The organism is Kribbella sp. NPDC048837 (assembly GCF_055586945.1).
Genome location: NZ_JBVJHF010000014.1, coordinates 1 through 100,388 on the forward strand (window position 1 = coordinate 1; position 100,388 = coordinate 100,388).

87 protein-coding genes are annotated in these 100,388 nt (G+C 64.6%); 55 read left to right on the plus strand and 32 right to left on the minus strand.

From position 1 onward, the window contains the following. Positions 1-700: 700 nt before the first annotated feature. Positions 701-1,624 (plus strand): hypothetical protein, encoded by a 924-nt coding sequence (locus ACZ6O0_RS41525; RefSeq protein WP_465770595.1) that lies wholly within the window; start codon positions 701-703, stop codon positions 1,622-1,624. Positions 1,625-1,804: 180 nt separating this feature from the next. Here ACZ6O0_RS41525 and ACZ6O0_RS41530 read toward each other — a convergent pair whose 3' ends face one another. Both ACZ6O0_RS41530 and ACZ6O0_RS41535 read right to left on the minus strand, forming a co-directional pair. Further along, positions 1,805-2,731 carry a MurR/RpiR family transcriptional regulator gene (locus ACZ6O0_RS41530; protein ID WP_465770596.1) on the minus strand — a complete coding sequence of 309 codons (927 nt, stop codon included), beginning with the start codon at positions 2,729-2,731 and terminating at the stop codon, positions 1,805-1,807. Positions 2,732-2,918: 187 nt separating this feature from the next. After that, positions 2,919-3,791 carry a MurR/RpiR family transcriptional regulator gene (locus tag ACZ6O0_RS41535; protein ID WP_465770597.1) on the minus strand — a complete coding sequence of 291 codons (873 nt, stop codon included), beginning with the start codon at positions 3,789-3,791 and terminating at the stop codon, positions 2,919-2,921. 114 nt (positions 3,792-3,905) lie between these two features. Between ACZ6O0_RS41535 and ACZ6O0_RS41540 the strand changes: the two genes are divergently transcribed. From ACZ6O0_RS41540 to ACZ6O0_RS41570, 7 genes are read left to right on the plus strand one after another with little or no spacing between them, the layout of a single operon-like run. After that, positions 3,906-5,039: an NAD(P)/FAD-dependent oxidoreductase gene (locus ACZ6O0_RS41540; protein WP_465770598.1), complete on the plus strand. Its 1,134-nt coding sequence runs from the start codon at positions 3,906-3,908 to the stop codon at positions 5,037-5,039. 35 nt (positions 5,040-5,074) lie between these two features. After that, positions 5,075-6,706, plus strand: a complete 1,632-nt coding sequence (locus ACZ6O0_RS41545; RefSeq protein WP_465770599.1) for a hydantoinase B/oxoprolinase family protein — start codon at positions 5,075-5,077, stop codon at positions 6,704-6,706. Continuing rightward, positions 6,703-8,742, plus strand: a complete 2,040-nt coding sequence (locus ACZ6O0_RS41550) for a hydantoinase/oxoprolinase family protein (RefSeq protein ID WP_465770600.1) — start codon at positions 6,703-6,705, stop codon at positions 8,740-8,742. Before ACZ6O0_RS41545 ends, ACZ6O0_RS41550 begins: the two co-directional genes overlap by 4 nt. Before the next feature lie 42 nt (positions 8,743-8,784). Then, positions 8,785-9,777, plus strand: coding sequence for a Bug family tripartite tricarboxylate transporter substrate binding protein (locus ACZ6O0_RS41555; protein ID WP_465770601.1), 993 nt, complete (start codon positions 8,785-8,787; stop codon positions 9,775-9,777). 8 nt (positions 9,778-9,785) lie between these two features. Beyond that, positions 9,786-10,307: a tripartite tricarboxylate transporter TctB family protein gene (locus ACZ6O0_RS41560; protein WP_465770602.1), complete on the plus strand. Its 522-nt coding sequence runs from the start codon at positions 9,786-9,788 to the stop codon at positions 10,305-10,307. A 13-nt stretch (positions 10,308-10,320) separates the two neighbouring features. Then, positions 10,321-11,805 (plus strand): tripartite tricarboxylate transporter permease, encoded by a 1,485-nt coding sequence (locus ACZ6O0_RS41565; protein WP_465770603.1) that lies wholly within the window; start codon positions 10,321-10,323, stop codon positions 11,803-11,805. A gap of 11 nt (positions 11,806-11,816) precedes the next feature. Next, a complete protein-coding gene (locus tag ACZ6O0_RS41570; RefSeq protein WP_465770604.1) occupies positions 11,817-12,998 on the plus strand; it encodes an NAD(P)/FAD-dependent oxidoreductase in 1,182 nt (393 codons plus the stop codon). Positions 12,999-13,392: 394 nt separating this feature from the next. Here the strand turns inward: ACZ6O0_RS41570 and ACZ6O0_RS41575 are convergent, their stop codons facing one another. Continuing rightward, positions 13,393-14,631 carry an AlbA family DNA-binding domain-containing protein gene (locus tag ACZ6O0_RS41575; RefSeq protein WP_465770605.1) on the minus strand — a complete coding sequence of 413 codons (1,239 nt, stop codon included), beginning with the start codon at positions 14,629-14,631 and terminating at the stop codon, positions 13,393-13,395. A 71-nt stretch (positions 14,632-14,702) separates the two neighbouring features. Between ACZ6O0_RS41575 and ACZ6O0_RS41580 the strand changes: the two genes are divergently transcribed. Continuing rightward, entirely contained in the window at positions 14,703-18,704 is a 4,002-nt protein-coding gene (locus ACZ6O0_RS41580; RefSeq protein ID WP_465770606.1) for a restriction endonuclease, read from the plus strand. Here ACZ6O0_RS41580 and ACZ6O0_RS41585 read toward each other — a convergent pair whose 3' ends face one another. Then, positions 18,705-19,244, minus strand: a complete 540-nt coding sequence (locus ACZ6O0_RS41585; RefSeq protein WP_465770683.1) for an acetylxylan esterase — start codon at positions 19,242-19,244, stop codon at positions 18,705-18,707. Positions 19,245-19,428: 184 nt separating this feature from the next. Here ACZ6O0_RS41585 and ACZ6O0_RS41590 point away from each other — a divergent pair, with 184 nt between their 5' ends. The 9 genes from ACZ6O0_RS41590 to ACZ6O0_RS41630 all read left to right on the plus strand — a co-directional run bounded on the left by ACZ6O0_RS41590 (position 19,429) and on the right by ACZ6O0_RS41630 (position 29,284). Next, complete coding sequence (locus ACZ6O0_RS41590; RefSeq protein WP_465770607.1) at positions 19,429-20,481, plus strand: dipeptidase; 1,053 nt, start codon at positions 19,429-19,431, stop codon at positions 20,479-20,481. Continuing rightward, positions 20,478-21,425 carry a cucumopine synthase-related protein gene (locus ACZ6O0_RS41595; protein WP_465770608.1) on the plus strand — a complete coding sequence of 316 codons (948 nt, stop codon included), beginning with the start codon at positions 20,478-20,480 and terminating at the stop codon, positions 21,423-21,425. The genes ACZ6O0_RS41590 and ACZ6O0_RS41595 overlap by 4 nt, the downstream gene beginning before the upstream one ends. A 93-nt stretch (positions 21,426-21,518) precedes the next feature. After that, positions 21,519-22,427 carry a transporter substrate-binding domain-containing protein gene (locus tag ACZ6O0_RS41600; protein ID WP_465770609.1) on the plus strand — a complete coding sequence of 303 codons (909 nt, stop codon included), beginning with the start codon at positions 21,519-21,521 and terminating at the stop codon, positions 22,425-22,427. A gap of 31 nt (positions 22,428-22,458) precedes the next feature. Continuing rightward, a complete protein-coding gene (locus ACZ6O0_RS41605) occupies positions 22,459-23,412 on the plus strand; it encodes an amino acid ABC transporter permease (protein WP_465770610.1) in 954 nt (317 codons plus the stop codon). Then, the gene (locus ACZ6O0_RS41610) at positions 23,409-24,188 is read left to right on the plus strand and encodes an amino acid ABC transporter ATP-binding protein (protein WP_465770611.1); all 780 of its coding nucleotides are present in this window, start codon (positions 23,409-23,411) and stop codon (positions 24,186-24,188) included. The genes ACZ6O0_RS41605 and ACZ6O0_RS41610 overlap by 4 nt, the downstream gene beginning before the upstream one ends. Positions 24,189-24,190: 2 nt before the next feature. After that, the gene (locus ACZ6O0_RS41615) at positions 24,191-25,111 is read left to right on the plus strand and encodes a MurR/RpiR family transcriptional regulator (protein WP_465770612.1); all 921 of its coding nucleotides are present in this window, start codon (positions 24,191-24,193) and stop codon (positions 25,109-25,111) included. Positions 25,112-25,205: 94 nt separating this feature from the next. Continuing rightward, entirely contained in the window at positions 25,206-26,546 is a 1,341-nt protein-coding gene (locus ACZ6O0_RS41620) for an MmgE/PrpD family protein (RefSeq protein ID WP_465770613.1), read from the plus strand. Between the two features lie 250 nt (positions 26,547-26,796). Then, positions 26,797-27,885 carry a homoserine dehydrogenase gene (locus ACZ6O0_RS41625; protein ID WP_465770614.1) on the plus strand — a complete coding sequence of 363 codons (1,089 nt, stop codon included), beginning with the start codon at positions 26,797-26,799 and terminating at the stop codon, positions 27,883-27,885. Then, positions 27,878-29,284 carry an aldehyde dehydrogenase family protein gene (locus ACZ6O0_RS41630; RefSeq protein ID WP_465770616.1) on the plus strand — a complete coding sequence of 469 codons (1,407 nt, stop codon included), beginning with the start codon at positions 27,878-27,880 and terminating at the stop codon, positions 29,282-29,284. The genes ACZ6O0_RS41625 and ACZ6O0_RS41630 overlap by 8 nt, the downstream gene beginning before the upstream one ends. Here ACZ6O0_RS41630 and ACZ6O0_RS41635 read toward each other — a convergent pair. The 6 genes from ACZ6O0_RS41635 to ACZ6O0_RS41660 form a co-directional block, all read right to left on the minus strand. Further along, positions 29,271-29,750, minus strand: a complete 480-nt coding sequence (locus ACZ6O0_RS41635) for an Lrp/AsnC family transcriptional regulator (RefSeq protein WP_465770617.1) — start codon at positions 29,748-29,750, stop codon at positions 29,271-29,273. The two genes, ACZ6O0_RS41630 and ACZ6O0_RS41635, sit on opposite strands and share 14 nt — an antisense overlap. 94 nt (positions 29,751-29,844) lie before the next feature. Further along, positions 29,845-30,504: an HAD hydrolase-like protein gene (locus ACZ6O0_RS41640; protein ID WP_465770618.1), complete on the minus strand. Its 660-nt coding sequence runs from the start codon at positions 30,502-30,504 to the stop codon at positions 29,845-29,847. Between the two features lie 1,002 nt (positions 30,505-31,506). Then, the gene (locus ACZ6O0_RS41645) at positions 31,507-31,902 is read right to left on the minus strand and encodes a beta/alpha barrel domain-containing protein (protein WP_465770619.1); all 396 of its coding nucleotides are present in this window, start codon (positions 31,900-31,902) and stop codon (positions 31,507-31,509) included. 71 nt (positions 31,903-31,973) lie between these two features. Beyond that, positions 31,974-32,378, minus strand: a complete 405-nt coding sequence (locus ACZ6O0_RS41650) for a dihydrodipicolinate synthase family protein (RefSeq protein ID WP_465770620.1) — start codon at positions 32,376-32,378, stop codon at positions 31,974-31,976. Between the two features lie 35 nt (positions 32,379-32,413). Next, positions 32,414-32,539: a hypothetical protein gene (locus tag ACZ6O0_RS41655; protein ID WP_465770621.1), complete on the minus strand. Its 126-nt coding sequence runs from the start codon at positions 32,537-32,539 to the stop codon at positions 32,414-32,416. 184 nt (positions 32,540-32,723) lie between these two features. After that, entirely contained in the window at positions 32,724-33,737 is a 1,014-nt protein-coding gene (locus tag ACZ6O0_RS41660) for a LacI family DNA-binding transcriptional regulator (RefSeq protein WP_465770622.1), read from the minus strand. 187 nt (positions 33,738-33,924) lie between these two features. Here ACZ6O0_RS41660 and ACZ6O0_RS41665 point away from each other — a divergent pair, with 187 nt between their 5' ends. The 5 genes from ACZ6O0_RS41665 to ACZ6O0_RS41685 all read left to right on the plus strand — a co-directional run bounded on the left by ACZ6O0_RS41665 (position 33,925) and on the right by ACZ6O0_RS41685 (position 39,043). Next, positions 33,925-34,752, plus strand: coding sequence for a PfkB family carbohydrate kinase (locus ACZ6O0_RS41665; protein ID WP_465770623.1), 828 nt, complete (start codon positions 33,925-33,927; stop codon positions 34,750-34,752). Positions 34,753-34,844: 92 nt separating this feature from the next. Continuing rightward, the gene (locus ACZ6O0_RS41670) at positions 34,845-35,714 is read left to right on the plus strand and encodes a cyclase family protein (RefSeq protein ID WP_465770624.1); all 870 of its coding nucleotides are present in this window, start codon (positions 34,845-34,847) and stop codon (positions 35,712-35,714) included. A gap of 92 nt (positions 35,715-35,806) precedes the next feature. Further along, entirely contained in the window at positions 35,807-37,168 is a 1,362-nt protein-coding gene (locus ACZ6O0_RS41675; protein ID WP_465770625.1) for an ABC transporter substrate-binding protein, read from the plus strand. Positions 37,169-37,216: 48 nt separating this feature from the next. Beyond that, a complete protein-coding gene (locus ACZ6O0_RS41680) occupies positions 37,217-38,137 on the plus strand; it encodes a carbohydrate ABC transporter permease (RefSeq protein ID WP_465770626.1) in 921 nt (306 codons plus the stop codon). Positions 38,138-38,152: 15 nt separating this feature from the next. Further along, complete coding sequence (locus ACZ6O0_RS41685; RefSeq protein ID WP_465770627.1) at positions 38,153-39,043, plus strand: carbohydrate ABC transporter permease; 891 nt, start codon at positions 38,153-38,155, stop codon at positions 39,041-39,043. Between the two features lie 640 nt (positions 39,044-39,683). On the opposite strand, the gene ACZ6O0_RS41690 is transcribed toward ACZ6O0_RS41685, so the two are convergent. The 6 genes from ACZ6O0_RS41690 to ACZ6O0_RS41715 form a co-directional block, all read right to left on the minus strand. Beyond that, on the minus strand, positions 39,684-40,496 hold the full coding sequence (locus tag ACZ6O0_RS41690; RefSeq protein WP_465770628.1) for a carbon-nitrogen hydrolase family protein: 813 nt from the start codon (positions 40,494-40,496) through the stop codon (positions 39,684-39,686). Between the two features lie 548 nt (positions 40,497-41,044). Then, entirely contained in the window at positions 41,045-41,416 is a 372-nt protein-coding gene (locus ACZ6O0_RS41695; RefSeq protein ID WP_465770629.1) for a dihydroxy-acid dehydratase domain-containing protein, read from the minus strand. A gap of 13 nt (positions 41,417-41,429) precedes the next feature. Then, entirely contained in the window at positions 41,430-42,443 is a 1,014-nt protein-coding gene (locus ACZ6O0_RS41700) for an SIS domain-containing protein (RefSeq protein WP_465770630.1), read from the minus strand. Positions 42,444-42,726: 283 nt separating this feature from the next. Beyond that, positions 42,727-43,464, minus strand: coding sequence for a GntR family transcriptional regulator (locus ACZ6O0_RS41705; protein ID WP_465770684.1), 738 nt, complete (start codon positions 43,462-43,464; stop codon positions 42,727-42,729). Between the two features lie 169 nt (positions 43,465-43,633). Then, the gene (locus tag ACZ6O0_RS41710) at positions 43,634-44,425 is read right to left on the minus strand and encodes a PfkB family carbohydrate kinase (RefSeq protein ID WP_465770631.1); all 792 of its coding nucleotides are present in this window, start codon (positions 44,423-44,425) and stop codon (positions 43,634-43,636) included. Continuing rightward, on the minus strand, positions 44,422-45,123 hold the full coding sequence (locus ACZ6O0_RS41715; RefSeq protein ID WP_465770632.1) for an SDR family NAD(P)-dependent oxidoreductase: 702 nt from the start codon (positions 45,121-45,123) through the stop codon (positions 44,422-44,424). The genes ACZ6O0_RS41710 and ACZ6O0_RS41715 overlap by 4 nt, the downstream gene beginning before the upstream one ends. Before the next feature lie 296 nt (positions 45,124-45,419). Here ACZ6O0_RS41715 and ACZ6O0_RS41720 point away from each other — a divergent pair, with 296 nt between their 5' ends. The 13 genes from ACZ6O0_RS41720 (at position 45,420) to ACZ6O0_RS41780 (ending at position 61,694) form a co-directional block, all read left to right on the plus strand. Next, the gene (locus tag ACZ6O0_RS41720) at positions 45,420-47,540 is read left to right on the plus strand and encodes a hydantoinase/oxoprolinase family protein (RefSeq protein ID WP_465770633.1); all 2,121 of its coding nucleotides are present in this window, start codon (positions 45,420-45,422) and stop codon (positions 47,538-47,540) included. A gap of 19 nt (positions 47,541-47,559) precedes the next feature. Beyond that, positions 47,560-49,146, plus strand: coding sequence for a hydantoinase B/oxoprolinase family protein (locus ACZ6O0_RS41725; protein WP_465770634.1), 1,587 nt, complete (start codon positions 47,560-47,562; stop codon positions 49,144-49,146). A gap of 343 nt (positions 49,147-49,489) precedes the next feature. Next, positions 49,490-51,040 carry an ABC transporter substrate-binding protein gene (locus ACZ6O0_RS41730; RefSeq protein ID WP_465770635.1) on the plus strand — a complete coding sequence of 517 codons (1,551 nt, stop codon included), beginning with the start codon at positions 49,490-49,492 and terminating at the stop codon, positions 51,038-51,040. Positions 51,041-51,118: 78 nt separating this feature from the next. Then, a complete protein-coding gene (locus tag ACZ6O0_RS41735) occupies positions 51,119-51,490 on the plus strand; it encodes a hypothetical protein (RefSeq protein WP_465770636.1) in 372 nt (123 codons plus the stop codon). Positions 51,491-51,530: 40 nt separating this feature from the next. Then, complete coding sequence (locus tag ACZ6O0_RS41740) at positions 51,531-52,661, plus strand: ABC transporter permease (protein WP_465770638.1); 1,131 nt, start codon at positions 51,531-51,533, stop codon at positions 52,659-52,661. After that, positions 52,661-53,542 (plus strand): ABC transporter permease, encoded by an 882-nt coding sequence (locus tag ACZ6O0_RS41745; RefSeq protein ID WP_465770639.1) that lies wholly within the window; start codon positions 52,661-52,663, stop codon positions 53,540-53,542. Before ACZ6O0_RS41740 ends, ACZ6O0_RS41745 begins: the two co-directional genes overlap by 1 nt. Before the next feature lies 1 nt (position 53,543). Next, positions 53,544-54,575 carry an ABC transporter ATP-binding protein gene (locus tag ACZ6O0_RS41750; protein ID WP_465770640.1) on the plus strand — a complete coding sequence of 344 codons (1,032 nt, stop codon included), beginning with the start codon at positions 53,544-53,546 and terminating at the stop codon, positions 54,573-54,575. 128 nt (positions 54,576-54,703) lie between these two features. Next, positions 54,704-55,609 (plus strand): ABC transporter ATP-binding protein, encoded by a 906-nt coding sequence (locus tag ACZ6O0_RS41755; protein ID WP_465770641.1) that lies wholly within the window; start codon positions 54,704-54,706, stop codon positions 55,607-55,609. A gap of 164 nt (positions 55,610-55,773) precedes the next feature. Continuing rightward, the gene (locus ACZ6O0_RS41760; RefSeq protein WP_465770642.1) at positions 55,774-56,805 is read left to right on the plus strand and encodes a zinc-dependent alcohol dehydrogenase family protein; all 1,032 of its coding nucleotides are present in this window, start codon (positions 55,774-55,776) and stop codon (positions 56,803-56,805) included. A gap of 1,127 nt (positions 56,806-57,932) precedes the next feature. After that, positions 57,933-58,838: a LysR family transcriptional regulator gene (locus ACZ6O0_RS41765; protein ID WP_465770643.1), complete on the plus strand. Its 906-nt coding sequence runs from the start codon at positions 57,933-57,935 to the stop codon at positions 58,836-58,838. Positions 58,839-59,094: 256 nt separating this feature from the next. Beyond that, a complete protein-coding gene (locus tag ACZ6O0_RS41770; RefSeq protein WP_465770644.1) occupies positions 59,095-60,099 on the plus strand; it encodes a threonine ammonia-lyase in 1,005 nt (334 codons plus the stop codon). Between the two features lie 36 nt (positions 60,100-60,135). Next, positions 60,136-61,203 carry a glutamate cyclase domain-containing protein gene (locus tag ACZ6O0_RS41775; RefSeq protein WP_465770645.1) on the plus strand — a complete coding sequence of 356 codons (1,068 nt, stop codon included), beginning with the start codon at positions 60,136-60,138 and terminating at the stop codon, positions 61,201-61,203. Next, a complete protein-coding gene (locus ACZ6O0_RS41780; protein WP_465770646.1) occupies positions 61,200-61,694 on the plus strand; it encodes a RidA family protein in 495 nt (164 codons plus the stop codon). Before ACZ6O0_RS41775 ends, ACZ6O0_RS41780 begins: the two co-directional genes overlap by 4 nt. Positions 61,695-61,764: 70 nt before the next feature. On the opposite strand, the gene ACZ6O0_RS41785 is transcribed toward ACZ6O0_RS41780, so the two are convergent. Further along, on the minus strand, positions 61,765-62,607 hold the full coding sequence (locus ACZ6O0_RS41785) for a GntR family transcriptional regulator (RefSeq protein ID WP_465770647.1): 843 nt from the start codon (positions 62,605-62,607) through the stop codon (positions 61,765-61,767). A 117-nt stretch (positions 62,608-62,724) separates the two neighbouring features. Here ACZ6O0_RS41785 and ACZ6O0_RS41790 point away from each other — a divergent pair, with 117 nt between their 5' ends. From ACZ6O0_RS41790 to ACZ6O0_RS41800, 3 genes are read left to right on the plus strand one after another with little or no spacing between them, the layout of a single operon-like run. Then, positions 62,725-63,477 carry a LamB/YcsF family protein gene (locus ACZ6O0_RS41790; protein ID WP_465770648.1) on the plus strand — a complete coding sequence of 251 codons (753 nt, stop codon included), beginning with the start codon at positions 62,725-62,727 and terminating at the stop codon, positions 63,475-63,477. Beyond that, complete coding sequence (locus ACZ6O0_RS41795) at positions 63,477-64,082, plus strand: 5-oxoprolinase subunit B family protein (protein ID WP_465770650.1); 606 nt, start codon at positions 63,477-63,479, stop codon at positions 64,080-64,082. Before ACZ6O0_RS41790 ends, ACZ6O0_RS41795 begins: the two co-directional genes overlap by 1 nt. Next, entirely contained in the window at positions 64,079-64,915 is an 837-nt protein-coding gene (locus ACZ6O0_RS41800; protein WP_465770651.1) for a 5-oxoprolinase subunit C family protein, read from the plus strand. The genes ACZ6O0_RS41795 and ACZ6O0_RS41800 overlap by 4 nt, the downstream gene beginning before the upstream one ends. Before the next feature lie 242 nt (positions 64,916-65,157). On the opposite strand, the gene ACZ6O0_RS41805 is transcribed toward ACZ6O0_RS41800, so the two are convergent. After that, positions 65,158-66,732 carry an acyl-CoA carboxylase subunit beta gene (locus tag ACZ6O0_RS41805; RefSeq protein WP_465770685.1) on the minus strand — a complete coding sequence of 525 codons (1,575 nt, stop codon included), beginning with the start codon at positions 66,730-66,732 and terminating at the stop codon, positions 65,158-65,160. Between the two features lie 112 nt (positions 66,733-66,844). Here ACZ6O0_RS41805 and ACZ6O0_RS41810 point away from each other — a divergent pair, with 112 nt between their 5' ends. Together ACZ6O0_RS41810 and ACZ6O0_RS41815 are read left to right on the plus strand one after the other, a co-directional pair. Next, positions 66,845-67,543 (plus strand): TetR/AcrR family transcriptional regulator, encoded by a 699-nt coding sequence (locus ACZ6O0_RS41810; protein WP_465770652.1) that lies wholly within the window; start codon positions 66,845-66,847, stop codon positions 67,541-67,543. 562 nt (positions 67,544-68,105) lie between these two features. Next, complete coding sequence (locus ACZ6O0_RS41815; RefSeq protein WP_465770653.1) at positions 68,106-69,215, plus strand: LacI family DNA-binding transcriptional regulator; 1,110 nt, start codon at positions 68,106-68,108, stop codon at positions 69,213-69,215. Between the two features lie 427 nt (positions 69,216-69,642). Here the strand turns inward: ACZ6O0_RS41815 and ACZ6O0_RS41820 are convergent, their stop codons facing one another. The 6 genes from ACZ6O0_RS41820 to ACZ6O0_RS41845 form a co-directional block, all read right to left on the minus strand. Continuing rightward, a complete protein-coding gene (locus ACZ6O0_RS41820; RefSeq protein ID WP_465770654.1) occupies positions 69,643-71,307 on the minus strand; it encodes a hydantoinase B/oxoprolinase family protein in 1,665 nt (554 codons plus the stop codon). Further along, on the minus strand, positions 71,304-73,367 hold the full coding sequence (locus ACZ6O0_RS41825; protein ID WP_465770655.1) for a hydantoinase/oxoprolinase family protein: 2,064 nt from the start codon (positions 73,365-73,367) through the stop codon (positions 71,304-71,306). The genes ACZ6O0_RS41820 and ACZ6O0_RS41825 overlap by 4 nt, the downstream gene beginning before the upstream one ends. A 192-nt stretch (positions 73,368-73,559) precedes the next feature. Then, positions 73,560-73,754 carry a hypothetical protein gene (locus ACZ6O0_RS41830; RefSeq protein ID WP_465770656.1) on the minus strand — a complete coding sequence of 65 codons (195 nt, stop codon included), beginning with the start codon at positions 73,752-73,754 and terminating at the stop codon, positions 73,560-73,562. Between the two features lie 330 nt (positions 73,755-74,084). Continuing rightward, positions 74,085-74,882, minus strand: coding sequence for a carbohydrate ABC transporter permease (locus tag ACZ6O0_RS41835; protein WP_465770657.1), 798 nt, complete (start codon positions 74,880-74,882; stop codon positions 74,085-74,087). A gap of 102 nt (positions 74,883-74,984) precedes the next feature. After that, the gene (locus ACZ6O0_RS41840; protein WP_465770658.1) at positions 74,985-75,878 is read right to left on the minus strand and encodes a carbohydrate ABC transporter permease; all 894 of its coding nucleotides are present in this window, start codon (positions 75,876-75,878) and stop codon (positions 74,985-74,987) included. Positions 75,879-75,906: 28 nt separating this feature from the next. Beyond that, positions 75,907-77,196 carry an ABC transporter substrate-binding protein gene (locus tag ACZ6O0_RS41845; protein ID WP_465770659.1) on the minus strand — a complete coding sequence of 430 codons (1,290 nt, stop codon included), beginning with the start codon at positions 77,194-77,196 and terminating at the stop codon, positions 75,907-75,909. A 315-nt stretch (positions 77,197-77,511) separates the two neighbouring features. On the opposite strand from ACZ6O0_RS41845, the gene ACZ6O0_RS41850 reads away from it, so the two are divergent. Both ACZ6O0_RS41850 and ACZ6O0_RS41855 read left to right on the plus strand, forming a co-directional pair. After that, the gene (locus ACZ6O0_RS41850) at positions 77,512-78,642 is read left to right on the plus strand and encodes an NAD(P)/FAD-dependent oxidoreductase (protein ID WP_465770660.1); all 1,131 of its coding nucleotides are present in this window, start codon (positions 77,512-77,514) and stop codon (positions 78,640-78,642) included. Next, a complete protein-coding gene (locus ACZ6O0_RS41855; RefSeq protein WP_465770661.1) occupies positions 78,639-79,688 on the plus strand; it encodes a Gfo/Idh/MocA family protein in 1,050 nt (349 codons plus the stop codon). Before ACZ6O0_RS41850 ends, ACZ6O0_RS41855 begins: the two co-directional genes overlap by 4 nt. 381 nt (positions 79,689-80,069) lie before the next feature. Here the strand turns inward: ACZ6O0_RS41855 and ACZ6O0_RS41860 are convergent, their stop codons facing one another. The 4 genes from ACZ6O0_RS41860 to ACZ6O0_RS41875 form a co-directional block, all read right to left on the minus strand. Then, positions 80,070-80,246, minus strand: coding sequence for a hypothetical protein (locus ACZ6O0_RS41860; protein ID WP_465770662.1), 177 nt, complete (start codon positions 80,244-80,246; stop codon positions 80,070-80,072). Positions 80,247-80,272: 26 nt separating this feature from the next. Further along, the gene (locus tag ACZ6O0_RS41865; RefSeq protein ID WP_465770663.1) at positions 80,273-80,680 is read right to left on the minus strand and encodes a nuclear transport factor 2 family protein; all 408 of its coding nucleotides are present in this window, start codon (positions 80,678-80,680) and stop codon (positions 80,273-80,275) included. 283 nt (positions 80,681-80,963) lie between these two features. Beyond that, positions 80,964-81,386, minus strand: coding sequence for an RbsD/FucU domain-containing protein (locus ACZ6O0_RS41870; protein WP_465770664.1), 423 nt, complete (start codon positions 81,384-81,386; stop codon positions 80,964-80,966). 24 nt (positions 81,387-81,410) lie between these two features. Beyond that, entirely contained in the window at positions 81,411-82,871 is a 1,461-nt protein-coding gene (locus tag ACZ6O0_RS41875; protein ID WP_465770665.1) for an MmgE/PrpD family protein, read from the minus strand. Positions 82,872-83,527: 656 nt separating this feature from the next. Between ACZ6O0_RS41875 and ACZ6O0_RS41880 the strand changes: the two genes are divergently transcribed. The 5 genes from ACZ6O0_RS41880 (at position 83,528) to ACZ6O0_RS41900 (ending at position 89,712) form a co-directional block, all read left to right on the plus strand. Next, positions 83,528-84,868, plus strand: coding sequence for an MmgE/PrpD family protein (locus ACZ6O0_RS41880; protein WP_465770666.1), 1,341 nt, complete (start codon positions 83,528-83,530; stop codon positions 84,866-84,868). A 144-nt stretch (positions 84,869-85,012) separates the two neighbouring features. After that, the gene (locus tag ACZ6O0_RS41885; RefSeq protein ID WP_465770667.1) at positions 85,013-85,813 is read left to right on the plus strand and encodes a putative hydro-lyase; all 801 of its coding nucleotides are present in this window, start codon (positions 85,013-85,015) and stop codon (positions 85,811-85,813) included. A gap of 463 nt (positions 85,814-86,276) precedes the next feature. Continuing rightward, on the plus strand, positions 86,277-86,741 hold the full coding sequence (locus ACZ6O0_RS41890) for a methylglyoxal synthase (protein WP_465770668.1): 465 nt from the start codon (positions 86,277-86,279) through the stop codon (positions 86,739-86,741). A gap of 842 nt (positions 86,742-87,583) precedes the next feature. Next, on the plus strand, positions 87,584-88,852 hold the full coding sequence (locus tag ACZ6O0_RS41895) for a hypothetical protein (protein ID WP_465770669.1): 1,269 nt from the start codon (positions 87,584-87,586) through the stop codon (positions 88,850-88,852). A gap of 56 nt (positions 88,853-88,908) precedes the next feature. Next, positions 88,909-89,712 (plus strand): hypothetical protein, encoded by an 804-nt coding sequence (locus ACZ6O0_RS41900; RefSeq protein ID WP_465770670.1) that lies wholly within the window; start codon positions 88,909-88,911, stop codon positions 89,710-89,712. Here ACZ6O0_RS41900 and ACZ6O0_RS41905 read toward each other — a convergent pair. Both ACZ6O0_RS41905 and ACZ6O0_RS41910 read right to left on the minus strand, forming a co-directional pair. After that, positions 89,709-90,293 carry a Rid family hydrolase gene (locus tag ACZ6O0_RS41905; protein ID WP_465770671.1) on the minus strand — a complete coding sequence of 195 codons (585 nt, stop codon included), beginning with the start codon at positions 90,291-90,293 and terminating at the stop codon, positions 89,709-89,711. The two genes, ACZ6O0_RS41900 and ACZ6O0_RS41905, sit on opposite strands and share 4 nt — an antisense overlap. Then, a complete protein-coding gene (locus ACZ6O0_RS41910; protein ID WP_465770672.1) occupies positions 90,290-91,495 on the minus strand; it encodes a pyridoxal phosphate-dependent aminotransferase in 1,206 nt (401 codons plus the stop codon). The genes ACZ6O0_RS41905 and ACZ6O0_RS41910 overlap by 4 nt, the downstream gene beginning before the upstream one ends. A gap of 244 nt (positions 91,496-91,739) precedes the next feature. Between ACZ6O0_RS41910 and ACZ6O0_RS41915 the strand changes: the two genes are divergently transcribed. Together ACZ6O0_RS41915 and ACZ6O0_RS41920 are read left to right on the plus strand one after the other, a co-directional pair. Next, on the plus strand, positions 91,740-92,066 hold the full coding sequence (locus ACZ6O0_RS41915) for a hypothetical protein (protein ID WP_465770673.1): 327 nt from the start codon (positions 91,740-91,742) through the stop codon (positions 92,064-92,066). A 340-nt stretch (positions 92,067-92,406) separates the two neighbouring features. Beyond that, on the plus strand, positions 92,407-93,087 hold the full coding sequence (locus ACZ6O0_RS41920; protein WP_465770674.1) for a GntR family transcriptional regulator: 681 nt from the start codon (positions 92,407-92,409) through the stop codon (positions 93,085-93,087). 5 nt (positions 93,088-93,092) lie between these two features. Here the strand turns inward: ACZ6O0_RS41920 and ACZ6O0_RS41925 are convergent, their stop codons facing one another. Both ACZ6O0_RS41925 and ACZ6O0_RS41930 read right to left on the minus strand, forming a co-directional pair. Continuing rightward, positions 93,093-93,326, minus strand: coding sequence for a hypothetical protein (locus ACZ6O0_RS41925; RefSeq protein WP_465770675.1), 234 nt, complete (start codon positions 93,324-93,326; stop codon positions 93,093-93,095). A gap of 87 nt (positions 93,327-93,413) precedes the next feature. Then, complete coding sequence (locus ACZ6O0_RS41930; RefSeq protein ID WP_465770676.1) at positions 93,414-94,448, minus strand: LacI family DNA-binding transcriptional regulator; 1,035 nt, start codon at positions 94,446-94,448, stop codon at positions 93,414-93,416. Between the two features lie 370 nt (positions 94,449-94,818). Between ACZ6O0_RS41930 and ACZ6O0_RS41935 the strand changes: the two genes are divergently transcribed. From ACZ6O0_RS41935 to ACZ6O0_RS41955, 5 genes are all read left to right on the plus strand, one after another. Further along, complete coding sequence (locus tag ACZ6O0_RS41935) at positions 94,819-96,159, plus strand: MFS transporter (RefSeq protein WP_465770678.1); 1,341 nt, start codon at positions 94,819-94,821, stop codon at positions 96,157-96,159. 140 nt (positions 96,160-96,299) lie between these two features. Further along, a complete protein-coding gene (locus ACZ6O0_RS41940) occupies positions 96,300-97,403 on the plus strand; it encodes an NAD(P)/FAD-dependent oxidoreductase (protein WP_465770679.1) in 1,104 nt (367 codons plus the stop codon). Positions 97,404-97,510: 107 nt separating this feature from the next. Next, positions 97,511-98,713 (plus strand): M24 family metallopeptidase, encoded by a 1,203-nt coding sequence (locus ACZ6O0_RS41945; RefSeq protein WP_465770680.1) that lies wholly within the window; start codon positions 97,511-97,513, stop codon positions 98,711-98,713. 235 nt (positions 98,714-98,948) lie between these two features. Beyond that, entirely contained in the window at positions 98,949-99,860 is a 912-nt protein-coding gene (locus tag ACZ6O0_RS41950) for a glutaminase (protein WP_465770681.1), read from the plus strand. A 99-nt stretch (positions 99,861-99,959) separates the two neighbouring features. After that, on the plus strand, positions 99,960-100,388 hold a 429-nt coding region (locus ACZ6O0_RS41955), incomplete at its 3' end, for a nitrilase-related carbon-nitrogen hydrolase (RefSeq protein ID WP_465770682.1).

The window sequence follows — 100,388 nt, forward strand, 5'->3', positions numbered from 1 at the left end:
CAGCCCGTCCAGACAACGAGCGAGAAGACGCCGCCGGTCGACCTCTTGAACGAACAAGGCTCCACGCCCGCGGTCTACACGGTCGAGTCGTAAGGCATTGGCGCGACAGAGCACGGCCCCTGGCGGACAAGACGCTGCGGCGGAATCGCGCCGGGCTGGAGCGCTACGCGCGTCCGGAGTTGCCGGTGTCAGTCTAGCGATGTGACGGCCGAGCCTGCGGAAGTTGACTTGGCTGGATCGCTCGACCAATTCCCAGCCTCGCACTTCCTGCCTGGCGGGTCTCGCCTGCGAGGTCGAGCTTCTCCGACCTGGGCGGCCGCGGCCACCGAACCCGCGACGAAGAGGCCACAAATCGCCGTACCGTCGTTGAGGCGAGGAGTACGAGATCTACTACCCCGGCGCCACTCGCATCGAGGCGCCGATGGTGCGGCCCACGGCCTTGGCGCTTGAGGATGCTGCAAGTTCGGCCTCGGGCCGCTGTTGCCTGGTCTGTTGACCTGGCAACCTCGTGCTCGTTGCTACAGGCTCCGTTCATCCCTAGCAGCGTGGGCAGCCACGTATGTTCCACCTGTAAGACTGCAGGTAGTTGCAACGACTCGTATGGCTTCGTGTCGTGGCCAGTTCGGCACTGGACGTGAGGTCTGCTGGCCGGTTCAGCCTCCGGTTGCCTGTGGCAACTGGGAGCCGTCACTGTGGAGTCGTGGACGTGACCGCGGTGCTGGAGCTCTACGGGCTGCCACCCGAGCAGTTCACCGCTGCCCGCAACGAGCTGTCCACGGCCCTCCGAGACGCCGGGGATACGGACGGTAGTGCGTTGGTGAAGATGTTGCGCAAGCCGACGCTGGCCGCCTGGTGGGCGAACCGGCTGGTCAGGATCGCGCGGGACCAAGTCGCGGAACTCACCGAGTTCGGCGACGAGCTGCGCGAGGCCCACCAGTCGGCCAACCGGGACCGCCTGAAGCGCTTGACCCCACGCCGGCACGCCATCGTGCAGCGTTTGGTCGACATCGCGAAGGCCGACGGAGCTGACACGGGCCGCCTTATGACTAGCGCCGTGGCCGAGCGGCTCGCCGTGACCCTCGACGCTGCGCTCGTTGATCCGGGCGCGGCTCAACTGCTGCGCAGCGGACGACTCACCAGCGCGCTTCGGCACGTCGGTTTTGGTGTGGTCGATGAAAACGGCGACCCAGCCGCCGTGCCTTCGCTCCCGCAGGTGGCAGCGGCACGGGCGTCGGCGGTCAAAGATCCCGCGCGCAAGCCCGCGCCGGCCAGGAAGGCCGCCGCACGCTCTGCCAGGAAGACCGCTCAACAAGATTTGCGCAGGCGGCAGCGCGCGGTACTTCAAGACCGGCTGCGCCAGGTGGACGCCGACTACCAAGAAGCCGAGCAAGCCCGTCTGGCCGCCGAGTCCGAGCTGGACGCCAACGAACACCACATCGCCGACATGCAGACGGCGATCCAACGTCTCACGGATGAACTCGAACAAGCACGACGCGAGCTCCGCACAGCACAGAGCCGGACCCATCGACTGGAACGGGCACTGACCCGTGCAGCCCGCGGCGCAACAGCAGCCAAGAGACACCGCGACGCTCAGCAGGAGCGGCTCGAGGGGTTCAACGAATGATCCGATCGGCCCGACCGGGCATGTACCCGAGTGCGGCGCTAGCTCCCAGGCACGCTTGCGAGACGGTCATCTGGGATCCGGCGAGTCTCAGCAGGCAAACCGTCGTCGCCTCGTTCAGGCTACGGTCCGCGAATCGGAACGCTGAGAACATGTCCCCCCGCACGGGACTCGCCGGTTGCTCTACTTCTCGGGTGTCTCGTCGTTGGTCGTGGGGATGCCTAGTCGTTCGGCTGACAGGGGGACGCTTTGTCTGGTTACCGTCGGGCGGAGTTGGTTGAGCCTGTCCATGGCGTCGAGTGCGCGCGAGGGATGACGAGCGGCGACGGCGCTCATGAGGGCCTGGGCCACGAGGAGCGGGATGCAGGCGTCGGAGGCGCTGGTTAGTGATGTCGGAGAGGTCGTCACGACGAAGTCGGCCTCGCTGCGAACGGGCATGCCGATCGCCTCGGTGATCAGCACGACTGATGCGCCGGCCGCCTTCGCGGTGCGCACTGTCGCCGCCACTTCGTCGAACTGGCGGACAGGAGCGAACACGATCACTGCTGTGCCGGCCCGTAGCTGGGCAAGGTCGTCGGCGAGCAGTACGCCGGTGACGCGGGACGAACGGGCGTCTACTCCGATGCGGGCGAGGATGAAGGCGAGGTAGTCAGCGATGTAGCCGGTCGGGGCAAGTCCGTAGCAGAACACCCGGTCCGCTTCGGCGACTGCAGTCACCAGGCCGTCCCAGTCGATCTCGTCCATCTGGTGCTCGAACTGCTCGACGGCGCGGGCCGTGTCGTTGACGACCTGTCGCAGGTGACTGCCGTCCGCAGTGCTGTACATCCGGCGCTGCAGGATCGCGCCGGGGTTCGCGCGCTGGTTGACGAGGTCGAGCGCCGCCTGGCGGGCTGCCTTCATGCCGCTGTAGCCGAGTGCCTTCGCGGTGCGGATGACGCTGGCGTCACTGGTGCCGATCGCCGCGGCGATCTCCTGGACGGGCAGGCCGGCGACCCGGTCGGGGTGCAACGCGAAGAACGTCGCAACCTTGCCGAGGACGTCGGGCAACTCAGGCCCGATGCGGGTGGCGCGTCCGTACAGCGAGTCGTCGACCACCGGCTCGGCGTCCATCGGTCCTCCCGTTCTGAGCGGCGTTTGGCGTGGGACATGGTACGGCGACCGCGCCGATGCGACCGGGTCCGAAGTTGGGTCTTCACGTACCGCTCGATGACTGTTAATCTACACCGAAATCGGGGATGTAGAAAAAACGACAGGAGAAATGGTGTCGACCGTCAGCAGGCCTCGATCACGATCGCCCTCAGTCCTCGGCGTCGAGCTTGCCTCCGACGATCTCGGCCCGGAGCGCGTTCAGGCGTTGCATCGAGCTGACGGCACTCGGCTGGTCCTGCGCCGCGACGGAGAGGTCGAGCGCGCGGGCGACGACCATTCCCGTCAGGACGCCGTCGCTGGTGCCGGTGGTGGTGGGAGGTGTGGCCAGGACGATGTCGACGCGATCGCGGAGTGCCACACCGAGGGTTTCGGTGACCAGGATGGTGGTCGCGCCGGCCTTGGCAGCGTTGTCGAGAACCACATCGATCTCACGGAAGCGACGCATAGTGGCGAAAACGACGACAACGTCGTTGCCGCCGAGGTCGAGTAGATGGTCTGCGAGTGCGAACCCTGCGGCCCTGATGCTTGAGCTGCGCACACCCGCGCGGCTGAGGCAGATGCTGAGGTAGTCGGCGATGCAACCGCTGGGGCCGATGCCGTAGGTGATGACCCGCGCTGCGCCCGACATGGCTGTGACCGCACGGTCCCAGCTGTCTTCATCCAGTTCGGCGTCGAACTGCGTCAGTACGTCGGCGGTATCCCTGAGGACCCTCTTCGCGCCGGAGGTCGAACTGTTGATCCGGCCGAGTTGGTCGTCGAGCACCTTGGATGGGTCCCGATGGCGGCCGGACGCGGCCAAGGCTGATCGCCGCAACTCGCGGAAGTTCGAGTAGCCGAGCTTCTTCGCCGTACGCACGACGGTGGCGTCGCTCGTCGAGGTGTAGGTCCCCAGTTCGACTGTCGAGGACACGGCCACCAAGGCCGGATTGCCGGCGATGAACGCCGCGACCTGGGCCTCGCTGGGAGTCAAGGTCGCGGAGACCTCTGAGATGCGCTCGTGGAGCGGAGTGCTGGCGTTCAAGTCGAGTTACCCCTTGTCATCGCTCTGAAGAATACACTACGGTCGCTGCCCATCCGAAGGAAACACTTCAGCAGTCGCCGCTCGGCTGTGAGGGTAGACGGAGGAAGGACGCACGTGGAAGAAACGGATTTCGTCGTCGTGGGTGGCGGCGTGTACGGCGCCGCACTCGCATACGAGCTCGTGGTCAGAGGATCGTCGGTCACGCTGCTCGAGGCCGGCCGACTCGCCACCCGGGCGTCCGGCGGGCCCGGCAAGCGGGGAGTACGCGCCAACGGACGGAACTCCCGCGAACTCTCGTTGGCGCGTGAGGCTCTGACGAGGTGGCCCGGTCTGTCGGCCGAGCTGGGATCCGAGACCGGGTTCGAGCAGATCGGCGGGCTGATGCTCGTGGGGTCGATGCCGAGCGTCGGCGAGATCGGGCTGGCGCGGGCCGACGCCCATCGGCAGCTGCAACTCGCGCATGGCATCGCCACCGAGTTGCTCGACCGGGCAGAGCTGGAGGAACTGGAACCCGGCGTCGGTGGGGCGCAGATCGCTGCTCTGTACAACCCGGACGAAGGGATCGCCGACCAGCGCGCCACGGCTCGCGCGTACGCCGCCGCCGCCGAGAAGCGCGGTGCGTCGATCCGGGAATCGAGTCCGGTCCACGACCTCAGCACGAGTCCGCGGCCGTATGTACGTCTGCGGGACGGCTCGACCATCGAGGCCGGCCGGGCGATCGTGCTCACCGCCAACTATGGAACGAATGCGCTCCTCGAGCGGTCCCAACAGCCGCAACTTCCGCTGTGGACGATGGTGCCCCAGGTACTCATGCTTCGGGCCAAAGACGACTACCGACCACGTCACCTGGCCGCTCACCTGCAGGAGACTCTCTCGGTCAAGCCGCTGGCCGATGGCATCACGATGATCTCCGGTGGCCTGCGCGGCAAGTGGAACGCGGCCACCGCCACTGGTGAAGCGGTCGACGCAATGATCAACGAGAGCCTCTGCATCGCTTCGTCGGTCTTTCCGCCTCTGCAGGACGGCGAGCTCGTGGCGGCGGACGCGAGCGTTCCCGAAACCTACACACCGGACGGCCTGCCGTACGTCGACTTCCTCGACGACAAGGGGTTGTTCGTCGCCGCCGGATGGCATGGCCACGGCTTCGCCATCGCTCCGTCGGTAGCGCAGCACGTCGCGGAGTGGCTCACCACTGGCCGGAAGCCGGAAGTACTTGCTCCGTTCACGATCCGAAGGAGTAGGGCCTGATGCACACAGAAGACCAACGAAAGGTGCCATCCCGGATGACAAGTTCTGGCCTCGACTCGGTCACCGTCGACATCATCGGCCACAACTTGGTGGCCATCGCCGAGGAGATGGGGGTCGCCATGATCCGGGCGGCTTACTCTCCGAACATCAAGGAGCGGCGTGACTGCACCACCGCCCTGCTCGACACCTTGGGGCATTCGATCGCCCAGGCCGAGCACATCCCGATCCACATGGGATCGATGATCGGCTTCATCCCGGGGGTGGTCGCCCAGTACGGCGACGACATCCACCCGGGCGACATCTTCATCTCCAACGACCCCTACCTCGGAGGCAGCACCCACTTGCCCGACGTGACTGTGGTGGCGCCGCTGCCTGTCGACGGTGAGCTCGTGGGGTTTGCCGCCGCCGTCGCTCACCATGCGGAGTTCGGTGGCTCCCAGGGACGTGCTCACGACATCTATTCCGAAGGCCTGCGGTTGCCGATCCTCAGGATCGTCGACCGCGGCACCCTGGACGACGGTCTGGTCCGCCTCATCCAGCTGAACACGCGAGTACCCGACGAGCGTCTCGGCGACATCCGCAGCCAGTTCGCGGCGGTGTCGTTGGGAGTACGGCGCTACTCCGGCCTGCTCGAGCGGTATGGCGCTGACGTCGTACTAGAGGCCACGAGCAGCTGGCTGGACAAGGCGGAGACGCAGGCGCGTGCGGCGCTGCGCGAGTTACCCCGTGGAAGGGTCGAGTTCGAGGATCGGATGGACTCGGACGGCGCCGGGACCGAGAACATCCCGATCCGGGTGGCCATCGATATCGGTGCCGAAGGCATCCATTTCGACTTCACCGGCACCGGTGCGCAGGTGGCCGGTCAGATCAATACGGCGCGGGCGGCTGTGGAAGCCTCGGTGTACTACACCGTCAAGACCATCCTGGATCCCACACTGCCGGCGAACGCTGGCTTCTATCGCATCGTCGATATCACCATTCCGCACGGATCCATCCTGGATTCGGCCGAACCGGCGCCGGTCATGCAGCGTTCGGACGTCTGCCAGCGTGCGGTGGACGCCATGCTCGGGGCCTTCAGCCGGATCATGCCCGAACGAATCCCCGCTGCCTCGAACGGTTCGATCTCCGCCGTGACCTTCAACGGGTACGACGCCCTCCGGCAACGACCGTTCGCCTACACCGAGGTCATCGCCGGTGGAGCCGGCGCACTGCCCACCGCGAACGGTCAGGACGCGGTCCAGACACACGTGACGAACACGGCCAACACCCCGATCGAATCGGTGGAGCAGAACTTCCCGCTGCGCGTCACGAAGTACGCACTCCGGGACGGATCCGGCGGCGCTGGACAGCACCGCGGAGGTGTCGGCATCATCCGCGAGCTGGAAACCCTGGGCGACGGCATCCGGTTGACGGTCAAGGGCGACCGGGTGACCACCGGGCCGTGGGGACTGCAAGGAGGCGGCGTCGGCTGGCCTCTCGCGTTCGTGCTCGACCCCGAGTCGGATCACCCAAGGGTGTTCACCCGATCCGACAACGGCATGGTGCTGGACGCGGTAACGACCGTGCGGGCCATGACAGCCGGCGGCGGGGGCTTCGGCAGCCCGCAGGTGGCGGACGCCGGCGGCGTTCCCGCAGCCGACGAGCGAAAGGGAGAAGACGTACTGTGAGAATCGGAATCGACATCGGCGGCACTTTCACCGACGTGTTCGCCATCGCGGACGGTCAGACGTTCATAGCCAAGGTTCCTAGCTCCTATCCGGACCCTTCCGCCGTCATCTCGGCCGCCGTGCAGGCGGTCTTGAGCAAGGCGGGTACGGCGGGTACTGACGTCGCCGCGCTGATCCACGGGACCACGGTGGCGACCAACGCCGTGATCGAGCGGGACCTGGGTGTCGTGGGTCTGATCACGACCGCCGGGTTCGGCGATGTGCTGGCGATCGGGCGGCAGACCCGGAACAGCCTGTACGAGCTCGACTTCACCCCGCGCTGGGTGCCGGTCCCACGAGAGCTCCGCGCGGAAGTCAACGAACGCACGGACTTCACCGGACAGATTCTGACCGCCCCGGATCGGGATGAGGTTCTGGCCGCCGCCGAAGTCCTGCTGTCCGGGGGAGCGACCGCGATCTGTGTCGGTTTTCTGCACTCGTATGTGAATGACACCAACGAGCGTGAGGCGGCTGCCTGGATCGAGCGGGCCTTTCCCGATGTCGGCGTGTGGACGTCGGCGTCGTCCGTACCCGAGTTCCGTGAGTACGAGCGATTCTCCACCGCGGTCATGGATGCCGCGCTGGGCCGGACGATGACGACGTACCTGCGACGGTTCACCGATCAGTCGCGGACGGCGGGCGTCGTACCGGAGCCGTACCTCATGGAGTCGTCCGGCGGTGTGGTGCGGATGTCCGAAGCCGCGCTGCGCCCGACCCGGACTCTCCTTTCGGGTCCGGCCGGCGGAGTGCTCGGCGCGATCAACCTCGCGAAGCAGCATGATCGCGCGGATCTCCTGACCTTCGACATGGGCGGCACGAGCGCGGACATAGGCGTGATCCGCGAGGGTGCGCCGGATGTCGTCGGCATTCGGCACTTCGAGGATCTGCCGGTCCTCGGAACAACGGTCGCGCTGGAAGCCATCGGCGCGGGCGGCGGCAGCATCGCCTGGATCGATCGGGGCGGTCGTTTGCAGGTTGGCCCACGCAGCGCCGGATCGGTACCCGGGCCGGCCTCCTACAACAAGGGTGGCACTGAGGCCACGGTCACCGATGCGCACGTGGTCCTCGGCACGCTGCCGCAGGCCGCGCGGCTCGGCAACTCCATGCAGGTCGATCGTGACCTGGCGGTCGAAGCGGTCGAGCGTTCGGTCGCGAAGCCGCTCGGACTCGACGTCATCAGGGCCGCGCACGCGATCCTCGACATGGTCAACACCAACATGGCACTGGCGGCGAGGCGTGCAACCGTTGCCCGTGGCATCGACCCGCGGACGCTCACACTCGTCGCGTACGGCGGGGCCGGACCACTGCATGCCACCTCGCTGGCCGGCGAGCTGGGCATCAACGAAGTGGTCATCCCGCCGCATCCCGGAATGCTGAGCGCCCTGGGGCTGCTCGTGTCCGACCTGCGGAAAGAGTTCGTGCGGTCGGCCGTGATGCAACTGAGCGCGGCGAACATCGATCAGTTGTCCGACGACGTCAAGCTCCTGATGACCGACGCGCTGGCCTGGCGAGAGGAACAGGGCGAACGCGGCACCTGGGCTGCCAACATCGAGGGCGAGCTCAGGTACCGGGGCCAGGAGCACGCTCTCCGCACCCGCCTGCCGGATCTCCCGTGGGACGCGCACACCGTCGACGTAGTCAAGGAGAGCTTCGACGAGTTGCACGAGCAGCTCAACGGCTACCGCGTCACCGACGAAGACATCGAGTTGGTCAGCCTGCGCGTCATTTGCGCGATCGATGTCGGTGGCTCCGAGTTGCAGTTGCAGTACGCGACCGGGTCGGGTGTGGAACTCGCCGCACCGGACACGCCGGTGTGGTGGACCCCCGATGCTGCCGTCCCGACGCCGGTGATCTCAGCACCTGACCTTCACCACGAGGAATGGATCGAGGGCCCCGCAGTCCTCGTGCAGGAGGACGCCACCTGTGCGGTGGCTCCGGGCTATCGCTTTCGCACGCTGTCCAAGACCGGCGGGATCGCGATCCAGCGAATCCCGTAGCTGGTCGAACTCCCGGCATCGACACGGAACAGAGGAACTACGATGCGCTTCACCCGCACTCTCATCGCCGTGATCATCAGCAGTGGACTTGCTCTCTCCGCGTGTGCGCCGGAGCAGAGTACGAAGCAGTCCGCGAGCTCCTTCCCTGACAAGCCCATCGAACTGGTTGTGCCGTTCTCTCCGGGCGGATCCACTGACCTGACCGCCCGGGTCATGGCCGATGCCCTGTCGAAGGAACTGGGTGTTCCGGTCAACGTGGTCAACAAACCCGGAGCCGAGCAGATCACGGGCGTCGACTACGTCCGCAAGGCCCGGCCGGACGGCACCACATTGCTGGCCGACGGCGCGGCCTCGAGCTCGATCCAGTCGCTGAGCCACAACCTCCCGTTCGCCTGGGACGACCGCACCTTCATCGGCCGCCTCACCTCCGGTGCGCACGTGTATACGGTCGCCGCCAAGTCGCCGTACAAGAACCTGGACGACCTCATCGCCGGGCTGAAGCAGGGTACGAAGAGGTTCCGCACGAGCTGGTCGGGTGGATCGAGCACCAGCGACCTGGCCATGCTGGACCTGCTCCAGGAGGCGGGCGTCGAACTCCCGGATCTCAGCGGGGTTCCGTTCAAGAGCTCCGGCGAAATCATGCAAGCCGTTGCCGCAGGCAATCTGGACTTCGGCGTGGGGGGCGCGTCCTCGGCCTTCGCATTCGCGTCCAGTGGGGACGTTCGCGTACTCGCGCAAACCGGTACCGAACCCATCAGCCAGCTCCCGAAAGTGCCCACAACCAAGGAACTCGGCCATCCCGGCCTCGACCTGACCTACTGGGTCGGACTGTCCGGGCCGCCTGGACTCTCGGACGCCACTCGCAAGCGTCTGGAAGACGCTCTGACGAACTGCGCCAAGGACCCCGCCGTGCGCAAGAAACTGGAGAACGCCGGCGTGTCCGTCTCTCCGCTGATGGGTGACGAGTTCAAGTCGTACGTCAGCTCCGAGGTCAGCCGGTTCACCGAACTGCGCAAGCTGGGTGTCGGGCAATGAGTGCTCCAGTGGCCACATTGAGAAGCGCCGCGCTGGCGACCGGCGGCCGCATCCGAGGACCGTGGGGACTCCCGATCCTCTTCGCGTCCTTGGCCGCGGTCGGTGTCGCGGAGTCATTGCGGCTCATCCTCGGGGGAGAGACCTCGGAGGCGCGGGCCGGCGGCTGGTACCTGTTGCTCGTCTCGGCGCTCATCGCCGTTGGCGCGCTAGCCCGACCGGATCGGGCGGCGTCTCCCGTGGTCGCCGGAACGGATCCGGAGCCGTCGGCCGGCGGCGATCCGGAGCGGAGGAGCCGCACCCGCGAGGCAGTCATCTTCTTCATCGCGACAGCCGTGTTCGCCTGGGCCCTCCCGTGGGTCGGCTTCGCCGTTGCGAACGGACTCTTCGTCGTCGCCTACCTCATCTGGATCGACCATCGGCGCTGGTGGCATGCAGTCCTGATCGCCGCGGTCGTGGACGCGTTCCTTGTCATCGGCTTGAAACTCATCGATGTCGTGCTGCCGAGCGGCGTCCTCGGAATCGGGATCTGATGGGAGGCGTCCGATGTCACTGACCGACCTGGCGGGCGGCTTCTCCACCGTGCTGAGCCCGACCGTCCTGCTGCTGGCACTCCTCGGCTGTCTGGCCGGGACACTGATCGGCGTACTGCCCGGCCTCGGCCCGGTGACCGCCGTCGCCGTCCTCTTCCCGCTCACCACCTATCTGGATCCGGCCACGGGCATCATCGTGCTGGCGGCCATCTACTACGGCGGCATGTACGGCGGATCGACGACTGCGATCCTGTTGAACATCCCCGGCGAGACCGCCTCGGTCCCGACCGCGATCGAGGGCAACCTGATGACTCGACGCGGCCGTGCGGGCGCCGCGCTGGCCATGGCTGCGATCACGTCGTTCGTCGCCGGCATAGCGGGCACGGTCGGAGTGTGGCTGATCGGTCCGACGCTGGCAGGGTTCGCGTTACGGTTCGGTCCACCCGAGATGCTCGGCCTCCTGATCTTCAGTCTCGTGACCATCATCGGCGTCACGTCGACCTCGTTGCGCCGCAGCGTCGCCGCGTGCGGCGTGGGCATGCTGATCGGAGCGGTCGGGCTTCTGCCGGCCTCGAGCGAGACCCGACTGACCTTCGGATCGACCGAACTCCTCCAAGGCCTGGACATCGTGCCGGTGATGATGGGGATGTTCGGCTTGGCCGAGGTGCTTCGGACCATCCTGAGTCCACCGATCCGTCACCATGACGTCGCAGTCGGATCGCTCCGTCCGACGCGACAGGAGTTCACCGCCGGCATGGGCGCCGGAGTACGGGGGACAGGATCGGGATTCTTCCTCGGTCTGCTGCCCGGGATGATCCCGACGATCGCGTCCTTCCTGAGCTTCGCCTCCGAGCAGAGGCGAGCGCGCCGCCGCGGCTCGTCGCGCTTCGGCTCGGGGGCAGTCGAGGGTGTCGCGGGACCGGAAGCCGCCAACAACGCGGCCGCCATGGCCGGGTTCGTGCCGCTGCTGTGCTTGGGGATTCCCACGGGCGCGACGATGGCGCTCGTACTTGCTGCAATGCTTGTCTACGGCATCATCCCCGGCCCGTTGCTGTTCAGTCAGCACCCCGATTTCGTCGCGAGCATCATCGCGAGCTTCTTCGTCGCCAACGTCATTCTGCTGGTGCTGAACCTTCCTCTGGTCGGCCTCTGGGCGAAGGTGACCAAAGTGCCGACAGGCCTGTTGATGGCCATCGTCGCGTCGGGCTGTCTGCTCGGTGCCTATCTGTCGCAGAACAGCTTCACCGATGTCTGGGTCTGCGTCGTGTTCGGCGTCGTCGGTTGGCTGCTCACCGAATGGGGTGTCCCGCTTGCACCGCTGGTGATGGGAATGATCCTGGGGCCTTTGCTGGAGGTCGCGGCGCAGCAGTCGTTCGCGCTGTCGGCCACGTTCTACCTGCAACGGCCGATCTTCATCGCCTTCGCAGCCTTGACCGTGGTGTCGGTGCTGTTCGGGATGCGCATGCGCCGCAAGGGCATGGCCGGAGACGAAGACTGAAAGGTGAACTGATGAAGGTGATCGTCATTGGTGCGGGCGTCGTCGGAAGTGCGACGGCGTACGCATTGAGTCGAGCGGGAGCTCGGGTCACGGTGTGCGAGGCGACGTACCCAGGAGCTGGTACGTCGGGGGAGTCGTATGCGTGGGTCAATGCCAATCGCAAGGAGCCGAGAGAGTACTTCGAGCTCAACCTCGCCGGTATGCATGCGCATAGCCGTTGGCACCGGGATCTCGCGGAGAGCGCCGGTGCACTGGACCAGTGGCTCTGGCAAACGGGCCACCTCGAGTGGAGTTCAGATCCCGTCCACTCCACGCTGCTCGACGAGAAGCTCGAGCGGATGTCGGCCTGGGGCTATCCAGCGCAAGTGCTGGAGCCGCGTGACGCCTTGGCGATGGAGCCGGCCTTGCGGCTCGGACAGGGTGTGGACAGGGTGGTGTCCTATCCGCAAGAGGCCATTTGTGTTCCGGAGATGCTGATCTCGACCACGCTGCGGGCGGCGCGCGCCCTGGGGGCGGAGGTGCTCACCGGCGCAAAGGTGACCAGCATCGAACGTCAGGATGTAGCTCGGGTCCACCTCGTCGACGGGACTGTGCTCAACGCAGACGTCGTGGTGACGTGCGCAGGTCGCTGGACCGAGAAGGTGCTCGCTTCTGCCGGCGTCGACCGGGTGCCGATGGCTCCCAGCGACGCGCGAGGCCTGCCGACGATCGGTCTGCTGGCCTACACGCAGCCCCGCCCGCCGAGACTCACCCGGCTCCTGACGACATCGCGGCTCAACGTGCGGCCGCAGCCCGACGGCGGCATGGTTCTCCACGCCCTGGACCTCGACAGCCTTGCCGACCCTGCTCGCAGTGCCGGCACAGAAGGACCCTTGGCTACCGAGCTGCTGGAGCGCGTGGCGGAGGTCTTGAGTTTGGACAGCGCTGCCGAGATCGAGCGCCTCCAGATCGGACGGCGGTCCATCCCCGCAGATGGAAAGACCGTCAGCGGCTTTGTCGGCGACGGCGCGTGGATCTACACAATCGCCACCCACAGCGGGGTGACCCTCGCACCTTTGCTGGCCGACTACGCCGTACAGGAAATCGTCCACGGCAACCTCGTCAACGACCTCGCCCCGTTCCGCCCGAGCCGCTTCGACCCCCACAGCGACCAACCAGTAACACCTCGCGCCACCATCCCAGGCGACCAGTAGCCGCCAAGACACCGAACGCGGACACTTCGGGCACGGCGCGATCTTCGCGGCGGAGGCCGCGGCCATTCTCGGGTTGCCGCCAGATGCGCATTTCGCCCGCCAGTGCCTCGCTGGCCGCGTGCTCGAAGTTCTGCGTCCTGGTACTCCGGAAGCTGCAGCCGCGGCGATCAACACCTTGCGGCAGACGCTAGGGAGCTCGGCAGTTGCACGTTGTGCCTGCCATGACTGTCCACCAAGCCAAGGGGCGGGAGTGGCCGGTCGTAGGCGTCCAATTGGAGGAGTCGGACAGAGCCCGGTCGCGGGCCGACTCAGTGTGGAGCGAGCCGACGACCGAACGCTCTATGTTGCATTGACTCGCGCCATTCGGCGCGTGGTCGAATGCCGAAGACCACCGTCAACCGAGCGACTCGGGTATGGCGACCAAGATGGAGAGTCCGCCTTGATTGATGAGATCTGTGGCGAGATCCCGGATCTGGTCAAGGTACTCGTCGTCGGCCGTGGTGGGACGTGGGCTGGCGAGAACCGGGGAGTATCTCGCAACTGGCAGTCCCGTGGGGGTCCAGTTGTACTCCATGGCCGGGGGAGTGAGGAGCACCGGCTCGTGCCCGGCCCAGGCGATTCCGGACTTCAGGTCGTAGTCCGACGCGCCGTGGTGCTCCGAAGCCATGCGACAGAGCGTCATCAGGCTGACTGCGCAGAGCTCGAGGGTATCGGAGCGGATCTCGCGGCCGGCCGCGAACTCGTCATAACCGGTTCGATGTCCGCCCACCGCGGCCGCGAAGCTCACCGATCCGTCGTCATGAAGACTTGCCCAGCTCTCAGACCACGCTCCGATGTGGTCGACGAGCGGCGGGGCGATCCAGCGGCGGAGACCCGGACGCGGGTTGTAGATGTCCAGGTCGTCGAACGGCGGGCGCCATCTGCCGGTGGTGTAACGGCTGGCTCTTTGCCTGATCGGCGAAAAGAACGCACGGGCTACGTCGCGGTCCATCCGCTGCCGTGGGACCACTGGTACGCGTGGCCGTGCGACTCCCACGAACCAGGCTCGCTCAGTCGTATCTCGGGCGGTGGCTAGCTCGTCGTAGAGGCTGTCCAATGCTTCGTGGGCGTTTCTGCGCTCCTCGAATCGCGCGCGATAAGTGGCCTCGATCTGCGGCTCTTTCATCCAAACTGTGTCCGCATCGTTCCGTACCGGCGCACCGAAGTACTCATCGCGATAGACGAGATGTGGCCCGTCCACACTGGCAGGAACCTCTACGACGACGGCTCGCGTGGGTGGGTCACCCAGCCGGTCCACGGTCAGCGCGAAGACCGGCGGGCTGATCGCGGTAACCGCCGCACTGCGCAGCGCCCGTTCGTGCACCTCGGTCAGCTCGCCAACGTCGAGACGCTCGACCGCGGCCTTCTCCTTCTCTGCGACGCCGTACACGATCACTCCACCCCCGCTGTTCGCCATCGCCGCAACGTCCTTCGGGAAGTCAGAGGCCGGCAATCCCCGCGCCGGAGGCAGCGCTCGTTTCCAATCGAGATCTTCGGCCTCATGCAGTCCTGCTTTTACAGCCTCCTCGAGCATCTCGTCAGTCAGCGGGCTGGGCTGTAGACCCAGGAAGCGATGAAGCGCCGTGAACCGCATCTGGAAGACTCCTGTCTTGTCCGCGGTGGGGGACCTGTCGGTATCCTCGCAAAGGGGGTGCGGGATAGCACATGAGCGATGGCGACCGTGGATCAGCGGCGGAATGGATGTGGGCGGACAAGCATCCCAAACTCCTGCCCACGCCGTGGCTGACTCCGTACGAGTTCGAGGAGTTCGTAGAGCGTCTGCTCGCGGCGGAACGCTTTCTCGGCGGCCAGGTTCGCCATGTCGTCGATGTGGCGCGCTGGGGCACGACTGGAGACGCCCAAGATGGCGTCGATCTGGTCGGCGAGTTCAGCGACGGAACGCGAGCGGCTTGGCAATGTAAGCATCAGGAGAAACTCCCGCCGGCCGACGTACGAGAGGCCGTCGACGAAGCGACATATGCCGACGCCCGCGAGTACTTTCTGGTCTTCACGAGGATCGCGTCGTCCCGGGCGCGAGCAGAGATGAATGAGCATGCGGGTTGGACTCTGCTGGACCGCGGCCAGTTGACCAGGATGCTGCGGGAGCTGCCACCGCAGGTCCAACGCGACATCGTCCAAGAGTTCTGGGGCGAGGACGTACGGCGTCTTTTTGTGGCAGCCCCGGGTGACGCATTCGAGTCTGTGGAACGGTTCGCAACCGCCCGCAAGAATCCCGATGCTCCGATCAACGACCTCGCGCCGCTTGTGGGCCGCGAGGTCGAGTTGGACGTCCTAGGTCGAGCATTCGATCGACAAGACGCGGGATTCCGTCAGGTTATTGTCGTGTCCGGACCCGGCGGTCGGGGAAAGTCGCGGCTGGTGACGGACGCCCTGGTAGAACTCCAGGATCGGCAGCCAGGCATTCCGGTGGTGTGCTTGTCGGCCGGCCGTCGATTCGAGGCCTCGGTGATGAGCGAGCTGTGGAACGGGCCGTTGGTCGTCCTGGTCGACGATGCGCACCGGGATCCAGTGGCGTTGGCTCCGCTCCTGGCCTACGCACGCCAGCAGCCCGACGTACAGCTGGTTCTGGCCACCCGTCCCAGCGCGACCCCAGCCGTCATCGAGCAAGTGGTTCGGGCGCAGTTCACGCGTCGTGACTATCTCAAGGTAGACGTCGGTTCGCTGTCGCGGGGGCAGGCTCTACAACTCGTGCGATCCCTGGCCTCACAACTTGATCTGCCGTTCCCGCTGCTGCGCTACCTCGCGAGACAGGCGGAACACAGCCCGTTCGTGGCTGTCATAGCCCTCTATCTCATCAAACGTGGTGAACTCACCACGGCCATCGCCGTCGATGGCGGTCTGCGCGAGCTGATCCTGAACCGCTACGACGAAGTGCTCGGAACCGACGTCCAGGAGTTCGGACACAAAGTCACAGAGAGAGTGCTCGCAACCTATGCAGCACTCGGACACGTGGCAGTCGACGACACGGCATCGAAGCAGCAGATCGCAAGCTTCTGCGCGCTACCGCTGATGGACCTCGCGCGAATTGTCGACGCCTTGCTAGACCGAGGCGTCCTGGTCGAAAAAAGGGGTCAGTTGGAGGTCGTGCCTGATGTCCTAGCCGATCACGTCCTCGAGATCACTGCCGCTTACAAGGACAACGACAGTGGATTCGTGGCCGGGCTCTGGGAGACGTTCGGGGCAAGCCATCACCATCAGTTGGCATTGACACTCGGCGAGCTCGACTGGCGGCTGAGAAAACGCGGAGGACCGCCTGTTATGGGGACTGTCTGGGCTGCGATCCGCGAACGGCTGCAGTCCCCCTACTACGGTCACCTGGTCAAAGAGCTGGAGCAGCTAGGCCAGCTGGCGGCCACCCAGCCCTACCAGCTGGTCCCTGCTTTGGAGCAACTCCGCCGACGCCTGGCGAGAGAAGACGCCGAGGGCGTGATCGGCGTTGAGGACGACGACGATCAAGCTGACGAAGTGCGGCGACTCTTCGGATTGGACCCATTGGACCGCGATGACGTCCGGGCAAAGATGCCGAATCTGTACGGCCGTGCGGTGGCCAACGCACCGGAGCTACTGGAGACCGTGCTGGACGCGCTCTGGGATCTGGGGCGACGCGATCGCCATCCGGCAAACTCAGTTGGGCAGTCGAGACGCGTGCTCACGGAGGTGGCCAGTTTGGTGAAGCTGCCGGACCTCTCGTTTCCGGAACGAATCGTGCGCCGTGTCGCCGAGTGGCTCCAGGCGCCTGAGGGTCTTGATGACGTCGTCACTCCGCTCTTCGCGCTGAAGCCCCTACTGGCGAAGGAAGAGCTTGAGACCGTCCTAGCAGGGCCTCGCGAGCTTGGCTTCCAAACCCACATCTTCAGCGCATCGAGTCTGCGGCAGGTTCGCGACCAGATCCGGGATCTGCTGTTCGAGCAGGCACTATCGACCAACCTTCGGCGGGCTGGCGCTGCGCTCGACCTTCTGTGGGAGGCGCTCCACCAACCACACGGCTATTTCAGCCAGTCAGTCGGCGAGCAAGCGATCCTTCAATGGGAGGACGATGACCTCGCGACCATTGAGGTGCTCAGCCAGATCGCGAATGCAACGGACGAGGCAGCGGTACGGCGCCGCGTCCGGCACCACGTCGACTGGGCAGCAGAACACGCCACTTCTCTCAAGGTGCGCCACGAAGCACTGAAGCTGCTGGCGCACCTTGATGACGTGGGGACCATCGCCGATGACGTCGCAGACCTGGCCTGGAACGAGCACTTCGGGCCCGCCGTCGTCAAGCAGCGCAATGTACCGGGTGTTGCGGAGCTTGAGGCAGAGCGAGCACGTGAGTCCGCACGTCTGTCCCAGAAGACCGAGGAGGAGCGAAAGGCCGATCGAGAAGCGCGAATCCATCGGAAGGTCGAGATCCAGTTGGCACGGCAGCCCGAGGAGCTTGTGAATCTCGCCCTCGGGCTGGTTAACATCGGTGACCTTCCCCGAATGCTGGACCTGCTTGACTCGACGGCCCGCGCTGTCGAAGGACTCAGACCAGGCAAGCAGGTGGTTTTCGGGGGATTGTGGCGCAGGATCGCAGCGCTGTCTGCTGAAAGCCTCGAGCGCATGGTTCACCACGTCAGCCGACAGCCTCCCGGTCCACTCGATCACGAGCTCCATGTACTGATCGATGCCTGGCTCGAGACGGAACGAGAGGTAGCAGCAGCCTGGCTGCGGCGCGAAGTCCTCACTGCCCGTCAGGGGGTCAAGCTGGCGATCGCCGCGGGTTTCCGTGGAGGGCGATGGCACAACCTGGGCGCCCCGCTCACACAGATCTGGAACACGGGTGCAACCGACGCAGATCCTGACGTCCGCCAAGCATTTCTCGCGTCAGCCGGCGGCTATCTCGCGGCAGAGCCCATTCCTGCCGCCGCATTCCTGCTAGATCAAGGCATCCAGGAGTTCGCGGCGACCCGGGCGCTGGAAGATGCCTGCAACTACGATGGGCGAACCTTCGGGGCGTCGCTCGGAGCCGACAAGGCGAGTGCTGTATTGATGGTCGTCGAGCGAGCAGATCGAGCGTCGTACGTCGTCGAAGAGATCGTCGGCGGAGTTTCGGACAACTATCCTCAGCTTGTGTTGTCGTTCCTCAGTAAACGAGAGGACGGCTTTCGCAACGCATCCATAACGCTCGATGGCGAGCTGGATGGGCATGCCCTCGCGGCATGGATCAACAGCAACCTAGAGACTCCGCGCGCCGCCATGGCCGTAGCGACGGCCGTTAACCATCAGCTGAGTGCCGACCAAGCGGACGCCCTGACAGAGGCCGTAACCGAGCTTGATGCTGAGACGATTGAGCTTTTCGTCAAGGTGTTGGCCAGTTTGGACACCTGGGCCATCGAGCATGTCACGCTCGCCGAGACATTGATCCGCCGTGCCGACGAGACCTCCAGGTCCGATGAGATTCGAGCGATGGTCAGGGACGCGATGGCTCCCAGCCATTGGGGTGGGAGCGGCGGCGTCAGCGAGACGCTCACGACCGCCGCTGCCCGGGCCAGGCGCGCGGCCGAGCAGACTCTCGACGAGGACCTGAAAGCTGACTATCTGGAAGCCCTCGGCCTGATTCAGAGCCTCATCGATACGGAGCGAAGGGAAGACGAGGAAGACGACGCTGACTGGGAATAGTCATCGGTGCGCCGATGACTCCTTCGCGCCGAGGACGTTCGCGAACCAGTCGAGCTGGGCGAGCTGCTGGTAGGTCTGGCCGCCCTCGTGCTGGTTGTAGCTGTAGACCTCGATGTCCTTCGCCGCGCTGCCGTAGTGGTTGTAGGCGGCGAACACCGTCGACGGCGGGCAGGTCGCGTCCATCAGGGCGACCGAGAACAGCGCCGGCGCTGTGGCCAGTCGGCCGAGGTTCACGCCGTCGAAGTAGCTCAGTGTGCGCAGTGCGGCGTCGACGTCCTGGCGGTACCCCTTCAGGTACCGCGTGATCTCGGCGTACGGCTCCTTGTTGGTGATCTCCAGCGCACGCTGGGAGTGACACAGGAACGGTACGTCGGGGGCGCAGCCGAGCAACTCGATCCCGGCCAGGCCGGCCAGACCGGCGGCCGCGATCGCGATCCCGCCACCCTGGCTGCCGCCGGTGACGATGATCTTGTCCGGGTCGACCAGTGGATCCTCATGGTCCGGCCGAACCCCGGAGCGGCCTGCGGCTAGTCGGGCGATCCGACATCAGGTTGCTCAACTTGTTTGGCGAGTTGGGGCGCTCGTTGCTTGCGGACTGGAGTGCTCGGATCGGCGATGCCTGGGGACCAGACTGTAGGAAATCATCCAGATCAGGTCTTGGATGGAGCTGATATCTACGATACGGTACAGCCACTTCACTCGGACGTAAGGAGCTGTTTCCGCTATGACAATCTCCACCGCGTCGCCGACTGCTGCCGCTGCGCTGCACGCCGACTCGCTGGTCATCAATGCGATGGACCCGACTGACCTGAAGCAGGGGGACGTCGAGTACTTCAAGAAGCTGCAGCGGGGAGGGCTCACCGCGATCGTCCACGCGGTGCACATCTCTGACGCCACGCTGCGAACGGCGGTCGCGAGCATGGTTGCCTGGAAGCGGCGCTACGAGCAGTTCTCCGAGTACGTCACGCCGGCAACCTCGATCGCCGACATCCAGCAGGCCAAGGATGCCGGGAAGACCGCGGTGTTCCTGTCGTTCGAAGACTCGACGGCGGTAGAGAAGGACCTAGCCAACGTCGAGGTCCTCTACGAGCTGGGCCTGAGGTTCATGGGCCTGACCTACCAAGACCGCAACTTCTCCGCCGACGGATGCGGTGAGCCCGCCGATGCCGGGCTGAGCAAGTTCGGGCGATCACTCGTGCGGGAGTGCAATCGCCTCGGCGTGGTCGTGGATCTGTCGCACACCGGATTCCGCAGCTCGATGGAGGCGGTCGAGGTCAGCGAGAAGCCCGTGGTGGTGACTCACGGCGGTCTGCGGTCCTTCGTCGAAACCATTCGGAACAAGCGGGACGACGAACTGAAGGCTGTAGCCGCGGCAGGAGGCGTGATCGGGATCGCGACCAAGTCCGGATACATCAAGTCCGACGGTCAGAACACTGGCACGACGGTCGGCGACTACGTGGACACCGTCGCCTACCTTGCCGATCTCGTGGGGCCGGAGCACATCATCGTCGGGACCGATGTCGGCGACGAGCGGCGCTACACCCCAGGGGGAATGGCGGCGTTCAGGAGCAAGCACCCCGAGGTGCCCATCTTTGGCGATGCACTCGACGTCTCCCTGATCCACCCCGAGGGTCTGGAGAGCCCGGCCGGCCTCCCGCTGATCACTGCAGGTCTCGCCGAGCGAGGCTTCACCGAAACCGAGATTCGCGGAGTACTGGGGCTGAATCTGATCCGCGTCCTTGGCGAGATCTTCGACCCGAAGGACGGCGCCCGATGACTACGGACCTGCAGGTCATGATCAAGGAACTCGATCGCCTCGCCGACGACATCCAGACCAACGAACCGGAGGAGATCCGCTCCCTCAGAACCGGCGGGCTGAGTGTGCGCGGAGGCGGTGAGGAGCAGTACTTCACCACATGGGACACGGCAGCAGGGCTGCTTCGCGACTTCGCTGCTCGGACGATGTATCCGTTGTTGCGCCTGGCGGCCTTCACTGACTACCCCCTTCGGCAGATCGGTGAGATCTTTGACGAGCTTGATGCTGGCTACAACAGCCTTCTGCACTACGCCGGGTTCGAGATCTTGGCCGATCGCGCAAAGCTGCTCCGTGCTGCGGCCCGAGCAGAAGACATCACCAAGGATGAGTGGATTGCCGCGCTGAAGGCGTTCATCCGGTACGTCAACCGACTTGATGCCTGGTCGCACCACTATTTCCCCTGGTATCTGGGCACACACTTCCGCACGACCTCCCCGGTGAGGTCCGATGCGGCGATCGAGACGAGGACGCCACTCGAGGTTATGGGTCCTCGGATCAGGCTCACATGGCAGCCGCTGGGCGTCAGCGTCGACGCGACCCTGGCCGAGAACCTCAACCCTGAACTGGTCAGCGAGCTGCTTGCGCGGCTGCCCTTCACGGTGCTCCAGGAACACGCCGTACTGGCGGGGGAGTCGATGTTCGCATGGACGCCAATGGTCAGCCTCGCGCCAGTGGCTACCCGCGAGCGCGTATGCGATGCGCCACCGGGGCGCCTGCGGTTCCAGCAGGCCAGCGGCCAGAAGCTCGTGGTCGCCTATGGCTCCACAACTGAGACCGTCCTCTCACCCGTGCTCGGCGCGGTCGATCCCGAGCACGTCATCCGACTCCCTGGCATTGGCCGACATGTCGCCGAGAGCACGTTCCGCAGCAAGGAAATGATCTGGCTCGAGGTCACGGTCCTCTAGCCCCAGCTTGTACCCGCTTGGGCGTACTACGTCTGTGACCGCCCCATCCTCTCTTATCCCCTCAGTTCCCCTCAGTCTCAAAGGAGATCCGCTATGAAGCGGCAATCTCGAAACGCACGGTCGTTGCTCGCGCTCGCGAGCGCTCTGCTCATCGCCGGCTGCGGCGTGCAGGTCGCGGGTGACGAAACCGCCGCCAAACCCGTGTCGGGTGATGGCAGTCTCTTCTCCGAGCTGCCGCCCGAAGTACAGCAGAGCAAGACGATCACGTTGGCGAACTACGGATCGCTGCCACCGTTCTACATCCCAGGTGGCGCCGGCGGGCAGATCAGTGGCGCTGGAGTCGAGATGGAAGATGCGCTGGGCCAGGAGCTCGGAGTCACCATCAAGCGCGTCACGGTCGCGGGACTGCCTGCAATCAAGACAGGCATTGCTGCCAACCGCTTCCACGGTTCGCTCGGTCCAACCGGCGATACCCGCAGCAAACAGGGCAGCAACGACTTCGTCGACTGGATCAAGGAACACGTGGTGTTCGCGGTGAAGACCGGCAACCCGGCCGGAATCTCAAAGATCGAAGACACATGCGGTAAACGCATCGCGCTGTTGGCGGGCGGTACCACCGAGAAGGTGATCACGGCCGCATCCGAGGCCTGTGTGGCACGCGGTGCGCCGGCCGTCGTCAAGCAGACCTACCCGGACCTACCGACTATGACCCTCGCAGTCCAGTCGGACCGATCTGACGCCGCGTTCTCAGCGATGGCGCCGTTGAACTACTACAAGGAGCAGGCCGGCGGTGCCCTGCAGATCACCGGAACCAACACCGCCAACGGATTCCCAGACCTCTACCAAGGCCTCATCCTGCCCAAGGACTCGCCGCTGAGTCCGGTTTTCGTCAAGGCTTTCAACAAGCTGATCGCGAACGGCACCTACGCGCGGATCCTCCAGAAGTGGAAGCTGACCGCCAACGTCGTGCCCGCCGCAGGCTTGAACTTGGCCAAGAGCTAGACGCGGGTCTGCCGCAGACCAGGAGTGAGCCATGCTTCATCTAACACAATCCCGCACGCGCCCCGAAGAGCGAACAAGTCACGCGGCAAAGGTTGACGTCGCCCAGGCTAGTCACCGGCCGCCGATCGCAAGCATCATCATCGGTGTGATCGTGTGCGTTGCCGCATTGCAGGCTGCACAGTTCCTCGCTACCAACAAGGCGATCGAGTGGTCTGTCGTCGGCCAGTTCATCACCGACGGCACCATCCTGAAGGGCATCCTCACCACGCTCCAGCTCACCGCCATATCCATGGTCTTGGGCGTGATACTGGGCGCCGTCGTCGCCGGCATGCGACTATCGAAGAACCCTTTCCTCAACGCCATCGCGGGTGTTTACGTCTGGATCCTCCGGGCGATTCCGGTCCTGGTGCAGTTGCTGTTTTGGTATAATCTCTCAGCGCTGCTTCCTCGCCTCACGATAGGCGTTCCATTCGGCCCGGACCTGCTCTACTGGGACACGAACAGTCTCATCACGCCGTTGTTCGCGGCCATTCTCGGGCTGACCCTCAACGAGGCTGCCTACATGGCAGAGATCATCCGTGGCGGACTCATGGCAGTGGATCCGGCGCAACGCGAGGCCGCAACCGCCCTCGGTATGAACTCATCCCGCATGTACGCCCGGATCATCGTTCCCCAAGCCATGAGATTTGTCGTGCCCCCGACCGGCAGTCAGCTCATCAGTATGCTGAAGGCCACCTCGTTGGTCAGCGTTATCGCCATGTCGGACCTGCTGTACAACGTGCAGCACATCTACAACGAGAATTTCAAGATCATCCCGCTGCTCACGGTCGCAGTGATCTGGTACCTAGCCCTGACGTCCGTACTCTACGTCGGCCAAACCTACGTTGAGCGGTACTACGCGCGGGGCGCCGACCGCTATAGCACAGACAAGCAGTCCCGGCGTGCCCGGCGGATCATCGAGCGGAACAGGGCGGGTGAATCATGAGCGACACGACGACCGACGTCCCCGTCATCGAGATCGACGACGTACATAAGAGCTTCGGCGACCTGGCAGTCCTGCAAGGAGTATCGCTGACAGTGCGCCCACGTGAGGTGGTCGCCATACTCGGACCATCAGGATCGGGGAAATCCACCCTCCTGCGTTCGGTCAACAACCTGGAGACCATCCAAGGCGGGAACATCCGACTCAACGGCGAACTGGTGGGCTACGAGTATCACGGGACGAAGATCTATCCCATGAGCAGGCGGGCGGCCGCCGCCCAACGCCGCAGCATCGGGATGGTCTTCCAGAGCTTCAACCTCTTCCCGCACTTGACCGTCCTGCAGAACATCATCGAAGGGCCCGTCGGGATTCTGAAAGAGCCTAAGGGCACCGCGAGGGCAAGAGCAGTCGAACTCCTTGAGACGGTGGGCCTGCCGGACAAAGCCGACGCCTACCCGCGGCAACTGTCGGGTGGCCAGCAACAACGGGTCGCCATTGCCCGGGCATTGGCGATGCGGCCGAGTGCGATGCTGTTCGACGAGCCGACCAGCGCCCTCGACCCGGAATTGGTCGGCGAGGTACTCGATACCATGCGGCGCCTCGCAGAGCAGGGGCTCACCATGCTGGTCGTTACTCATGAGATCGGCTTCGCGCGTGAAGTCGCCGATAGGGTTATCTTCATGGACCGCGGAGTGATCCTCGAGGAAGGGCCGGCGCGCGAGATCCTGGACAACCCTCAGACGGCACGTGCTCGGGAATTCTTCGGAAAGGTGCTCTAGCGGTGACAGAGGCAGCAGAAAACCTGTCAGGTGATATCGCGCGCGATCTCAGCAAGTTGCTGAGCACGCTGCCGGCCGCCGAACGAGCGGTGGCTCGCCAACTGCTCGACGAGTACCCAGTCTCGGGCCTGGAGACGGTAGCGCAGTTGGCCGCCAAGGCCGAGGTGAGCGCGCCGAGCGTCCTTCGTCTCATCAACCGGCTCGGCTTCGAAAACTACGCAGCGTTCCAGGCGCGGATCCGATCGGCGATCGAGAAGCGCTTGTCCAGCCAGCAGCAGAACCTTGCTGAGGAGCTGGTCATCGGGGGACACGAGCTTGACGCCCCCGCTGAACGGATCTACACCGGGGTCCAACGATCCCTGGTGGGGGTGTCGGCCGAGCAGCGACGAACGTTCGCAGAGCTGGTGTCACGACCGAAAACGCGAATCCACGTGATCGGTGGATCCGTCTGGGGCCTGCCCGCCGGCTACCTCACCCGTGAGCTGCAGCTACTTCGGCCTGGCGTCAGCCAGGTCCCCGGGGAACGGTGGGCTCAATCCCGCGTCCTGCTGGACATCGGGCGCGACGACCTCGTCGTGGCCTACGACTTCCGCCGCTATCACATCGAAACCGTGGACTTCAGCACTCAGGCTCATGAACGCGGCGCGAGGATCGTCCTGATCACCGATCCATGGATGTCACCGTTGATCAAGGTCGCCGACCTGGCACTCGTCCTCGACGAGCAAGCAAGCTCGGTGCTCACTCCGGTGACCGCCGCCATAGCCATCACCGAATTGCTGCTGACCGACGTCATCGGCAGTATCGGTCCCGCAGCTCTCGCTCGGCTCGTCCAACACGACGAACTCGTGCACGACATTGTGGCCCGCTACGAGCCGGGTACCGGAGTCAGACCGGCCATCGCCGAAGCGGCTGAAACGCCATAACCCGAGTCCGTCACCGGGCTTTGGACGGTGGTACGGCCACACGTTGACGGGCATGGCACGCTCGTCCCGCACACGAGGACGGAACCTCTCCACCATGGCTGCATCTGCTACTAGTCAGCTTGCTCATTTTGTTGCGACTGTCCGGGAGCTCCCACCCGCGGTGACAGAGCAAGCAAAGCTACATATTGCGGACACTTTTTCCTGCATCTACGCCGGAACTGCATCTGAACCCGTCAAGGCTCTGACGGCAGCGTTATTCCCCTCGGGTGCCGACCTGGGCGGGGTCCCCGTACCCGGATGGGGATACTGCAGCGATCCCTCTCGGGCCGCATTGCTGATCGGAACATGCGCTCATGCCGACGACTTTGACGACACGAGCGAGTACTCGATGAAGGGCCATCCCAGCGCCCCGATCGTCAGCGCGCTCTTGCCGACCGCTTTCGTCACCCAAGCCAGTGGAAGCGCCTTCATCCGAGCGTACATAGTCGGCATCGAGGTTGCGGGCAAGCTCGGTCGTGCCATAGGTACTGCTCACCTGCGGAAGGGCTGGCACACGATGTCAACCCTCGGCACTTTGGCAGCTGCGGCAGCTGCCGCGAATCTTCGCGGGCTCGATGCCGCTCAAGCAGAGCGCGCATTGGCGATCGCCAGCTCGTCCGCCGGCGGTCTACTCGGTAACACCGGAACCATGATGAAGAGCATGCACTGCGGCCAGGCAGCGGAAGCCGGGTTTCGCGCAGCATCTCTCGCCGAAGTCGGCTTCACGGCGGGAACCAATATCCTCGAAGCGCGAACCGGTTTCCTGGACGCATTTACAGACGGATCTCTCTCTGAGATCGCGCTACCGCCACTGGGTGAGGACTGGGAGATCATCGCGCCTGGCCTCGCAGTGAAACTCTATCCCAGCTGTAACTGCACCCACCTCGCCATCGACGCGGCACTGCAAATCCGCCAACATCCGCGCTTCGACATCGCCGCAATTACGCAGATCAACTGTGCGGTGCCACGCGAGGAATGCGTCGGATACTTGCGCTTCCCACAGCCGAAAACAGGGATCCAAGCCAAGTTCAGCATGAACTACACAGTGGCTGCTGCCTTGATTCAGGGCGAGTTGACACTAGACGACTTCGAGACCCCAGCGCTCGAGCGTCGCGATGTAGTAGACCTCGCATCCAAGATCCAGATGCTTGGCTGGCATGACGGATCGGATGCCCCGGTTGTCGAAGTCGTCTTCAGGGACGGTTCACGATTGACCGAGTATCGCACTGTGCAGCGCGGGGCCCCAGCGGACCCGGTGGATTGGAGAGACGTCCTCATGAAACTCAAGGGCAACGTTGCGCGGGCGAGTTGCAAGCCGGCCGATCTCGAGCAGCTCAGTGTGGCGCTCCAGCAGTTGGATAACCAACCCAGCGTGGTGGACATCATTTCTGCGTGATCCGGTTACGCGCAGGGCGTCAGCTAGACGCGGCAGCCACGAACTGAGGCAGACCGCGGGCGTCGCAGACGACATTCCTAGACCGTCCCGTGCCCCACTTCGAGATGGCAGGTCCGAGCAGATCGGCGGCCCAACCTTCACATCGGCAGGCTGTCCCATCGTTCTGGCATGGACGCGGTGCCGTTCTTCGGGGCGAGGCTGTCTGCAGTCGAGCAGCGGCGGTCGTCGCTGACCGCAAAGGAGGCAGCACATGACTCATTACGATCTCGTACTCATCGGCTTCGGCGGTGTCAACCGGGCTCTGGCCGAGCTAATCGTCGAGCGCGGCGACGAACTGACCGCGGAGCTCGGGTTTTCCCTGCGAGTCGTCGCGATCACAGACCTGCGGGCCGGATCGTTGGTGGATACTGACGGCATCGCGCTCGCCCCGCTACTCGAAGCGGCGCCAGGGGATCTGGCCTTCTCCGAGATTGGCGGGGGGAGCGCCGACCCACGTAACGAGTGGATCATTCGGGAGGTTCCGGCCGACGTCATCGTCGAGGCGACATTCACAAACCCTCGGGACGGAGAGCCCGCGCTGTCCCACGTGCGCTGGGCGCTGGAGGCAGGCAAACACGTCTGCACTACGAACAAGGGTCCGGTGGCTCTGCATGGCCTGGCACTGCGCGAGCTGGCGACCGCCTGCGGCGTCGGCTTCGAGTTCGAAGGCACGGTGCTCAGCGGTACCCCTATCCTGCGATTGGCGGACAAGATGCTCGGCGGTCTCCGGATCTCCGGTGTCGAAGGGATCCTGAACGGCACCTCGAACTACATACTGGGGCGGGTCGAAGACGGCCTCGACTTCGAAGATGCAGTCAAGGAGGCCCAGGAACTCGGCTATGCGGAGGCCGACCCCACCGCGGATGTCGAGGGCCACGACGTCCAGCTCAAGCTAAAGATCCTCGCAAGTGAGGTGCTCGGCGCCGAACTGGGTACCGATGAGGTGTTCCGCGAAGGGATATCCACTCTCGCCGCTGACGATGTGCGAGACGCGGTGTCGAAGGGCCTGCGTTGGAAGCTGGTCGGTTCTGCCGTGCGTCGCGCCGATGGAGGGATTGACGCCAAGGTTGCGCCGGTCGCACTTGCAGCCGACCATCCACTGGCCGGGATCTCAGGGCCGCTCAACGCGGTGGTCTTCCACACCGATCTGCTCGGCGATGTCATGATCTCCGGTCCTGGGGCCGGTCGCGTGGAGACGGCGTACGCCCTGTTGTCGGACATCATCGCGCTCCATCGGCGCCGTCACGACGGTCCAGCCACTTCGACCCGCCGGGTGACGGAGGTGGCCATCGATGGCTGAAACGACATACACGGCCGTTCGCGAGGACACAGCGGCCGTCCTGAACCCGTACAACGGCGAGATCGTCGGTTCGGTCTGTACGGTCCCGCACGCCGCCGTTGGCGACGTCCTGCAGCGAGCCAGGTTTGGCCGCGGCGTGGCACGTGAGATGTCACGGGCGGCTCGGGCCTCCCTCCTAGATCGCGCGGCGCGTCTAGTGGAGGAACGTGCGGAGTCTTTCGCCACGCTGATCGTGAGTGAGGCGGGCAAGACCATTACCCAGGCACGCAAGGAGGTTTCCCGCGCAGTGAACACCCTGGTGCTGTCGGCGGCCGAAGCCAGAAGCAACGCGGGAGAAGTGGTGCCGTTCGACGCCTATGCCGGCTCAGAAAACCGACAGGGCTGGTTCACACGCGAACCTCTGGGAATCATTGCCGCCATCACGCCCTACAACGACCCGCTCAACCTGGTCGCGCACAAACTCGGCCCGGCGATCGCCGGCGGGAACGCCGTGATCCTCAAACCATCCGAGCTCACTCCGCTGTCCGCGCAAGAGTTGGTCGACACCTTGATCGAGGCCGGACTGCCGAACGAGGTCGTGACCGTGGTGAACGGCGGCCCCGAACTCGGCGCGGCTATTGTCGCCGCGCCCGAAGTGCTCATGGTCTCGTTCACCGGGGGCTTCGCGACCGGTGACGCGATCGCGCGATCGGCTGGTCTTAAGAAGCTCGCGATGGATCTCGGCGGGAACGCGCCGGTGATCGTCATGGCAGATGCCGACCTGGACCGGGCAGTGGCGTCCTGCGTCTCCGGGGCATTCTGGGCAGCGGGGCAGAACTGTGTCGGTACGCAGCGGCTACTTGTCGCCCGCGCGGTGTACGAGCCGTTCCGCGAGGCCTTCGTCGAACGAACCCGCCGGCTACGCACCGGCGACCCTGCGGAAGAGTCGACGGATGTGGGCCCCATGATCACCGAGGCTGCTGCCCGCTCGGCTTGCACGAAGATCGCTTCTGCTGTCGCCGGTGGGGCGAGACTGTTGTGCGGCAACGAGCTGGATGGCGCACTTCTGACCCCGACTGTGCTGGAGAATGTCTCGGGGAGCAGTGCGATCTGGTGTGAAGAAGCGTTCGCTCCGGTGGTGCTGCTCGAGCCGTTCGATACCTTCGACGAGGCCATCGGCCGAGCCAACGAGATCGACTTCAGCCTGCATGCGGGCATCTTCACCGCCAGCCTTGAGCAGGCTCTTGCGGCGGGGGAGCAGTTGGACGCGGGCGGTGTCATGATCAATGACTCCTCCGACTATCGCTTGGATGCCATGCCCTTTGGAGGGTTCAAGCACGGCAGCATGGGCCGGGAAGGCGTGCGCTTCGCTTACGAGGAGATGACCCAGCCCAAGGTGGTGTGCATCAACCGCAGCTAGTGCATGATGCCCGGGGATCGGAGGTCGTTGCCTGCGGCCGGTTGATCACGCGGGAGAGAGTGAGCGCGGTGACGGTGTCCTTGACGCCCGGCATGTGGGCGATGTCCTCCCAGATGCCGCGTATGCGTTCGAGCGATCGAGCCTCTACCCGAGCCATCAGATCGAAGTCTCCGCTGAGAACTTCGCAGAGGACGACCTCCGGAATGCGTTTGAGAGCCGCCAGCACTTCGCCGCCGCGCATCCGGTCCTGGCGGTAGACAAGGACGAGAGCCGAAACGAAGTCAGCGTCTTCGCGCTCATTGGCACGGACGATGGTGTAGCCCCCGATGTGTCCCTCGCGCTCGAGACGATCGATGCGCTGGCGCACGGCGGTACGGGACAGCATCACCCGTTTGGCCAGTTCGGCGCTCGAGATGCGGGCGTTGCGAGTCAGTTCAGTGATGATCTTCTCGTCGGTCGTGTCCATGCCACAGGGCTCCAATGGGGAGATAGCGGTGAGTCGCCTCGCGGTCTATATGTCGGCCGGTTGCCACTTATGACTCGCTGGCGACGGGGCGCGTTCAGGTCACCTTGTCCAGCACCATCATCACGAGCTCCGCGGGCGAATCAGCAGTCGCGATCGCACGTGCGGATTCCGACGGCTCGCCATAGCCCCACGACACGCGGATCGCTGGGATTGCCTCACTGCAAGCACTGTCCACGTCGTAGCCCCGGTCGCCAACCATCAGCGGACCGGCAGTGTCGATGCCCAGGGTGCGCAGCCGCGTGAGGCACTCGCGAATCACGTCGACCTTCGAAACCCGGCCGGCCTCATCAGAGGTGCCGCACACCGTCTCAAAATGAGAGGCCAACCCGAAGTGGCGGATGATCCGCTCGGCCTGGTCCTCTACCTTCGACGTGGCGATCGCCATCGGGATCCCGGCTGCGGACAAAGTGTCTAACATGTCATGGATCCCGCCGTAGACCCCGCTGTTTAACGCGCCCGAGTTTGCGTAGAACCTGCGATACGCCAGCAAGGCCCGCTTCGCGGTCGATTCATCAAGCCCCACCGCTCGTCGAAATGACTCGTACATTGGTGGGCCGACGAACGTGCGCAACGTCCGTTCGTTGGGCACATCGGCACCAACCGCGCTCAGTGCTGCGGCGGCGCTGACGACAATGCCCGGGGCGGAGTCCACCAGCGTGCCGTCGAGGTCCAGGAGAAGACAACTGGCTGTCATTTGGTCGTTGGGATCCTTCCGCGCCGGTTCCGGCCTAGGGGGCGAGCGGTCGCCGCTCCGCACACATCGACCAGCGCACAAGTTCAACCCGGGGCGACCGGAGTTGCACCCACGCCGAAGCAGTCGCGCTTCAACACGAGGGCTGATCTGTACAATATCGTAGATATTTCTTCTGTCAACGTAAGATCTGGATGATCTTCAACAGGGACGTGGGTCGTGCTCCCTCCGCACCGCCTGCGGCGCTCGCCACAACTCAGCTGGACTGACGTCCACCCCGTGGCTCAGGTGCATGCACATTCACCTCGTCTGGTCACACGCGAAGGCCGCCAAACTAGTGACACCTCACGGCTCGTGAGAGCGCCTCCTGGACCACCCACGCGATCCATCCAACTCGCCTCAGCACGAGCTCGACCCACGCCGATCTCCGCTCATGCCGACGTCAGTCGGCGAGGCACTCTCACCCAAGGCGAGTAATCGTGGGTGGCGGAAGTGGATAGCTGGCTCACGAGAGCGACTGGCTGTGGTATCTCAGGCTCCTTGGCCCACGCAACCGCGTCGCCAGGTCGATCGCCGGCCGCGACAAGCCGGGGGAGTGCAGGCACCGGCGGGAGATCGAGGTCGGAAACAGGAGGAGACATGTAGCGGGCAACGGCTGGTCGGCGCGCGGGGATCGTCACGCGCCACCGAGCGGCGTTCTTGTCGGGCGTCCCCGAGAATGTGCCACAGTGAATGACGCGGGTGAGCGGATCTCGCGACCAGCGGCTCCGATCCCTACGGCGGCCCGACTCACTCAGGGTCTTCACTGCGTCGGTCCGCCTCCGCTGGCTGACCCCGGTCGGAGCGGCGCGTCGCGCAAACGTCGCGGCGAGTGGGTTGTCCGCCAGCCGAAGATCGCTGACGAGGGTCGATCCGGCCCTCGTCGTACTCGAGGCCAGCGCGGGCAGTCTCAAAGGTTGTCGCTGAGAAGGCGATTACGCCGTCTCGCCTTCACCTGCCGCGTTGTCACCCTTGTGCAGCCGTGTCTTGCGTGACCAACTCCTCGACGATGGCGCGGAGCTCTTCCTCGTCCTCGGGCCGGAAGCGGTTTTCGGGGGTCCGAACCGCACCTACCGACATCCCGCGTGCAGACAACGCGCGCTTGATGACGGCAGTGGCATAGCGGGGTCGCGACGATCGGAGAGCTGCCCAGCGTCGCAACTCTTGAAAATTTGGCGCCTCGTCCCGGACGGTCTGATTTCGGCGTGCGGCGGCGTCGAGGCTCTGTGCAAGGCGGCGTACGAGGTAGGGCGCGACATTGGCCGCCGAGCTGGTGAAGGTCGCCGCGTCGGGGAAACGAGGTGAGAGATCATCGCCGCCGCCGAAGATGAGCGGAAACTCCGGATGGAGGGTGGCGCGCATCCGGCGCCATCCTTGGGGATCAGCCGAGCCGTACTTGATGGCCAGTAGCGATTCTCGCGAAGCGCATCCTGCTATCCGGCGTTCTTCGATCGAGACGCCGTCGTAGTCAATGAGGAAGGGATCCCCCGTGAATCGAGAGCTGAGCTGGCGGCCGACAGTTCGCTCCACGCAGCGGGTCCTTGCCCGGGGAACAGCATGATGGCGTCGGCCCCGAGGTCGCGTAGGTGTTCCGCTTCTTCGGCGACCTCAGAGGCTGCAGGGATGCCGACAATGACGTGAGCGCGTGCTGAGTTGCTCAGCGAGGCGTGGACCGCGCCGAGAAGGGTGGCGCGCTCGGCTGCATCGGTGTCGTGGAGCTCGCCCACCACTCCGGTTATCACGAACTCGGTGAATCCGGCACCGGCAATGTGGCGCACCAGCGCCGACATACGCGCAGGGTCGACCGTGCCCGTGTGGTCGACTCCGCTCATCAGCATGACAAGAGGCTGCGAGAGGCGAAAGGTATGTCGACTCATCGTTGCGCCCGCAGCGATGATGACTTTTCGACCAGCTGGGAGTGGCGCCGGGTGGTGAGCAGCTCCTGCGGCAGCGCCAGGTGGCGAGCGGGAGAGACGTTGAGCATGGAGTGGGTCTCCATCCCTTCTAGCTTGTCGGATGCGCTAACAATGTCCAGCTGACGGCTCGACGACTGGAGGGCGGGTGAGAAGCCCCAGGGTCACTCGGGTCGGGGGTGAGATCTGAAACTGGAGGGAGGTCGCTGGGTGTGGGCCTACGCGTTGGCAGAGACGCCGACCGGTCGGCTCCGCTCCCTGGCGTACTCGTCAGCTCTGTGCTGGAGGAGCGCAGGAGTTCCTTCTGATCAACTCCGTGGGCAGCCTTATGTGTCGCAAGGGAGCGTCGCTCCCCTTGAGCCGGGTGATCAGTAACTCGGCCGCTGTGACCCCTAGCTGGCCGGTCGGCTGAGCGACTGCGGTGATGGGAGGCGAGACGAAGGTGAGCAGGTCGAAGTCGTCGAACCCGACGACCGAGATGTCGTGGGGGATGCGCAGGCCTAGATCCCGGGCGACACCCAGGACGCCCTCCGTCATGAAGTTGTCGGTGGAAAAGACTGCCGTGGGGCGAGTCGGGGACTTCAACAGTTGATAGGCGGCCGCATATCCACCTCGTCGTGTCGACTCGCCCATGACGATGTGGGCGGGGTTTAGCTCGAGGTTGGCGGAGCTCATCGCGCGTTGGTAGCCATCGAGTCGTTCGGCTGAGGTCTGGATGGCGGTGTCGTCGGTCACGACGCCGATTGCGCGATGGCCGAAGGAGATGAGATGAGCCACCGCCGCGGTCGCGCCGGCAAAGTTGTCGACCAGGATCGTGTCGGCGGCGATGCCCTTCGCGGACCGGTCGATTAAGACGAGCGGGATCCCGGCATCGATGACGGCGCTCAGATGTGACAGGTCGTCGCGTGCCGCAGGCGCGACGACCAGGCCGGCCACCATCTGCGTCTGGAAGGTATCGATGATCCGTTGCTCCCGGTCTGCCCGCTCGTCCGAACTTGCCACCAGGAGGGTGAAACCTTCAGCGTCGAGGGCGTCGGAGAGGTGACGGGCCACGGTGGCGAAGAAGGGGTTCTCGATATCGCTGGCGATCAGGCCGACTGACCGGAGCTGTCCCGAGCGCAGCGCCTGAGCGACCCGGTTGGCCCGGTAGCCGATGCGCTCGGCGGCGTCGAGCACCTTCGCGAGCGAGGTTGGGCTCACCGAACCGTAGCCGTGTAGCGCCCGGGCCGCGGTCGCTTGGGAAACCCCGGCAGCACGCGCCACGTCACGGATCGTTGCGGCCATACCTGACTCCATCCCACGACTGAGACCTCGGTGCATTGATAACGATCTCACAGGACTGGTTGACGACGCCTGACGGGTGTGCAAGATTCCGTTGATAACGTTCTCAATCGCAGGCCAGCATACCTGACTGATCCGCAAATAGCCGGGTGTCGCGTGGGCCGAGCAGCGACCAAACGACTGGAGACAGATGAGGGGCCACCTGACCACAGTGGGCGACTGCTGCCTGGATGCCTACACCAGCGAAGGCCTTCTCACCGCGGGTGGTAACGCACTCAACGTCGCGGCGCACTGGGCCCTCGTTGGGCGGGAGGTTCAGTTCTTCGGCGCAGTCGGGGACGACGCGAACGGAGACCGGCTGACACAGATGCTGGTCGCGCTCCCACTGGACGTCTCCGGCATGGTTCGGCTGCCGGGGTTCGCTACCGCCGTCACAGAGATCGGCATCCGTGACGGCGAGCGCGTCGTCATTCACGAGGACTACGAGATCGTCAAGGCGTTCCACTCGGACCGCCGCATGCCCTCCGAGTTGGCCCGGGCGAGCTGGGTGCACGTCGCCGGTGACGAAGCCTTGATCGGGCGTGTGCTGGCCGTGACCGGCGAGGTGCCGGTCAGCTATGACTTCTCGACCCATCACACGACCGTTGGCCTGGAGGGTTTGGCGCTCGGTTGCTATTCCTGGCCGGGCAGCACGCCCGAGCAGGCGGAGCGCTTGGCTCAATCGGCCGTGCAAGGTGGCAGCCGTGCCGCTCTGGTGACGCGCGGGTCTGTGGGGAGCCTCTATTTCGATGGGGCCACCCTGTTCGAGTGTCCGGCGCGTCATATCGAGGCCGTCGACACGTGCGGAGCGGGAGACAGTTTCATCGCGGAGTTCGTGCTGGCTCATCTGGCGGGCGAGTCACCGTCCCTGGGGCTGAGCCGGGCCACCCAGGCGGCAAGCAATACGTGCCTGCACCTCGGCGGCTGGCCGCAACAGCCGCACCGCTATCTGGATGCCGTGGAGACGGAGGACCGATGAACCTGCCGACCTATTCCGAACTGCGACGTCGCACCGACGCACCGCCTGGCTCCTCTTGGGGGCTGTTCGGCGATGGAGACCAGCTTGGGACGGTGAACCTGCTCACGGAAGAGCGAGCCCTGCGCGCGGCGCAGTTGGTGCGGCACGGGGCGGTCTTCAATCTCGACTATCCCATCAACGCGTTCGCACCGACACCGGCTCCAGCTCGCCGGCTGGCGCAGCACACGATCGTGCCGATGCACGCGAACAATCGCGACGACTACCTCGACGCGTTCTATTTGCAGGGCACCTCGCAGTTCGACGGTCTGCGGCATCACCGTCATCCGAAGTACGGCTTTTACGGCGGGGTTTCCGACGACACCGTGCGTCCTGGCACCCCCGACATCGGCATCCAGCACTGGTCGGAGAAGGGGTTGGTCGGTCGCGGCGTTTTGCTCGACGTCGACGCATATCTGCGGGCGAAGGGGCGCGCCCTCGACCAGCTTGCGGGAGAGGCCTTCGACGTCAACCTCCTGGACGAGGTGGCCGCCTCAGCCGGGGTGACCTTCGAGGACGGAGACATCCTTCTCATTCGAACCGGCTGGGCGCACTACTACTTCCACGAGCTCGACGCTCAGGGTCGCTCCGAGCTTCCCAGCCACGAACGGTCCAGCGGGCTGACTCAGTCCGTGGAGACCGTCGAGTGGTTGTGGGACAACCACTTCTCGATCGTCGCCAGCGACACGATCGCGGTGGAGGCCCGGCCGCCGGCCGCGGACTCTCCGTTCGTCGGCAACTTCCGAGGGATGTTGCACCCGGATCTCATCGCCTTGCTCGGCATGTGCCTCGGCGAACTGTGGCACCTCGACGAACTGGCGCAGGCCTGCGCCGCTGACGGCGTCTACGACTTCATGGTCGTCGCGAAGCCGCTGAACCTGATCGGCGGAGTCGGATCCCCGCCTAACGCCATCGCCCTGCGCTGAGCGCACTAACAACCACATCAAACGGATCTCCAGTGTTGGAGGAAGCCATGAACCAAGACGGCCGTACGTCTCGTCAGCTACCACGCCGCAACATGCTCCAGATCGGCGGTGCCGCAGCGCTTGTGGCCGGCTGCGGCCGGCTCACCGGGTCCGACACCAAGACGTCCTCGGGAGGAACTAAAACCATCCGGGTAGCGGTGTTCGGCGCATCCCAATCGGTCGAGTCGCGCAAGCAGATGGTCCAGGAGTTCGAGGCGGCACACAACGACCTCAAGGTCGACCTAGTGCCCATCCAAGGAAAGGACTGGAACGACTTCTTCACCAAGATCCTGACCCAGGTCGCCTCTGGCAACGCCCCGGACCTCGTCGAGGTCGCGACCGAGGGCACGCAGCTGTTCGCGAGTCGTCTGGCTGCGCCACTGGACGACTACGTGAGGAACAACAAGAACGATCTGCGTGAGTACTTCACCGACGTCCATCCCTCCCTGACGGAGTCGATGATGTACGAGGGCAGCCTTTACTCGCTGCCCTTCAAGTTCAACGCGGCGAACATCATCTACAACAAGGCGCTCTTCCAGAAGGCAGGCCTCGCGGCTCCCGCCGCCAACTGGACGGTCGAGGACTTCTCTGCGGCAGCAGCGGCGATCAGCCGCACTGCCAAGTCGCGCGATACCTCCGCGTTCTACTGGGCCAACAGTCTGTTCGGCGGACTTCTGCCGTGGATGTTCGTCAACGGCTCCAACCTGCTGACCGAGGAGCGCGCTCCAGGCGGTGAATGGCTATGGGGCGAGTTCTACCCCAAGGACGCCGCCGGTTCGCGCGGTGGAGGATGGCGTTGGACCACCCCGATCGCCAACGATCCGAAGAACGTCGAGGCCCTCCAGTTCGTTCGCGATCTCGTGTCGCGCCGTCTCGCCCCGGCACCGGAACAAGGTGCGTCAGTGTCCGTTCAGGGACTGTTCGCGAGCGGCGCCGTCGGGATGGCCCCGGGTGGCGGGTCCTGGGCCGGAGGCCTGGCGAACGCAGGCATGGCAAGCGACGTCTTCGATGTTCAGTTCTTCCCGCGCTGGCGGACTCAGCGCCACCAGTTCGGTGCGTCGGGCTACATGATTATGAAGTCTGCGAAGGACAAGGATTCGGCGTGGGAGTTCCTGAAGTACTCGGTTTCCAAGCCTGCCCTCGAGTCCGTGACCCGGGACAACTCAACGACGCCCGCCCGGCGGTCCCTGCTCACGGCCGACAGGTACTCGAAGACCGGGCCGTCGAACTGGCGGACGTTCTACGACACGCTCGACCGGTTCCCCGACACCGGTCCGCTGCCGGCTCCTCCGAAGTCGAACGAGATCACCTCTGCCTTTACGCAGTACGTGGGTCTTGGCGCCAACGGCAGCATCAGCCCGAAGCAGGCGCTGGACCAGATGCAGCAAGCGCTCGAGGGCATCTTGAAGAAGTAGGTGCAAGTGGGGGAGTTCACCGAACACAGCCAATGGAGGTGTCACATCATGCCAGCCCGCTATTCGCCACCCTGGCGGGACAGTCCGGGCGGACGCAAATCACGGGACTCGCTGCTCGCCTACGCGTTCCTCGCACCCACGCTTGCCGGGGTCGCGATCTTCACCGTCGGACCGATCGTCGCGTCCGTCCTGCTGAGCTTCTACGAATGGGACATCCTGTCCCCGCCGAAGTTCGTCGGGATCGACAACTACCGGTCCATCGCAGATGATCCGCTCATCGTCTCCAGCCTTCTGAACACGATTCGCTTCGTGTGTCTGGCGGTCACCCTGCAACTGGGTGTCTCGCTGGCCCTGGCGCTCGCCCTGCGGAAACGTCTGCCCCGCTTCCTCAACTCGATCTTCCGATCTGCGTTCTTCCTCCCGGTCGTCACCTCAGCCGCGTCGATCTCGATCGTCATGACCTATCTGTTCAACGACAAGTTCGGCCCGGTGAACTACTACCTGGCCAAGCTGGGCGTCGAAGGGATCCCGTGGCTGACGTCGGGCGGCTGGGCGATGCTCGCAGTCGTCATCGCCTATGTCTGGCAGCAGTTCGGCCTGACCTTCCTCATCTTCGTGGGCGGGCTGGCGGCCATCCCCGCAGACGTCTACGAGGCCGCCGAGGTCGATGGATCCACAGGCTGGCGAACCCTGCGGTACATCACCCTCCCGCTGCTCAGCCCGACGATCCTCATCGCGAGCGTCATCAGCATCATTCACGCGATGCAGGTCTTCGACCAGCCGTACGTCATGACCCGCGGCGGCCCAGGTGACGCCACGACGACGATGGTCATGACGATCTACCGCTTTGCCTTCGAGAACCTGCAATTCGGGCGAGCGTCGGCGGTCTCGGTCTTCCTGCTCGCCATGATCGCGACAGTCACGGCCCTCCAATTCCGCCTCAGCCGCAACCTGGTCTTCTATCAGTGACAGGAACCCCTCAGCGTGAATCACACCCAGACCCGGCCGCCCCCGACTCAGCTCTCGACGCCACCACTCGCGTCGCGTCCATGGCTCGGGCAGACCCCGCGACAACTGCTGCGCATCGCGGCGCTCACGTGCGTCGCGGTTCTCGTCCTCTCACCACTGGTGTGGGCGGTGGCCACCTCACTGCGCGATCCCGCAACGTCGTTCCGGTTGCCACCCAAGTGGATCCCCACCGACTTCAAGTGGGAGAACTACACCGCCGTCTTCGACCGCGTCCCCTTCTCCCTCTACTTCGAGAACAGCGCCATCGTCACGGTCGCAATCGCGGTCGGACAGATGTTCTCGGCTGCACTGGCGGGATACGCCTTCGCCCGGTTCAAGTTTCCGTTCAAGCGGACCCTGTTCGCCGGCGTCCTGGCCACCATGATGATCCCCCTCCAGGCGACGATCGTCCCGGTCTTCATCCTCATCCGCGAGCTAGACCTCAGCGACACTCTCCTCGCTCTGATCCTGCCCGCGTGGCCAACTGCGTTCGGAACCTTCCTGATGCGGCAGTTCTACCTCAGCCTGCCCCGTGACTGGGAAGAAGCCGCGCTCATCGACGGCTGCTCGCAGTGGCGGATTTTCCGCTCGATCTATCTGCCGCTGAGCCTTCCCGGGGTGGCAGTCGTGGGAGTCCTCGCTTTCAGCTACCACTGGAACGAGTTCTTCAGGCCCCTGATCTTCTTGGACAGCGAGCAGAACTTCACCCTCCCCGTCGGACTGGTCAGTCTTCAGGGCGAACTGGGCAGCGGAAGCGTGTCGGTGGTTCTAGCCGGCGTCGTGCTGTCGTTCATACCAGCCCTCGGCGTCTTCATCCTCGGGCAGCGATACCTCCGCGAAGGCCTCAGCTCCGGAGGGCTGCGATAGACGCGTCCGCTCGGGGCAATGCTCGACGCGCTGGTCGAAGCGGCGGCTGACCGCGGTGTCGCAGTTCCGAGTGAGCTGTCGGTGATCGCGCTTGGTGATTCAACCCGGTCGGTTGCGCCCGACATCGACTTCATCGGTCTGCACGTCCCACGACGGGAGATGAGGTTGCGCGCTGACGAGCTGTTGGAGGCGATGCTCTGCGACACCAAGGCGGAGCGGCAAGTGCTCGTACCGCTGTCAGCGGTACGAGCGGACGATGCTAGCTTCACGGAAGGGCATCTGACGCAAAGAGTGAGCCGGCAAGCAAACTGTGTTTACGCACTACCAGGCCATCTGAGCGGTTCCTGGCCATGCCGGAGGCGCCGGCCGTTGCCTTTGAACGCGGTCAGGTACTCCAAAGGTGTCGTCCATCGCGTTGAGTGCCCGCCCGTCGGCGATTGCCAGACACTCTTGCCATCAGATCCACAGACCTTCGGGCGTTTCCGCTTGTTGGGCCGACATGAGCATCCACCGCGGTCTCTGCCACGGCAGCCAGCTGCATCGGGCTGAGGTGTCGATGTCGGAGTTGGAGTCCGTCGGAACCTTCCAACCTGGCTATGGGTAGACCGTGGTCTCGCGAGAACCTTCAACTCCCCGACGGTCACAGAGGGCGGCCTGCAGTGCTTGATGAGGCAGGCACGACTTCGAACCGGCGGTTGGCCACGGACGGGACGATCCGGCGCACCTCCGCGACCCGCTCTGGGTCGATCTCGACCACAGTGACGCCGGCATCGGCTCCGAGGTCTGCCAGCTGTAATCCGAGCGGGTCGAAGGCAGTGGAGCGGCCGATGCACTGCGCGCCAGACTCGCCGCTCGCCACCACGTACGCCGTGTTCTCGATCGCTCGGGCCCGTAGCAGCGTGAACCAGTGTTCCTCTTTCACCGGTCCACGGATCCACGCCGCCGGTAGCAAGAAGGTCTGGGCGCCCTGGTCGAGGAGCACTCGGAAGATCTCCGGGAACCGGAGGTCGTAGCAGGTGGCCAGCCCGAATCGGATGCCGTCGACCTCGATGGTCACCGGCGAGTTGGTCCCAGGCTCGATCGTCGCGGATTCCATGTGGGAGAACGCATCATAAAGATGCAACTTGTCGTAGTGGGCGATCAGCTCGCCGCCCGCAATCGCGACCAGGGTATTGCGGGCGCGCTCGTCTTCGCCCGGGGTGTAGCTGCCAGCCACGATCGCAACGTCGTGCTCGGAGGAGGCTTTCGCGAGGTCCGAAACAAACTGCCCGTCGAGGGACTGAGCGAATGGACCGACGGGCCGAGTCGGGTCCCCGAAGCGCACCAGGGCGGACTCCGGGGCGAGCAGCAGGCGGGCGTCCTTTGCCACCGCCTGCGCGGCGAACGTGTCAATGGTGGCGGCGTTGGTGACCGGATCATCGGTTATAGCGAACTGGCAGATGGCGACGCGCATGGTGGTACCTCTCTATCGGATCGGTGGATTGGGGGTTAACGCCGTGATCCCGTGGGCGGGTCTGCGCCGCCAGCGGGCTTTGCGGTCGTACTCGTCACGAATTCGGCTCGGCGCCGCGTGCTCGCGCGCGAGGCGCTGCTGCTCAATGGGCCGGCGCAGAACCGGGCCTGGCTCGTCCCCAGCGCCGGGGCCGATCGCCGCATCGATCCATGCACGGGATCCCCGAGACACGCGCGGGGCTCGATCGCCACGCGCGCAAACGATCTGCGAGCGCGGGACGCTCGTCGGACCAGGCAGGCTCTTACCGAGATCCGCGACCGTGGTCAGCCGGAGGGCAACAGAAGTCGAAGTCGCAGCCGGTCCGCACCGAGGACGTGATCACGTAGCAGCCTGCGGTAGCCGCTCAGTCCCTGTTCGCCCCCCGGCTCAAGTGCCGCACGACGGTATTCGAGCTCGTCCGGCTCGAATAGCAGGTCCAATGCGCCGGAAGCGACCGACAACCAGGTGAGATCGCCGCTGCGACGAACACAAGCGGCCCGCCACTGGCGTCACGTGCAGCACAATCGTCCTGTAGGGCGTACCGCTCGTCCGCGCGGTCCGAGATCCGCACTATGCTCCGTACACCGGCCCGCGCCAGCTTCGCTGGGTATCGGGGGTACCCGGCCGCCTGTAGGCTGGGCCCCGGCCAATTCCCCGACGTCCATCGCCATCAGGTTCCGGTACACCTTCGATGTTGGTTCGAGGAAACTCTTCCCGAGCGAGATCATCGGGAACTCCATCGCCGGCCCACCGGACGCCGTGATCCCGCGAACAACTGAACTCACCAACTCGGACAGTTGCCGATGGCAAGGAGTGTAGTCGCTGGCCGAGGCCGCACCGGCGGGCACGCCAGCTCCGGTGGCCGCGGTCGGAAGCCGCATGGCCGCAGCATGATCAATAGGCGATCCGCTTGTAGTACCGACGCGTCGACAGCGGATGACTGCGGACAACCTCAAGGTGCGCGCTAAGACGCTCAAGCGCGGTCGCGAGGACGATCGGGGACACGAGGGGGCGGGTCTGGGGCGAGATCCCCGGCAGGTCGAACTCACTCGAATCGATCACGCGCAGCTTGGCCGAATATCGCGGCACGAAGGCCTCGACCCTATCCTCGAGTGGCCGGCCACCATCCTCGCCCTTCAGCAACAACACGGAGACGCCGTCCTCGACCAGTTCCAGCGTGCCGTGGAAGAAGTCAGATGCGTGGACCGGGCGGGTCCAGATCCACTGCATCTCCTCAAGGATGCACATCCCGTAGTACCACGCCGCGAACCAGGTGTTCCCGGCCGAGGTGATGATGTGGTTCGGCTCGTCCTTCATCTGTGCCGCAAGGTCCGCGGCTCGGTCTTCGAAGGCTCGCTTCACACTGATGAGCGACGCGGGGAGTGTCTCGATTTCGGACAGCGTCGACTTCCAGCTCGGAAACTCGCCGCGATGGTCCATGATGGCGAGTGCGACGAACAGCGTCTGCAGCATGAAGTTCTCACTCGACGTGTCATCGGCAGTCTCGTTGAAGAAGCTCATGTCGGCCAGCTGCGCCAGCGGGGTGTCCCGCGTGCCGACCAGCGTCAGCGTGCGGGCTCCGCGCGACCGGACGTACTCGAGTGCGCTGATCGCTTCCTTTGTCGTTCCCGACACGGAGGTGAACACCACCAGCGAGTTCGGGCCGAGGTTGACGTTGCCGTTCTCGACGAGTTCCGCGGCGCGCGGAGCATAGACCGGGAACGACGACCGCTCTTCGAGCAGCTTGACCGCAGGGAGGCTCAGGAACGCGACGCCACCCGCACTCGCGAAGAAGACGTTCTTCGCTCCGGCGTCGAGTTCGGCGTGGACCGCCGAGCGGATCGCGTCCGCCAAAGTGATTGCGCCCGACTGGACTCGGATGTGGTGGTCTTCAGAGATGTTCAGCATTGCACTCCGATCTCGCATCTACTTGTCTGACAACAGTAGCAAGTGTCGGGCAATAGGGGAATGCGTCCGGGTATTGAAGACTGTCGCCTTCGCAGATCATCGAGGTGCCAGCCAAGCGAACGGGCACATGCGAGCGCCGCGCCTCACGGCCGGACTGGCCTAGCTGCGCGGTGCTGGTGCGAGAGCACTTGGGATGTCGCACACTGCCGAGGCAGGGTCCTGCCGTCGGCCGGCGAGAGTGCTACTGAAGTCACCGACGGCCATTGGGTGGCCGGCGGCGACTTCAGCGGCGCCGTAAGACGTTGAACGCGATCAGGTCGCCACGGTGGTAGTCGCACGCGTAGAGAACGCGGATGCCGTCACGGGTGATGCAGGTCTCCTCGATCGCCAACCACGGGTCGAGCCCGCCGAGGTTGTAGCGATCGACGAAGTCCTGTGGGAGGTTCGTGGCGCTGATCCGAGCTGCGGACGACTCGATAAAGTGCCCGTGGCCCTCGAGTGCACTGACAAGTGAGGATGCCCAGTCCCGGTAGGTAAGGGAGCCCGGAAGTGCGTCCCGCCTCACCATGTTGAGGTTGAAGACGAGCGGGTCCTCGCCGTTGAGGCGGAGCCGCGTCAACTGGATGACCTTCTCGCCCGCGGAGAGATCGAGCAGCTGAGCGACTCGTGGTGGCGCTTCGATCTCACGAACGTCAAGGACGACCGTTGTGACCTTGTATCCAAGGCTGTCCAACATGTCGGTCAGTGACTCGTAGCGTGTCACCGGGCGCTCCACACTGAAGGCCCCGAGCGGTGAGACGAACCGTCCTCGGCCCTGTACCGCGTACACGAGTCCGTCTTGTTCGAGCAGCTTGAGCACTTCCCGGATCGTTGAGCGGGAAACGGAGTAGCGGGCGGAGAGCTCGGGCTCAGATGGAAGCTGGTCGCCCGGCTTGAGCTCGGTTCCGATGAGCCGCGTCAGGAGGCCGTGAACCTGGCTCGTCATTGAGCCCTTGGACCGGTCGCCCGCACTGTGAGCCATCTCCACCCTCCGTCGAACTTGTTCGATCCTTGGATTGATCCTCAGACAAGTCTCAACCGTACCTGGACCGATCCATGGTGTGGCCGTAGCGTCGGCGCGTCGTTGGCCGGGTCGCGACTGGCCGCCGGGAGCGTGGCTGGGAGCTCACCAGCCACGTGGGCGGGCCGGGTCACGATTGGGCCCACCCGCCGACATGTGCACACGTGCGCGCGGCGAACGCGGCACCGTTCTCCATCGCAGTTTGCAGATCCGCGTCGGTTAGCCGGGCGCTCACGAAACCGGCGATGAAGCTGTCGCCGGCTCCTGTTGTATCTACGACCTGGGCAGGGACAGCGGGCACGCACACGGTCGCGCCGCCGGCGTCGGCGGCGTACGCCCCGGCGGCGCCGAGGGTGACCACGGCGATCTGTGCGCCGGCGGCGAGTATCTCGGTGGCCAGGGACTCAGCTGCGGCGTCCTCACCGCCGGACAAGAAGCTGACATACATGTTGTCGTGTCCGGGAGAGACACTGCTGTCTTGGCTGATGCGCATTCCGGAGGCGCGCCGGAGGAGGTCTTTGCGGACTGCGCTGGCGGTTGGCTGCATGCCGATGTGAACCCAGTCCGCGGCGGCGATCTCGTCCAGATGGGCTGGATCGGGCACGTACTCGGCGGTGACACCGAAGTCTTCGCGGACGAAGTGGCGCTCACCGCTGGGGGAGCGGGCAATCTCGGTGACGGCGGTCCGTCCGTTCCGAACAACCAGGCCATGAATATCGACGCCCATTTCCGCGATGGCGAGCCGGATCCGATTGCCGTCCTCATCGGGTCCCACCGCGCCGTAGTAACTGACATGATGTCCGGCCATGGTGAGCTGAACTGCGACATTGACGGCGTTGCCGCCGACGAGGTCGTGCGGCTCGTCGCCGAGGAACCGGTCGATGGTGTTGTCGCCGACAACGGCGACGCGCCGTCCCGTCACAGCGCCGGCCCGAGGTGTGCGCCGCCACTGACAACGAGCATCGAACCAGTGGTGTAGCGACTCTCGTCGGACAGCAGGTGGCGTACGGACCCGGCGATCTCCTCCGGCTCCGCGACCCGGCCGAGAGGGGTACCGCGGACATATCCGGCGAACACTTGCTCCGGCGTTTTCCCGGTGAGTCCGGCCTCCCATTCCAGCTCGCGGAACTCCATCGGAGTTCGCACGTACATCGGGCACACAGCGTTGATTCTGATACCACGCTGCGCCAGCTCCGGTGTTGCTGACTCGATGAGTCCGGTCACCGCGAACTTTGAGGCGCAATACGCCGACAGGTACGGAGCTCCTCGGAGTCCGCCGACCGAATCCACGATCACGAAGGCTCCACCGTTATGGGTGCGCGGAGCGAGCGCGCGCAGGCAGGCGAACACGCCGAAGGCGTTCACCCTCATTTGGGAGTCCCAGTCATCGTCAGTGGTGTCCTCAAGGCGGCCCATCCGGGATATGCCGGCGGCGAGCACCGCGCCGTCGATGCTGGCCGGGAGCGCTGCCGTCGCGGCCGCTATCGACTCGCTCGACGTGACGTCGACGGGCTCGGCTCCTTGAGTTGGCAGCAGGTCCCAAGGAGTGACGACGTCGCCCTCCTCAGTGAGTCGGCGCGCGATCGCGGCACCAATCCCGCTGGCCGCGCCCGTGACCACGTAGTGCATGAGCTGCCTCCTAGCCCTTGGCTGTCACGCTGTCTGATGAGTCATTCTAACATCAGACAAGACCCCGATCTATTTGAACTGCTGCTCCGAGATCGTCGATCCCTTGACGCTCGCATGTCCGGGCCCTACGTTGGCAGTCAGACGACCCAGGCACTTGTCTGGCAACTAAGGGCGCTGGCGAGGCGAATGATCTCGGTCGAGGACTCGAAGGCGTCGGATTCAGCCGCTGTTCTGTGCCTCTACCAAGGTCGACCGCCGAGTCGGCGCGCGGCAGAGCGGTCGGAGCAATGACGAAGATGGCCAAGCCAGCACGCACCCCACGGAGGAACGTGAGACATCACAGCGACACCATTCGAGTCGGCGTCGATTCTGGCGGTACGTTCACGGACGCCTGTGTCTGGGATGAACAGACACGAACCCTGCGCATTCACAAAGTCTCGTCGACCCCTAGCGACCCCGGCACGGGAATCGTGTCAGCGTTCCGCGAAAGCCTTCCCCGAGAAAGCGATCGGGAGCGCGTCAGCTATTTCGGCCACGGGACGACGGTGGCGACCAACGCGATCATCGAAGGCCGCGGCGCCAAGACCGCTGTCATCACCACAGACGGCTTCCGTGATCTGCTCGAGCTCGGCCGGCAGAAACGACTGCATCTCTACGACCTCCAAGCGGACAAGCCAGCGCCCCTCGTGCCCCGCAGTTTGCGCTTCGAGGTGGCCGAACGCCTCACCTACGAAGGCGAAACCCGCGTCGCCCTCGACGATGAAGTGATGCGTGAGGTCGCACGGGAACTCAAGGACCAGGGAGTCGACGCAGTCGCTGTGTGCTTCCTCTACAGCCACATCGACGGCACGCATGAGCGTCGCGTCGCCGAAATCCTCGCAGAGGAGGGCGTCACCGCGTACGTAAGCCTGTCGCACGAGGTGAATCCGGAGTTCCGCGAGTACGAGCGGCTCACAACCGTCGTCATGAACGCCAAACTCGGTCCGCTCGTATCGCGGTATCTCTCCACTCTGGCGCCGCGTCTGAGCGAATCTCATTTGAACGTGACGCCGCACATAACGCAGAGCAACGGCGGAATCATGTCGTTCGGCACCGCTGCGCAGCTGCCGGTCCGTACCGTCCTGTCTGGCCCCAGTACCGGCGTGATCGCCGCCGCGGAGATCGCGAAGCGCGCCGGATTCAAGGACATCATCACGTTCGACATGGGCGGCACGTCTACCGATGTCGCGTTGGTTGCGAATGGCACGCCGGTAGCGGCCAATCGGCGCGAGGTGGCCGGCTATCCGGTTCGGACGCCGATGCTCGACATCGTTGCAGTGGGAGCGGGCGGAGGTTCGATCGCCCATGTGGATGCCGGTGGGCACCTCAAGGTCGGTCCGGCTAGTGCGGGTGCCCGTCCGGGCCCTGCGTGTTATGGGGAGGGGGGAACCGACGCCACGGTCACCGACGCCAACGTCGTTCTCCATTCGCTCAACCCCACCCACCTCCTCGGTGGTGAGCTGCCCATCGACGAGGGCCTTGCCCGCGACGCTGTCGGTGGTCTTGCCACCCAGCTCGGCATGTCGACTGAGGAAACTGCTCACGGAATCCTGACGATCGTCAACGCGAACATGGCCCGCGCGATCCGGACAGTCTCGGTACAGCGAGGCTTCGACCCACGCGATTTCACGCTCGTCGCTTTCGGCGGTGCGGGACCGCTCCACGCGGCCAGGCTCGCACGCGAGGTCGGCATTCGGCGCGTGCTGGTCCCGCCGACCCCAGGTGTGCTCTGCGGACTTGGTCTTCTGCTCACGGACCTGCAGATGAGCTTCTCGGCGACCCGAAGAACAATGCTCGAGGCCGAAAGCATCGGGCAATTCGCCGAATCCTTCGCGGACCTGGAGCGCCAGGCAGCGGACTGGTTCGAGACCGAAGCCGTTCCCACGGCTGACCGAGTCATCAAGCGAAGCGTCGACTTGCGCTACCTCGGCCAGAACCACGAGGTGAACGTACCGGCCGGCCCCGGATCTGTTGACGCGACCTACCTCAAAGAACTACGAGCCGACTTTGACGAAGCGCACCAGCGCCTGTTTTCGCACAGCAGCGAGAACGCGCAGGTGCAAGCTGTCACCTTCCGCGTCGAGGCAGTGGCGCAGACCGGCGGCCACACGGTCCTTGAGCAGCAGGCGCATGCGACCACCGCGAAGAAGGACAGCTCACGACGGGTCTACATGCCTGAGGCGGGGGGCTGGACGGATTGCAGGATCTACCAACGAGACAGTCTCTGGTCCGGCGACCGAATTGACGGTCCGGCCGTCGTTGACCAGATGGATGCGACCACCTTGCTGCTCGCCGGCCAGGTCATGACTGTCGACGAGCATCGCAACCTCGTGATCGCCGACCTTGAGGGGGCTGACGATGACAACTGAACCAACATCGACTCGGGCCGTGGATCCGGTGACCGTGGAGGTCATCGGGAACGCGCTGATGTCTATCGCCGACGAGATGGGTGAGCTGCTCATCAAGACGTCGCATTCTCCGTCGATCAAGGAACGGCGTGACTGCTCGACGGCGATCTTCGACGTCGCCGGCAACACCCTGGTCCAGGCTGAACACATCCCGATCCACCTCGGCTCGCTGCTTGGGGTCGTGCAGGCGTTGGTTGAGCGGTATGGGCAGACGGGTGTCATTGACGGGGACGTGTTCATTGCGAACGACCCGTATTCTGGTGGCGGAACGCACCTCAACGACATCGTCTTGGTCTCGCCGATCTTCGTCGACTCCCAACTCATGGGGTGGGCTGCCAATCTTGCTCATCACACGGACTTCGCCGATCGAGCGCATCAGACGATCTTCCAAGAGGGTTTGCGGATCCCGCCTCTGCTCCTGTACCGCGACGGTCAACTGAACCGTGAAGTCCTCGACCTGATCCTGCAGAACTGTCAGGTCCCCGATGAGCGCGAGGCCGACTTCTTGGCGCAGGTCGCCGCGAATCGGCTCGGTGTCTCGCGGCTACGCGAGCTGTGCGGGAAATACGGGCTCGGCGTTGTCGCCGCGGCCGGTGCGGCTTTGATGGACTACAGCGAGCGGCTCATGCGCGCCGGCATTGAGAAGATCCCAGACGGTCGGTACTCCTACGGTGAGGTTCTCGACTTCGAAGAGTTCGGGATGCCGCAGCTCCATGTGGAGATCACCGTCGAAGGGGACGAGATCTCGCTGGACTTCCGCAACAACCCACCTCAGATGCGTGCGGCGGCAAACGCCATACGCACGGCGCTGCTGGCGACGGTCTACTTCGCTATGAAGGCCATAGCCTGTCCAGACGCATGGCCCAACGCGGGCCTGTACCGTCCGATCGAGGTGCTGAGCAAGGAAGGTACGCTGCTTCATTGCGTGGAGCCAGCGGCGGTCGATGAGCGTATGGCGCCGCTCCAGCGTCTCGTCGACGTGATCTTCCGCGCCCTTGCCGACGCTGTTCCTGAACAGAGTGTCGCTTCCTCGTCAGACAATTCCTACATCGTCTTCAGTGGCGTCGACCCGCGCAACGGCAAGTACTACGTCCTGCTCGACGTCACCGCAGGCGGCACCGGCGCGCGCGCCACAAAGGATGGCGCCGACGGAACGCTGATCCACCTGACGAATACGACCAACCTGCCGGTCGAATCGCTGGAGGAAGAGTTCCCGTTGCTGGTTGAGCGCTACGAGCTCGTTACCGACTCCGGGGGTGAAGGTGTGACGCGAGGCGGTCTCGGTGTCCATCGTCGAATCACCGCAATCGGCCACGACTCAATTCTTGGGATGCGTAATGGGCGCACCATTTATGGAGCCCCAGGCCTCTTCGGCGGTGCCGCAGGAAAACCCTCCAGGTTCGAACTCGCCGGGGCCAAGAGCAAGCTCGACAGTGGCGTTGGCGTCCTGGCAGCGGGTGAAGCCATCTCCTTGATCACCGGAGGCGGGGGTGGCTACGGCAAGCCGTCCGACAGGGAAGCCGCCGCCAGGTCCGCAGACCTCGCCAACGGCAAGGTGTCCCGCTGACGACCGGTCGTCGCCCAGCTGCACGCGGCGTGTTGACGCCCGGGTCCCACCGGACGCTGACGCCCAGGAGAGAAGGGAGCATGAATGGCCCGATGGATGAAGCGCGGGGCCTTGGAACGGGCAGCGTGCACATTGCTGCGGGCTGGCATTGCCGGATAGCAGAGCCAGAACGAGACATAAGACCTGTCGCTAGATACGGCGGCGTGTGCATGCGATTTGCAACCGCTGGTTTTCACCAGAACTGTCGCAGATAACGAAACACTTGGCGCACATCAGGACTTGGCGCGCCGCCGTACAGGGAGTGTGGTCGTTTCATGAGGTTGGAGAACGAGGAGTGTAGGCAATGGATTTCAAGGTAACGCGGGCAACATTCTTGAAGGGTGCCGGACTGCTCGTCGGAGGAGCGGTCCTCGGGGCATGCAGCGGCGAAAGCCCGGGCGGGAGGTCTTCGGCAACCAAGACGCTGAGGTTCGGCATGTCCGGATTCCCCTCCCAGTTCAACCCGCTCCTCTACAGCAGCACGGCTGCCGACAACGTCACGCTGGCGTTGCACCGCGGACTGGTCGCTCGAGCTGCGAATGGCGATCTGGCGCCCGGCGTCGCCGCCCGTTGGACGCGCTCGGACGATGGACTCAGCTACAGGTTCGAGCTGCGTCCCGGGGTCAAGTTCCACGATGGTACGAAGGTGACCGCGGACGACGTCGCGTTCTCTCTCGGCTTGATCACCGACCCCAGCATGAAGCAGGCATTCCTGGCGCCATACTTCACGCCGCTGATTCGTAAGATTTCGACGCCGTCGCCCGACACGGTCGTCATCGATCTCACCGAACCCTTCGCCTTCTTCCCCGATCTACTGGCGATGCCGTCCGCGCCGATCATCAAGCGCGGTTCGGATGTCACGGAGCCGAAGAAGACCATCGGTGCCGGGCCCTTCGTCCTGTCGGAGGTGACGCCGAACCGCGCGGTGACGGTTGTGCGCTCCGAACACTACTTCGAGCCGGGTATGCCGTATCTCGACTCCATCACCTTCACGGCTTATCCAGACGAGTCCACGCGGGTGAGCGCACTTCAGTCGGGCGAGGCCGACCTGATCGACTACGTTCCCTATCAGTCCGTGCAGAGCCTGGCGTCGAATAGCCAGTACGTGGTCTCGAAGCAGCCAGGCCCAATGCAGTTCGTGCAGTTCAACGTCAAGAGCGGGCCATTCGTCGACAGGGAGCTGCGTCGGGCAGTTGGGTACGCGATCGACCGTACGGCCGTGGTGAAGGCGGCGTACTCGGGGCACGGCACGGTTCTGGACGGATTTCCAATCTCAGCCAGCAGCCCGTACTACGATCCGTCGGTCGGAAAGTTCTGGACGAGCGACACGGCGAAGGCGAAGGCGCTCGTCCAAGCAGCCGGCCATGGCGACGTGTCGGCGACGCTCACCACGACCTCTCAGTACACGTTCCTTAGCGGTTCCGCGCAGGTCGTGCAGCAGTCGCTACAGGCGGCTGGCATCCAAGCCAAGCTCGAGGCATCGGACTTCCCGACGTGGCAGACCGGCGTGAAGAAGGGCGCCTACGACATCACGGTTCAGCGTCAGGCGCGGTCGCTGGCGGTGCCCTACTTCTACCTGACCGTCCTCATCACTGGTGCTCTTGCCCCGTATGGGTATGACAACCCCAAGCTCACGTCGCTCATCAAGAAGGCTGCGCAGGCGACCTCGGTGGCAGTCGCAAAGGACGCCTTCACCCAGGCGGAGAAGATCCTCCTTGAGGATGCGGTCATCATTCCCATGCTCGTCGCCGACCAGGCGTACGCGCACAAGCGCGGGGTGAAGGGCTTCTCGAACATGGCCCAGGGTCTGACATTCCAGTCGGCCTACACGCTCGCCGCCACAACCTGGGGCTAGTTGATGTCGGCCTCAGGCCGCTGGTGAGCCTGGCTGAGGGCCCTGCACGTGAAAAGTGACTCAAAGGAGAGTAGGACTGTGACCGCCTTCACTCTGAGCGCGGACCAGCTGTGCGGGAGCAACTTCAGCTACCTCAGGTGGCCTCTGGAGCGGTGCTCGGACGACGTGGCCGACGTGGCCGGCGAGACCGTCGCTGACTACACAACCCGCTTCGGTGACCGCATTGGGCACGTCCACTTGATCGACGGCACGCCTTCCGGTCACATGGCCCGGGGCGACGGCAATCTGCCGATGCGCCATTATCTGACGGAGTTTCAGGACGCGCGTTCTAGCGGCAGGCCCGGTTTCGAGAGCTTGAACAGTAAGTACTGGCTCGATCCGCGCGCGCCTCAGGAGCGCAGCCGCCGACTCGTGATCGAAGCTATGGACGAAGTCGCGAGGGAGGCGTGATGCCGCTTCGGACATTGGAGCGCCGCTCGCGTCGAGGTGCGTGGCCGGCTACCTGCTCACCGACCTCATCGTCTCCGGAGTCGCTGGGTTTGCCGGTGGCGTCGGAGCAGTTCGCCCGCACTCTTGCCAGCGAAGCCTGGAGGTAACCATGTCATTGCGAACGGAATATCAAACGTTGTCAATCACGTTTAGGCTGTCGACGCTGCCTCACTTGGGACTAATTCGGTACATCGGAACGCGAATCCTCACCGCAGCCGTCTCGGTGGTCATCGTAGTGACGATGCTCTTTTTCTTCTTGCGTGCGATTCCAGGGGACCCGGCTCTGATACTGCTCTCCGCCGGCGGCGGTGCATCCCCACCCGAGGAAGCGGTCGCTGCCTTACGCGAACAGCTGCACCTCGACGGCGCCTTGACGACTCAGTACGGGCAATTCATGCGCGGGATCCTCGCCGGTGACCTCGGACAGTCGATTAGTCAGCAACTAGCGGTTGGAGACCTTGTCGGCTCAGCGGCACCGCACACCATCGAGCTGGTGCTCGCGGCGATCCTTGTCGCCGCTCTTGTCGGCGTACCGATCGGGATCGGGAGCGCGGTGCGGGTCGGCCGAGTTGCGGACGGCGGAGCCTCGTTTGTGTCCTCGTTGCTTGTAGGCTCGCCCGTCTTTGTCAACGCAACTCTGCTGGTACTCGTCTTCGGTGTCACGCTCCGCTGGCTACCAGTCGCTGGGTATGCACCGTGGTCGGAGCCGGGACAACACCTGCAAGCATTGATCCTCCCGACGCTCTCGCTTGCCGCGGGGGTGGTTGGCATCCTGATCCGCATGACCCGCGCGGCGGCAGTCGAGGTACTGGATCAAGACTACATTCGAACCGCCCGAGCGCAGGGCCTACCACTACGGCTCATCCTTCGCCGGCATGTTCTGCGCGCTATCGCGCCTTCGTTGCTGACTGTGACGGGTCTGCAGATGGGAGCGATGATAGGCGGTACGGTCTTGTGCGAGTACGTCTTCAGCTGGCCGGGGATCGGGAATCTGATGGCCCAGGCAGCCAGCGCACGCGACTATCCGCTCGTCCAAGGCATCGCTGTGATCGTCGCAATCGGCGTCGTGGCTCTCAACATGGGCGTTGATCTTGCCCGCACCGTCATCGATCCGCGCTTGAGAGGAGCCTGATGCGTCTCAAGATGGCTGTTTCGGGATGCATTCTCGTGGGCCTAGCCCTGGCCGGCGTTATGGCCGCACTGATCGCACCATATGGGCCTAACCACATCGACACGGATTATCTGCTTCAGGGTCCCAGCGGCACACACTGGCTGGGAACCGACGAGCTCGGCCGTGACGTGTTCTCCAGGATGCTCTACGGGGCGCGCACGGAGTTCGCCGTTGCCGTTGGCGCTACCGTCATCGCCGCGGTCGTCGGAAGCGTGTGCGGCGTGGTGGGAGGGTACTTTGGAGGCTTGACGGAGCTGGTCGGGGTCCGCGGGCCTGAGCTCATTCAGGCGCTGCCAGCGGTTATCGTTGCGACGCTCGCGGTCACCGTAATTGGCCCCGGCGTCCTGATGCTCATTCTGCTCATGGGCTTCCTCTTTGCGCCGCTTTTCGTACGAATCGCTTACAGCCAAGTCCTGACCGTGCGAAAGTTGGAGTTTGTGGCCGCAGAGCGGACGCTAGGCGGCAGCCACCTGAGAATCATGACACGCACGATTCTGCCGAACGTCGCCGGTCAGCTCGTCGTGCAAGCGTCGCTCACTCTCGCGGCGAGCGTTCTGCTTGAGTCCGGACTCTCCTTCTTGGGTCTCGGGGTCGCGCCACCGACCCCGTCTTGGGGGCTGATGATCCGCTCGGCACGCGGCTACCTATCGCAGGAACCCGGATATCTCATTTGGCCCGCGGTCGCGATCATTGTCATGGTCGTCGCGGCTAACGAGCTGGGGGATGCGCTGCGAGCGTATCTGGACAGGCGTTCGCGGCTCGCTGACGTCGGCCCATCAGACGGTCCGGCTTCGTCCGCCGCGCAGGAGGCCTCCCTCGCAACCGAACGCGCGGTGAGCTGATATGCAGTCCCCAGAAGCAACCCAAAGAAGCGCGGCGTCTGACACCGTCCTGCGCATCCGAGGCTTACGCACCTACTTCGGTGAAGGAGAACGGGCAGTACGAGCCGTCGATGGCGTCGATCTTGACGTACCCGCCGGCCAGACGCTCGGGGTCGTCGGCGAGTCAGGCTCCGGTAAGAGCTTGACCGCAATGAGCATCATGCGACTCATCGATGCGCCAGGTCAGATCCAAGACGGCAGCGTGATCGACTTTGAAGGCCGCAACCTGGCGGATCTCTCGGAAAAGGAGATGACCCAAATCCGGGGTGGTCGCATCGGCATGGTCTTTCAGGAACCTATGTCGGCTCTGCACCCGTTCTTCCGGGTCGGCGACCAGATCGCCGACGGTCTGCGGCGACATCGCCGCGAATCACGTCAAGACACGGCACGACGCGTTACCGAACTACTGGACAGAGTGGGGATTGCACAGCCAGATCGCCGCGCGCGCGAGTATCCACATCAGATGTCTGGCGGGATGCGCCAACGCGTCGTCATCGCCATGGCGCTCGCATGCGAACCTAGCCTGTTGATCGCTGACGAGCCCACGACCGCCTTGGACGTCACCGTTCAAGCGCAGATCCTGGACCTACTCCGTGATCTACAGGCGGAGCTCAGGATGGCCATCGTGTTGATATCGCACGATCTCGGTGTCATCGCACAGATTGCGCATTCAGTTGCCGTCATGTACGCGGGGCGCATCGTTGAGAGGGCGCCAGCGGCTTCCCTGCTTTCGGCGCCGAAGCACCCGTACACCAAGGCGCTACTGGAGGCTGCGCCAGCGTTGGGAGCGGAACGCACCGAACCTCTTCGCGTCATCACTGGGCGAATGCCTGACCCCAGACACTGGCCTACGCACTGCCGCTTTGCCAGCCGCTGCCCCAACGTGTTCGACCAATGCGTTGTCACCGAGCCCCCGATGCTTGAGCTGAACGGCCGGAGCTCTCGGTGCTGGCTCGCGAACCCCGAGATCGAACAAGGAGGTTCCTGCTCATGACCGTGAGATCAAGTGAGGCGGATAGGCGCGCTACCGACCCGTTGGTTCGTATCCACAGACTCAAGACCTATCTTCCGGTCCGTGGTCGGTCGGGTGGTCGTGGCCTTCAGGTTCACGCAGTCGACGATGTGAGTCTCGAGATCGCAGCCGGCGAGACGGTCGGGCTCGTGGGCGAATCGGGCTGTGGGAAATCGACTTTGGCGCGCACGCTCGTCCGGCTCGAGACGCCGACAAGTGGGCAGATCCACGTGGCCGGCCAAGACCTGGCGCATCTCAGCGGACGTCCGCTGAGGGAGGCGCGTCGCGAAGTACAGATGATTTACCAGGATCCGCGTACGTCGCTGGATCCGCGTCGCACAGTGGCCTCGATCATCGGGTCAGGCCTGCAGATCCACCGCGCCGGGTCAAAAGCGCACCGCGAGGAAACGGTGCGAGAGGTCATGGACCAGGTCGGACTGCCGTCGCTCGTTGCGGGCCGCTATCCACGGGAGTTGTCGGGAGGGCAGCGTCAGCGCGTCGGCATTGCGCGAGCTCTTGTTCTGCGGCCGCAGTTCTTGATCGCTGACGAACCCGTTGCGTCGCTCGATGTGTCGGTGCAATCGCAGGTCTTGAATCTGTTGGTCGATCTGCAACGCGACCTGGCGCTGACATACCTGTTCATTTCGCACAATATTGCCGTCATTGGCTACATGTCTGACCGCGTTGCAGTGATGTACCTTGGTCGAATCGTAGAGCTGGGACCAGCGCGAGATGTCATTGCTCGGCCGCGCCATCCGTACACAGCGGCCCTCGTCTCCGCCGTCCCCGATGCTCACCTCGCCGGCCGTCACAGCTCGCGCGTAGCGCTAGGCGATGAACTACCCGATCCGACCAATCCGCCGAGCGGCTGCCGCTTTCGGACTCGGTGCCCGATGGCCAAAGCGATCTGCAGTGAGCAAGAGCCATCACTGAGCACCAAGGACGGCGCTCATGCGAGTGCCTGCCATTTCGCAGACGACGTCCGTCCACCCGCCGGTAGCCCAGTCCCGCTATAAGCGTTATCAAGCAGCCAATCGCGCGCTTCGCGCCAGCCGACACCCGCGCCCCTGTACGTCGAGCGTCCGTCGCGGACCAGTGGTCTCGCGCGACGGCGCAGCAACCGCCGTCAGCGTGACCTTGCCAAACCTTTCAGATCGGATGTGTCACCTATGTCTCTGTCTTGTTCGCGGAGTCGGTGCTGATGCGCGCCGCCATCCTCGAGGCGTCGCGCCGACTTGTCGTCTCGGACGTGCCCGATCCGGTGCCTGCTCACGGCGAGGTCGTGATTCGCGTTCGCGCCAGCGGGGTCTGCGGTACCGACCGGCACATCTACGCGGGCTCCTATCCCGTCGCCCATCCGCTGACGCCCGGCCACGAATACGCCGGCGAGGTGGTGGCGGTGGGTGGCGGGGTCTACGCTCTCGCGCTGGGAGATCGCGTCACCGTCGATCCGAACATCGTTGACGACGAGTGCTACTTCTGTCGTCACGGCGTCAACCACCTGTGCAGCGGCCTCAGCCCCCTGGGTGTGGTGCGGCCCGGAGGGTTCGCTGAGCTGTCGGCCGTACCGGCGCGCTACGCCTACAAACTGCCGGAGCAACTCAGCTGGGAAGAGGCGTCGCAGGTGGAGCCGCTGGCCTGTTGCGTGCACGGAATCGACCAAGCGTGTGTCCAAGCCGGGGATACCGTGCTGGTCAGCGGCGCGGGTCCGATCGGCTGTCTTCTGATTCAATTGGCGCGTCTTCAGGGCGCGGCACGTGTGCTCGCGGTCGAGCCGAACCCCGCTCGTCGCGAGCACGCCATCCGTGCCGGGGCCGACTCTGCGAACACTCCCGACGAGGTCGCCGACCTGATTGGTGACCTACCGGGCCGTGGCCCCGACGTGCTTATCGAAGCGTCGGGAAATCCGAAGGCTGCCGAGCTCGCCTTCGGTCAGGTGCGCCGCGGCGGCACCGTGCTGCTGTTCGGGGTCTACCCCGAGGACGCGCGCATCGCGATCAGTCCGTTTCACATCAATGAGGACGAGCTGCGTGTTGTCGGCTCGCTGAACAACCCGCAGACCCATCAGCGTGCGATCGACCTCATCGCCGCAGGCCGCATCGACGTCCGCAGCATCGTCACCGACGTCTTGCCTTTGGACGCCGTCGCCGACGCGATGGACGCGAACAACTTCCCCGCGGCCGGCAAGATCGTCATCCACCCTGCCGGATGACACGGGCTCGAACGATGAGAGGAGCGTCGACGAACCTATTCATACTTCCGGTGCCGGCATCCAGCCCACCCCTCTCCGCGAGCTCGCGCCTACGCGGATGCAGCCTCCCGCATCTTGTGGATGAACCGTGCGGGGCACGAGGACTCAGATGAAAGGATGCTGAAGTCCGAGCTCCGGGATCGCTCGACAGCCAATTTCAGACGACGTCGGCAATGACACCGCAGAATCTGAGATCGCGCGCGAGGCCATCTGAGATCGAGCGAATCTCGACACCCACGCCGACCTGCGCAACATGATCGCCCAGAGGAGCCCGCACCTGAGCAGCCCCGTCACCGCGGCCAACGAGCTACGTGCGGCGGCCGAGATCATCAACTGTGGGGACATCCGGCGGGAAGTACTACCCAGCGCCACGGTCGCGGCACATCGTCGCCATCGGATGGCCCGAAGCTGGCGGCATCCAGCGCGTCGATGCTCACCGGCTCAGTGACGAGCCGGGGTGCACCAGAACTGGAACTCCATCATCGTCAGAGCGGTGGCCGACAACCGGACCTGTTCAATTTCATCTCGCGGTACGAGCCACCACGTACGCGGTCGAGTGGCGGTGAGGATCAGTCGATGATGCCTTGCATTGATGCAGCCGAGGCGCCGGCCGTCGGCGAGTAGGAGCACCTGGACCGCGTCTTCGCGATCCGGATCCACGACGGCCACGTCTACGCGCCCCAGCGACCAGAGATCACCCTCAAGGCCGCGTCCCACCGACCAGCCGGGGGAGTGGTACGCCTAGAGCGGACCTTCTGACCAGGCCCGAGTCCGCAGCAAGCGCAACCCTGTCAGTGCAACGATACGAGGAATGGCTCGAGGGCGAGGGGAACCCGTCGAGATCGAGATACGTCCCGGCCGGTCTGCCAACATCGCTGCCTGACCACTGCTGAGATGGTTATAGCTGTACCGGGGCCCGACTTTCCCTCCGACGCAACTCCCTGCGTTCGGCAGCGGCCCGTCGTTCTGGACCCAATCGCTGCTCATCGATCTCGGGCCAGCCACCACTGCGCTTATACTCCGGGGTGGGCGCCTGGCCGTCACCAGGTGGCCACTGGACCGGGTGGTCGTGGCATATCGGAGTGCAGATGGCGAGCGAGTCCCTGGCCAGCATGAAGTCTCTGGAAACCTTCTACTGGGTCGCGAGGCTTGGCAGTTTCGGTAAGGCTGCCGCGAAGGTCCGGGCCACGCAACCCGCTGTTTCGCACCGGATCGCCGTGCTGGAGCGTGATCTCGGGGTGCGGTTGCTTGACCGCACGACGCGTTCGGTGCGTCCTACCCCGCACGGAAGGACCGTGCTGGCGTATGCCGAGAAGATGCTCAATATGCATGCGGAAATGGTCGCCGAAGTGTCGAATTCTGCGGCTATTTCTGGCGAGGTTCGGTTGGGGATCGCTGAAACGATCGTGCATACGTGGCTAACCGATTTCCTCCAGGTGACTCGCGAGCGGTATCCGCAGCTTGATTTCCAGCTCAGCGTGGACATCTCACCTGTCTTGCGGACTGCGGTCGCAGTTGGTGACCTCGACCTAGCGTTTCTGCTGTCGGGCGAGGCGCAGGGCTCGGAACTCGTCGAGCGGCCGCTGTGCCGATACCCGCTGACCTTGGTCGCCTCGCCGGCGCTGGGACTGCCTGATCGCGTACTGGAGCCTGGCGATCTTCTCCGTCACCGACTGATCACGTTGCCGCAGCGCACCTACCCATATACCTACCTGCGCGAAATCCTCGCGGCTCACTCGGACCGGACCGTGCGCCTGGCGGGAACCTCATCGTTGTCGACCATCGTCGCGATGGCGGTGAACGGAATGGGTGCGGCCGTCGTCCCGGCAGCGGTGGTGGAGAAGGAAGTTGAGAACGGCAGTCTCGTGCAGTTCCAGTCGTCGATCGAGCTCGACGATTTCGTATTCGTCTCGACGTTTCGTTTGGATCTGCAGACTCACATCTACAGCACGCTGAGCGAGGTGGCTCGCGAGGTCGCTCTTACCCGCCGCTGACCGAGCGGATGGGAACGCCATCGCTCGCGACGAGAATCGTCGCATTCCAGTGGCTGCGGCGGGCAAGACGGTGCCGTCTCTGTCTGAGCACGCATCGCGGTGCGGCGTGGTCATGCCAACAACCCTGGACTCGGCACCTGAGGAGATTTATCAATCTTCTTTATCGTCGGCAATTGAGAACTGATATTGGACAGTTTCCGGATTGCATGCTCAAATTTCCCTGCTCAGGTTCCGAGAGAATGGGAAGGCGAGGCAGATGTCCGAGGTGTCTACGTTAAGCAGCGCGCCCTTCGAGTTCGCACTCGACGACATCGCGGCGGCTGCGTCCCGGATCCGGGACATGGTCCTGCGGACCCCGTTGCTGGAGAGTGACCGGCTCAACGACCGGGTGGGGGCGCGAGTGCTCGTCAAGCCCGAATCCCTGCAGCGCACCGGGTCGTTCAAGTTTCGGGGAGCGTGTAACCGCGCCCTCGCGATGTCCCCTGAGGAGCGGGCGAGGGGCATCGTCGCCTGGTCGTCCGGCAACCACGCGCTCGCCGTGTCCGCGGTCTGCGCGGCCCTCGGCATGCCTGCGACCATCCTCATGCCGAGCGATGCGCCGACTGTGAAGGTTGAGGGGGCCCGAGCGTACGGGGCGACGATCCACCTCTACGACCGGTACAACGATGATCGGGAGGCGATTGGCAACGAGATCGCGGCGAGCTCGGGCGCCACGATCGTGCCGCCGTACGACGACCCGTACATCATGGCCGGCCAGGGCACAGTGGGTCTCGAGCTGATGGACCAAGCCGCAGAGGCTGGCGTGTCCCCCGAACTCGTCTTGGTCAGCGCCAGCGGCGGCGGTCTGATTGCTGGTGTCGCGACCGCGGTGACCGGGCGGTCGCCTGCGACGCGCGTCTACTCCGTCGAGCCGAGCGGGTTCGACGACCTCGCCCGCTCGCTAGCCGCTGGCTACCCGCTACGCAACGAGCCGGGAGCCACCTCGATCTGCGACTCCCTTCACGTGCCCACGCCCGGGAAGCTGACCTTCCCAATCAACAAGCGGCTGCTCGCAGGTGCCCACGTGGTGACCGACAGCGAGGTCCGCGAGGCCATGAAGACGGCCTTCGAAACACTTCGAATCGTTGTCGAACCGGGCGGCGCCGCCCCACTGGCGGCCCTCCTAACCGGTCGCGTGGAGCTGCCCCGCGACGGTGTGGCCGCCTTAGTCCTCAGCGGCGGGAACGTCGATGCCGACATGTTCGTCTCCGCACTTTGCTGACTGCCGCGATCCCTCCACGACGAAAGCGACCATACGATGCTGAGCCAGGACGACCCCCGCTACGAGCGTGTGGGACGGTTAATCGACGACTTCATGGCCCTCGACATCACCGGTGTCGGGCTCATCCGGAACCTGACTGCCGCGCTGCAGAAGCGCCAGCCTGGCTTCGCCTGCCTGGGTGCCGCTGAGCTCATCATCGACAGGGTCAAGGAGGTCGGCGGGCCGGTCGTCGTGCTCACTGGGTTCCCAGAAGGCGGTGGCGTCCCGGAGACCGACGGCTTGGTCGGGGCCGCCCTGCTGGCGCGGGCGCTATTCCTCGGACTCGGCGTCGAGTCGGTCATCGTCGTTGACGACGACTGGGCGCACGTAATGGAGTCCACCTGCCGCGGAGCCGGACTGTGCCCACTACCGTTCCCGGACGACGGCGTCATCAAGCCCGTCGAGTTCATCCGACCGGTCTACGTCCGCACCGTGGCCAAGGACGACGACGAGGCCCGTCCTGTGTGGAACGCGCTGCTGGAAGACACCAGGCCGAGCCTGCTGATCTCGATCGAGCGGCCGGGCCATAATGCGAACGGCTTCTATCACGGGCTCGGGGGGCGGCCCCTGGACGGGCTCGTCGCGAACCTCGACGAGTTTGCCCGCACAGCCCAGGAGTGGGGCCTCCCGCTCGTCGCAATCGGTGATGGCGGGAACGAGCTCGGGATGGGCGTGCTAGCCGAGGATCTCCCGCAGTTCAGCCCGAAGGCCGCCGACTGCGGGATCCCCGGCCGGGGTGGGGTAGCCGCCGCGACTGCGGCGGACCACCTGGTCGTTGCCAATGTTTCGAACTGGGGGGCGACCGGCATCATCGCCGCCCTGTCCGCGCTGCTGGAGAACCCAGTGTGCTTCCACAACGCCGAACTGGAGTCGCGTGCCATCGTCCGCTGCGTCGACACCGGTGGTGTAGACGGGATGTTCATGGCTCCGGAGCCTTCCGTGGACGGTGTCCCGCTAGAGGAATGGGAGGGCCTGGTCCGTACGCTCCGCGCGAGCATCCAGCGCACCCTTGGCGACTCCGTAAACTGGCAGGGCTCGCGGGGCGATTGGCGGCAGCTCCGATGACTGCCATCGCTCTGGCCGACGGCGGGATGCTGGCGTTGCCCCCGGTAAGCACTCCGCGAGGCAGCTACACCCCGGTGCTGAGGACCGGGCGGTACTTGGTCATCTCCGGCCAAGGCCCGCGGTGGGACGGTGACCTGCGGTTCAGTGGTCAGGTGGGGGTCGACCTCGACGTGAATGCTGCCCGAGACGCTGCGCGGCTGTGCGCTCTGAACGTTCTCTCGCACGTGTACTCGCACTGCGACGGGACCCTGGCGCACGTCGCCAGGGTGGTCCGCGTGGCTGGTGTCGTGCAGGCGGCGCCGGGGTTCGATGCGCACTCGGCAGTCCTCGATGGCGCGTCCGACCTCTTCGTCGAGGTGCTGGGGGAGCGAGGAATTCACGCACGCATCGCGACTGGTGCCAGCTCGCTCCCATCGGACATGGCGGTCGAGGTCGAGGCCGTACTCGAGCTCGCTGACAGCACCAAGGACCAAGATCCTTTTTCCCACTAGGAGCCGGATGCGGTTACGAGCATTTCGTGAGCGGGCGAGACGCTCGAGAGTCCGAACAGCTGGCTGCTTGTCATGGTCTGCTTCTGTTCGGCGTTGGGTCCTGTGGCGTGCTGTGCTGACGGTTGCGTAGGTCGTCAACTAAGGTCGGAGCACTTCGCGCACCCTGTGCGGATCGCATCGCTTTCGCGGGCTTGCGGGCTCGGAACGCCTCCATCAGGCCTTGCTCGGAGTCCAGCAGGTACTGGTCAAGATCGGCCGCAGCCCGCTGGTAGTTCCGTGCTTCCAGTAGGTCGACCAAAGCGCGGTTGCGCGCGATGTAGGGCTCGTGCAGTTCCCGCGGCGTAGCGCTGACATGGAAGAGAAGCCGCGATTCGGCCAGCAGTCGTCCGGTGATGGCGTCCATCCGTGCGCTGTCGGCGAGGCCGATGAGGTGCTGGTGGAACCGCATGTTCGCTGTAGCGACGGCTGGCCAGCGATCGGCGAGCGCGGCCGCCTCGGCGGCTTCGACGTCGACATGCAGTGGCCCGAGCCGGCTGTCCGGGAGCTCGGGGTCACGCTCGGCCAGTCCGCGTACGGCGTCCACCTCGAGCATCCGGCGAAGCCGGTACAGGTCCACCACATCGCGTGTGTCCAGTTCGGGCATGAACACCCCGCGGTGCAGCTTGTAGATGAGTAGCCCTTCGTGGGTGAGGAGCCGTAACGCCTCGCGCAGCGTGTTGCGACTGACCTCCAGGACCTCGGTCAGCTCGATCTCGGACAGCTGGGCGCCTGGTGGGAGCGCACCCTCGGTGATGCGGCGGCGCAGGATGTCGGCGGCGCGCTCGACAGAACTGCTGCGGTCCGTCCGCGCGACATCGGCGGCGACGGTCCGTAACCACGCCTGCCGGCCCTCGTCGGTTTCACCCCTACTCATGCCGGCATCATCCCGCATTTTGGATCTCCCGGGGAGGTTTAGTTCAACAACCCTCTTGCAGTATTGTTGAACGATCCTTGGCTCACATTGGCCGTGGCGAGTGTGTTTGGAGTGTTGATGGACCTCAACGCCGATCTGGGCGAGGGTTTCGGTTCCTGGTCGATGGGTGACGACAGCGCGCTGCTGGACGTCGTCACCAGCGCCAACGTGGCGTGCGGTTTCCACGCCGGCGATCCGTCGATCATGCGCCGGGTGACCGGCGAGGCGGTCGAGCGCGGGGTCGCGATCGGGGCGCATGTCGGGTACGCCGACAAGGCCGGGTTCGGCCGTCGGTTCGTCGACATCGAGCCGGCCGCGCTGCGCGATGAGGTCGTCTACCAGCTCGGTGCGCTGGACGCGTTCGCCCGGATCGCGGGTGACCGGGTCCGGTACGTGAAGCCGCATGGTGCGCTCTACAACACGATCGGCCATCACGAGGAGCAGGCGGCGGCCGTGGTCGGCGCGGTCGCGGACTACGACAAGTCGCTGCCCGTGCTCGGCCTGCCCGGGTCGGCTTGGCTCCGGCTCGCCGCCGAGGCCGGACTGGCCGTCGTCCATGAGGCTTTCGCGGATCGCGCGTACACCCCGGCGGGGACGTTGGTGTCTCGTCGTGAGGCCGGATCCGTCCTGCACGACGCGGACGAGATCGCTTCCCGGTGTATGGCGATGGCCACCGGGCAGCCGATCCAGGACAACGCCGGCGGCTCGCTGACCGTGAGCCCCGTGTCGATCTGCGTGCACGGCGACACCCCGGGTGCGGTCGACATCGCCCGCCGGGTCCGGATTGCCTTGGAGGGAGCGGGCGTGACGCTTCGCCCGTTCGCGCGCTGATGCGGATCCTGCCGGCGGGTGACCACGGGCTGCTGGTCGAGCTCGACGACCTCGACCAGGTGCTCGGCTACTACACCGCTCTCACCACCGAGCCGCCGGCCGATGTGGTCGACATCGTCCCGGCGGCCCGAACGATCCTCGTCACGACTTCGGGCAGTCTGGACGCGCTGTCGCGCACACTTGGCGCGGTGACACCGGCTGTTGGGACGCGGAGTACCGGCGATCTCATCGAGATCCCGGTCGTCTATGACGGCGAAGATCTCCCTGAGCTCGCAGGCCTGTTGGGCTGCACCGTTGCTGAGTTGATCGAGAGCCACACACATGACAGGTGGACCGTGGCCTTCTCTGGCTTTGCGCCTGGCTTCGGCTACCTCTCGGGTAGCGGATCCTGGGACATCCCCCGACGAAAGTCGCCCCGCACGAAGGTGCCCGCCGGCGCCGTCGCCTTGGCGGGCGAGTTCAGCGGCGTCTACCCCCGCGAGTCGCCCGGGGGCTGGCAGCTGATCGGCCACACCGACCTACAGGTCTTCGACCAGGAGCGGGAGCCGGCCGCTCTGTTCCATCCGGGGCGCCAGGTCCGGTTCATCGACGTGGGTCGCCGATGACCAGCCTCACCATCCTTGAATCGGGGCCCTTGGCAACCATCCAGGACGGCGGGCGAATCGGCCAGGCATCCCTCGGCGTCCCTAGGTCCGGCGCCTGCGACCGGACGTCGTACGAACTGGCCAACCGCCTGGTTGGCAACACCCCGGGAGCGGCCGCGATCGAGGTGACGTTGGGCGGCCTCGTCCTGCGCGCTGACATCGACATCGTCATCGCCATCACCGGGGCCTCGTGCGGCGGCGTCCCCCTCAACGCACCCAGCATTGTGAAGGCCGGTCAGGTACTGCGCTTCGGCCCGCCGCGTACGGGTCTACGCACCTACGTCGCCGTCCGCGGCGGCCTCTCGGTGCCGGCGGTGCTCGGGTCCCGATCGACCGATCTGCTGTCCGGGCTGGGGCCTGCACCGCTGACTTCCGGCCAGACCATCCCGGTCGGTTGTCACCACGGCCCGATGCCCGGTGTCGACCTCGCCCCTGTCGCCGATCCACCTGGCGAGCAGGTCGTCGTACGCGTGACTCCCGGACCGCGCAGGGACTGGTTCACCGACGGCGGTTGGCAGTCGTTCACGACCCAGCCGTACACCGTCAGCACTAATAGCAACCGAATCGGCGTGAGCCTGCACGGCGACCCGCTGGAGCGTTCGCGCGAAGGTGAACTGGTCAGCGAAGGTATGGCTCTTGGTGCGATCCAAGTCCCGCCGTCCGGCCTCCCCGTCATCTTCCTCGCCGACCACCCTGTCACCGGGGGATACCCGGTGATCGCCTACGTCGCTGGCGCGGACATCGACACCTGCGCCCAACTTCGCCCCGGCCAGTCACTCCGGCTGATCAACTGATAGACCGCAGTTGGTCCTTCCCAACGGACGTGGCCGCATCTGTGCGCGGGGGAGTGTCAACCTGGAGCACGCCATCATGGCGGGTGTCCCTCCCGCCACACAGTCGGCGGTGCTCGTCGCCGCGTCATAGTGACCGCGGTCGGAGTCGGAAGTGTCGCGAAGACGGTCGCTAGGGCGGCGATCTCCTCCGGCGCGAGGTCCGGCGTGACCACCTTCAACAGCGGCTGCGCGGGCTCTCCTTGTCACAACGGGATGTTCCCGTGCTTCTTCGGCGGCAGGGTGTCGCGCTTGGTGCGGAGCAGGCGGAGGCCGCGGACGATCTCGGCGCGGGTCTCGCTCGGCTTGACCACGGCGTCGATGTAGCCGCGCTCGGCCGCGATGTACGGGTTCGCGAGGTGGTCCTCGTACTCGGTGACCAGTTGCTGCCGGCGGGACTCCGGGTCCTCGGCTCCGGCCAGCTCGCGGCGGTAGAGGATGTTCACCGCACCCTGTGCGCCCATCACCGCGATCTGCGCGGTCGGCCAGGCGATGTTGATGTCGGCGCCCAGGTGCTTCGACCCCATCACGTCGTACGCGCCGCCGTAGGCCTTGCGGGTGATCACGGTGATCATCGGCACCGTCGCCTCGGCGTAGGCGTAGATCAGCTTGGCGCCGCGGCGGATGATGCCGTTCCACTCCTGGTCGGTGCCGGGCAGGAAGCCGGGCACGTCGACGAAGGTCAGGATCGGCACGTTGAACGCGTCGCAGGTCCGGACGAAGCGGGCCGCCTTCTCGGACGCGTCGATGTCCAGCGTGCCGGCGTACTGCATCGGCTGGTTCGCGACCACGCCGACCGGGCGGCCCTCGACCCGGCCGAAGCCGACGATGATGTTCGGCGCGAACAGCGTCTGCACCTCGAGGAACTCACCGTCGTCGACGACCGCCTCGATCGCGGCGTGCATGTCGTACGGCTGGTTCGGCGAGTCCGGGATCAGCGTGTCCAGGGCCAGATCGGTGTCGGTCAGCTCGAGATCGGCCGGAGCGTCGTACACCGGCGGGTCCTCGAGGTTGTTCTGCGGGAGGTGACCGACCAGGGCCTTCACCCACTCGATCGCGTCCTCCTCGTCGCTGCCGAGGTAGTGCGCGTTACCGGACTTGGTGTTGTGCGTCCGGGCGCCGCCGAGCTCCTCCTGGGTGACGTCCTCGCCGGTGACGGTCTTGATCACGTCCGGGCCGGTGATGAACATGTACGACGACTCGTCCACCATCACGGTGAAGTCGGTGACCGCCGGGGAGTAGACCGCGCCGCCCGCGCACGGGCCCATGATCAGGGAGATCTGCGGGATCACGCCGGAGGCACGGACGTTGCGGCGGAAGATCTCGCCGTACAGGCCGAGGCTGACCACGCCCTCCTGGATCCGCGCGCCGCCGGAGTCGTTGATGCCGATCAGCGGGCAGCCGATCTTGGTGGCCAGGTCCATCACCTTGACGATCTTCTCGCCGAAGACCTCGCCCAGGCTGCCGCCGAAGACGGTGAAGTCCTGGGCGAACACGCACACCTGGCGGCCGTCGATGGTGCCGAACCCGGTCACCACGCCGTCGCCGTACGGGCGGTTGCCGTCCAGGCCGAAGCTGGTCGACCGGTGCCTGGCGAACTCGTCCAGCTCGGAGAAGGAGCCCTCGTCCAGCAGCAGCGCGATCCGCTCGCGGGCGGTCTTCTTGCCCCGGGCATGCTGCTTCTCGACCGCGCGCTCCGACCCGGCGTGCACGGCCTCGTCGAGCCGGTGCTCGAGGTCGGCGATCTTCCCGGCAGTCGTGTGGATGTCTGCGCCCTCCATTTCGTCGAGGTCTTCGGTTCGAGCCGGGCGCATGAGCCTCAGTGCCATGTGATGAGACTAAGTATCATCGGGCGGTATCGCCCGAACCGGTCCACAGAGTGAGAGGAAGCTGATGGCCGACCGTGACGAGATCGCTGACGCCGCCTTCCGGCTCTTCTCGACCAATGGGTACGACGAGACCTCGGTTGACGACATCGCCGCGGCTGCCGGAGTCAGCCGCAGTACCTTCTTTCGCTCCTACGGGTCGAAGGAAGCCGTGGTCTTCCCCGATCACGACGAGTTGCTGAAACAGATTGACCAACGGCTGCGCGCATCCCACACGGACTCTGCACTTGCCGCTGTCACCGACGCTGTAAAGCTAGTTCTCTTCCACTACGTCGGCGAGGGCGAGCGCGCGCGTGAACGCTACCGACTCACCTCCTCAGTGCACGCTCTGAAGAACCGGGAGTTGGTGAGCACAGCCCGTTACCAACGGCTGTTTCGCAGCTACCTCAGCACGTGGGGCGAAGGTTCGGAACGCTCGGAACTGCAAGCCGAGGTAGCCGCCGCTGCAGTGGTCGCAGCGCACAACCACGTCCTTCGACGGTGGCTCCGCCGACAGTGCGATGACCCCCACACCGAAGTCATCAGAGCGCTCGACAATGTCCGTTACATCTTCGATCGCAGCCAACCCTCTGGACCTCCGGCGATCATCATCGTTCCAGCCGGAACCGCTCTGGATGCTCTTCAGTCAGCGATTCGTGCCGCGTTGGCGAGATCTGATCTCTCCACGGATGTCTCACCCAGCCCGCAAGAGACCCCTCCTGATTGAGCCGCTCCCGATCCGTCCAGGCCGCGCTCGCACTCACTCGGATTGCGGACCAGGCTCGCACGAATTCCGCCGGGCGATCTCGCATGCCGACCAGTCCTCAAACCGATCAAGCTCGGCGGAACTGCGAAGGTCGAACTCGTCCTCATCACGAGGGGCCATCTTGCCGGTTGCGCATTTGCCTGCTTCGACGCTCGCTACCGCAGAGAACTCCTGCCAAGAGGTGTTCCTGATCTCAGATAGCTCCGTCGTAAGGCAGCGAAATCTGAGAGGGCGCAGGCTGGCTGCTCGTAGGTGGCCATGACCGCCTCGAGCTGTGACCGGCCGCCGGCGTACATCAGCATGCTATTCAGCGAGACGTTGCCATCTTTCCTGGGGGACGATCGAGACGCTGCGGACGACCTGGTAGTACGCCTCGGACGCGGATACGACCTGGTCTACCGACTTGAGGTCGGTCTACTGCGGCCCTGCCGGAGGCTGTTGACTAGGCGTCCAGTTGTGGAGTCGCTGCGGGTGATGGATCGCGTGGCATGCGTAAATACGGGAACGGTGTCAAAATGGCATCATGCGGAGAAAACCGAATGTGCCGACCGTCTGGGATGTTGCTCGGGAGGCGGGTGTCTCGAAGTCCTCTGCGGCGCGCGTTCTCGGGGGGCGCGGGTCGTCCAGTCCGGAGACCCGGCGCCGCGTTGAGGAGGCTGCGGAGCGTTTGGGCTACCGGCCGAACGCGCTCGCCCGTGCCGTGGTATCGGGCTCGAGTGCCACGATCGGCGCGATCATCCCCGATGTCGCCTCGCCGTTCTTCTCCTTGGTCGTGCGAGGTCTCACGGATGCTGCTCGCTCCGCCGGGTTCGAGGTGATGATCGGCAACACCGATAACGACCCCGAGATCGAGTCGCGGACGCTCGAACTGTTGGCCGAGAAGCGCGTGGACGGCATTGTCATCGCACCTGCCGTCGAGGACCGCCACGAGGCCCTGCTCCGACTGCACGATTCGACGCCTGTCGTGCTACTCGACCGGCGCTTCCCGGCGCTCGCCGATGTGCCCTCCGTATCGGTGGACAACATCGGCGCTGCCCGGCTGGCGACCGATCACCTCCTAGCGCTGGGGCACCAGCGCATTGCGATGGTCACGCAGGCGCGGGAGCGCATCGACGAGCTGCTGTCGCGAGAGCAGGACGAGGACGTGTCCCTGTGGCTTCCGGCTTCGCAGCGTTTGCTTGGATACCTGCAGGCGCATCGCGACGCCGGCGTAGAGCCGGACCCTACGTTGGTGGTCCGATGCGATTACAACGCCGCGTCGGCGTCCACCGCTGTGGGACGGTTCGTTGACAGCGGTGTCGATGTCGGCGCGATTTGCTGCAGCGACGCGGCAGGGACATTCGGCGCGTATCGAGAGCTGGTCGATCGCGACGTGCGAGTGCCGGACGACATCTCGTTCGTCGGATTCGACGATCAGGATTGGACCACACTGGTCAAACCAGCGGTAACGGTCGTCGAACAGCCGCGTTACCGGCTCGGGTCTGCGTGCACCAACCTGCTGCTCGCCCAGATCCGAGGGGTGGCCGAGGAGACCACGACTGTCTGCTTGCCCGCGGCGTTGATCGAGCGGGCGTCGACGGCGCCCGCCACGAATGCGGATGACCGATCGCAGGCGCAACCGGCTGGCGTCTGATAGGTCTCGGCCGTCTCCTTGCTGATGCGCCCTGCTCGAGGTCGCGTTTGATCTCGAACGTCAGCCGCTGTGCCGGGTCACAGTAATCACCGGTTCTTGGCGACCGCAGCTGATCGGCAGCGCTGTGTCAGGGCTGATGGTCGGCCGAGGCCTCGACGCCATGTCCGCGACGTGCCAGCCGACCAGTGCCTCACCATCCTTCGGTGGAAGGATGCCGGCTCCGAACTCAGCGGCTCCGAGCTCTACAGGACTCGCCAAAGGAAGAATGCCGGCCGTCCGGCAACGCCAGGACGGTCGGCACTCGTTTTAGAGGACACCTAGTGCGGCGGACTCCTGGTTGGTAAAGAGGCAGGAACGGCCCTGCCCTGCGGCTCATCGCGGACGCATCGGCAGCGCTCGCCACCGATGCGGATGACCCATCGCAGGTTCATTCGGCGGGCGTCTGATAGCTCTCCGCCGTCGCTTTGCTGATCCGCCCTTCATCGACGTCACGTGTCACCTCGTGCGGCGGCCGCTGTGCCGGGTCGCCGTAGCCGCCGGCCCCGGCAGTCTCGATCGATGCGCTCTGTCCAGTGTGCATGACGGTGTATCCGTGCTGAACGGGCGTCGCGTCCGCGCTGAGAACGCACTGGGCGGATCGCCCTGGGCCGCCGCGGAAGAGCCCCCACGGCTGAGACAGCTGCCGGCTGGTGTCGAGCCAGAAGTGGACGTCATCGGTCTCGACGCGGATCTTGCGCCGGATGCCCTGACCTCCACGGAACCTGCCGATGCCGCCGGAGTCGTCGAGCAGTTCGTAGGCCTCAACGACGAGCGGATACTCGGATTCCAGGCTTTCCACCGGCAGGTTCGATGTGTTCGTCATGTGCACCTGCACGCCGTCGAGGCCGTCTTTGTTGAACCGAGCGCCACTCCCGCCACCGATGGTCTCGAGGTAGACGAAGTTGCGATCCCGTTCGGCGTCATAACCCGAGAAGTGGACGCCGGTGTTTGCGCCGTTGGATGCGGCGGTGACTCGTTCGGGGACCGCGTCGGCGAGTGCCCCCTGGATGAGATCGACGATCCGTTGGCATGTCTCGCTCCGGCCATTGACGGCAGCGGGTTCCTGGCAGTTGATGATGCTGCCGGTCTCCGCTTCGATCCGCACCGGCCGGTAGAGGCCGGCATTGGGTGCGATGTCGGGATCGATCAGGGTCTTCACGGTGTAGTACACGGCCGCGTAGAGGCCGGTCCAGACGACGTTGACGCTTGCCCGGACTTGAGGCGGGTTTCCGGAGAAGTCGAACAGAAGCTCGTCGCCGTCGACGACGATGCGCACGCGGAGCGTCAGCTCATCGTCGAGCTCGGGACAGTCGAAGAGGTCCTCGAAGCGGTACTCGCCGTCGGGGATACCGCTGATCTCGGCACGGGTGCGTCGTTCGGTGTAGTCCAGCAACTCCGCGGAAACGGCGATCAGGGTGTCCGAGCCGTGACGATCGACGAGTTCCAGATACCGCGCCTCGGCCACTCGCAGCGCCGCCTCCTGGGCGCGCAGGTCGGCCGTTCGCTCGGCCGGGATCTGACAGTTGAGCAGGATGACCTGCAGCAACTCGTCCTGTGGCACCCCCGCCCGGACGAGGTGAACCGGGGGAATGCGGATGGCTTCCTGGTAGATGTGCGCGTGACCCCGGTCCCCGAAGTCCGCGTGATGTGCCAAGGTGGCTGCCCACGCGTGCAGCTGTCCGTCAACGAAGATCGGCGACGCCAGGACGATGTCGGGGAGGTGGGAACCTCCGCCGCTGTACGGGTCGTTGCCGATGAAGACATCGCCGGGCTGGATCTGATCGTCGGCGAATCGCGAACGGAGGGCATCAACGATTCCCATGAGCGACCCGAGGTGAAGCGGCGACCCGCCCTCGTCCTGCGCGATCGCCTGACCGCGGGCGTCGAAGAGACTCGCGGTGCAGTCGCGCCGTTCCTTGATGTTGGGTGAGAACGCCGCCTTTACGAGCGTCTCGCTCATCTCCTCGACGATCGTCGCGAAGGCTGAACCAACGACCTCGACCAGCACCGGGTCGAGCAGGCCCTCTCGGTTGGCGCGGACGTTGTCGGTCATTCTGAGGCTCCGATCCGGATGACGAGGTTTCGGTACTCGTCGACGGTAAGCACGTCGCCGGGCAGCAGCACGGTTGTGGTGTCCATCTGTTCCACGATGGCCGGTCCCGCGATGTAGTTCCCGGGCACGAGGAGGGAACGGTCGTATACCGGCACAGTCTCGAAGCTGCGTCCAGCGTCGAAGCAGCTCTCGCGGGTGCCGATACGAGCCGCATTGGAATCGGCGCCGCGCAGCGGTGAGGTTCGCAGCTCGACTCGCGGGGCCTGGCCGTGCGCCTCGGCACGGAACGTGATCGCCTCGATCTCGGCCTCCGGCGATCGGTAGCCGTACACGCGCTCATGCGCTTGGTGGAACGACTCGGCGAGCTCGTCGACGCCGTCCATGACGAGATCGAGGCTGCTTCGCAGCTCGACGGCGAGCTCGAAGTTCTGCCCCCGGTACCTCATGTCGATGCGGCGGACGATGCCGCGCCCGTCGAGCGGCACGCCCTCCTCGTCAAACCACTCGGCAGCCTGGGCGGCGAGGCCCCCGAACGTCGCGGCGAGCGCCGCGGAATTGTCGGCACTCACGATGGTGCGCTGCGTCCGCATGAAGTCGGTCTTGATATCGGTCATGAGCAGGCCCATCGCCGACTGGGCACCGGGCGTCTCGGGGACGACGACGGTCGTCATCCCGAGTTCGCGGGCAAGCCGTGAGGCGTGGAGCGGGCCTGCGCCGCCGAACGGCACGAGTGCATAGTCACGTGGGTCGTAGCCTCGCTGCACGGAGACAACGCGGATGGCACGCGCCATGTTCGCAGTCACGACGCGCAGCATTCCCAGGGCAGTCTCCTCGACGCTGAGACCGAGCGGCTCGGCCAGACGCTCGATCGCCCGCACGGAGAGTGCGCGATCGATCTTCATCTGACCGTTGAGCAGGTAGTCGGGGTTCAGCATCCTGAGGACGACGTTGGCGTCGGTCACCGCGGCCTCTGTGCCGTGGCCGTAGCACGCCGGACCAGGCATTGCACCGGCGCTCTGCGGCCCGACTCTGAGGTGCCCTCCGCTGTCGATCCAGCCGAGCGAGCCACCCCCCGCGCCGACAGTGTGGATGTCGAGCATCGGTGATCGGATCGGGCGGCCGTCGAGTTCCATCCCGGCCGTCACCTTCGGCTTGCCGTCCTGGATCAGCGAGATGTCGGACGATGTGCCGCCCATGTCGAACGTGATGATGTCGGGGAAGCCGGCCGCGTCGCAGATCTGCGCCGCGCCGACGACGCCCGTGCTCGGCCCGGAGAGCACGAGGCGCACAGGCATCGACTCGGCCGTCGAGAACGGGATGATGCCCCCATTGCTCTGCGTGACGTGCGGGACCGCGGTGAGCCCCTTCGCAGCAAGCGTCTCTCGCAGCCGGGCCAGATATCGGAACACCACGGGCCCGATGTACGCGTTCGTGACGACGGTGGACAAGCGCTCGTATTCACGGAATTCCGGCAGTACGTCGCTGGAAATGGTCACGTAGACGTCTGGGTACTCCTTCTGCACGATCTCGCGGATCCGACGCTCATGATCGGGGTGGAGGTAGCTGTAGAGCAGACAGACAGCGATGGCCTCAACCCCGCCGGCACGCAGCTCGCTCACCGCGTGGCGCACGTGGTCTTCGTCAAGTTGACGCTCCACACGGCCGTCGTGCCGTACGCGCTCATCGACCTCCATGCGCAATTGCCGGGTGGCTAGCGGCGGCGCCTTGTCGGCCTGTGGGTCGTACATGTCGGGTCGGCGTCCGCGCCCGAGTTCGAGCAGATCCCGGAACCCTAGAGTCGTGATGACCCCCGTCCGCACCCCGCGTGCCGTCAGGAGCGCATTTGTGCCGACGGTCGTCCCGTGAGCGAAGTACGTGACCTCCCCAATCTCCCGGGATCCGATCTGGTCGAGGATCTCGTTCACACCCTGGACGATCGCGCGGCTCGGGTCGTCCGGTGTACTGGACACCTTCCGGACGTGTAACTGACTGCTCTCGTCGTCGAATGCGCAGACGTCGGTGAACGTGCCTCCGGTGTCTACGCCGATGCGGAGACTCATGTGTTGTTCGCCTTCTTCGGTTGGTCGGAGCGTGTGTGTAGTCGGTCGGCTGCGCTGCGGGCACTGTGATGGGAGTGCCGGCCGTCCGGCAACGCCACCGGACGGTCGGCACTCGCTGGTCACGCGGGCGCATGAGTGGTCAGGGGGTGCGCCCGCGTGAGTCCTTGCGCACCGGCCACATCGACGAGCTGGTCAGCGATGAATCTGTTCTGGTTCCGCAGGCTCGGCGATCGGTTCGTTGGTGATGTGGAGGCTGGGAAATCGACGCCCCATCGCCGCCGCGTAGCGCTCGGCCAGAGCTGGCTCGGCGCGGTAGTCGGCGATGGGGTGATCGCCGAACCAGACCCGGACGCGGCATCGCGGCGTTGGCCTCGCTGGCGTAGCCATCAGAAGCTCCGGACCTCGGCGGCGATGCTCCTGAACATCGCGGCGTAGGTGAGGGCCGCAAAACTGATCAGGCCGAGCTGGACGGCCAGGTGGGCAGTCATACCGATGCTCCAATCGTTGACCATGTGGTTGTTAAGAACGGCGCCCCGAGCCGCCGAGGTCCATGAGCAAAGTGATGAGAAAGGTGCGGTCACAGAATCCCGGCGAGGCTCTTATACGTCTGCGGCTCTGGAACAGTTGGAAGAGTAGGATCGTGGCGACTGGCAGAGCCAGCATCATGCCGCCAACGACGAGTGACAGTGCAAGTGCGGAAAATATCTGGAGTGGTATTCATTTCCCGTGACCTTGCGCCGAGGCGCCGATGAACTTCCCCTGAGCCGAAAGGAAGATAACGATGATGGGCAGTGCCGCGATGGTCATGGCCGCGAACAGGACGGGCCAGTTGGTCGTGATGTCGCTGTTCAGATTCAGCAGGCCGATCGGCAGCGTCTGCCGTTCAGGGCTCTGAAGGAATACCAGCGCGAACGGGAACTCGTTCCAGGCGAAGAGAAGGTGCATGATGCCGGCGGACACGATCGCTGGCCGTGTTATCGGCAGCACGATGTGCCAGAACGTTTGGAATGAGTTCGCGCCGTCGATACGGCTGGCCTCACTGACTTCCTTCGGCAGGGTCAGCATGTAGGCCCGGATGATGAACAGCGTGATGGGCAGGCGGTAGGCGGCGTACAGGACGGACAGCGCTACCAGGTTGTCCAGCCAGCCGGCTGTCTTGAACAGCGAGTACAGCGGCACCAAGGCAACCGGCGGCGCCAGCATCATTCCGCCGATGACCATCAGTGTGATCACGTTCGCGCCAGGAAAGTCCAGCATGGTCAGCGCGTAGGACCCAGCGCTTCCGACGGCGAGGACGATCGCGAGGGAGAGCAGCGTGACGAACAGACTGTTGCCGATGTAGGACGCGACGCCGGAGTTCCAAGCGTCGACATAGTTGCCCCACTCAGGCTTGGCAGGCAGCCCCCATGGGTCGCCAAAGAACTCCCCGTAGCCTTTGAGCCCTGAGATGAACATCCAGATCAGGGGCAGAATCGCACCGACGACCATGAGACCCATGAGGATCGAAACCAGCACTCTGGCGGGGGCTGAGAAGATTCGGCCGACTGCGTGGGAAGCGCGCGACCTGTGTGAGTCTTCGCGGGGCTGGGTGAGCAATTCTGTTGATGTGGTGACCATCTAGAATTCCACCCTCTTCCGCCTTGCCAGCATGAGCTGCACAACGGCTACCACGATGCTCAGAAACAGGATGACCGTCGCTATCACAGAGGCGTAACCCATCTCATCATTGTTGAACGCCGACTGATACAACCAGGTTCCCAGAACCTGGCTGCCATTGTTGGGCCCGCCGTCCGTCATCACCTTGACCTGGGTGAAGAGTAGGAACGCATTGGTGAAGACGAAGATCGTCATCAGAGCGGTCATTTCACGCACGAGCGGGACCGTGACCGTAAAGAACTGTCGCACCAACCCGGCGCCTTCAAGAGAGGCTGCTTCGTAGAGTTCCGGCGGAATACGCTGGATGGCCACGATGAACAGCGCTGTCACGTAGCCGACGTACTGCCACTGGCTCAGGCTGATCACCGTGAAGATTGCCGTATCCGGGTCGCCGACCCAGTCATGGCCGAGCCAACCAATGCCTGTCCATCGGGCCAGGTCTTGGAACAGGCCTACCTGCGGGCTGTAGATGAACCTGAACAGGAGGGCCGCGACCGTTGTGGCGACGGTGGCCGGCAGGAAGTACGCGGATCGGAGGAAGGCGCGCATCCTCCCGCGGACGAAATGCTCGATGAGGGATGCGAGCACCAGACCGAACCCGACCTGGCAGATGAGCGAGCCGGCGGCGTAGAGCGCGTTGTTGCGAAGCGCTCGCCAGAACACTGGGTCGTTGGCGGCTTGGGCATAGTTCTGGAGACCGACGAACTGCTTCTGCGGCTGAAATACGTTCCAGTCGTAGAAGGTGTTGATGACGTTGGCGATCATCGGGTAGAAGACGAACAGTGTGAGGAGTGCCAGAGCTGGCAGGATCCACAGGTAGGACCCTGTCAGCAGGAGGCGTTTCGCGCGTGGCATGTCTTTGGCTCTCGGTCTTCTCGGGGTCCTATGGCTGAGTCGTTCGGAGGACCTTCAGGACGTCGTCGGTCGACAGTTGACCTCCAAGGAAGCCCTGCATCGCAGACTTGTATGCAGCGGACACCTTGGCGGGTACTCCGATGTCCAGCACCAGGGCCACCGAGTCGGCACGACCTGCGACGGCGAGGATGTCTTGGGTCTGGCGGCTGGTGACTGAAGGCGTGTTCACGTCCGTCACCGAACTGATCCAGCCCATCTGGCTGGGCACTCGCGCAGCGTTCTGCTGGTTTGTCATGAATCGCACGAAGTCCGTCGCGATCGCGGAGTGCGGTCCCTTCTTGACCACGACCCCGTTGCCGTTGCCGGCGATGCTCTTGAGGTCGCCGGTGCCGTCGGACGGCACGGGAATGTTGATGACTGTCCAGCTCTTCGGAAAGGCCTTCTTGTCGAGCTTGTCATTGATCAGTTTGACCTCAACCACACCGAGCTCATACATCGCCGCCTTCCCGTTGACGAAGTCGGCCCGAGCCGCATCGAAGGCTGACGTCCACTGACCGTCGGCGAAACACTCCGTCCGCATCTTCTTGAAGGCGTCAAGTGCCTTCGCGTAGCCGGGGTCGTTCCACGCTCCAGGCTTGGAGGTGGACCGGTAGTCGGCATCCCGCACGTTCTTGGGCACGTAGTAGGCGTTCAGGCTCGCCATGTAGTGCAATGCGAACACTCCATCGGCGTTGCCGAAAGCGATCGGCGTCACGCCCGCTGCCTTCAGCTTCGAACAGCTGTCGAACAAGCCCTCAAGAGTGGTGGGAACCTTCGCTCCGGCCTTCTCGAACAGCGCAGGATTGATCGCAAGTGTCTTGTAGTTGGACTGCAGCGGGACGCCCCACACCCCGTTGTCGTCGGTGTAGTCGCCCAGGGCCTTCGGATTAAGGCTCGCGCCCCAGCCGTCCTTGCTGAGCGGCTCCTTGAGATTCTCGAGCAGGCCCGCCTTGACGTACTGCGCGGTGAAAAGAGAACCGGGCGTGGCCCAGAACAAGTCGGGCAGCTGGTTCTGACCGGTGAGAAGCGTCAGCTTGTCCCGGTATTGAGCGTTACCGACCGCCTGGATATCGATCTTGACGTTCGGGTGCGCCTTCTCGTAGTCCGCGGCGACCGACTCGAAGTAGGGCGCGAAGGCGTCTTCGGGCCACCGGTGCATGAAGGTCAGCGTGACCGGCTGGTCCGAGTCGACCGGGACGACGCTCGTCTCCGAGGACTTGGAGGAGCCGCCGCAGCCGCTCAGGACGAGGACAGCAGCCGTCGCCAGCGCGACGACCATCTTGCTGGTAGTTCGTTTCACTGCTGCTCCTTGGTTCAGGTGCGAGGACGCGCGAGCGAGTCGTCGTGGTCGACGTTGGTCGGTATGGCTCCAGACCACCTTCGGGAACGGTGTCAGGCCTCACTCTGCGACAGCTTGGGAACGGTGTCAATGCCTAACTACGGCAGGGTGCGCAAGAAAATCTCTCGGCCGGCCCGCTAGCTGTCGAGGGCATCGCGCCGACCAGCAGAGCCGGCCGGCAGGAGGCGTGGCCGTAACTTGACTCGCATATTGGGAACGGTGTCAACTTGGTCGACCCTTATCGAAGGAGTACTCGTGACTCGACCACAGACAGCGCTCGTCATCGGCGCTGGCATCGTCGGCACATCCATTGCGACGTCGCTACAGACCCGTGGGATCAGCACGACGCTCGTGACTGAGGCTCGCTTGGCCTCCGGTGCGTCGGGTCGATCGATTGCGTGGCTCAACGCGGCCGCGCGCCGGAGCCCGCAGTACCACAAGCTCCGTGTGCTTGGTGTCGAGAGGCTGCAGACCGTCGCGGCGCACCTGAACCACCCGTCGTGGTTGCGATTCGACGGTGCGATCGGATGGGGTGGGGCAGAGGGGACCAACGAGGTCCGCGAACTGTACGACTATCAGCGTCGCACTGGGTATCAGTCGCGCTGGGTCACCCGCTCCACGGTTGATCAGTTCGTGGCGGGGATCGACCCGCGCTCGCTTCCCGAGGATGGCGCCACGTACAACGCGGGTGAGGGGTGGGTGGACCTGCCGTCGCTCATCAGTCACTTGCTCGGCCGCTTCATTGACTTCGGCGGCAGCGTGATCCAGGAGACGGGACGCGCCGTACCAGAACGCGACGAGGCGACGGTCGTCGGTGCGCGCCTGGCGGATGGGCGCATCTTGCGTGCCGACCGTACGATCCTCGCCGTCGGCCCGTGGACCGTCCGGGAGCTGGCCAACCTCGGAGTTCCGATCGCTGAGCGCACCCCGATCGCCGTCCTCGCGGTGACCCGCCCGCTCACGCACCCGCTCCGTGCCGTCGTCAACTCGCCACGTGCGTCGATGCGGCGAACCCCAGATCATCGCCTGGCGATCGACTCCTCGTGGGTCGAGGAGTACGTGGAGCGAGACGGCGACGGTTACCGGGTCGACCCGCAGGTCGTGCGGGAACTGCTGACCGAGACGTCGACGATCTTGAGCGGCTCGCCCGCTCTGGAACTGGACCGGGTACTCATCGGGCCTAAGCCAATCCCGGGCGACGGCGAGCCGGTGATCGGACCGGTTCCGGGCATCGAGAACCTGTATTTAGCCTTCACGCACAGCGGCGCGACCCTCGGCCTGATCATTGGGGAACTCCTTGCTGAGTTGATAGACACCGGCATGTGCCGTGAGCTGCTCTCGACCTTCTCGGTCGGCCGTTTCGCCGCGAACGGCGGGAACGCATGAGCAGTCCGATCCGCGTCGGGCTCATCGGATTCGGCGTGGCCGGCCGCGTATTCCACGCCCCTCTGCTGCGGGCGCTTCCGGATGACTTCGCGATTCGCGCGATCCTCACCCGCGACGGGGTGCGCCGTGACGAGGCGCTGCGCACCACGCCGGGCGCGATCGTCGTGTCTGACATCGATGAGCTGCTCGCGAACCGCGCCGAACTGGATCTTGTCGTGGTCGCATCTCCCGGCCACCTACACGCGGCCCACGCGAGCGCGGTGATCGACGCGGGGCTGTCGCTGGTCGTCGACAAACCGGTCGCGATTTCGGCGCGCGAGGCTCGGGCAATGCAGCAGCAGGCCGCGGACCGTGGCGTGCGGATTACGGTGTTCCAGAACCGTCGGTGGGATGGCGACTTCATCGCGCTGCGTGAGGAGCTCGCGACCGGCGCGCTAGGAGACGTGCACCGTTTCGAGTCGCACTTCGAATGGTGGAAGCCCGAACGCGCGGAGAGCTGGAAATCTTGCACGCCCCGCGACGAGGGCGGAGGGCTGCTGTTCGACCTCGGAGCACACCTAATCGACCAGGCCCTACTGCTGTTCGGCGACGCTGAGGTCGAGTACGCACACCTCGCCCGCCGTGCCGAATGGCGTGCCGCGGATGATGACGCGACGGTTGTGCTGCGCCACGTCAGCGGCGTTCACAGCCAGCTCTGGATGAGCTCGGTCGCGGCATCGTTCGCACCCCGTCTGCGCGTGCTCGGGTCGGCTGGCTCGTTCGAGGTTCGCGGACTTGATCCACAGGAGGCCCAGCTCGCAGCAGGAATGTCGCCGTCGGATGCCGGTTTCGGTGAACGCGCAGCAGGCGAGCCGATCGTCGGCAGACCGGACAAACGGCGAATCCTCCACTCCCGCGGCAGGTACCTCGACTTCTACCGTCAGCTCGCTCGCGCCCTCACCTCAGGCGGCCCGCTACCGGTGGATCCCGAAGACTCGATCCGAGTCCTGGAGCTCATCGAGCGTGCCCATGCGGTCAACGAGATGAGCGACGGACCGATCCGATGACCGACATCGGGCAGAGCGCGGCCGCGGCGCGGACGATCGGCATGCCGGCGTGATCGTGATGCCGAGCAGCTCGCCAGCGGTCGAAGTCGGCAACTGCCGGAAGGGCGCCGAGGTTGCCCTCTACTGACCGAGCGGCCGAGGACCGAGAGGAGATCGCCCGGAATATCCAGGCGGAGCGGGGAATGGCGCTCATTACGCCATTCCCCGCATGACGGCGTCCGGTCCCGAGGCACGCGCTGGCAGTGGGAGCAGCTCAAACGGCTAACTCGTGTCCCGCAACGGTCATGGACGCGATCACCGGACCGTCCGCTGGCGTCCATCCGCTGGCAGCCCTCTCAAGGCATTCGGTGCTAACCCACAAGGTCACCGACGAGCAGGTGCTCACGCGATCGTCACCGTGTTCACCACCGCGCTGGCTGCAGCATCGGCCGGCCGGACGACGTTCGCGGGGCGGACGATCGTAGGAATCGCGTCGGACGGTGACGTCGACGGCTCGTTGCTCGCCCGCGCTATCGGGTGAATAGAGATGCTGCCGGCGACGTAAGCGGATCGACGCAACTGAGGAGCCGAGCACCGGGAGTGCTCTAGTCGGCGAACATGTCGTCGACCAGAGCTGTGTCGAGATAGACGACCACATCTACGGCCTTGCCGCCTGCCATGCGGATGACCCAGCAATATGTCTGGTGATAGGGCCGGCTGTTCACGCTCTGGCTCGTGCCCTCCCACTGAAGGAACACGGTGTCGCCCGCCTCATGAATCGACTTGATCTTGGCCATGAGCGGCTCAATGAAACGGGCGCCTAGTGGCGCGGTTGCCTCAGCGAACGCCTGCTTGGAGTGGTAGGTGCCCGACACCGAGGTGGTGCCGATGATTCGCCACGTTACGTCGTCCGCGACGATCTCAAAGAACGGACGGCTGTCGCCCTGTTCCCAAGGGATAAAGGCCCCTCGGACCACGGTGCCGTAGCTAGCGTTGTCAACGATGTCCGACATTGGAACTCCTGTCAGGATTCAGGAACAGTCTCCCGGCCTGTGCGCAGCTGCCAGGTCGGGGTGGTCGCAGCTCCGCTAGATCGAAACGTGCTCAACACGGAAGGGGCCCTGACTCGCGGAGCAAAGGCACCCGGGCACAGGACGACCTCGTGCCCTTGGACCTTGTGACTCGCGTCGTCGAGAGGTTAGAGGTGTCCCTTCGCGCAATGTCAGCGCGGATCACAGCGGCGGCGGGAAGCTTCGGAGGCAATCCGGAGCCACCATCTCCCGCACAATCGTTCGATCAGGGCGAGATGACTCCCTTCCGGAGGAGGTAGCACGAGGGCTCGATGTCGGTTAGCAGAAGGATCGCCATCGTGTTCGCAAGCATGTCTCGAAAGCCCTGCCGAGGTGGCGTCGCGAAGCCGATGTCAACACCGTGCTCGGCGCAGGCGAGCTCGCGCACCTCGAGCTGCAGGTCATTGAGGTCGTCGCCATCGTGCTCGGTGCGCACGATGACCGCGTCACCATCGATGGTCTCAAGTGGGAACACGTGTAGGATCGCGCGCATTGCCGCGACCGTCGATGTCCCGATCCGGTGGGTGGGCACGCCGTACTTCCGCCACGGGAAATTCGCATCCGCCACGAGCACTCGGTCGTTGTGACCGAGATCGTCGAGGGTTTTCAAGATGTCGCCCGTGAGCAGGGTGTCGATGTTGCGCAGCATGATCGCGTCTCGTGCCGTCGCAGCTCAGGCGTAGTGCGCCGGCAGCACGGCGGCGTCGTCGAGCAGCTCGGTCTGCAGCAGCTCGTCGAGGACCTCGCGCGCCTGGGCCTCGTTCCAGTAGCCCGCCTTAGTTGTCATCTTGATGAAGCGCGCGATCAGGCCTTCGGTGCCCAGGCCGTTCTCGGGCTCACCAAGTGGGTAGGTCACAGTCCGGGCCTGATGGGTACCGTCCGCGAGCTCGACGTCAAGATCGCACTTCCAGAACAAGTCCGTGTCCTTGTCGATCTCCGGGTCGCCCACGACCCTGATGCGACCGATCAGGTCACGAACTTCCGGCCGGCTCAGGTACGTCTGCGCGACAGCCGGGTCGTAGATGGCATCGAGGCCGTCGCGACCGTACAGCGCGGCTATCGCGGTGTTGAACTGGATCGAGAACCGCGGGCCCATGGTTCCCTTGCCCTCCGTCCACGGCTCCGGGTCGTCCACGATGTATCGGCCGGTCTGCGCGATCGAGGTCGTAATGCTCGAGATATTCGCGGGATCGACCAGACCATCCGAGACTAGGCCCACGATCGCGTCGAGCGACGAGTGGCTGAATCGGCACGACGGATAGGGCTTGTGCCCCATCTCGAGCGTGCGCCACAGCGCCCCGAACTCGCGTGTCGCCTCCTGCGGGAAGACGGATCCGGCACCGTACAGCGCCCAGAACCCCATCGCGTTCTCGAGCTCGTCGGTCGAGGCGGTGAATCCCGCCTGGGCGAGAAGTCCGGACGAAACCCCGCACCGGGCCGCGTGGCCGTTGTTGAAGTCCTTGGTCATCACACGCTCGGTGAGGTGGGCGCGGTTTCCCGCCACCTGGACACCCGCGAGACCTAGAGCCCAAGCGGTGTGCTCCTCGTCCAGGCCGAGCAGCTTCGCGGCGAGGGCGGCGCAGCCGAACATCGTCGCCGTCCCTGAGGGGTTCCAGCCCGTGACGTAGTGGTTCGGCGTCACGGACATCGCGACGCGGAGCGCGACCTCGTAGCCGACGACAATGGCCGTCACGAACTGCTCACCGGTCGGGTGAGTGCGCTCAGCCATGGCGAGCGCGGTCGCGAAGATCCCGAGTGCCGGATGCGTGGCGGTCAGGCGGTGGGTGTCATCGAGCTCGGACAGGTGTGTGTTCGCGCCGTTGACGAAGGCCGCCCACTCGGTCGTATACCGACCCGGCAAGCCGGCGATCGTTGCGGACTTCTCTGGCCGGACCGACACACCTTCGTCGGCCGCCACCGAGAACAGGATCTTGGCCATGTCCTCGTCAATAGTCGTGACCAGACAGCCGTAGTAGTCGATGAGCAGGTCCTTCGCTTTGGCGACTACGGCCGCGGGGAGGTCGTCATAGGTGAGGTCGACCACGAATTGCGCAAGCTGCCGCGTAGGGCCGAGTGTCTGACTACGGGTAGAGGCGGCACCGGTGTTCGGGGCGACGTCAACCGTGGCGCTCATGACAAGGCTCCTTCAATAGGAATGAGAGTGGGAACGGTGTCAGCAGTCTGCGTTCTAGTTGGGAACGGTGTCAAGACGCCTCTGATCAGACGCACCTGCGCACGCAGAGGCGTGAATCGAGCCCGCCGCCCACTCTCTTGTCCCAGGGCGCGCGGCCGGCACAAGCTCGACCCAGCTGCCTGTAGGTCCAGGACTATCCCGCTACTCAGGCCTACGCCGAACAGATCGGCGCGGGCGTCACGTCTCCGAGCTCCGGTCCTGCTCCAACCCGAGCGTGTCGACGTAGACGGCCGTGCCGCCTCCAAGTCGTCGACCGGCGTGGCCAGGTGAAAACCGCGAGCTCGGAGAGTCAAGAACAGTCCTGAACATCCTTCCGGGCGGTGGCCTCCGCCGGAAGACGGCGGCTCGATTCACGCCCCTACGGGTATGCGTGCGTCTGATCGGACATGCCTTGACACCGTTCCCAACGTGAGACATGCTCGATGTCGCAGCTGACAAAGCGGCTCCAGTGAATTGCCGTATGTTCGCGAACCTGCAAGCGCCGTCGGTCGTCGGCCAGAGGCGTCGCCGCCCGGGTAGCGATTGCCATTTGAGCTGGGCAATTAACTTGATTTCAGATGAACAACTCGTGTCGAGATTGCTAGGACGGATCACACGTGACGACATATTTGGAAGCGCTGGCCGCGGAGTTGGTCGAAATTGAGCGGTCCCCACTCCCAGATCGAGTGATCGTTGCTGCGGGAGCCTGCTTGGTCGACGCGGTGGGCTGTGCGATCGGTGGCAGGACAACGCCATGGGTCAAACAGGCCCAAAGGGTAGCGCGCATGTCGCACGGCGACAGTCGCCTATGGGGAACTGTCAACGACACCGCCTCGCTCGGCGACGCCATTTGGGCCAATTCTGTTGCCTGCCACTCCATCCTCCATGAAGACACTCACCACTTGAGTTACGCACATCCGGGCACGGTCGTTGTTCCTGTCGCACTTGGCTTGGGCGCACATCTAGGCAGCTCAATGGCGGACGTTATCCGGGCGACAGTTCTGGGCTATGAAGTGATTGCCCAAGTGGCCCTGGCGACGATTGCGGGCGGTGTCCTAGGTGGGGGTTGGCGAGGTAGTACTCTATTCGGTCCCCTCGGAGCCGCTGCGGCAGCAGGTTCACTGTTGCGCCTGAGCGAAAGCCAGCATGTCGACGCTCTCGGGCTTGCGGCGAATGCGGCGGGTGGCACCTGCGAGTGGGCGGGGTCGGGTACTTCTGACATCTATTTTCAAAACGCGGGTGCTGCCAGGGCGGGACTTCTGGCCGCCTTGGTCGCCGAGGCGGGCGCTCGCGGCGCGGGGACGGCGATTGACGGACGTTACGGTTTGCGTTCCCTCTTTGGCAATTCGAGTAGTGAGCTATGCATGCCCAAGGTATCGACGGACCGGCTGGCTGTCGAAGAGATCGTGTTCAAGCGCTATCCATCGTCCGGTTTGACGCAGGAGGCAATTGACGCGGCACAGCTGCTTTCCCGGCGCACCGATGCCTCTAGTGTCGAAGCAATCCATGTCAAGGCAACGACCGCCGCCGTTACTTATCCAGGGTGCGACAACGCCACCAGCTTCGCTACCATGACATCCCGGCAACTGAGCCTCCAATATCTCGTCGCCGTGGCCCTTCTTGACGGTGCCATCTCACTTGATCGCCTACAAAGGCCACTAGATCCTGCGGTTGCCGGCCTGGTGTCGAAGATTAGGGTCCACGCAGACCCTTCGGCGGATGCGGCTCTTCCTTCTGTCCGGACGGCTAGCGTTGAAGTGCACTCGAGTCACGGGCAGATTCTGCAAGCGAGTTCATATCGGGACCCGTACCTATCTCTACAGGAAGTCCACGAGAAATTCCTCTCATACGCTGAGCCGGCACTGGGGAAGGACCGTGCTGCAGCGCTTCTTACGGCGCTGACCTCCGGCCGAGAAGAAGTCAAGGCGAGCGGTCCGGCGGCCCTACTGGGTTTCTGAGCCACCAGTCGCGCGTCCCCGCAGCGGCTTGTTCCGCTACTTGGCGTTTGCGCGTCTCAGGCGCATTGTTCGGCCCGTTCGGCCACGGCCTCGCCTTGATTGGTTGTTCGGCCTCTCCAAGATCTGCGGAAAGGACCTGCTGTGATGAGCAACGAGGTGGCCACCCTCGGCCCCGCGGCGGCCCGCCGACGGTTCCGCAACGGCGAAGTCACGCCGACCAGCGGGTGGGCTCACGGCTACACGCAGACGAACCTAGTGGCTGTACCCACAGAGTGGGCGTACGACGTGCTGCTCTTCGCTCAGCGGAACCCGAAGCCGTGCCCGCTGCTCGATGTCAGCGAAGCCGGCTCGACCACCACCGTCCTTGCCCCGGATGCCGACATCCGCACCGATCTGCCGCTGTACCGCGTCTGGCAGGACGGCGAAATCGTGGCCGAGCCCAGTGACACGACGACATACTGGCGGGACGATCTGGTCTCCTTCCATATCGGGTGCTCCTTCACCTTCGAGTCCGGCCTCGTCGAGGCAGGTATCCCGCTGCGGCATGTCGAGCAGGGTGTCAACGTGCCGATGTACCGGACGCAGCGACAGTGCCGCACTGCGGGCCGGCTCTCAGGTCCGCTGGTTGTCTCGATGCGTCCGATTCCCGCGCCCATGGTTGCGGCGGCCGTGGCTATCTCCGGGAGGATGCCTGCGGTCCACGGCGCGCCCGTCCACGTCGGCGAGCCAGCGAGCCTGATCTCGGGAGCGCTCGACGCTCCGGACTTCGGCGACCCGCTGGAGTTGCACGAGGGTGATGTCCCGGTCTTCTGGGCCTGTGGAGTCACACCTCAGGCGGCTGTCATTGCCTCGAAGGTCCCGTTCGCGATCACGCACGCGCCCGGCTACATGTTCGTCACCGACATCCCCGATCGGGACTATGTCACAGGGAACGAGTTGACGTAATCGGACCCGAGTTCAGGCAGACCGACCTCAACACCGACCGGGGAAAGGCTCGGCATCTGGCAGCGCGGTGACCACCAGGCGCTCCTGGAAGTCGTCTAATCCGGGCGAAGCAGTTCGGCAGTTGTCCGCCACTGGTCCTCCAGCAGTCTGTCGACATCCACGAGGTGACCTCGTCTCGCCAGCCGGGACAGTCGCGATGCATTGCGTTGCTCGGGTTGAGCAACGGCCTGACCGCCACGCTGCGTCTGGACGAGAGCGCCGCGTGCCGGAGGCGGGCGCGACAAACTGAAGACAGTCGCTGGGTCGATATCTCTGCTATTCAGCGACACGATGGGGGCTCTCTGCGCCCTCCGGTCCAACACGTGGCAGCGGGTAGCTTCGCAGTTCATCGCCTTGACATGAGACGTAATGCGCCTGCCACAGCGGCCTGACATCCTTTGTATTAAAGGGAAAGGGGAGTGTGATGGGCGAGTACGCCGCTCGGAGACATGTCGCGCTGGTTGCTCATGACAACAAGAAAGCAGAGTTGCTGCGCTGGGCAGAATTCAATCGCGGGACGTTGAGCCGACATCATCTGTACGCTACCGGCACGACCGGTACGATGCTGGAGTTTGAGCTCGGCCTGCCGGTTACTCGGTTTCTCAGTGGGCCAGTCGGCGGGGATCAGCAGATCGGGGCTCGAATTGCCCAGGGGCAGATCGATGTGCTGATCTTCTTCTGGGATCCGCTGGAGGCCCAGCCGCACGACACCGATGTCAAGGCACTGCTACGCCTGGCGACGTTGTGGAACATCACGATCGCATCCAACGTCGCCAGTGCGGACTTCGTCATATCGTCACCGCTGCTGGTCAACGGCTACCGTGGAGTCCGTCCCGATGGCTACGGCCAGCCAACTGTGACAGGATCACCTGACGCGGTCTATGGCTGAGCGTTACAGACTGACGTCTCGAGTGTGGTCGAGGTGGCTGGCAGACAGCGGATGCATGCACTCACGAGCCTCCGAACAGGCCGCGAGTCCACGAGAATCTGAGCTCTGCCGCTCGACGTTCTCTGAGATCTGCCTGATCTCGACGATTCCGATATTTGCTGGGTCTACCAACGGCTGCCCGGCAAGCTGTGGCCATGGAGTACATCAGTCCGTTCGGTTCGATGGGTGACCGGGGCAACAACGGACCCAACGCGTTGTGTCTGTCGGGTACTCACTGCACCGACGCAGTCGACGAGACCCTTAACGAGTTGCACGCTGGCACCGTTGTGGCGATCGATAACCATGCTCCACAGCCGGCCTTTCTTGCGCCAGCTGGCAGAGCTCGCACTCAAAGCGTTGCTCGGCCGGTTTCCGCGCACCCCGTAACCTCACTGACCTCGTGGGGCAGCTGACGCTCGCCGGAGACGACCTGCTCGCTGGCGGCGCCGATCAACAGCTGGTCCTCGCGTTCATGAACGATCTCAATCAGCGTGAGAAGGGCGGCGACGAAGGCCGATACCCCACCAAGACCGACGGGACTCGCTCGCTCGCCAAGTGTGCTGTGCGGACCCGACAGTTCTGCGTGAGTACGTCGACCATCTGCATGGCGACGTCCAGACGAGACTCAGTGAACACGGTGTTGGCTCTGCGGCCGATCCGGCCTAAGGGATGGGGCTGCCGGTCCGCGGGTCGACTGTGGTGGAGTGGGTACTGCTCCGCGTGGTGCGTCCTGATGGATTGGTGATGGCCGCGGGATCGCGCGCGGTGGTGCGGTCCGGGTGGGCAAGGTCGATCATGTGACGATGCAGATCAAGACGCTCGAGGAACTCCAGCGGGCAGACGCTCGCTCGCTCGCCTTCACCCCGGCGGGCCTAGGACACATGGATGCCGCGGATGCCGCTGAGTTCCAGCAGCAAGTGGTCAGCGCCATTGAGCTGTCCAGCGATGTCGCCGCGCCGACGCGCCGGGCGTTCGAACGGCTGCGCACGGTCTACGGACACGGTGTCTTGTGTTACGAGACCTACACGTTGGTGCACGACCACTCGCTCCTTCTCATCGAACAAGCGCTACGAGACCGGCTGCTCGAGCACTACAACAACGTCGTACCCCTGGTCGACAGGCAAGGCCAGACGATCCACATCAGGGCCGACAGCTACGAGACAGTGTTCGACGCCTGCCGCCGCAACCCCCGCCTGCTGGCCGGCGGCAACGGCTCGATCCTGCCGTTCAGGGGAATGCTGCGAGACCTCACCAGTTGGGCGCGGAGCGTGGGGTACTTCCGGGGGCAACAGAACCGTCACCAGGAACGCACCCATGGCGACCTGCGCAACATGATCGCCCACGGCAGCCCGCACCTGACCAGTCCCGTCGCCGCGGCCAACGAACTACGTGCGGCGGCCGAGATCATCAACCAGCTCTGGGGACATCCGACCCCCAACGGGAAGTACTACCCGGGGCCACGGACGCGGCACATCATCGCCATCGGATGGTCCGAGACCGGTGGGATCCAGCGCGTCGATGCTCACCGGCTCCGTGACGAACCCGGAGTACACCAGGACTGGAACTACATCATCGTCAGAGCCGTGGCCGACGACCCGGACCTGTTCGACTTCGACTCGCGGCACGAGCAGACCGCGTACGCGGCGGACTGGCTGTGGGGGCCTGGGACCGTCGATGATGCAGTGGCCTGGATGCAGGTCGCGGCGCCGGCCGTCGACGAGCAGGACCACCTGGACCGCGTCTTCGCGATCCGGATCCACGACGGCCGCTTCTCCGCGCCCCAGCGATCAGAGATTGCCCTCAAGGCCGCGGTCGCCGACCAGGCGGGGGAGTGGTACGTCGTCAGAGCGGACTTTCCGACCCAGGCCCGTGTCCACGTCCGCAACCGGGCGACCACCGAGTACTGCCAAAACAGCGGGCCTTGCGAGACCTGCGCCGCCGAGCTACTCGCGCACGGCAGCTACGACGACATCCGCGAGACGCTCAGCCAATCCACTTCCCGGCCGATCGGACAACTACCTCCGGATGTGTCGACTCCGAGCTTCGTTCACCACCGAGCAGCGATCCCGTAGGGCGGCATTCTCATTGCTCGAGCTAGGCAGTGGTGGACCTCTCTAGTCTGTTGCCCATGAAGCTGAGTGATTTCGCCTCGGAGTTCGGTCCCGCAGACCTGCCAACCATCGCCGGAGACCCGATGCCCAACGTTTCCCTCAAGGCAGGGGTCGATGCATTGGGCGCGGCCCACCGAGTTGAACAGTCGCTGCTCAACCTGCTGGGCGAGGCCGTCTATACCTTCTACTTCGCTAAGCAGGCGTGCCCCGAGCTGGGCGTCCTGGCCCTCTCACAGCAGGGCCATCTGCGACAGGGAACTGAGTTGGTGAGAAAGAGCTTGCTTCGCAGTGCGGTCATCGGGATCGCTACCACGATCGATCTCACGGGGCGCGGGCGAACCATGTCGATCCCTCATGCGCTCGACGCCCTTGACGACGACCTGAGACGCAGAATCGCTCTGACCCCGGACGACGAGGCCGAGGCTGCGCTCGACCTCATCAGTCACATCCGGTCGACCACCGATGCCGATACGGTCTTGTCTCTGAAATACGTGCGCCATCTGCGGAACAAGTGGGCCAGCCACGCATCCCTCGACCGCAGCCTCGATGCGTGGGCGGGCGCCGATTCCCATGTCGACTTCAGACTCCTAGAAGACGCCCTTGCCAGGATGGTCAACGCGTTCCAGGATCTTGCGACCCTGGTGCCAATGAGCAGCGACTTGGCGGACATCGAAAAGGAGGCCAGTCCTCCTGAAGTTCTGCCCGACGGAACGAAGGTGATTCGGATGAAAGTCGGGTGGTCAGGAGCCAACGCCGGGGCGCAAACTATGCGCTATCTAGCCAAGAAAGCCGCGACTGCCTTCGTCGAGAAAGTCTCCTAAGCGCGTCTCACAGCAATCAGCCCGGCGCCGGCCAGCTGTGAACAGGAGCGTCCGCGCCCCTGGCGCCCAACCCTGACGCCTTCTGCCTGCGGTAACTGCCGAGGCTCCTCGATGAGGGTGCGGAGGATCAGTCGGCGGCGCGAGGGATCATCGCCGGTCCCAACCAGCGCCGGCCTCAGGTGAACGGGCTCCGAGCGTGCCGACGGCCGAGCCGCCGAGCTGGCTCCGAGCATCGAGTTGGCGCAGGCGAAGCGCTGGCGCGCGAGCATGAACGCCAGACCCGGCGGGAACTGTTCCCGGGGAGCGTCCGATGCGGCGTTGGCGAGGCGTGCGCCACCCGCTTCGGCGATCCGGGTGAGGTTGGCCAGCGCAAGTTGAGCTTGGACGCGCAGCGTCGCGTCCCCGGAGCGTGTGTCGTCGGGGGTGCGTGGTGTTTGCCCGGAGATGTAGAGCACACGTCGGACGCGGATCGCCTGACTGTAGGTGCCCGCTGGCGCAGGTGCCTGCGAAGTCGAGATGGCGGACAGAGGCGTCACGCGCCTCCGATCCCGAGGCGAGTCGGGCGCGCGTTGAAGTTTCATTGGCAGCTCCGCGCTGCTGCGACGATGCGGTCAACTGCGTCGATCGACCGGTCTCGGTCTTGAGAGAAGTTCAGCCGAATGCTGTGTCCACTGTGGGGCGCGAACTCGGTGCCGGGCGTGACGATGATGCCTTCGTCGTCGCGCAGCTTCGTGATGAACTGCGCGGGGTTCAAGCGCATCGTGGGAAGCCGTGGGAACAGGTAGCTTCCTCCTTCAGTCGGTCGGACCGTGAACCCATCGGCCATGCCGTCCGAGGTGGTGAAGATGGCGACGAGTGCGTCACGGATCGTCTGGTGCTGCGATCTTCGCTCGGCCAGCCAGCCTTCGGGTTCGGTGAGCCACGTGTCCAGGACGGACTGGTTGTAGCCAGCGGCGCGGAGCGACACGATGCCTAGAAGTTGTTCCATCCGGTCGATGACCGCGGGTGGCCCGACCGCGACGCCGGTCCGGTACCCGCTGAGGGACTCGGTCTTGGATGGCCCGAGCAGGGTCAGGCACTGGTCGCCGCCGACGTCGGCCGCGCGGAGATGGGTGAAGTGGGTCCCCGGATAGAGGAGGCGGCAGTACAGCTGGTCCACGACCACGGTGGCGCCGGCGTGCCCGGCCAGCCGCGCGACAGCAGCGATCTCGTGAGAGGAGTAAACGACGCCGGTGGGATTGTTCGGGTTGGACACCACCATGACCTTCGCGCCCTGGCGGAAGGCGTCCTGCGCGCGGTCTAGATCAAGTCGAGCTTGCTGAGTGGGGTCAGCGTAGTGCAGAGGAACAGGTAGGACCTTGCCGCCGAGGAACTGCACGATCTTACGGTTGGCGAAGTAGTCGGGTTCGACCACGGCCACCGCGTCGCCGCGCTCGACCAGCGCGGCGAGAGCGAGGAAGAGCCCAGCCTGGGAGCCCGGCGTCACGATGAGGTCGCGATCGGGATCGACTGGCGCCCCTGTGAGCTCGGCGATGCGGGGCGCGAGGCGCTCGCGCAGTGCGGCGTGGCCGCGGTACGGCGAGTAGGCGTGCGTGTCGCCTTGTTCGACGGCGGCGATCAGTTTCTCGAGCGCGCCGGGCGCTGGTGGGAAGGCCGCGACGTCGCCATGGGAGAAATCGACCACGATTCCGCCGCCCTTGCGCTGTGCTGTGATCTGACCGGGAGCATGAGATACATCGAGCGTCGCAAAAGAGCCCGAGCCAGCAGTACCACGATTGACCATCTGGTGACCTGCACATTCATCAACGTGTGTGGACAGGCGAATTCGGCATAGGTCGAATGGACGACCACTGGGCTGAACTGCCGGAACTGAGCGGCAGCGCTGCCGCTACTGCGATAACGTGACCTAGTCTGGACACCCAAGCGTCGAGTACCTCGCACCCAGCGAGAGTGAGGGCGGGGGCACGCTGCAGTAGCAGCGTGGCGGATGTCGGACGGGCGATGCCCGCCGCGGTGAGCGCTTCGGGGTGACCGATGAGCCAGCGCTCAAGATCGGTCGCCGGGGTTTCGAGGTGGAACTGCAAGGGCAAGAGGTTCGGCCCATAACTGAAGGCCTGGTTGTCACAGACCGGAGTCGAGGCGAGTCGGCTTGCGCCGGCAGGGATTGTGAATCGGTTGGGATTTCGATCGCCGTCGTTGGCGCCGATCGGGCCGCCGAGCACCACTACCAGGTCGGCCGTGCCGATCGGGTCGGACTCACCGTTGATGATGTCGAGGTCGACGCCGAGGTAGCGGATCGTCTAGCTGTGGTGGCGCAGGACCGGTTCGATCAGGCCGAGGTTTTGGAAGGCTAGGTGGCGGAGCGCCACCGCGATCCGGGTCCGGTGGCTGGTCGTGTCGGGCCGAGTGGTAGTTGGGTCAACTCTTGTTCTCATGGGCGCAGATACGAGGCTCCGTTGAGGTCCAGCATCGCTTCGGAGGACCAGGCTGCGTCTTAGCGGCTGCCGCTGTGGTGCATCGCAGCCTGGTATCCGCGGTGGGCGAATGGGACCGCGGTGGAGCGAACGGTCCCTCGTGACGCTCTGGTGGCGAGTACGCCACCAGGCACCTGATCTGACATCCAAGCCCTCCCTTGTGTCCGATTGAACTGAACACACCTTGCATCGTCTCATGTCCTAATGTCAACATTCGGACATGAGTGCAGATCTTCCACGGGTCAACCGACGAGGACTGTCGGACGAGGCTGCAGACCTGGTCCGGGTTGCCATACTTGGCGGACGCTTTCCGCCTGGTGCAATGCTGCGGGAAGTCGAGCTGGCGGAGATGCTGGGCATCAGCCGCGGTTCGGTTCGGGAAGGCCTCAGCATCCTCGCCCACGAAGGCCTCATCCGTGCCGGCTGGCATCGTCAGACCACCGTCATCGAGGTCACCGCCACCGACGTGGAGGAGGTCTATGCCCTACGGGCCACCCTCGACCGGCTGGCGGCCATCACTGCACAGCAAACGGCCGCGCCTCGCGATTTGGCGGACCTCGACCGATTGGTCGAAGCCATGTCCAACGAGATCGCTGATCATGCAGATCCAGTTCGGCTCGTCGCGCTCGACATCGCTTTCCATGACCGGATCTATCAGACAGCGGCTAATAGCCGACTCACCAGCGCCTGGACCGCCGTGCGCTCACAGGTTCACCTGTTTCAGCTGCGCCGTGTAGACAATGGCTACCAGCACTATCGAGACCGCGTGGTCGACGAGCATCGCGAGCTGACACAGCTGATCAGTCAGCGCGACCCGCACCTGCTGGCGCAGACCGCCGAGCAACATGTCCACTCCGCCCGACACAGCCTGTTGGTCGGCCTCGGATCCGCGCCGACATGACCCTTTCAGGACTCCAGCTTCCGATCGCCACCGGATTCGCGCCGAACGATTGGAGCAACGGGAGAGCGAGAGGCGTCGTCCACCGATGAGGACTCTGCCGTGCTGATCTGCCCGCCGTTGTCGCGTACAGCCATCGACGGCGATGGCGCGGTCGACCCGGATGCGACGGGCTCGGCCGCCGGGGTGCTGGCTTCACCCAAACCGCTGCCCACGCCGATCTGCTCGGTGAACGACCCCACGCGCACACGGTCTCCCGTCGCGACGGGGTCTTGGTCATCGGCGATGCTGCCAGGCGCGCGGTCTCCTTTTGCCGCCGGACGGCTAAGTCAGTCTCCGCCGGGGCGAGAAGCCCGAACAGAGCTCGTCGTCTGTCGCGCTGCTTTCTCTCCGCACGACCGGCGCGCGACGAGGCGTGGTTTCTTGACGATCTGCACCGGTTCCTCGGGCTGGGTGACGATCAGTATCGCCGCTTCAAGCCCCATCTCGTAGGACGGCTGGGCAATGACCGTGATGCCTAGAGCTTCCGCCCAGTCGAAATCTCCCACGGCGATGAGCGCAACGTCGTCTGGAACACGGCGTCCGAGCTTCTGGAGAGCCTCGTAGATGTGCCGGGTGAGCAGATCCGACATGCAGACGATCGCGTCGATCCGCCGGCCGTCGGACAGCAGGTCGGCGACTGCAGCGAAGACTTCCTCCTTGCCCTCCACGGCTCGCACCGCGTTGTCGGGCAGCTCGACGTCGTGTTCTGTCAGCAAACTTCGTAGTCCGCAGATTCGCTCGATGCCCTGCTGCCGGGTCCCCATGGTGATAACAGCGATCGAGGAACGCCGACACGACAGGAGATGTCCGCCGATGAGCCGACCGGCCTCGAGGTTGTCCAGGCTGATCGAGTGCAGGTTCGGCTGCAAGTCCTCGACTGCGCGGGTGACGATGACACATGGAGTCCCAGCCGCCGCCATCCGGCGAGCCCGCGGGTCGATGGTGGGGCCAGTTGTCAAGATCAGGCCACGGACTCGCTGCTCGTCCATTCTCTGGGCGTGGGCCGCCTCCCGCTCGACCTGGCTGAACGTGTTGGCGAACATCACCAGGCTGTCGTGGTCGGTGGCAGCCTCTTCGATCCCCCGCATCAGCTCGAGGTAGAAGGGACTGTCGAGGTCCCTGATGATCACACCAATCGTGCTGGAGCGGCCTGCGAAGACCCCTCGCGTGAGCGCGTTTGGCGTGTATTCGAGCTCGGCCACCGCCTTCCAGACCCGATCCGCGGTGTCGCTGGAAACGTTGTGGCCGTTCAACAGACGGGAGACCGTCGCGGTCGAAACTCCGGCCGAAGCGGCGACATCGTTGATTGTTGCCCGTGCCATGCCTCATCCTCTCGCGATCGCCCGACCCGCCCCCAGGTGGGCGATGGCTCGACGTCTGTCTCATTTCCCATGAGAGCGCGCGGTGCCATGCATCAAGAGTCGTTTCTGACCTCCCTTCCTCGTCCTGAGTGCCGACAGAGGGGAGGCGAACTCGAGCTCTTGACCGAGCACGCCGTCATGCGGTGTGCTACGACGATAGCCGATGTAACTAGTTACATGCAACTAGTTACATCACTCAAGTAGCCGGCCTTGGCCCAGGAGCTCACGAGGTTTCGCCGAGACGCGGACGCCGCAAGCGCGCGCCAGCAAGAGAAATTGATAAACCGGTCGCCGGTCTCGAGCGAATCGGTTCACCTTGAAGGAGAAGCTGATGGATAACGGCAATGCCGCCGACCTCGCCGTGCGCCGAAAGGCAGCACTGAAGGCCGCCGCGATCGGCAACTTTGTGGAGTGGTATGACTTTGTTTTGTACGGACTGTTCGCCACCACCATCGCTGCGGTATTCTTCCCGAAATCCAGTGCCACCGCCGGCCTGCTGGCCACCCTTGCAATCTTCGGAGTCAGCTTTCTGGCTCGTCCCCTCGGCGGGCTCGTATTCGGTCAGATTGCTGATCGGATCGGCCGCCGCACGTCATTGCTGATCTCAGTCCTGTTGATGAGTGGCGCGACGCTGGCGTTGGGCCTGCTGCCCGGCGCCGCCCAGATCGGCGTCGTGGCACCGGTGCTGTTGCTGGTGTGCCGCCTCACCCAAGCTGCGGCTGCTGGAGGGGAGTACGGCAGTTCGACCAGTTACGTCGTTGAATTCGCGCCCGATCACAAGCGCGGTCGCTATGCCGCAATCACTCCGGTGTGGTCGTACATCGGGAGTTTCACCGCTGTTTTGGTGTCCTTGGTGGTGACTGTTTCGACAACTCCAGAACAGTTGGCATCGTGGGGATGGCGGGTGCCGTTCCTTGTGGCGGCGCCGCTCGGACTGGCTGGCCTCTATCTTCGGTTGCGCGTGGAGGAGTCGCCGGCGTTCGAGGCGCTGCGTGCTTCGGGCAGCGTGGAAAAGACACCGATCAAGCGGGCACTCAAGACGGCGAAGAAGCCACTGCTTATCATCATCGGTTGGTCGATGACCAACGCAACCGCTGCCTACATCATGAGCACGTTCCTTGTGTCCCACATGGCAGCAAAGACATCATTCGGTCTCAATAAGTCGTTCATCGTGCAACTGGTGCTCTGGAGCGTGCTCGCGGTGGGCTGCACTGGGGCCGGGTATCTCATCGATACCGTCGGGCGGAAACGAGTTGCGGTGACGTGCGCACTCGGCCTGGCGGTGTTGGCGGTGCCGGCTTTGGCCGTGCTCGAAAACAGTTCGTTGACGCAATCTGCGCTGATCATCACGCTGCTTGCCTTGCTGTACAGCGGATTCACCGCGACCACCGCCCTGGCAATGGTTGAATTGCTCCCGCCGGCCGTGCGAGCCTCGGGGGCCGCCCTGTCCTATCAGCTTGCCTACGCTGTCTTCGGTGGGAGCGCACCGTTCCTCGCGACCTGGTGGGTTTCCTTGGGGTACGGCCTCGCCCCTGGCATCTATCTCGCGATCCTGAGCGCAATCTCGACCGTGGTGGCCGTGATCGGGATCGGCAACCGCGTACGGACCAGCAGCGCCGATGCCGGGCGATCACCGAGCGAGAGTCCCGAGCCGAGCCCATCGGGCGCGTGAAGTGAATCATGGCGGTGTCTGTCGAGCCAGTCCTTCTGTAATCCGATGCAACTAGTTACATCAGATACGGCAGGCGTTGCGGAGCGCAGAGCCCACTGCCCGGGGCTGTGAGAGAACACGCGAGAGAAAGGCATTCGCTCATGCATAACAAAGTTGTTGTCATCGGTGCCGGGGTGTACGGCGCAGCGGTAACCGCCGAGCTAGCGCGTCGGGGCGTCAGCGTGACGGTGGTCGATGCGGGGTTGCCGGCGGGGGGCACGTCGGGTGCGACCTTTTCGTGGACTAACGCGAATGGCGCCAAGGAGCCACGGGCGTACCACGATCTCAACGTGGCCGGTATGGAAGCACACCGGAAGCTCGCTCGGGACGTTCCCGGCGGCGACTGGTACCACGAGCGCGGCTGCCTGAAATGGGGCGGCGACGAAGGCGAACGCGAAGACCTGCGTCGAAAGGTCGACCTGGTCCTCGGTTACGGGTACGAGGCCTGCTGGCTCACCCGCGCTGAGGCGCTGCGCCTCGAGCCCGATATCAACCCAGCCGAACTCCCGGCCGGCGAGATCGCCTACTTTCCGACCGAGGGCTGGGTTGCACCAGCCCCGCTGATTGGTCACCTGCTCGCCACATCAGGTGCAGACCGGGTGTGGAATGACGCGGTCGTGGGCTTCGATATCTCGGATGGTCTGGTTCGCACTGTCCGGCTGGCCTCGGGACGGCGCCTGCCCGCTGACGCGGTCGTGAACTGTGCCGGGCCTCAGGCAGGAGACATCGCACAGCTCGCCGGTCTGGACCTGCCCATGCGTAACACCCTGGGCGTGCTTGTCCACATGTCGCCGACCGCGGTCTCGGTGACCCGTGTGATTCAGGCGCCGAACATCCACGTGCGGCCTGATGGCGCCGGACGGCTCCAGTTGCACTCCTACGACAGCGATGACGCGGCGCACCTGACGGCGACCGGGGAAGTCACGGTGGACCCGGCTGAGGTCGACAAGATCGTAAACGCCGGCTGCTCGCTCTATCCCGGAATCCGCGCGGCGAGTGTTGAAAGTGTGCGAGTCGGCGAGCGACCGATCCCCGACGACGGACTCCCTGTCCTTGGCCGCTCGCCGAAGCTACCCAACTTTCACTTCGCCGTCTCACACAGCGGCGTGACGCTGAGTGTCTACGCCGGCGGACTCGTTGCCGCTGAGCTGCTCGGCGAAAACCACGCCGCTGAACTCGACCCGTTCCGCTTCGAGCGATTCTGAAGAAGGCACGTCGGCGGTTCCGCCGGCCCAGCCAGGACTTGAACACGGGAATTCGCATCGCTACGTACAGCGGTGCGATGGGATCACCATAATGGAAGGACAAATAGATGTACAACTTTGACTTTGAAGGACGCCTGAGCCGATACCAAGCAACCCTGCGCGCCGAGGGCGTGGATTACGGCATTGTTCTTCAGTCCAAGGATGTCCGATATCTGACCGGATTCTGGGGCTACGCCACACGCGCTGAATACTTCGAGCCGGGCCGCCTAATCTGCCTTGTAGTTCCGCAGAGCGGAACCCCTTTGCTTGTCGTACCAAAGATTGAGCGGGCCTTTGCCGAGGCGTCCACAAAGCGCGTCCCGGTGAAAATCGAGCATCATGTCGAATGGTCCTCGCAGGACGACAGTAGGGATGCCTGGGAACTCGTTCGCAGCTACATTAAGAGCGAGGGTCAGGGGAACGCGCGCCTTAGCGTCGAGAGAGCCCACCTGACAGATAAAGCCTGGCGTCCATTCGCGGAAAAGTTCGATGATTTTACCGTTGTCGAGAGCTCCGACAGTCTCGCGCGTCAGCAGGACATCAAAGACGAAGTCGAGCTGCGGCTGTTTGAAGCCTGCGGCGCGCTGGCCGCAAGCATGTTCCAAGTCGAACTCGAAGCGATCAAGCAAGGCGGCCTTCGTGAATGCGATGTTGCCATGCTCGGTTTGCAGCACAACGTGCGTGCCTGCGCGGAGGCTATTGAGTCGTCCACGTACAACGAGCTGTACGTGGATTCTCCTATCGGACCAGGAGCTCAGTTGCTGACTTCGGGACCCAGGTTGAACCGTTCGCACGGTACAGCGTCGACCCGCGTTATCGAGCCGACCGATCTGGTCGCGATCGATCTGTGCCGAGTTCCCTATCTTTTGGGTTACAGGATCGGGTTCGGTCGAGTGATTTCTCAGCGACCGTTGGACTCTTCCGAGCAGGACATCAATGCAACGGTAAAGAAGTCCTACGATGTCGCGGTTTCCATGTGCCGTCCGGGGACCGTCATGTCGGACATTGATGTGGCCGTTCGCAACGTTTTGGAGGAAGGAGGCCTCGGCCCATACATCATGCACCGGACTGGACGGACACTCGGCACCGAACCGATAGGTATTGGAATCGCGGAGGGCGTTCAACGAAAGTTGGAAGCAGACATGGTGCTGTCCATCGAGCCAAGCGTGTATATGGACGGCTTTCAGTCGCGGGTAGAGAGCACCTTCAGGGTCACGGAGGAGGGCGCACAAATTCTCACACCTGTTCCAGAGAGAATGATCACCATTTAGCTCCGTCTCCGAGATGGCCAGCAATTAGTGAAAGTTGATTGCTGGCCGCGTCGGAGGAACTGGTGCCGGAAAGACTGTCCGGCAGAAAATGCAGATTGGCCTGGGGAGACGCGATCGGAACAGAGTTCGACAAAGGTAGGGCGTACGGGCGGAGGCAGGTTCGCTCCTGAACTGTCGATGAGTTCGTGACTCCGCAGGTGAACAGGTGATGAGACGAAGAAGGAACAACGTATTCATGGACTTGCAGGACCTCCTAGACGACATTGTTGGGTCAATTCGACCTCTCTGCAGTCAGGGGCGGGTTGGGGACTTCATCATCCCCCAACTCGGCGTGGTCGAACCGAACCAGTTCGGTATCAGTGTCGCTACCCGTGACGGTGAAGTGTACTCAGCGGGTGATGCGCAAGTACCTTTCTCCATTCAGAGCATCTCGAAGGTCTTCGCTCTCGCACTGGTACTTGCATATGATGGCGAGTCGATGTGGAAGCGGGTCTATCGGGAGCCGTCTGGGAACCCGTTCAACTCACTTGCACAACTCGAACAAGAAGGCGGAATTCCGAGGAACCCCCTGATCAACGCCGGCGCATTAGTGGTAGTCGATATGCTCCTCAGTGCCGGCGGTCGGTCGAACGGGGTTCTGAGTCTTCTCCGACGCGAGAGCGGGAACGCAGCTCTCCGAGTGGATACAAGTGTCGCAGAATCCGAATCGCGCAACAGTCACCGGAACCACTCGCTCGCACACTTTCTTGCCAGCTACGGAAACCTCATCAATCCAGTTGAGGAAGTTGTTGAGGCATACATCAATCAGTGCGCCATCTCAGCAAGTTGCAAAGACCTGGCCCTCGCAAGCCGATTCCTTGCCGCGAACGGCGCCGGCAGATACGGCGATCTGTTGCTCGATCCGCTTCAAGCTAGACGGATGAACGCCGTGATGGCCACCTGTGGAACCTACGACGCAGCAGGCGAATTTGCGTACCGCGTCGGACTTCCGGGCAAGAGCGGAATCGGTGGGGGCATCATCGCAGTGGTGCCGGACATCTGCTCGATCTGTGTCTGGAGTCCAAAGTTGGGTAACTCAGGGAATTCCATAGCTGGTGTTGCCGCGCTGAGCGAGTTCTCCGCCCGTACGGGATGGTCGATTTTCTGATGTCCTCCGCGCTGCATCATCGCCCGCCGGGCGCCGGTCTGAACGTTTGAGGTTCGGTGCGGGTGTCTTTCACGCGTTATGAGAAGGGATTTATGAAGGATGGATGGATTCAGGGTTGCGGTTGCGCAGGCTGGTTCGGTTTTCGGTGATACCGGAGCGACGATCGGCAAGCTTGCCGGCCTGGCTCGCGAGGCTGCGGTCAATGGGGCGAGACTGATCCTGTTTCCGGAGGTATTCGTCGGTGGGTATCCCCGTGGGGAGGACTTCGGGTCGGTCGTGGGTTCACGCACGCCACGTGGGCGTGACGCCTTCCGGCGCTATTGGGAGGGAGCCATTGACGTACCTGGTGAAGAGGTGCAACGGATCGGGGAGGTCGCGCGGTCGAACAATATCTATCTGGTCACGGGGGTCCTTGAGCGCGAGGGTGGCACGATGTATTGCACGGTGCTCTTCTTCGGTCCTGATGGCAGTTTCCTGGGTAAGCACCGGAAGTTGATGCCGACTGGTGTGGAGCGGTTGGTCTGGGGG

Coding starts and splice junctions, on each gene's coding strand:
- ACZ6O0_RS41530 (WP_465770596.1), bottom strand. CDS start 2,731: ATGGACGCCGAGCCGGTGGTCGACGACTCGCTGTACGGACGCGCCACC.
- ACZ6O0_RS41545 (WP_465770599.1), top strand. CDS start 5,075: ATGACAAGTTCTGGCCTCGACTCGGTCACCGTCGACATCATCGGCCAC.
- ACZ6O0_RS41555 (WP_465770601.1), top strand. CDS start 8,785: ATGCGCTTCACCCGCACTCTCATCGCCGTGATCATCAGCAGTGGACTT.
- ACZ6O0_RS41565 (WP_465770603.1), top strand. CDS start 10,321: ATGTCACTGACCGACCTGGCGGGCGGCTTCTCCACCGTGCTGAGCCCG.
- ACZ6O0_RS41570 (WP_465770604.1), top strand. CDS start 11,817: ATGAAGGTGATCGTCATTGGTGCGGGCGTCGTCGGAAGTGCGACGGCG.
- ACZ6O0_RS41575 (WP_465770605.1), bottom strand. CDS start 14,631: ATGCGGTTCACGGCGCTTCATCGCTTCCTGGGTCTACAGCCCAGCCCG.
- ACZ6O0_RS41580 (WP_465770606.1), top strand. CDS start 14,703: ATGAGCGATGGCGACCGTGGATCAGCGGCGGAATGGATGTGGGCGGAC.
- ACZ6O0_RS41590 (WP_465770607.1), top strand. CDS start 19,429: ATGACAATCTCCACCGCGTCGCCGACTGCTGCCGCTGCGCTGCACGCC.
- ACZ6O0_RS41595 (WP_465770608.1), top strand. CDS start 20,478: ATGACTACGGACCTGCAGGTCATGATCAAGGAACTCGATCGCCTCGCC.
- ACZ6O0_RS41600 (WP_465770609.1), top strand. CDS start 21,519: ATGAAGCGGCAATCTCGAAACGCACGGTCGTTGCTCGCGCTCGCGAGC.
- ACZ6O0_RS41605 (WP_465770610.1), top strand. CDS start 22,459: ATGCTTCATCTAACACAATCCCGCACGCGCCCCGAAGAGCGAACAAGT.
- ACZ6O0_RS41610 (WP_465770611.1), top strand. CDS start 23,409: ATGAGCGACACGACGACCGACGTCCCCGTCATCGAGATCGACGACGTA.
- ACZ6O0_RS41620 (WP_465770613.1), top strand. CDS start 25,206: ATGGCTGCATCTGCTACTAGTCAGCTTGCTCATTTTGTTGCGACTGTC.
- ACZ6O0_RS41625 (WP_465770614.1), top strand. CDS start 26,797: ATGACTCATTACGATCTCGTACTCATCGGCTTCGGCGGTGTCAACCGG.
- ACZ6O0_RS41630 (WP_465770616.1), top strand. CDS start 27,878: ATGGCTGAAACGACATACACGGCCGTTCGCGAGGACACAGCGGCCGTC.
- ACZ6O0_RS41635 (WP_465770617.1), bottom strand. CDS start 29,750: ATGGACACGACCGACGAGAAGATCATCACTGAACTGACTCGCAACGCC.
- ACZ6O0_RS41640 (WP_465770618.1), bottom strand. CDS start 30,504: ATGACAGCCAGTTGTCTTCTCCTGGACCTCGACGGCACGCTGGTGGAC.
- ACZ6O0_RS41645 (WP_465770619.1), bottom strand. CDS start 31,902: ATGCGCGCCACCCTCCATCCGGAGTTTCCGCTCATCTTCGGCGGCGGC.
- ACZ6O0_RS41650 (WP_465770620.1), bottom strand. CDS start 32,378: ATGCTGATGAGCGGAGTCGACCACACGGGCACGGTCGACCCTGCGCGT.
- ACZ6O0_RS41655 (WP_465770621.1), bottom strand. CDS start 32,539: ATGGAGACCCACTCCATGCTCAACGTCTCTCCCGCTCGCCACCTGGCG.
- ACZ6O0_RS41660 (WP_465770622.1), bottom strand. CDS start 33,737: ATGGCCGCAACGATCCGTGACGTGGCGCGTGCTGCCGGGGTTTCCCAA.
- ACZ6O0_RS41665 (WP_465770623.1), top strand. CDS start 33,925: ATGAGGGGCCACCTGACCACAGTGGGCGACTGCTGCCTGGATGCCTAC.
- ACZ6O0_RS41675 (WP_465770625.1), top strand. CDS start 35,807: ATGCTCCAGATCGGCGGTGCCGCAGCGCTTGTGGCCGGCTGCGGCCGG.
- ACZ6O0_RS41680 (WP_465770626.1), top strand. CDS start 37,217: ATGCCAGCCCGCTATTCGCCACCCTGGCGGGACAGTCCGGGCGGACGC.
- ACZ6O0_RS41690 (WP_465770628.1), bottom strand. CDS start 40,496: ATGCGCGTCGCCATCTGCCAGTTCGCTATAACCGATGATCCGGTCACC.
- ACZ6O0_RS41695 (WP_465770629.1), bottom strand. CDS start 41,416: ATGCGGCTTCCGACCGCGGCCACCGGAGCTGGCGTGCCCGCCGGTGCG.
- ACZ6O0_RS41700 (WP_465770630.1), bottom strand. CDS start 42,443: ATGCTGAACATCTCTGAAGACCACCACATCCGAGTCCAGTCGGGCGCA.
- ACZ6O0_RS41705 (WP_465770684.1), bottom strand. CDS start 43,464: ATGGCTCACAGTGCGGGCGACCGGTCCAAGGGCTCAATGACGAGCCAG.
- ACZ6O0_RS41720 (WP_465770633.1), top strand. CDS start 45,420: ATGACGAAGATGGCCAAGCCAGCACGCACCCCACGGAGGAACGTGAGA.
- ACZ6O0_RS41730 (WP_465770635.1), top strand. CDS start 49,490: ATGGATTTCAAGGTAACGCGGGCAACATTCTTGAAGGGTGCCGGACTG.
- ACZ6O0_RS41745 (WP_465770639.1), top strand. CDS start 52,661: ATGCGTCTCAAGATGGCTGTTTCGGGATGCATTCTCGTGGGCCTAGCC.
- ACZ6O0_RS41750 (WP_465770640.1), top strand. CDS start 53,544: ATGCAGTCCCCAGAAGCAACCCAAAGAAGCGCGGCGTCTGACACCGTC.
- ACZ6O0_RS41765 (WP_465770643.1), top strand. CDS start 57,933: ATGGCGAGCGAGTCCCTGGCCAGCATGAAGTCTCTGGAAACCTTCTAC.
- ACZ6O0_RS41770 (WP_465770644.1), top strand. CDS start 59,095: ATGTCCGAGGTGTCTACGTTAAGCAGCGCGCCCTTCGAGTTCGCACTC.
- ACZ6O0_RS41775 (WP_465770645.1), top strand. CDS start 60,136: ATGCTGAGCCAGGACGACCCCCGCTACGAGCGTGTGGGACGGTTAATC.
- ACZ6O0_RS41780 (WP_465770646.1), top strand. CDS start 61,200: ATGACTGCCATCGCTCTGGCCGACGGCGGGATGCTGGCGTTGCCCCCG.
- ACZ6O0_RS41785 (WP_465770647.1), bottom strand. CDS start 62,607: ATGAGTAGGGGTGAAACCGACGAGGGCCGGCAGGCGTGGTTACGGACC.
- ACZ6O0_RS41790 (WP_465770648.1), top strand. CDS start 62,725: ATGGACCTCAACGCCGATCTGGGCGAGGGTTTCGGTTCCTGGTCGATG.
- ACZ6O0_RS41795 (WP_465770650.1), top strand. CDS start 63,477: ATGCGGATCCTGCCGGCGGGTGACCACGGGCTGCTGGTCGAGCTCGAC.
- ACZ6O0_RS41800 (WP_465770651.1), top strand. CDS start 64,079: ATGACCAGCCTCACCATCCTTGAATCGGGGCCCTTGGCAACCATCCAG.
- ACZ6O0_RS41805 (WP_465770685.1), bottom strand. CDS start 66,732: ATGGAGGGCGCAGACATCCACACGACTGCCGGGAAGATCGCCGACCTC.
- ACZ6O0_RS41810 (WP_465770652.1), top strand. CDS start 66,845: ATGGCCGACCGTGACGAGATCGCTGACGCCGCCTTCCGGCTCTTCTCG.
- ACZ6O0_RS41815 (WP_465770653.1), top strand. CDS start 68,106: ATGCGGAGAAAACCGAATGTGCCGACCGTCTGGGATGTTGCTCGGGAG.
- ACZ6O0_RS41820 (WP_465770654.1), bottom strand. CDS start 71,307: ATGACCGACAACGTCCGCGCCAACCGAGAGGGCCTGCTCGACCCGGTG.
- ACZ6O0_RS41825 (WP_465770655.1), bottom strand. CDS start 73,367: ATGAGTCTCCGCATCGGCGTAGACACCGGAGGCACGTTCACCGACGTC.
- ACZ6O0_RS41830 (WP_465770656.1), bottom strand. CDS start 73,754: ATGGCTACGCCAGCGAGGCCAACGCCGCGATGCCGCGTCCGGGTCTGG.
- ACZ6O0_RS41840 (WP_465770658.1), bottom strand. CDS start 75,878: ATGCCACGCGCGAAACGCCTCCTGCTGACAGGGTCCTACCTGTGGATC.
- ACZ6O0_RS41845 (WP_465770659.1), bottom strand. CDS start 77,196: ATGGTCGTCGCGCTGGCGACGGCTGCTGTCCTCGTCCTGAGCGGCTGC.
- ACZ6O0_RS41855 (WP_465770661.1), top strand. CDS start 78,639: ATGAGCAGTCCGATCCGCGTCGGGCTCATCGGATTCGGCGTGGCCGGC.
- ACZ6O0_RS41865 (WP_465770663.1), bottom strand. CDS start 80,680: ATGTCGGACATCGTTGACAACGCTAGCTACGGCACCGTGGTCCGAGGG.
- ACZ6O0_RS41870 (WP_465770664.1), bottom strand. CDS start 81,386: ATGCTGCGCAACATCGACACCCTGCTCACGGGCGACATCTTGAAAACC.
- ACZ6O0_RS41875 (WP_465770665.1), bottom strand. CDS start 82,871: ATGAGCGCCACGGTTGACGTCGCCCCGAACACCGGTGCCGCCTCTACC.
- ACZ6O0_RS41885 (WP_465770667.1), top strand. CDS start 85,013: ATGAGCAACGAGGTGGCCACCCTCGGCCCCGCGGCGGCCCGCCGACGG.
- ACZ6O0_RS41890 (WP_465770668.1), top strand. CDS start 86,277: ATGGGCGAGTACGCCGCTCGGAGACATGTCGCGCTGGTTGCTCATGAC.
- ACZ6O0_RS41895 (WP_465770669.1), top strand. CDS start 87,584: ATGCAGATCAAGACGCTCGAGGAACTCCAGCGGGCAGACGCTCGCTCG.
- ACZ6O0_RS41900 (WP_465770670.1), top strand. CDS start 88,909: ATGAAGCTGAGTGATTTCGCCTCGGAGTTCGGTCCCGCAGACCTGCCA.
- ACZ6O0_RS41905 (WP_465770671.1), bottom strand. CDS start 90,293: ATGAAACTTCAACGCGCGCCCGACTCGCCTCGGGATCGGAGGCGCGTG.
- ACZ6O0_RS41910 (WP_465770672.1), bottom strand. CDS start 91,495: ATGGTCAATCGTGGTACTGCTGGCTCGGGCTCTTTTGCGACGCTCGAT.
- ACZ6O0_RS41920 (WP_465770674.1), top strand. CDS start 92,407: ATGAGTGCAGATCTTCCACGGGTCAACCGACGAGGACTGTCGGACGAG.
- ACZ6O0_RS41930 (WP_465770676.1), bottom strand. CDS start 94,448: ATGGCACGGGCAACAATCAACGATGTCGCCGCTTCGGCCGGAGTTTCG.
- ACZ6O0_RS41935 (WP_465770678.1), top strand. CDS start 94,819: ATGGATAACGGCAATGCCGCCGACCTCGCCGTGCGCCGAAAGGCAGCA.
- ACZ6O0_RS41940 (WP_465770679.1), top strand. CDS start 96,300: ATGCATAACAAAGTTGTTGTCATCGGTGCCGGGGTGTACGGCGCAGCG.
- ACZ6O0_RS41945 (WP_465770680.1), top strand. CDS start 97,511: ATGTACAACTTTGACTTTGAAGGACGCCTGAGCCGATACCAAGCAACC.
- ACZ6O0_RS41950 (WP_465770681.1), top strand. CDS start 98,949: ATGGACTTGCAGGACCTCCTAGACGACATTGTTGGGTCAATTCGACCT.